At 66.4% G+C, this 81,296-nt stretch carries 74 protein-coding genes, 3 tRNA genes, 1 other RNA gene and 1 pseudogene; 65 read left to right on the top strand and 14 right to left on the bottom strand.

The features are described from left to right. Positions 1 to 13: 13 nt before the first annotated feature. Together ACESL5_RS01350 and ACESL5_RS01345 are read left to right on the top strand one after the other, a co-directional pair. Positions 14 to 103, top strand: a complete 90-nt coding sequence (locus ACESL5_RS01350; protein ID WP_411275692.1) for a hypothetical protein — start codon at positions 14 to 16, stop codon at positions 101 to 103. A gap of 103 nt (positions 104 to 206) precedes the next feature. Beyond that, positions 207 to 977 (top strand): inositol monophosphatase family protein, encoded by a 771-nt coding sequence (locus tag ACESL5_RS01345; RefSeq protein WP_372590978.1) that lies wholly within the window; start codon positions 207 to 209, stop codon positions 975 to 977. Positions 978 to 1,148: 171 nt separating this feature from the next. Here ACESL5_RS01345 and ACESL5_RS01340 read toward each other — a convergent pair whose 3' ends face one another. Both ACESL5_RS01340 and ACESL5_RS01335 read right to left on the bottom strand, forming a co-directional pair. Further along, a complete protein-coding gene (locus tag ACESL5_RS01340; protein WP_372590977.1) occupies positions 1,149 to 2,015 on the bottom strand; it encodes an undecaprenyl-diphosphate phosphatase in 867 nt (288 codons plus the stop codon). A 221-nt stretch (positions 2,016 to 2,236) separates the two neighbouring features. After that, on the bottom strand, positions 2,237 to 2,833 hold the full coding sequence (locus tag ACESL5_RS01335; protein ID WP_372590976.1) for a Maf family protein: 597 nt from the start codon (positions 2,831 to 2,833) through the stop codon (positions 2,237 to 2,239). A gap of 109 nt (positions 2,834 to 2,942) precedes the next feature. On the opposite strand from ACESL5_RS01335, the gene ACESL5_RS01330 reads away from it, so the two are divergent. The 8 genes from ACESL5_RS01330 (at position 2,943) to ACESL5_RS01295 (ending at position 11,518) form a co-directional block, all read left to right on the top strand. After that, the gene (locus tag ACESL5_RS01330; RefSeq protein WP_372590975.1) at positions 2,943 to 3,512 is read left to right on the top strand and encodes a YceD family protein; all 570 of its coding nucleotides are present in this window, start codon (positions 2,943 to 2,945) and stop codon (positions 3,510 to 3,512) included. Positions 3,513 to 3,614: 102 nt separating this feature from the next. After that, positions 3,615 to 3,800: a 50S ribosomal protein L32 gene (gene rpmF, locus ACESL5_RS01325; protein WP_136866407.1), complete on the top strand. Its 186-nt coding sequence runs from the start codon at positions 3,615 to 3,617 to the stop codon at positions 3,798 to 3,800. Between the two features lie 121 nt (positions 3,801 to 3,921). Further along, positions 3,922 to 4,944 (top strand): phosphate acyltransferase PlsX, encoded by a 1,023-nt coding sequence (gene plsX / locus ACESL5_RS01320; protein ID WP_372590974.1) that lies wholly within the window; start codon positions 3,922 to 3,924, stop codon positions 4,942 to 4,944. After that, positions 4,941 to 5,915, top strand: coding sequence for a beta-ketoacyl-ACP synthase III (locus ACESL5_RS01315; protein WP_372590973.1), 975 nt, complete (start codon positions 4,941 to 4,943; stop codon positions 5,913 to 5,915). Before plsX ends, ACESL5_RS01315 begins: the two co-directional genes overlap by 4 nt. Positions 5,916 to 5,951: 36 nt before the next feature. Next, positions 5,952 to 6,419, top strand: coding sequence for a CYTH domain-containing protein (locus ACESL5_RS01310; protein ID WP_372590972.1), 468 nt, complete (start codon positions 5,952 to 5,954; stop codon positions 6,417 to 6,419). 180 nt (positions 6,420 to 6,599) lie between these two features. Continuing rightward, positions 6,600 to 7,226: a response regulator gene (locus ACESL5_RS01305; protein WP_372590971.1), complete on the top strand. Its 627-nt coding sequence runs from the start codon at positions 6,600 to 6,602 to the stop codon at positions 7,224 to 7,226. A 23-nt stretch (positions 7,227 to 7,249) separates the two neighbouring features. After that, the gene (uvrC, locus tag ACESL5_RS01300; RefSeq protein ID WP_372590970.1) at positions 7,250 to 9,088 is read left to right on the top strand and encodes an excinuclease ABC subunit UvrC; all 1,839 of its coding nucleotides are present in this window, start codon (positions 7,250 to 7,252) and stop codon (positions 9,086 to 9,088) included. A gap of 84 nt (positions 9,089 to 9,172) precedes the next feature. Next, positions 9,173 to 11,518: a mechanosensitive ion channel domain-containing protein gene (locus ACESL5_RS01295; protein ID WP_372590969.1), complete on the top strand. Its 2,346-nt coding sequence runs from the start codon at positions 9,173 to 9,175 to the stop codon at positions 11,516 to 11,518. 162 nt (positions 11,519 to 11,680) lie between these two features. Here ACESL5_RS01295 and ACESL5_RS01290 read toward each other — a convergent pair whose 3' ends face one another. Beyond that, on the bottom strand, positions 11,681 to 12,256 hold the full coding sequence (locus tag ACESL5_RS01290) for a DUF3365 domain-containing protein (protein ID WP_372590968.1): 576 nt from the start codon (positions 12,254 to 12,256) through the stop codon (positions 11,681 to 11,683). Positions 12,257 to 12,432: 176 nt separating this feature from the next. Further along, positions 12,433 to 13,077, bottom strand: a complete 645-nt coding sequence (locus tag ACESL5_RS01285; protein WP_372590967.1) for a DUF1134 domain-containing protein — start codon at positions 13,075 to 13,077, stop codon at positions 12,433 to 12,435. Between the two features lie 194 nt (positions 13,078 to 13,271). Between ACESL5_RS01285 and dcd the strand changes: the two genes are divergently transcribed. Beyond that, positions 13,272 to 13,853 carry a dCTP deaminase gene (gene dcd / locus ACESL5_RS01280; RefSeq protein WP_372590966.1) on the top strand — a complete coding sequence of 194 codons (582 nt, stop codon included), beginning with the start codon at positions 13,272 to 13,274 and terminating at the stop codon, positions 13,851 to 13,853. 13 nt (positions 13,854 to 13,866) lie between these two features. Here dcd and ACESL5_RS01275 read toward each other — a convergent pair whose 3' ends face one another. Continuing rightward, positions 13,867 to 14,541 (bottom strand): HAD family hydrolase, encoded by a 675-nt coding sequence (locus ACESL5_RS01275; protein WP_372590965.1) that lies wholly within the window; start codon positions 14,539 to 14,541, stop codon positions 13,867 to 13,869. Positions 14,542 to 14,841: 300 nt separating this feature from the next. On the opposite strand from ACESL5_RS01275, the gene ACESL5_RS01270 reads away from it, so the two are divergent. The 10 genes from ACESL5_RS01270 (at position 14,842) to ACESL5_RS01225 (ending at position 21,167) form a co-directional block, all read left to right on the top strand. After that, positions 14,842 to 15,417 carry an RNA pyrophosphohydrolase gene (locus tag ACESL5_RS01270; protein ID WP_372590964.1) on the top strand — a complete coding sequence of 192 codons (576 nt, stop codon included), beginning with the start codon at positions 14,842 to 14,844 and terminating at the stop codon, positions 15,415 to 15,417. Beyond that, positions 15,407 to 17,701 carry a phosphoenolpyruvate--protein phosphotransferase gene (gene ptsP / locus ACESL5_RS01265; RefSeq protein WP_372590963.1) on the top strand — a complete coding sequence of 765 codons (2,295 nt, stop codon included), beginning with the start codon at positions 15,407 to 15,409 and terminating at the stop codon, positions 17,699 to 17,701. The genes ACESL5_RS01270 and ptsP overlap by 11 nt, the downstream gene beginning before the upstream one ends. Positions 17,702 to 17,829: 128 nt before the next feature. After that, positions 17,830 to 17,906, top strand: a tRNA-Pro gene (locus ACESL5_RS01260). A 17-nt stretch (positions 17,907 to 17,923) separates the two neighbouring features. Continuing rightward, a tRNA-Arg gene (locus ACESL5_RS01255) sits at positions 17,924 to 18,000 on the top strand. Positions 18,001 to 18,021: 21 nt separating this feature from the next. Then, positions 18,022 to 18,097 (top strand) — tRNA-His (locus ACESL5_RS01250). A 317-nt stretch (positions 18,098 to 18,414) separates the two neighbouring features. Continuing rightward, a complete protein-coding gene (locus ACESL5_RS01245) occupies positions 18,415 to 19,089 on the top strand; it encodes a hypothetical protein (protein ID WP_372590962.1) in 675 nt (224 codons plus the stop codon). Then, the gene (locus ACESL5_RS01240; RefSeq protein ID WP_372590961.1) at positions 19,089 to 19,634 is read left to right on the top strand and encodes a GTP-binding protein; all 546 of its coding nucleotides are present in this window, start codon (positions 19,089 to 19,091) and stop codon (positions 19,632 to 19,634) included. Before ACESL5_RS01245 ends, ACESL5_RS01240 begins: the two co-directional genes overlap by 1 nt. Further along, positions 19,621 to 20,007 (top strand): roadblock/LC7 domain-containing protein, encoded by a 387-nt coding sequence (locus ACESL5_RS01235; protein ID WP_372590960.1) that lies wholly within the window; start codon positions 19,621 to 19,623, stop codon positions 20,005 to 20,007. The genes ACESL5_RS01240 and ACESL5_RS01235 overlap by 14 nt, the downstream gene beginning before the upstream one ends. A 74-nt stretch (positions 20,008 to 20,081) precedes the next feature. After that, positions 20,082 to 20,441, top strand: coding sequence for a roadblock/LC7 domain-containing protein (locus ACESL5_RS01230; RefSeq protein WP_372590959.1), 360 nt, complete (start codon positions 20,082 to 20,084; stop codon positions 20,439 to 20,441). A gap of 402 nt (positions 20,442 to 20,843) precedes the next feature. Then, positions 20,844 to 21,167 (top strand): H-NS family nucleoid-associated regulatory protein, encoded by a 324-nt coding sequence (locus ACESL5_RS01225; RefSeq protein ID WP_372590958.1) that lies wholly within the window; start codon positions 20,844 to 20,846, stop codon positions 21,165 to 21,167. 177 nt (positions 21,168 to 21,344) lie between these two features. On the opposite strand, the gene ACESL5_RS01220 is transcribed toward ACESL5_RS01225, so the two are convergent. Next, complete coding sequence (locus ACESL5_RS01220) at positions 21,345 to 22,520, bottom strand: hypothetical protein (RefSeq protein ID WP_372590957.1); 1,176 nt, start codon at positions 22,518 to 22,520, stop codon at positions 21,345 to 21,347. 109 nt (positions 22,521 to 22,629) lie between these two features. Between ACESL5_RS01220 and rnpB the strand changes: the two genes are divergently transcribed. The 16 genes from rnpB (at position 22,630) to ftsZ (ending at position 40,233) form a co-directional block, all read left to right on the top strand. Beyond that, positions 22,630 to 22,985, top strand: an RNA gene (rnpB, locus tag ACESL5_RS01215) — RNase P RNA component class A. Positions 22,986 to 23,316: 331 nt separating this feature from the next. Further along, positions 23,317 to 23,769 carry a division/cell wall cluster transcriptional repressor MraZ gene (gene mraZ / locus ACESL5_RS01210; protein ID WP_372590956.1) on the top strand — a complete coding sequence of 151 codons (453 nt, stop codon included), beginning with the start codon at positions 23,317 to 23,319 and terminating at the stop codon, positions 23,767 to 23,769. After that, positions 23,766 to 24,689, top strand: coding sequence for a 16S rRNA (cytosine(1402)-N(4))-methyltransferase RsmH (gene rsmH, locus ACESL5_RS01205; RefSeq protein WP_372590955.1), 924 nt, complete (start codon positions 23,766 to 23,768; stop codon positions 24,687 to 24,689). Before mraZ ends, rsmH begins: the two co-directional genes overlap by 4 nt. Further along, the gene (gene ftsL / locus ACESL5_RS01200) at positions 24,686 to 24,946 is read left to right on the top strand and encodes a cell division protein FtsL (protein WP_372590954.1); all 261 of its coding nucleotides are present in this window, start codon (positions 24,686 to 24,688) and stop codon (positions 24,944 to 24,946) included. The genes rsmH and ftsL overlap by 4 nt, the downstream gene beginning before the upstream one ends. After that, positions 24,943 to 26,724, top strand: coding sequence for a peptidoglycan D,D-transpeptidase FtsI family protein (locus ACESL5_RS01195; protein ID WP_372590953.1), 1,782 nt, complete (start codon positions 24,943 to 24,945; stop codon positions 26,722 to 26,724). The genes ftsL and ACESL5_RS01195 overlap by 4 nt, the downstream gene beginning before the upstream one ends. 1 nt (position 26,725) lies before the next feature. Next, entirely contained in the window at positions 26,726 to 28,243 is a 1,518-nt protein-coding gene (locus ACESL5_RS01190; RefSeq protein ID WP_372590952.1) for a UDP-N-acetylmuramoyl-L-alanyl-D-glutamate--2,6-diaminopimelate ligase, read from the top strand. Continuing rightward, positions 28,240 to 29,697, top strand: coding sequence for a UDP-N-acetylmuramoyl-tripeptide--D-alanyl-D-alanine ligase (locus tag ACESL5_RS01185; protein ID WP_372590951.1), 1,458 nt, complete (start codon positions 28,240 to 28,242; stop codon positions 29,695 to 29,697). The genes ACESL5_RS01190 and ACESL5_RS01185 overlap by 4 nt, the downstream gene beginning before the upstream one ends. Then, the gene (gene mraY / locus ACESL5_RS01180) at positions 29,678 to 30,760 is read left to right on the top strand and encodes a phospho-N-acetylmuramoyl-pentapeptide-transferase (RefSeq protein ID WP_372590950.1); all 1,083 of its coding nucleotides are present in this window, start codon (positions 29,678 to 29,680) and stop codon (positions 30,758 to 30,760) included. Before ACESL5_RS01185 ends, mraY begins: the two co-directional genes overlap by 20 nt. Beyond that, complete coding sequence (gene murD / locus ACESL5_RS01175; RefSeq protein WP_372590949.1) at positions 30,760 to 32,187, top strand: UDP-N-acetylmuramoyl-L-alanine--D-glutamate ligase; 1,428 nt, start codon at positions 30,760 to 30,762, stop codon at positions 32,185 to 32,187. Before mraY ends, murD begins: the two co-directional genes overlap by 1 nt. Further along, positions 32,184 to 33,425, top strand: coding sequence for a putative lipid II flippase FtsW (ftsW, locus tag ACESL5_RS01170; RefSeq protein WP_372590948.1), 1,242 nt, complete (start codon positions 32,184 to 32,186; stop codon positions 33,423 to 33,425). The genes murD and ftsW overlap by 4 nt, the downstream gene beginning before the upstream one ends. After that, positions 33,422 to 34,543 (top strand): undecaprenyldiphospho-muramoylpentapeptide beta-N-acetylglucosaminyltransferase, encoded by a 1,122-nt coding sequence (gene murG / locus ACESL5_RS01165; protein ID WP_372590947.1) that lies wholly within the window; start codon positions 33,422 to 33,424, stop codon positions 34,541 to 34,543. The genes ftsW and murG overlap by 4 nt, the downstream gene beginning before the upstream one ends. After that, a complete protein-coding gene (murC, locus tag ACESL5_RS01160; RefSeq protein ID WP_372590946.1) occupies positions 34,543 to 35,967 on the top strand; it encodes a UDP-N-acetylmuramate--L-alanine ligase in 1,425 nt (474 codons plus the stop codon). The genes murG and murC overlap by 1 nt, the downstream gene beginning before the upstream one ends. Beyond that, positions 35,964 to 36,953, top strand: coding sequence for a D-alanine--D-alanine ligase (locus ACESL5_RS01155; RefSeq protein ID WP_372590945.1), 990 nt, complete (start codon positions 35,964 to 35,966; stop codon positions 36,951 to 36,953). The genes murC and ACESL5_RS01155 overlap by 4 nt, the downstream gene beginning before the upstream one ends. Continuing rightward, complete coding sequence (locus tag ACESL5_RS01150; protein WP_372590944.1) at positions 36,953 to 37,750, top strand: cell division protein FtsQ/DivIB; 798 nt, start codon at positions 36,953 to 36,955, stop codon at positions 37,748 to 37,750. The genes ACESL5_RS01155 and ACESL5_RS01150 overlap by 1 nt, the downstream gene beginning before the upstream one ends. 46 nt (positions 37,751 to 37,796) lie before the next feature. Then, positions 37,797 to 39,041, top strand: coding sequence for a cell division protein FtsA (gene ftsA / locus ACESL5_RS01145; RefSeq protein WP_372590943.1), 1,245 nt, complete (start codon positions 37,797 to 37,799; stop codon positions 39,039 to 39,041). A gap of 37 nt (positions 39,042 to 39,078) precedes the next feature. Then, entirely contained in the window at positions 39,079 to 40,233 is a 1,155-nt protein-coding gene (gene ftsZ, locus ACESL5_RS01140; RefSeq protein WP_372590942.1) for a cell division protein FtsZ, read from the top strand. Positions 40,234 to 40,350: 117 nt separating this feature from the next. Here ftsZ and ACESL5_RS01135 read toward each other — a convergent pair whose 3' ends face one another. The 5 genes from ACESL5_RS01135 to yhbY form a co-directional block, all read right to left on the bottom strand. Then, positions 40,351 to 40,815, bottom strand: a complete 465-nt coding sequence (locus tag ACESL5_RS01135; protein WP_372590941.1) for an RDD family protein — start codon at positions 40,813 to 40,815, stop codon at positions 40,351 to 40,353. Further along, positions 40,812 to 44,288 (bottom strand): transcription-repair coupling factor, encoded by a 3,477-nt coding sequence (gene mfd / locus ACESL5_RS01130; RefSeq protein ID WP_372590940.1) that lies wholly within the window; start codon positions 44,286 to 44,288, stop codon positions 40,812 to 40,814. Before mfd ends, ACESL5_RS01135 begins: the two co-directional genes overlap by 4 nt. A gap of 118 nt (positions 44,289 to 44,406) precedes the next feature. Beyond that, complete coding sequence (locus tag ACESL5_RS01125; protein ID WP_372590939.1) at positions 44,407 to 46,404, bottom strand: cation:proton antiporter; 1,998 nt, start codon at positions 46,402 to 46,404, stop codon at positions 44,407 to 44,409. 71 nt (positions 46,405 to 46,475) lie between these two features. After that, positions 46,476 to 47,156, bottom strand: a complete 681-nt coding sequence (gene aat, locus ACESL5_RS01120) for a leucyl/phenylalanyl-tRNA--protein transferase (protein WP_372590938.1) — start codon at positions 47,154 to 47,156, stop codon at positions 46,476 to 46,478. Beyond that, positions 47,153 to 47,461: a ribosome assembly RNA-binding protein YhbY gene (gene yhbY, locus ACESL5_RS01115; RefSeq protein ID WP_372590937.1), complete on the bottom strand. Its 309-nt coding sequence runs from the start codon at positions 47,459 to 47,461 to the stop codon at positions 47,153 to 47,155. The genes aat and yhbY overlap by 4 nt, the downstream gene beginning before the upstream one ends. A gap of 133 nt (positions 47,462 to 47,594) precedes the next feature. Here yhbY and ACESL5_RS01110 point away from each other — a divergent pair, with 133 nt between their 5' ends. The 21 genes from ACESL5_RS01110 to ACESL5_RS01010 all read left to right on the top strand — a co-directional run bounded on the left by ACESL5_RS01110 (position 47,595) and on the right by ACESL5_RS01010 (position 69,447). Then, positions 47,595 to 48,233 carry an SCO family protein gene (locus ACESL5_RS01110; RefSeq protein ID WP_372590936.1) on the top strand — a complete coding sequence of 213 codons (639 nt, stop codon included), beginning with the start codon at positions 47,595 to 47,597 and terminating at the stop codon, positions 48,231 to 48,233. 5 nt (positions 48,234 to 48,238) lie between these two features. Next, positions 48,239 to 48,715, top strand: a complete 477-nt coding sequence (locus tag ACESL5_RS01105; protein WP_372590935.1) for a copper chaperone PCu(A)C — start codon at positions 48,239 to 48,241, stop codon at positions 48,713 to 48,715. Positions 48,716 to 48,824: 109 nt separating this feature from the next. After that, positions 48,825 to 49,448, top strand: coding sequence for a 23S rRNA (uridine(2552)-2'-O)-methyltransferase RlmE (rlmE, locus tag ACESL5_RS01100; protein WP_372590934.1), 624 nt, complete (start codon positions 48,825 to 48,827; stop codon positions 49,446 to 49,448). 92 nt (positions 49,449 to 49,540) lie between these two features. Beyond that, on the top strand, positions 49,541 to 51,574 hold the full coding sequence (gene ftsH, locus ACESL5_RS01095; protein WP_372590933.1) for an ATP-dependent zinc metalloprotease FtsH: 2,034 nt from the start codon (positions 49,541 to 49,543) through the stop codon (positions 51,572 to 51,574). Then, positions 51,571 to 52,413, top strand: coding sequence for a dihydropteroate synthase (folP, locus tag ACESL5_RS01090; protein WP_372590932.1), 843 nt, complete (start codon positions 51,571 to 51,573; stop codon positions 52,411 to 52,413). Before ftsH ends, folP begins: the two co-directional genes overlap by 4 nt. Before the next feature lie 213 nt (positions 52,414 to 52,626). Beyond that, positions 52,627 to 53,349 (top strand): c-type cytochrome, encoded by a 723-nt coding sequence (locus ACESL5_RS01085; protein WP_372590931.1) that lies wholly within the window; start codon positions 52,627 to 52,629, stop codon positions 53,347 to 53,349. A 117-nt stretch (positions 53,350 to 53,466) separates the two neighbouring features. Beyond that, positions 53,467 to 54,831 carry a phosphoglucosamine mutase gene (glmM, locus tag ACESL5_RS01080; protein ID WP_372590930.1) on the top strand — a complete coding sequence of 455 codons (1,365 nt, stop codon included), beginning with the start codon at positions 53,467 to 53,469 and terminating at the stop codon, positions 54,829 to 54,831. Between the two features lie 214 nt (positions 54,832 to 55,045). Beyond that, a complete protein-coding gene (gene rpsB, locus ACESL5_RS01075) occupies positions 55,046 to 55,786 on the top strand; it encodes a 30S ribosomal protein S2 (RefSeq protein ID WP_372590929.1) in 741 nt (246 codons plus the stop codon). 111 nt (positions 55,787 to 55,897) lie between these two features. After that, positions 55,898 to 56,773, top strand: coding sequence for a translation elongation factor Ts (tsf, locus tag ACESL5_RS01070; protein WP_372590928.1), 876 nt, complete (start codon positions 55,898 to 55,900; stop codon positions 56,771 to 56,773). A gap of 177 nt (positions 56,774 to 56,950) precedes the next feature. Beyond that, the gene (pyrH, locus tag ACESL5_RS01065; protein ID WP_372590927.1) at positions 56,951 to 57,694 is read left to right on the top strand and encodes a UMP kinase; all 744 of its coding nucleotides are present in this window, start codon (positions 56,951 to 56,953) and stop codon (positions 57,692 to 57,694) included. Then, a complete protein-coding gene (frr, locus tag ACESL5_RS01060) occupies positions 57,687 to 58,244 on the top strand; it encodes a ribosome recycling factor (protein ID WP_372590926.1) in 558 nt (185 codons plus the stop codon). The genes pyrH and frr overlap by 8 nt, the downstream gene beginning before the upstream one ends. Positions 58,245 to 58,250: 6 nt before the next feature. After that, positions 58,251 to 59,018, top strand: a complete 768-nt coding sequence (gene uppS, locus ACESL5_RS01055; RefSeq protein ID WP_372590925.1) for a polyprenyl diphosphate synthase — start codon at positions 58,251 to 58,253, stop codon at positions 59,016 to 59,018. Next, complete coding sequence (locus ACESL5_RS01050; protein ID WP_372590924.1) at positions 59,015 to 59,842, top strand: phosphatidate cytidylyltransferase; 828 nt, start codon at positions 59,015 to 59,017, stop codon at positions 59,840 to 59,842. Before uppS ends, ACESL5_RS01050 begins: the two co-directional genes overlap by 4 nt. Continuing rightward, positions 59,839 to 61,056: a 1-deoxy-D-xylulose-5-phosphate reductoisomerase gene (dxr, locus tag ACESL5_RS01045; RefSeq protein ID WP_372590923.1), complete on the top strand. Its 1,218-nt coding sequence runs from the start codon at positions 59,839 to 59,841 to the stop codon at positions 61,054 to 61,056. The genes ACESL5_RS01050 and dxr overlap by 4 nt, the downstream gene beginning before the upstream one ends. Positions 61,057 to 61,062: 6 nt before the next feature. Next, positions 61,063 to 62,448: an RIP metalloprotease RseP gene (gene rseP / locus ACESL5_RS01040; protein ID WP_372590922.1), complete on the top strand. Its 1,386-nt coding sequence runs from the start codon at positions 61,063 to 61,065 to the stop codon at positions 62,446 to 62,448. Between the two features lie 110 nt (positions 62,449 to 62,558). Further along, a complete protein-coding gene (gene bamA / locus ACESL5_RS01035; protein WP_372590921.1) occupies positions 62,559 to 64,907 on the top strand; it encodes an outer membrane protein assembly factor BamA in 2,349 nt (782 codons plus the stop codon). Between the two features lie 247 nt (positions 64,908 to 65,154). Then, entirely contained in the window at positions 65,155 to 65,667 is a 513-nt protein-coding gene (locus ACESL5_RS01030) for an OmpH family outer membrane protein (RefSeq protein ID WP_372590920.1), read from the top strand. Between the two features lie 24 nt (positions 65,668 to 65,691). Further along, positions 65,692 to 66,759 carry a UDP-3-O-(3-hydroxymyristoyl)glucosamine N-acyltransferase gene (gene lpxD, locus ACESL5_RS01025; RefSeq protein ID WP_372590919.1) on the top strand — a complete coding sequence of 356 codons (1,068 nt, stop codon included), beginning with the start codon at positions 65,692 to 65,694 and terminating at the stop codon, positions 66,757 to 66,759. Positions 66,760 to 66,773: 14 nt separating this feature from the next. Further along, positions 66,774 to 67,214: a 3-hydroxyacyl-ACP dehydratase FabZ gene (fabZ, locus tag ACESL5_RS01020; protein ID WP_372590979.1), complete on the top strand. Its 441-nt coding sequence runs from the start codon at positions 66,774 to 66,776 to the stop codon at positions 67,212 to 67,214. Next, the gene (gene lpxA / locus ACESL5_RS01015) at positions 67,211 to 67,978 is read left to right on the top strand and encodes an acyl-ACP--UDP-N-acetylglucosamine O-acyltransferase (RefSeq protein ID WP_372590918.1); all 768 of its coding nucleotides are present in this window, start codon (positions 67,211 to 67,213) and stop codon (positions 67,976 to 67,978) included. The genes fabZ and lpxA overlap by 4 nt, the downstream gene beginning before the upstream one ends. A gap of 74 nt (positions 67,979 to 68,052) precedes the next feature. Then, entirely contained in the window at positions 68,053 to 69,447 is a 1,395-nt protein-coding gene (locus tag ACESL5_RS01010) for a class II fumarate hydratase (protein WP_372590917.1), read from the top strand. Between the two features lie 81 nt (positions 69,448 to 69,528). Here ACESL5_RS01010 and lpxB read toward each other — a convergent pair whose 3' ends face one another. Continuing rightward, complete coding sequence (lpxB, locus tag ACESL5_RS01005) at positions 69,529 to 70,716, bottom strand: lipid-A-disaccharide synthase (protein WP_372590916.1); 1,188 nt, start codon at positions 70,714 to 70,716, stop codon at positions 69,529 to 69,531. 47 nt (positions 70,717 to 70,763) lie between these two features. On the opposite strand from lpxB, the gene rnhB reads away from it, so the two are divergent. Continuing rightward, complete coding sequence (gene rnhB, locus ACESL5_RS01000; RefSeq protein ID WP_372590915.1) at positions 70,764 to 71,372, top strand: ribonuclease HII; 609 nt, start codon at positions 70,764 to 70,766, stop codon at positions 71,370 to 71,372. 18 nt (positions 71,373 to 71,390) lie between these two features. Here rnhB and ACESL5_RS00995 read toward each other — a convergent pair whose 3' ends face one another. Both ACESL5_RS00995 and ACESL5_RS00990 read right to left on the bottom strand, forming a co-directional pair. Next, the gene (locus ACESL5_RS00995) at positions 71,391 to 72,674 is read right to left on the bottom strand and encodes a pyridoxal-dependent decarboxylase, exosortase A system-associated (RefSeq protein ID WP_372590914.1); all 1,284 of its coding nucleotides are present in this window, start codon (positions 72,672 to 72,674) and stop codon (positions 71,391 to 71,393) included. 3 nt (positions 72,675 to 72,677) lie between these two features. Then, positions 72,678 to 74,198, bottom strand: a complete 1,521-nt coding sequence (locus tag ACESL5_RS00990; RefSeq protein ID WP_372590913.1) for an AMP-binding protein — start codon at positions 74,196 to 74,198, stop codon at positions 72,678 to 72,680. A 173-nt stretch (positions 74,199 to 74,371) separates the two neighbouring features. Between ACESL5_RS00990 and aroC the strand changes: the two genes are divergently transcribed. From aroC to ACESL5_RS00960, 6 genes and pseudogenes are all read left to right on the top strand, one after another. Beyond that, on the top strand, positions 74,372 to 75,493 hold the full coding sequence (gene aroC / locus ACESL5_RS00985) for a chorismate synthase (protein WP_372590912.1): 1,122 nt from the start codon (positions 74,372 to 74,374) through the stop codon (positions 75,491 to 75,493). Next, positions 75,490 to 76,707, top strand: a complete 1,218-nt coding sequence (locus ACESL5_RS00980) for an MFS transporter (RefSeq protein ID WP_372590911.1) — start codon at positions 75,490 to 75,492, stop codon at positions 76,705 to 76,707. Before aroC ends, ACESL5_RS00980 begins: the two co-directional genes overlap by 4 nt. A 55-nt stretch (positions 76,708 to 76,762) precedes the next feature. Then, positions 76,763 to 77,587, top strand: coding sequence for a class I SAM-dependent methyltransferase (locus ACESL5_RS00975; protein ID WP_372590910.1), 825 nt, complete (start codon positions 76,763 to 76,765; stop codon positions 77,585 to 77,587). Further along, on the top strand, positions 77,577 to 78,050 hold the full coding sequence (rnhA, locus tag ACESL5_RS00970; RefSeq protein ID WP_372590909.1) for a ribonuclease HI: 474 nt from the start codon (positions 77,577 to 77,579) through the stop codon (positions 78,048 to 78,050). The genes ACESL5_RS00975 and rnhA overlap by 11 nt, the downstream gene beginning before the upstream one ends. Positions 78,051 to 78,317: 267 nt before the next feature. Continuing rightward, the gene (locus tag ACESL5_RS00965) at positions 78,318 to 81,026 is read left to right on the top strand and encodes a cation-transporting P-type ATPase (RefSeq protein WP_372590908.1); all 2,709 of its coding nucleotides are present in this window, start codon (positions 78,318 to 78,320) and stop codon (positions 81,024 to 81,026) included. Between the two features lie 84 nt (positions 81,027 to 81,110). Next, positions 81,111 to 81,296, top strand: a pseudogene (locus tag ACESL5_RS00960) (efflux transporter periplasmic adaptor subunit); the annotation flags it as partial.

Below are 81,296 nucleotides of genomic sequence, written 5' to 3'. Positions count from 1 at the left end.
CCCGGCGCGCCGCATCCTGCGGGCGGCGGCCTTCACCTACGTGGCCCAGGCGCTGTCGTCGCTGATCAACGTCTTCAAGTGGCTGCGCGGCATGCGTCGTTGACAGCCAGGTTGTTTGGCGTCCGAACGGACGCGGGTCTCGTATACAATGCCCGCCATCACGCCGGTATCCGGCACGAAATCCAGAATAAAAGCAGGAACGCGTCATGCAGAGCCAATACCTCGAAACCGCGCTGGCCGCCGCCCGCGCCGCTGAAGCCGTCGTCCGTCGCTACTGGCAGCAGAACGTCGAGATCGAGATCAAGGAAGATGCCACGCCGGTCACGGTCGCCGACGTGGAAACCGAGAAGGCGATCAAGGCGGTGATCCTGGATGCCTTCCCGGAGCACGGCTTCTATGGCGAGGAGACCGGCAAGACGCGGCCGGACGCCGAGTTCACCTGGCTGGTCGACCCGATCGACGGCACCAAGAGCTTCGTGCGCGAGTACCCGTTCTTCTCCACCCAGATCGCGTTGATGCAGGGCGACGAAATCATCCTGGGCGTCTCAAGTGCGCCGGTGTTCGGTGAGTACGCCTATGCGGAGAAGGGCGGCGGGGCATTCTTCATGGATCGCGCCGCGCGGGTCAGCCAGATCGACTCGCTGGCCGAGGCGACGCTGTCGCTCGGCAACCTCACCACCCTGGCCAAGCAGCCGATCGGCTGGGCGGGTCTCGCCACGTTGGTCGCCGAGGTCAACCGTACCCGCGGCTACGGAGACTTCTATCATTACCACCTGCTGGCGCGCGGCGCGATCGACCTGATCGTCGAGTCGGACGTCAACGTGCTCGACATCGCCGCGCTGTCGGTGATCGTGCAGGAAGCCGGTGGCGTGTTCACCGACCTGGAGGGCAAGCCGGTCGGCTTGGATACCACCACGGTCTGCGCCGCAGCCACGCCGGAGCTGCACCAGATCACCCGCAAGCGATTGGGGTACTGAGGCCGGCCCTACCCTCGGGTTCAGGCAGGCCCGCCCGGACAGGGCCGTAGCCCGTTGTCGCCACCGGGAGGTGTGCGAGCGCGCGTTGCCCGCGACGGCCGCGTCAGCGGGCGGGATTGGGCAGGTTGGCCTGAGTGCGCGCCGGTTGCCGGGGCAACCACTTGCCGGCCATCAGACCGGCAGGTCGATCCATCCCATCAGGATGGCCGCGGCCAGCAGCCAGACGTAGAAGGAGAAGATCTTGAGCTGGGCGCGGTAGAGGAAGTAGACCACCAGCTTGAGGAAGACGATGCCCACCAGGGCCGAGACCACGAAGCCGACGGCAAGGGCCTTCAGGCTGACGCCGTTCAGGCCGAACTCGCCCCAGACCTCCAGGCTCTGCACCAGCGTGGCCGCCAGGATGGTCGGAATGGCCAGGAAGAAGCTGTATTCAGCGGCCCAGCGGCGCTTTAGACCCGTGAACAGCGAGAAAACGATGGTCATGGCGCTGCGCGACAATCCCGGAATCAGCGCGAAGCCCTGGGCCACGCCGATGACGGTGGCCACCTTGGCATTGATGCCCTTGAGACCGCGGCGGCGCGGCTTGAGCTTGTCGGTCCACCACAGCAGGACGCCGGTCAAGGTGAGTGTGAAGGCGATCATTGCCGGCGTGGCGAACACCTGCTCGAAGGTGGTCTTGAGCCCGAAGCCGATTATGGCGGTGGCCAGCACGGACAGCATCCCCAGCAGGAACAGGCGCACGTACAGTGGCATGCCCTCGTGCCGCCCCTCGGCCGAGGCCCAGTGGAGGGCTCCGGTTGCCGTGTTCTGCGTGAAGCGCCACAGGCTGGGCCAGAACACCACCACGATCGAGACCAGGGTGCCGACATGCACCACCAGATCGAACAGGATCATCTCGGGGCTGTCCGGCGGCGGCAGGTCATGGCCCTTCCCGATCAGCCAGTGCTGAGTCAGCACCAGATGGGCTGTCGAGCTTACGGGCAGGAACATGAAGATGCCCTGAATAACGCCGAGCAGGGCGGCGATCAGCAGTGTCACGTGGCTATCCTGACGATGGGAAAGCGGTGTTTGTACTGCACGGGGCTGGGGGCGTCAAATGCTGGCAGCTTCTCTGTCATGCGGATAACAAGTGCGGCCGGCATTCCGGTAGCAACATGCGGGGCAAGGTCCCCTGTGACGTCATCCGCTTTCGGCTGGGGTTGGATTGACCGGCCGCCGATCGGGGAGTGTTTCGTGGAAACCCCCTTGCCCGGCGGGCTTCAGTCGCCGCGCAAGGGGTCGATGCCCGCCTCGCGCAGCAGGCGCGCGGTGGCGATCAGCGGCATGCCGAGGATCGCGCTGGGGTCGCGACTGTCCATTCGCTCGACCAGGCAGACGCCCAGTCCTTCCGAGCGCATGCTGCCGGCGCAGTCGAAGGGCTTCTCGATCTCGACGTAGCGGGCAATCTCTCCGTCCTCCAGTTCCCGCATGCGGGCCTCGACGGTCTCGTGCCAGTCGAGACGCCGCCCGTCGGGGCAGGAAACACTGACCGCCACGTGGAAGGCGATCGCCTCGCCGGCGATCTCGGCGAGCTGGCGGCGGGCGGTCTCGGCATCGCCCGGCTTGCCCAGGATGCCGCCACGCCAGGACAGCATCTGGTCGGAGCCCAGCACCACGGCATCCGGTTGGCGGCTGGCCACCCGGGCAGCTTTCTCCCGGGCAAGCCGCAGGCAGGCATCGCCGGCGGGCTCCCCGGGGGCGAGGGTTTCGTCGATGTCGGCCGGGTCGACCGTGTAGGGGATCTGCAGTCGGTCGAGCAGGGCGCGGCGGGTGGCCGAGCCGGAAGCGAGGACCAGCCTGTCGGGAGCGTTTGGCATTGTGTTTGGCGAATATGTGAGAAGCCGGTAAACTTAGCGGATTAAGATTCCCGCTTGCAAGGCCGATCGGCACGATTCGGTCCGGCCTTCTCGCACAGGGCCTGACGCGATGCCGAGAAACGACAGCCAGTTGGATACCGGGCGGCTGACCATCCCCCTGGACGTGCGCGCGGCGTGTCGGCAGGAACTGGTCGAGTCCGGCGAGGCCCCGCTGGCGGGTTTGTCCCGATGCCGCGAGATCACCCCGGAAGGCGGGATGTTCGCCTACGAGGTGCGGTTCTTCGAGGGGCAGGGGGTTCATCCCCTGCAGGCCGATATCCGGGTCAGCGCGCCGCTGCAACTGGAGTGCTCGCGTTGCATGGAGCCGATGGTGAAGTCGGTCGCGGTGGCGTCCCGGGTGACCTTCGTGTTCAGTGACGAACAGGCCGAGCACGTCGAGACGGAGACCGAGCCGGTCGTGCTGGGTCGCGAGGGTCGCATCCGTCTGGTCGATCTGCTCGAGGACGAGATCCTCATGGCCGTGCCGCTCATGCCGGTCCATGAGGATGCCTGTTCGGATCTCGCGGCCGGGCAGGCCTACGAGTCGGGCCAAATCGACGAGTCGGCGAGCGAGGAAAGGGAAGAGAATCCCTTCGCGGCACTGGCCGCGCTCAAGAAGGGTCCCGGCGGGGGCGATTGAATTCTGGCCAGGTTCGCTAGTCGAACTTGGCTGAAGAGAAAACAGTGTAGCTAGCAGCAGGCGCGCCCCGGCGCGTCTTGATCATTTTGGAGGTAGAAAACCATGGCCGTTCAGCAAAACAAGGTAAGCCGTGCCAAGCGCGACTCCCGTCGTGCCCATGACAGCCTGAAGAACACCCAGCTGTCCATCGACCCGACCAGCGGCGAGACCCATCGCCGTCACCACGTCACGCCGGACGGTTTCTACCGTGGTCGTCGCGTGGTGACCAAGTCGGGCGACAACGCCTGATTTCCATTGCGGATTGCCCGGCCGCCCTTCTCCCGAAGGGAGGCGATTTCCCGGTGGCCGGCCCTCGCGCTGGCGCGGGCACTTCGGCCCCGGGCGGGCTTCTGTCAGGCAAGGGACGGTGATGAGCAGCCAAATCGCAATTGACGTGATGGGCGGCGACCACGGACCGGAAGTGACGGTTCGTGCCGCCGCCCGTTTCCTGTCGCGGCACCCGTCGGCAGGCCTGTTGCTGGTGGGCGACCAGGCCACCATCGAGCGGGCACTCGAGGAAGAGGGCAGGTTGGACCGTGACCGGATCGAGATCGTCCATGCCGACCAGGTGGTGGCGATGGACGAATCCCCGGCCATCGCGCTTCGTACCAAGAAGTCATCCTCGATGCGCCTGGCCATCGATCTGGTCAAGGAAGGGCGCGCCCAGGCGGCCGTGAGCGCCGGCAATACCGGTGCGCTGATGGCGACCGCCAAGTTCGTGTTGAAGACCCTGCCGGGCATCGAGCGCCCGGCGATCTGTACCGCCCTGCCCAACGAGTCCGGCCACACGCACGTGCTGGATCTCGGGGCGAATGTGGACTGCGATGCCGAGCACCTGTTCCAGTTCGCGGTGATGGGTTCGGTGCTGGTCGAGGCCTTCGACGACAATCCTACGCCGCGAGTCGGCCTGCTCAATGTCGGTGCCGAGGCGATCAAGGGTAACGACACGGTCAAGAGCGCCGCGGAACTGCTCGAGGCGGGGCCGGTCAACTACATCGGCTTCGTCGAGGGCGACGACATCTACAAGGGCGGCGTGGACGTGGTGGTCTGCGACGGCTTCGTCGGCAACGTCGCGCTCAAGAGCAGCGAGGGCGTGGCCAAGATGATCAGCCACTTCCTCCGCCAGGAATTCAAGCGTGGCGTCTTCTCCCGCCTTGCCGCCCTGATGGCCATGCCGGTGCTCGCTCGCCTCAAGCAGCGGGTCGACCCGGGCAAATACAACGGCGCGAGCCTGCTGGGGCTGCAGGGCATAGTCATCAAGAGTCACGGCGGGGCGAACGTGGCCGCCTTCGGCAATGCGCTCGACGTGGCTCTGCGGGAAATCGAAAAGGACGTGCCGCGGCGCATCGACCAGCGCCTCGAGCAACTTCTCCAGGAGCGTCAGTCTTCATGATCCATTCGCGCATCACCGGCACCGGGAGCTACCTCCCGGAGCGGATCATGACCAACCACGATCTGGAACAGATCGTCGATACCTCCGACAGCTGGATCCGCGAGCGCACCGGCATCGAGCAGCGACACATCGCCGCCGAGGGCCAACTGACCTCCGATCTGGCCGAGCCTGCCGCCCGAGCCGCCCTCGAAGCGGCCGGGCGCGTGCCGGAAGAGGTGGACCTGCTCATCGTGGCGACCACCACCCCTGATCGCACCTTCCCGTCCACCGCCTGCCTGCTGCAGCAGAAGCTGGGGATCCACGGACCGCCGGCCTTTGACGTGCAGGCCGTGTGCACCGGCTTTGTCTACGCGCTATCCGTGGCGGACAAGTTCATCAAGACCGGGGCGGCCCGCTGCGCCCTGGTCGTGGGTGCCGAGACCCTGTCGAACATCGTCAACTGGAACGATCGCGGTACCTGCGTCCTTTTCGCGGACGGTGCCGGGGCGGTAGTGCTGGAGGCCTCCGACGAGCCGGGCATCATCCGCACCGACATCCATGCCGACGGCAGCTACGAGTCGCTGTTGACGACCGTCAAGCCGGACCCGGAGACCACCGATCCGGAGCGCCTGGCCGACGGTACCGCCTTCATCGAGATGCGCGGCAACGAGGTGTTCCGCATGGCGGTCAACACACTCGGCCGCATCGTCGACGAGACAATGGAGGCGGCCGGCATGAGCCCCGACGAGATCGACTGGCTGGTCCCGCACCAGGCCAATATCCGCATCATTCAGGCGACGGCTCGCAAGCTGAACATGTCCATGGACCGCGTGGTCGTCACCGTCGACCGGCACGGCAACACCTCGGCGGCATCGGTGCCACTGGCCCTCGACGTCGCGGTGCGCGACGGGCGCATCAAGCGCGGCGACGTGATCCTGATGGAGGCCTTCGGCGGCGGTTTCACCTGGGGTTCGGCCCTGATCCGCTACTGATCGTTCGTGAACGACCCCCGTTCGGGAGGAAAAGTCATGGCAAGGGAAATCGAGCGCAAGTTCCTGCTGGCCGACTGGTCGTGGCGCGAGGAGGTCGAGCGATCCGATCGCCTGGTCCAGGGCTATCTCAACGAAGAGGGCGGGGCCTCGGTTCGGGTCCGTCACAACGGCCGGCAGGCCTTTCTCAATATCAAGAGTCGGACGCTGGGCATTTCCCGGGACGAGTTCGAGTACGAGATACCGATGGCGGATGCCGAGCGCATGCTCGACCATCTGACCTGCGGGCCGGTGATCGACAAGACCCGACACTTCGTCCGGCGCGACGGGCTGCTCTGGGAGATCGACGAGTTCCACGGCGCCAACGACGGGCTGGTGGTGGCCGAGGTGGAGCTGGAACACGAAGACCAGGCGTTCGAGCGTCCCGACTGGCTGGGGGAGGAGGTCTCCCACGACCCGCGGTACTACAACGTGTCGCTGGTTAAAAAACCTTACAGTCAGTGGTAAATTCTCGGTGGGGGCGACGGGAGTGTTCCGTCTGACGTCCCCGGGAGGCCGGTCCGTGATGGGGTGGCCGGGTGGCCTGGCGCGGATGCACGCCGGGCGGATCCGCTACAGGGCAAACGGTGAGGAACTGACACGGCGCGTTGTCCGCACCAAGACGAAGGTTAGCCGATGATTCGGGTCATGATTGTTGATGATCACACGATGGTTCGTGCCGCGATCGGGCATCTGATCGGTGGCGTCGAGGATATCGAGGTGGTTTCCGAGGCCGACAGCGGCGAGCGTGCGCTGGAAAAGCTTCGTGGGGGCGGCACGGACGTCATCCTCTGCGACATCCACATGCCGGGCATGGGGGGGTTCGAGACCCTCAAGCGGGCCCACCAGTCGCGACCGGATCTCGGCCTGATTGCCCTGACCGCCGAGGCGGACATCTCCCTGGCCCGCGAGGTCCTGGAAAGCGGGGTGCATGCCTATGTCACCAAGGACGCCGAGCCCGAGGAGCTGCTCACCGCCATCCGCAAGGCGGCCGGCGGCAAGCGCTTCATCTCCAGCCGCATTGCCCAGGAGATCGCCCTGCACAACGGGCGGGCGGACGAGGATCCGTTCGAGGTCCTGTCCGGCCGCGAGCAGCAGGTGCTGCGCATGATTCTCGAGGGCAAGAACAACACCATGATCTCCGACGCGCTCTGTGTCAGTCCCAAGACCATCAGCACCTACCGCGCCCGCATCCACGAGAAGCTGGGCGTGAACACCGACATCGACCTGCTGCGCCTGGCCGTCAAGGCCGGTCGGACCGTGCTGACCGCCTGATTCCCTCCGATTCTTTCCGACCCATGACCGATTCCTTTGACGCCAAGGCCTTCCTGGCCTCGGTCACGGAGCGACCGGGCGTCTACCGGATGCTCAACGAGGCGGGCGAGATCCTCTACGTGGGCAAGGCCCGCAACCTCAGGAACCGGCTGTCGAGCTATTTCCGGGGCACGCCGTCATCGATCAAGACCCGGCGGCTGGTCGAGCAGGTGGCCAGCGTGGAGATCACCACCACGCAGACCGAGGCCGAGGCGCTGCTCCTCGAGAGCAACCTCATCAAGGCCCATCGTCCGCGCTACAACGTCCTCCTGCGCGACGACAAGAGCTATCCCTGGATCTACGTCTCCACCAACGACCGCTTCCCGCGGCTGGCCTACCACCGCGGCTCGCGCAAGCGTCCGGGGCGCTACTTCGGGCCGTATCCTTCCGCCGGGGCGGTACGCGAGACGCTCAACCTGCTGGAAAAGGTCTTCAAGGTGCGCCAGTGCGAGGACAGCGTGTTCCGGAATCGCTCGCGCCCCTGTCTGCAGTACCAGATCGAGCGCTGCAAGGCTCCCTGCGTCGGTTACGTCTCCGAAGAGGAATATCGCCAGGACGTCGAGGACACGATGGCGTTCCTGTCCGGACGCAGCCAGAAGCTGATCGACGACCTGGTCGCCCGCATGGAGCGTGCCGCCGAAGCGCTCGATTTCGAGGCGGCTGCTGCCCTGCGCGACCAGATTGGGATGCTGCGCGCGGTCAGCCAGCAGCAGGGCATCACGGGCATGTCGGGGGATGCCGACGTGATCGCTCAGGTGAGCGACCAGGGAATGACGGCCGTGGGTGTGGCCACGATCCGCGACGGCCGTCATCTCGGTACCCGCCACTTCTTTCCCGACGTGCCCGTCGATGCTGCGCCCGGCGAGGTGATCGCCGGGTTCCTCGGCCTTTACTACAGCGAGCATGACCTGCCGCGTCGCATCCTCTGCGACGAACTGCCGGAGGAGGCCGACTCGCTGGCCGAGATCTTCACCGAGCAGGCCGGTCGCCGGGTGGAGCTGCTGGTGCCGAGGCGGGGCAAGGCACGCGCCTGGCTGGACGACACCCGTGAGAATGCCCGTATCGCGCTGCAGGAACGGCTGGTGAGTCGCCGCGGGCTGGCGCTGCGCTTCGAGGCGCTGTCCGAATGGCTGGGGATGAAGTCGATCGACCGGATCGAGTGCTTCGATATCTCGCACACCCAGGGCGAGGCGACGGTGGCCTCCTGTGTGGTCTTCGGCCCGGAGGGGCCACGTAAGGACCAGTATCGGCGCTACCACATCGAGGGTATTGCTCCGGGTGATGACTATGCCGCCATGCATCAGGCGCTCTCGCGGCGCTTCGATCGGGCAGTGCGCGAATCCGGCGTGCTGCCCGACGTGTTGCTGATCGACGGTGGCAAGGGGCAGTTGGCTCAGGCGATCGATGTACTCGCCGAGCGTGGGTTGACCGACAAGGTGCGGGTCATCGGTGTCGCCAAGGGACCCGAGCGGCGGCCCGGCGAGGAAACCCTGGTCCAGCCGCTTGTCGGGGCGCCTGGCCTCTACGCGGAAGACAATCTCGGTCCGCATGACCCCGCCCTGCACCTGATCCAGCAGGTGCGGGACGAGGCGCATCGCTTTGCCATCACCGGTCATCGGGCACGGCGGCAGAAGGCGCGCACCCAATCAGACCTCGAGCGCATCCCTGGCGTGGGGGGCAAGCGGCGTCAGGCGCTGCTCAAGCACTTCGGCGGCATCCGCGGGCTCAAGGGGGCCAGCGTGAGCGAGTTGGCCAAGGTGCCGGGCATCTCGCCGGCATTGGCCACCCGGATTCATGGCTGGTTTCATGAGGGTGGTGAGTAGCCGCCTCGAGCTCAATTGTCGTGTCGTTTGCTAGGCTTGGGCACTCGAACGTAAACGGACCATTCCCAGACGGAGCCCCTTTCCATGCTGCGCGCGCTCGCTCACCTTTTCCCCTCGTTCGGCTGCCGATCATGGCGTCTTGCCGTCCCGACACTGCTCGGGGCTCTCTTGCTGGCAGTGACCGTACCTGTACAGGCGGCCACGGCCGAAGGGGCGTCGGCCCAGCAGTCCGAGGACGGATCCCAGGCCGGCGACGGTCGCTACGCCGGTCTGATCGACATACTCCGGGATCCGGCGAAGCGCGACGAGCTGATCGGCGAGCTGGAGCGGTTGTCCGCCGGCGAGGCATCGGACGATACGTCTGATGCGTCGGCCGACGAAGGCGGCATGGTCGATGACATCGCCGGTGGCCTGTTCGGTGTGGTCGCGGAGACGGCTGCTGACATGGCCGGGGCGGTGTCCCGTCTGATCGACAGAGACCTGGACATGGACTGGTTAGCCGTCGGGCAGGTGGTCTGGCGGGTTGCCGTGGTGCTCGCCCTGGCCTACGTGGTGATGTGGGTCGGTCGTGGCTTGCTCCGCGGAATCTGGAAACGGCTGGAAGGCTTTACCCGCTCTGCCCATCTGCACCACCGGCTGTTTCGCACCGGCGTCGCGGTGTTGGCGAGCCTGGCGTTGGGCGCGGCCTTGCTCCTGCTGGCGTATGTCGCCGCACAGGCGAGCGTATGGTGGCTGGCTGACGGTGATCGACAGCTGGCTGCGATTCTGGGGCTGGCGCTGCAGGCCTTCGTGGTGGTCGAGGCCGCCCGGTTGATCGTGGGCGCTGCCTTCACCCCGGCGTTGCCCGGATTGCGGCTGTTCGCTCTTTCCGACACCGACTCGCGCTTCTGGTTCGGCTGGCTCTCGCACGTGATCTGGTTCACCGGCTACGCGGGCATCCTGCTCGTCCCCGCGATCTATCGGGCCGGTCGCGAGGACTTGGCCAGCGCGGTCGGCTGGCTGGTGGCACTGGTGGCGCTGCTGTATGTCTGGACCCGGTTGTGGCAGGCACGCAAACCGGTTCGTGAGGCGCTTGCCGCCCGCGCGGATCGGGCTCAGCGGGCGCTGACTGGCTGGTCGCTGCATCTGTTGGCGGCCAGTTGGCACTGGCTGGCCATGCTGTATGCCGTGGGCGTGTTCGTCGTCGCGATCACCCGGCCCGGGCAGTCGCTGCCCTTCGTCGCGTTGGCCACTTTCAAGACCGCGGTCATCATCGGTGCGGCGATTTTCGTTGCGGCCATGATCAGCCAGTGGATCGGGCGGGGCGTCCCCGTGCCGGAGGGTCTGCGACAGCGCATGCCCACGCTGCAGATGCGTCTGAACACCTACGTGCCGCTGACCCTGCGCATCCTGCGGATCGTGATCGGTCTGATCGCCCTGTTCGGAGTGCTCTGGGCGTGGCAGCTGGTGAACGTCTTTTCCTGGCTGGGCAGTGATGGCGGGCGTTGGCTGCTGGCCTCGGTGATCGATATCTCGATCGTGTTGCTGATCACCATGATCGTGTGGCTGGTGGCCACGGGGCTGATCGAGGCGAAGCTCAACAGCGACACCGACATGCCCTCGGCGCGCATGCAGACTCTGCTGGGCCTGTTTCGCAGCGCCATCGCTATCGCGCTGGTTACCGTTGCCGCGATGATCGTGCTCGCCGAGCTGGGCGTGAACATCGGCCCGCTGCTGGCCGGGGCCGGCGTGCTGGGGCTGGCGATCGGCTTCGGCGCGCAGAAGATGGTCCAGGACGTGATCACCGGGGTGTTCATCCAGATCGAAAACTCCATGAACGCTGGTGACATCGTCACGGCGGCCGGCGTGACGGGCACCGCCGAGCGCCTGTCGATCCGTTCGGTGACCCTCCGTGACCTGTCCGGGACGGTGCACGTTATCCCCTTCTCCTCGGTGGACATCGTCTCCAACTACACACGCGAGTTCGGCTACCACAAGGGCGAGTACGGTATCGCCTACCGCGAGAACATCGACGATGCGATCGCGCAGCTCAGGGCCGCCTTCGACGAACTGGCTGCCGATCCGGACTGGAAGGATCGCATCCTCGAGCCGATCGATATCCCCGGGGTGACGGCGCTGGCGGACAGCTCGGTCAACATCCGGGTGATGATCAAGACCAAGCCGGGCGACCAGTGGGCCGTGGGCCGGGCCTACAACCGCCTGGTCAAGATGTACTTTGACAAGGCAGGCATCGAGATCCCGTTCCCGCACACCACCCTGTACTTCGGCGTGGACAAGGACGGCACATCCCCGCCGGCGAACCTGCGTTTGCTCAAGGAAGACACGCAGAAGGTCGTTGAAGACGAATCGCCGTCGCGTCCAGGCGAGAAGCCGGATGGTCCGAGGGGCAGGGTGCCTGATCGGGACGACGTCGATCTGCCTGAGGATTGATCCGCGGTTCGGAGCGCACCGAAGGACTGGAGCGCGATTCTCGCTGTTCCAGGAGCCGGACGAGGTGACTTCTGGTGTCACCGGGAACGGTCTTGCCATAAAAAAACGCCGACCGGGTGTCCCGTGTCGGCGTTTTTTCTGTCCGGGTGTGCCCCCGGTTGTTCAGTCGTCCAGCGAGGCGTGGATGGAGAATGCCCCGCGAATGTCACCCTCCTCGAACCCGGTCGCCCGGTCCTCCGGGTAGAGTTTCTCGATCTTGGCCAGCAGGTCCGGGTCGACGTTCCCGCCATGGCAGGTCAGGCACACACCCTCGGTGCCGATCGCCTTCATGTAGCGCAGTTCCTTGCCGTCATCGGCCTCGACGACCTCGTGCCATTCGATGTCGGCCGGGGCGGTGCCTGCGGCGCGCTGCTGCTCGAAGTCGAGCAGCACGGCGGTTTCCCACGACGTCGGCTCGGTGGCCCGAGGCTTCAGGCTGGTGCGGCGCAGGGTGAAGCCGGTTTCCTCGCTAAGATCCGCGGCGATTTCCGGCGCGCGCTCGTTGCATACCTCCACGGCCGCCGTCGGCCCGCCCGACTTCATTGCCGCCTGCAGTTCGCCCTTGAGTGTCTTGCCGAACATCTGGGCTGCCTGCCGGTACTCCTGCAGTTGCTTCTCGACCGCATCGCCGGCGTGGGCCGGGATGGTGCCGATTGTCAGGACGGATGCCACGGCGACGCCAAGCAGTTTCCTTGTCATGATTCTTCAACCTCGCGTTGATCGATTAACGGAATAAGTCTGGGCTATGAAGCGCAAGACGCACCTTATAGGCCATCGGGGACGAGGTTGCAAATGGGTCGGGCGGGCAGGGTGGCCGAGGGATGATTGGCCGCGGGACTGCCTTCCGAAGAGGGGAGGAAGGCAGTCAGTCGGAGTTAGAACGGGTTGTAGGACCTTTCCTGGGTGAACTGCATGTAGCCGACGCTGGCGCCCAGCCTCAGGCCAACCCCGACCCGGATCGGCGCGACCACGATCGACTGGCTGCGCAGGTAGTGCATGCCGACGCCCCCGACCAGGAAGGCCGAGCCGCTGACCCCGGCAAAACGCTGGAACATCAGGTCCGGTCTCGGGAGGTTGTAGACGAGTATGAACACGCGTCCGGCATCCCCGCCGAAGTCCCAGCCGATCGAGGGGCCCTGCCAGTAGACGGTCTGCTGTTCGCCCGTCTTGGCCGCGAACTCGCCCATGCCGTAGCGCAGGCCGAAGACCAAGGCGCCGCCTCCTTCCTCGCCCTTGATGATGGCGTTGGGGCGGCCGTAGTCGGCGAAGGCCTTGTCCACGAGCTTGGCGATGCCTTCGGCCGATCCGCCGAGAAAGTCGACGGCCTCCCGGGTAGTCTGGTACTGGTCATAGCCTGCCGTATCGCCGTTGGCCTGGGTCGAGTCGGCCGAGGCCTGACCGCCGTTGTCGGTGGCCGTGGTGGCGCAACCGGTGGCGGTGAGGGCCAGAACCATGAGTACGGCCAGTCTGGCGTGTCGGGGGAATTGCATCATCAGTCGGAAGATCGGGAAGCGATTCATGATTCCGGTAGGTCCTTGCGTGATGAAATGAATGATCCGGTGGTCACTGGAATGACACCATTTTGGGTGAAAAGTTGCGCGTCCGGATCCCCCGAGCCGGCCAGCGGTGCCGGCTCGGTTGACAACTCGCTGATTTGTCGGAAGGATACGCGGGCCGCCGCCCTGCGGGAATGCGTCATCAACGGGAAGACCTAATGAGTATCAAATCCGATCGCTGGATCCGCCGGATGGCCGAGGAGCATGGCATGATCGAGCCCTTCGAGCCCGGCCAGGTTCGTGCTGCGTCCGGTGCCGACGGCAAGTCCGAGCCCATGATCTCCTACGGGACGTCGAGCTACGGCTACGACGTGCGCTGCTCGACCCATTTCAAGGTGTTCACCAACATCAACACTACCATCGTCGACCCCAAGGCGTTCGACGAGCGTAGCTTCGTCGACGTGCATTCCGATGTCTGCATCATCCCGCCCAACTCGTTTGCGCTGGCGCACACGGTCGAATACTTCCGTATCCCGCGCAACGTGCTCACGATCTGCCTTGGCAAGTCCACCTATGCGCGTTGCGGGATCATCGTCAATGTGACGCCGCTCGAGCCCGAATGGGAAGGGCACGTGACCCTCGAGTTCTCCAACACCACCCCGCTGCCCGCGAAGATCTACGCCAACGAGGGCGTCGCCCAGATGCTGTTCCTCGAATCCGACGAGGTCTGCGAGACCTCCTACCGCGACCGGGGTGGCAAGTACCAGGGCCAGCGCGGGGTCACCCTCCCGTCGGCCTGACCGGTCGGCCGGCTCAGCCGGCCGGCTCTTCCACCGCGTTGAGATTCATGATGTCCCAGCCGTGGGTCTCGGCGTGCCGGCGCAGAACCGGGTCCGGGTCCACGGCGATGGGGTGGTCGACCTGCTCGAGCAGGGGCAGATCATTGCGCGAATCCGAATAGAACCACGTCTCCTCCGGGCGCGCCTGTTGTGTCTCCAGCCATTCCTCCAGTGCCAGGATCTTGCCGTGCTGGAACGTCGGCGTGCCCGTGTACCGGCCGGTGTAGCGGCCGTTGCGGCGCTCGGGCTCGGTGGCCAGCAGGTGGTGGATGCCGAACAGTTCCGCGATCGGTGCAGTGACGAAGGCATTGGTCGCCGTGATCATCATCAGGGTGTGACCACGCTGGCGGTGGGACTCCACCAGCGAGCGGGCCGCCTCAGTGATCATCGGCCGGATATCCGTTCGGATGAAATCCTCCCGCCAGGCTTCCAGTTCCTCGGCCGGATGCTCGGCCAACGGCGCCAGCGCGAAGCGCAGGTATTCGTCGATGTCCAGCGTGCCCTGCTGGTAGTGGCGCAGGAACTCGTCGTTGTGACGGGCGTATTCCTCGGCATCGACAATCCCCTTGCGGGTCATGAAGGCGCCCCAGGCGTGGTCGGAATCGCCGGCGAGCAACGTGTTGTCGAGGTCGAAAATGGCCAGTTTCACGAAATATCTCCTAAAACGGCGGTGGCTTGGCCACGGTCGCTCGGGAACCTCTGAGCGGATCCGAATGCCGCTGAAGGGCAGCGCGATGGAGGCGCATCGTCACGCCTCCGATTCGGTCACGCAGTTCCCGGGTGGGTCGGGCGCGCATGATACCCCAACGAGGATCGGTTTCACCCCTTCGGGTTTTGTGAAAGAATCATTAACAATTGGGTAGGTGTATCCGGCCACTGGTCGGCCCTGCCCCGGCGGGGCCAGAGGCCCCGCAATCGAGGGCGTGATGACTTTTGCAAGAGTGAAATCGTGATTGACCGTAGCGGCTTTCGACCCAATGTCGGGATCATCGTGTGCAACCACCGGGGCGAGGTGTTCTGGGGCAAGCGCGTGGGTCATCGGTCGTGGCAGTTTCCCCAAGGTGGCATCAATTTCGACGAGCGCCCGCTCGAGGCGATGTACCGCGAACTGCGCGAAGAGGTGGGGCTGCTCCCCGAGCATGTCTCGGTGATGGCGTGGACACGGGGCTGGCTCCGGTATCGCCTGCCGCGCAACATGGTGCGTCGTCACGTCCAGCCGGTATGCATCGGTCAGAAGCAGAAGTGGTTCCTGCTGCGATTGCGGGCCGACGAGTCGGCCTTCGATCTCAATGCCTCGTCCAAGCCGGAGTTCGATGGCTGGGAGTGGCGCCCCTTCTGGTCCATTCTCCCCGAGGTCATCTACTTCAAGCGCAACGTCTACTTCCAGGCACTGCATGCGCTGGCACCCTTCCTCGAGGATGTGCCTGGCGAATGCCCGCGGGATCTGATTCCGGAGCAGATCGAGCGCCGCCTTGAACGGGTCGGTCCGACGGGCGACCGAGCGGGGAATGCCGATGCTCGATGAGCTCCGACAGATCGTCACCGAGGTATCCAAGTCGTCCGACCTGCGGGCGGCCCTCGACCTGATCGCCCGACGGGTGCGTTCGGTGCTGGATGCTTCGGTCTGCTCCGTCTACGTTCTGTCCGAGGAGTCCGATCCCGAGGCCGAGGAACAGACTCTCGTTCTGCAGGCCACCGAGGGGCTCAACAAGGCCAAGGTGGGGCAGGTCGCGTTGAGCATGCACGAGGGACTGGTGGGACTCGTGGCCCGCCGAGCCGAACTGGTCAACCTGGAGGATGCCTCGCAGCATCCGGCCTTCAAGTTCGTCACCGACATCGGCGAAGAGCCTTACCACGGCTTCATGGGTGTGCCCATCATCCACCGCGGGGAGGTGCTCGGGGTGCTGGTGGTGCAGGCGCGCGAACGACGGCGCTTTTCCGATGACCAGGAGTCGTTCGTGGTCACCCTGGCCACGCAGCTGGCCTCGGCCATCAGGCACGCGCGGGCCAGCGGCGAGCTGACGCGCATGGGCAACGAGCCGGGCGAGTTCGACTCGGCGTTTTCCGCCCGGGGCCTGCCCGGCTCGCCCGGGGTGGTCTTCGGCACCGCGGTGGTGGTCGCCGATGGTCAATCGCTGGAGCTGGTGGAGGACCGCGAGGTCGAGGACCCGGATCACGAACTGGCGGTTCTCGACAGTGCCATCGAGGCCGTCCGCCAGGAATTCGAGCAGCTCAAGATCGACTTTGCACGGGCATCCGGCAGCGACGAGGAGAACCTGCTGTTCGATGCCTTCATCCGTATGCTCTCCGGCGGCTCGCTCATCGAGGCTATCGAACGCCACATCCGCCGGGGGCAGTGGGCGCCGGCAGCCTTGCGCGACGCGATCGCCGAGCACGCTGCCGTCTTCGAGCAGATGAGCGACGCCTACCTGCGCGAGCGGGCCCAGGACGTGCGCGACCTGGGCAGCCGTGTGTTGCACAAGCTGCATGCCGAGAGTGCCGGGCCCACCGACTGGCCCGAGCAGATCGTGCTGGTCGGCAACGACCTGTCGGCCTCGCACCTGGCCGAGGTCCCCACCGAGCGTCTGGTCGGGATCGTCTCCAGCACGGGGTCGGGCTCGTCGCACCTGGCCATCCTGGCGCGGGCGTTGGGCGTGCCGGCGGCCATGGGCGTCTCCGACCTGCCGATCTCGCGGCTGCGGAACAAGGAGGTGGTGGTCGACGGCTACCGGGGGCTCGTGGTGGTGCGCCCTCGCGGCTCGCTGCGCGACGAACTGCTGCGCCTGGCTCGGGAGGAAGCGGAACTGACCGAGGAACTCGCCGCCTTGCGCGACGAGCCGGCGCTGACCTCCGACGGCTTCCGGGTGGCCATGCATGTCAATATCGGGCTGCTTTCCGACATGGCGCCGTCGCTGACGGTGGGTGCCGAGGGCATCGGCCTCTACCGCACCGAGGTACCGTTCCAGATCCGCAAGCAGTTCCCCGGCGAGGAGGAGCAGGCGCACATCTACCGCGAGGCGCTGGAGACGTTTACCGGGAAGCCGGTGGTGCTGCGCACGCTCGACGTCGGCGGAGACAAACCGCTGTCGTACTTCCCGATCCGCGAGGACAATCCGTTTCTTGGCTGGCGCGGCATCCGGCTGGTGCTGGATCACCCGGAGATATTCCTCACCCAGATCCGCGCGATGCTCAAGGCCTCGGCGGGATTGAACAATTTGCATATCCTGCTGCCGATGATCTCGGCGGTCGATGAACTGGACCAGTCGATGGCCTTCATCGCCCAGGCGGTGGACGAGGTCTCCGAGGAGATGGACGATGTCCAGCCACCGAAGATCGGTGCGATGATCGAGGTGCCGTCGGCCGTCTACCAGGCCGACGCACTAGCCAGCCGTTGCGACTTCCTCTCGATCGGTACCAATGACCTGACCCAGTATCTCCTGGCCATCGATCGCAATAACGAGCGGGTGGCGCCACGCTACGATGCCTTGCACCCGGCAGTGCTGATGGCGATCCGCGACGTCTGTGCCGCGGGGGACCGGCAGGGCTGCGAGGTGGCTGTCTGCGGCGAACTGGCAGGCGACCCGCTGGGCGCAATCCTGTTGCTGGGGATGGGGATCAACTCCCTGTCCATGAGTGCCGGTTCGTTGCCGCGGATCAAGTGGGTGATCCGGCGCTTCTCGCATGTCGAGGCCCGTGATCTGCTCGAGCAGGCGATGCGATGCGAGCGGCCAAGCGAAATCCGGGCCCTGCTCAACCAGGCACTTGAGGCGCGCGGTCTGGGCGGGCTGATCCGTGCCGGGCGTTACTGATCGGCGCGACTCGGGGTGACCGGGAGCGATTGACTTGACGCCCGCGGATGCCTATCATGGCGCACCTTCGTCACCGGACGGGTCGAACCGCCTCCGAGGACGGGGCGCGTTTGCGCGATGACGGCGAACGGAGTGTAGCGCAGCTTGGTAGCGCACCTGGTTTGGGACCAGGTGGTCGGGGGTTCGAATCCCTCCACTCCGACCAAAGATAAGCCGAAGCTTGCGCCTGTAGCTCAATTGGATAGAGCATCGGCCTTCTAAGCCGAGGGTTGCGGGTTCGAGTCCTGCCGGGCGCGCCACAAGCGTACCTGCTTTATATGGTGACTGTAGCTCAGTTGGTAGAGCCCCGGATTGTGATTCCGGTTGTCGTGGGTTCGAGTCCCATCAGTCACCCCACCATTCGATCGAAAAGGCCCGCCTCCTGGCGGGCCTTTTTCGTGCGCGCTCTTCCCATCTTTTGCCGCGAGCAGACCTGCGTGTCTTCGGCCTTCCTGCCGGCATAACTGTCGTCCCGGTCACGGGTTGCGGCCCACTGGCTCCCGGTGACTCCGCCTTTTCGTGCAGTTCATGTACAAGTGTTGTACTATCCCTGTACAAGAAATGCCTGGGCATGGTCGTGAGGATCGCGACTGGATGCGCCCAGGCTTTCGTAACCAGGGACGGTCGCAGGCGCCGCCGTGCGTGAAGCCAAGAGTCGACAAGGTGACCCATCCATGGTTTTCAAGTCCCCGAACCCATCCACTGACATGTCGGCGATGTCGGTGCGCCGGTACCACGTGACCGGCATGGATACCCGCTGCGAGCTGCTGTTCCACTCGATGATGCGCCTGGTGGGCGACAAGGCTGTCAGTCGCTGGGTGCACGATGCCCGCGAGCATGACCTGGTGATCACCGGTCCCGACGCCACGGATCTGGCTTGCCCAACTGCCGTGCGGCGGCCGTTTTCCCACTTCACGTCCGGTCGTACGGACGACTGCGCCATGTTGCGGCTCGCCGGCATGGTCGAGGCGCTCAACGCCGTCGAGCAGGCGCTAGCCGCCGCGGGCGAGGGTGCGCGCTCGCCAGGCACGGGCCCGACGCGACCCGCGGGCGAGGAGGTCATGAAACTGACCCGTTGGCCCGAGGCCAGTCTGATGGCGTTTCACCCGGCCAGTCCGAAAATGGCCACCCTCCTGCTATCCCGCCCGATGACACTGATGGAGCTCGTCCGCTTCTCCGGGATCGACCGGCGGGTCTGCGCGCAGTTCGTCACCCGGCTCTCGCAGCGAGGCCTTCTCGACCGCAGAGGGTCTGCCGACCGAAAGGGGCCGGCTCCCTTGCGCTCGGGTGGTGGCGGTCTGTTCGCGATGATCCGCGCCCGGCTGGGTCTGGGCGAGGAGTTCGGCTGATGGAATACAAGATCGTCTTCGCCGGTGTGACCGGCGCTGGCAAGACCACGGCCATCGGTTCGGTGAGCGAGATCGACCCGGTGCGGACCGACGTGCGCAACCACGATGCCTCGTTGGCCAAGGAGTTCACGACGGTGGGGCTGGATTACGGCGAGGTCGCCCTCGAAGGGAGTGACCGCCTCCGACTCTACGGCACGCCTGGTCAGACCCGCTTCGAGTTCATGTGGCGGATCGTGTCGCAGGGTGCGCTCGGGCTGGTGCTGCTGGCGGACAACAGCCAGGACGGTGCCCTGGACGCGATCGACACCTATATCGATGGGTTCTCGGAACTGATCGATCGCACGGCCTGCGTGATCGGGGTGGGGCGTTCCGAATCGCACTCCGAGCCGGGTCTCGACGATTACGCCGACCGTCTCGCGGAGCGGGGCGTGATCTGCCCGGTCGTGCCGGTGGACGTGCGGCGGCGGTCGGACGTGCTCATGCTGCTCGATCTCCTGCTCACGCAACTGGAAATGAAAACGGGAACGACTGATGAACTTTTCTGATTCGATGAAGAATGCCGCCGGCGGTGCCGTAGACGAGCTGGTGACTGCCGTCGGCTCGATCCGGGCGGCCGTGGTCTCGACCGAAGACGGTTTCGAGCTGGTCGCTCGGGCACGCGATGCCTCCCAGGTGGCCCGGCTGTCGGCCATGGCCAGCTCGATGGCGGCGCTGGGCGTCATGGCCGGCGAGGAATGCGAGATCGGTGGTTTTCGCTCCATCACCCTGGAGGCCGAGGATGGCTTCATCGTGATGCTCCAGTCCCGGAATCCGGCCAGCAACCTGATTCTCAGTGTCATCGCCGACTCCGAGGCGCTCGTCGGCAAAGTGATCCTTTATGGCAGGAAGGCGGCAACGCAACTGGCCCGCGCTTCATGACGAGCGGGCTTTCCCGACCCCTTTTTCTGCATTTCCGCAGGTCATTTCAACAAACGGTTAACGAGGACTGATTAATGAGCAACATCACGGAATCCCTGGAAAAGGCCATGGAGCTGGAAGGCGCGATGTGCGTTGCGCTGGTCGATTCCGAGAGCGGCATGATTCTCGGTCAGCAGGGTGGCGGTGTCGACATCGAACTGGCGGCGGCCGGAAATACCGAAGTGGTGAGGGCCAAACTCAAGACCATGCGCTCGCTGGACCTGGATGACAGCATCCACGACATACTGATCACCTTGGGCAAGCAGTACCACATCATTCGCCCACTGGCGCAGAACGAGGGGGTGTTCATGTACCTCGTGCTCGACAAGAGCCATTCGAATCTCGCTCTTGCCCGCCGCAAGGTCCAGGACGTCGAAAGCCGGTTGGCGCTCTGACCTCCTGCGCCCGATATCCCCGTGGCGGTTCGGCCGTCGCATGGTGCCCGCCGGGCTGGCGGGTTTTTTCGTGTCCGGCGCCGGGTTTTCTGCATTCTTCGCCAAAATGGCTTTTACGGTTTGCCGACCGGCATTCCCAAACGGTCATCGTCATTCGGAAGAAAATCACGATTATCTAATGAGTGTCTCTTTGTCATATCGGAAACGGGAAATGGTCGAAACAATAATAACGGGTGTGAGCCGGCTGCGGTTTTCCCCATTTCTCGGTAACGACCTTATTATGTTGACGAGGGTGCTCTGGTGATATAAATTTCTGGCAGGTTCGAATGCCGGAGCATTTGCTCCCGGTTTTAATCGAAAAGAACGCTAGACGTTGGTTATCAGATAGAGGATGAATGCCAGATGAGTCAGATTGACGTGAAGAATCTTTCGGCCGATGAACTGAAGAAGTTGGTCAATGACGCGGAACAGGCGTTGCGGGACCGGAGCAAGGAGCGGGTAATGGAATTGCGCCGCGAGGCCGAGGCGCTGGCCGCCGAGCTCAACACTTCGGTCGCCGAACTGTTCGGTCTGGACAAGCCGGCCAAGCAGGCCGGCAAGAAGCTTCCGCCGAAGTACATCAACCCGGCCAACCCCTCGCAGACCTGGTCCGGACGCGGCAAGCGTCCCAATTGGCTGGTCGACGAGCTGAACAAGGGCAAGAAGCTGGAAGACTTCCGGATCTGAACTTGATTCCCGGGTTTCATGCTGCCCCGTGAGGGGTGGTCTGGGTATGACCGGTAAAACCCCGTCACGCGACGGGGTTTTTTTTGGGGCGATTCCGTGACCACGTGCCGGTAACGACGAACCGCTGGCCTGGTCTTTAATGGCATCCGGGTTCGTTTCGGTGATCCATTGATCCGGTCAGGATTCGATCGATCGGCGCAGCCACTCCGGTGGATCGGCAATATTCGCCAGGCAGTGGCGCGCCGCGCGGTCGATGACTCCGTGTTCGTGGTACAGGCCCTCGTCCTCGGCCCATTGCTTCACGCTGTGTTCCGAGATCCCGTGGTGACGCGCCACGCTGATCAGCTGGACCACTCCGTCGCGGTGCCACTTGGCCTGCGAGACGCTTTTCTCTTCCTGGGTTTCGGCTACCGCGACGGAGGCGGCAGCGATCAGCGGGGCGTCCTCCTTTTGGCGGGCCTCGTCGCTGGCCAGCAGACGAGCGGCCAGAGGGCAGGTCACCTCGGCCGGGGCCTTGAGGGCCAGCGCGCCGGTGAATGCCAGCAGTAGCCGGTCCGGGTCGATCGATGCCTCCTCGACCAGCAGGTTGAGGGCCGCATGGTGTTCGCCGGCGGCGACCAGGAGGCTCATGCCGTGGCCGCGAAGGGTTGGATCGACATGGCGGGCCAGCCGGGCCAGCATGAGTTTCCAGAGATCGAGGCGCTTATCCGTGAGGTGGGGGGAGATCAGGCGGACAGCCTCGTCGGCCCCTCCCTGTTCGACAAGCTGGTCGATCAGGGCGCGGGCGGCCTCCAGCAGCAGCTCGGTTTCGGGCGATCGTGCCGCGGTTTCCACCGCGTGGGTCAGGGAGGGGATGGCCTGAAAGAGGGCACCCTGCTGCTGGTGCAGCGTCGCCAGATCCATATGGACCTGGGTGGCCATCTCGACGGGCAGCTCCTTGAACTCTGCCGTCGAGACCAGAGACGTGAGCCGATCGATCGCCCCGCGCCGGTCTCCCGTTGCCGCCATGGCCAGTGCGAGGGTGTGCGTGAGCCCCGGATCGTGCCGCTCCTCGAGCAGTTCCCTGGCCAACGCCGCGGCCTCTTCCGGTCGCCCTTCGGCCAGAAGCGTCACGCACAGACCGTCGGCGATCTCGAAACGTCGCGGGTCGTGGCAATGGCGCATCCAGTCGAGCAGCCATTGCAGTTCATGCCGCTCCAACTCGCTTTCCTGCCAGCGCTCACGGTAGAGCCAGTCGAGTGCCGGCGCGGCCTTGGAGCAGTCGGCATCGCTGGCCGTGGGTGCCCCCTTCATCGTTTCGAGCAGCGCGGCGACGGTGGCGGGTGGAGTTGTCTTGTCTGATGGAATCGTCATGGAGATGGGGGATTGCGGTTGGCCGGACGTGAGGCGTCAGTCTACCGTGAATGATGGCCTTCTTGATTTGCTCTCGACACGGGACATGGCTCGGTTATACTCCGCGCCCGGAGTTGGCCAGATTGTCGCGGCGTCCCTCGGGGCGTCGAGGAAAGTCCGGGCTCCATAGGGCACGGTGCCAGGTAACGCCTGGGCGGCGCGAGCCGACGGAAAGTGCAGCAGAGAGTAGACCGCCGATGGCCACCGCAAGGTGGTACAGGTAAGGGTGAAAGGGTGCGGTAAGAGCGCACCGCGCGGGTGGTAACACGCCGTGGCAAGGTAAACCCCACCGGGAGCAAGGCCAAATAGGGGAACGATGGCGTGGCCCGCGCTGTTCCCGGGTAGGCTGCTCGAGCGCGACGGTGACGTCGCGCCCAGATGAATGGCAATCCACGACAGAACCCGGCTTACCGGCCAACTCCCCCAGTCAATTGCAGTGATTCCCGACACCGCCTTCGCGGTGAGGTGTCGGGATGCCGGTCCGGATGCTCCGTTCGGGGCTTCGCCGGCCGGTGGTTCCCACTTTCTCTCCCCGATCCCCCGTGGAGGGATAATTTCCCCAGCCTCTTCCTCGCGCGGTTTGTAACCAATCCGCGGTAACTCCATGTTTTTGTCTGGAAACGACGGGATTGCCTCGTTGCTTACCCGTGGCTAACTCCTTGTGGTCAAAAGAAAAATCCGGTCATTTGCTTGATCGGGTTTCGGGGTGGGGCTATAGTGCGGTCAGGTGTAAAAAAGTGGGAAAAAGTGGGAAAAAGTGTTTAGGGGCATCACCAATCTGAATCTCGATGCGAAAGGACGCCTGGCCATGCCCACGCGCCATCGGGATGCCTTTGCCCAGGATGACAACCAGCTGATTCTCACGATCGATACCCAGGAACACTGCCTGCTCGTCTACCCGCTCGGCACCTGGCTCGAGATCGAAAAGCAGATCGACGCCCTGCCGTCATTCAACAAGACGGCCAACCGGATCAAGCGGATGCTGATCGGCCACGCCACCCAGGTGGAATTCGATTCCGCCGGGCGGATCGTCATCCCGGCTGCCCTGCGTGGCCACGCCAGGCTGGAAAAGGAAGCGGTGCTGGTCGGGCAGGGCAAGAAGCTCGAACTCTGGGCCCAGCCGCTGTGGGCGGAAATGACCGAGGACTTCCTTGACCAGTCCGACGAGGACGATCAGTTGCCGACGGCTCTGGAGACGTTGTCGCTATGACTCGGGACACCAACCATGACACGGTGCTCAGGGACGAGGCGGTCGACGCCCTGGTCACGGACGCGGCGGGTGTCTACGTGGATGGCACCTACGGACGCGGCGGTCACAGCCGCGCCATTCTCGATCGTCTTTCCGCCGCCGGCCGCCTGATCGGCTTCGACCGCGACCGGCAGGCGGCCGAGGGAGCCGAGCGTCTGGCGGCCGACGACGACCGGTTCACCTTCGTCTCCGAGCCCTTTTCCCGCTGGGGCGACATCCTCGCCGAGCGCGGCATCGCCGACCGCGTCGATGGCGTGATGTTCGATCTCGGGGTGTCTTCACCGCAGCTTGACCAGCCGGAACGCGGCTTCAGCTTCCGGTTCGACGGCCCTCTGGACATGCGAATGGACCAGTCGCGAGGCGTTTCCGCCGCGGACTGGCTGGCGGTGGCCGACGAGGAGGAGGTGCGCGACGTGATTGCGCGCCTCGGCGAGGAGCGTTTCGCTCGGCGGATTGCCGCCGAGATCGTGGCCCGCCGCGGCGACAAGCCCCTGACCCGAACCAGCGACCTGGTCGACTGTGTGCTGGCGGCCATCCCGAAGCGCGACCCCAACAAGCACCCGGCCACGCGAACGTTCCAGGCGATCCGGTTGTTCATCAACCAGGAACTCGACCAGATCACCTCGGCACTGGAGCAGGCGCTGGCGCATCTGCGTCCGGGTGGACGTCTGGTCGTGATCAGCTTTCATTCGCTGGAGGACCGCATCGTCAAGCGGTTCATCCGCGATCACAGCACCCCCGGAAAGGATTTCTTCGGCAACCCGGTGGGGGCGACCGCCTTCCGCAAGATGGGCAAGGCCATCCGGGCCGGCGAGGCCGAGATCAAGAATAACCCGCGTGCGCGCAGCGCGATCATGCGGGTCGCGGAGCGGGTGGAATGAAGGCGCTGAACGTCATCCTGGTCCTGCTGGTGGTGGCCAGTGCGCTGCATGTCGTGCGGCTGGTCGCCACGGACCGTCACCTGGCCCAGCAGATCGCCGTGACCCGTGACGGTATCGAGCGGCTCGAGGGTACCTACGCCGAACTGCAACTCGAAGAGGGCACGCTCACCGCCCAGGGGCGCATCGAACGAATTGCCGCCGAGGATCTCGGCATGGGGCCGCCGGGAGCGGACCGACTGACGGTAGTGTTCCGATGAAGGCGCTGTGGCTCATCCTCACCAACTGGGCTGCCTGGCTGGGCGTGCGCTGGCGGGCGGGCATCGTGTTGATGGTGTTTGCCGTGGCTGCGGTGGTCATGCTGGGTCGGGCCGTGCAACTTCAGGTAACCGAGCGCGACTTCTACACGGAGCAGGGCGGCGACCGTCACCTGCGGGTGCAGACCATCCCGGCCCACCGCGGCATGATCCTCGACCGCAACGGCGAGCCACTGGCCATCAGCGTGGGCATGCACGCGGTCTGGGCCGATCCCAGCGTGATCTCGGCCCATCCCGAGGCACTGCGCCGGCTCGCGACCTTGCTGGAGCAGCCGGCCGACGAACTGATCCGCCGGGTGCGCGAGCGTTCGTCCCGGCGTTTCATCTACGTCGCCCGCCAGGTCCGTCCCAGCCAGGCCGAGCAGGTGCGCGCCGCCAACCTCCCGGGTGTCGGGTTGCAGCGCGAATACAAGCGTTTCTACCCCACCGCTGACGTGACCGCGCCCCTGCTGGGCTTCTCCAACATCGACGACGAGGGGCTGGCGGGCATCGAGCTCGCCTTCGACCGGATGCTCTCCGGCGAGCCGGGCAAGCGCCGCATTATCAAGGACGGTGACGACCGCGAGATCGCCGATCTCGGCGTGATTCGTGCCGCCCGTCCGGGGGAAGACCTGGCCCTGTCGATCGACCGCCGCCTCCAGTACCTGGCCTATCGCGAACTGGTACATGCGATCGACCAGCACGAGGCCGAATCGGGCACCGCGGTCCTCATGGATGTCTCGAGCGCGGAAGTGCTGGCCATGGCCAGTGCCCCGTCGTTCAATCCCAACAACCGGGCGTCGATCGACCCGAAGACGACCCGTAACCACGCCATCGTGGACCAGTTCGAACCCGGATCGTCGGTCAAGCCCTTTACCGTCGCTGCCGCCCTGTCGACCGGTCGCTGGCAGCCGAGCGATATCCTCGACACCGCCCCCGGCTATCGTCGGGTGGGCGGCTACACCATCCACGACCACCGCAACTATGGTGAGCTGGACCTCGAGGGCGTGCTGGAGAAGTCCAGCAACATCGCCGCGAGCATGCTGGCCGAGGACATCGGCGCCGAGGTGTTGTGGAAGACCTACCGCGCCCTCGGTTTCGGTCAGCTGACGGCGGTGGGATTTCCCGGCGAGGCATCGGGTTCGCTGAGTCTCTGGCGCGACTGGCGGAAGGCCGACACCGCGGCTCACAGTTATGGCTACGGCCTGAGCGTCACACCCCTCCAGTTGGCCGCCGCCTATGTCGCCCTGGGCAACGGTGGCCAGTACATCCAGCCCAGCCTGCTTCTACGGGATGATCCGCCCGAGGTCCACCAGGTGTTCGATCCGGCCACCGCAAGGACGGTGGTCGGCCTGCTGCGTTCCGTGACTTCCCCAACCGGGACGGCCCCCGCAGCGTCCATCACCGGTTTCCAGGTGGCGGGCAAGACCGGGACGGTCCGCCGCATTGGCAAGGAGGGTTATTCCCGCAGCGACTACAACACCGTCTTTGCCGGGCTCGCCCCGGCGAGCGATCCCCGTCTCGCCCTAGTAGTGGTGATCAACCGTCCGACCGCCGGGAAGGTCTATGCCGGTGACGTGGCTGCCCCGGTATTCCACCGCGTGATGAGCGGGGCCCTGCGCATGCTCAATATCCGCCCGGACGACCTGCCCGCCCTCCCTCTGCAGCAGATGGCCGGCGAGCGGGGGTCGGTCATCCCGGCCACGCCGGCGTTGCCCGGACGGCCGAAGGAGGCAGGCTGACATGGCAAGGATCGAGTTTCCCGAAATCGGCCTTCGCGAGATCGCGTCGCTGCGTCATGCGGGCGCCCCGGACGCGTCCGTTCGGGCGATCAGCGACGACAGCCGTGACGTGGATGCCACGACTCTCTTCTATGCCCGGGCGACCGTTTCCCAGCCGGTCGACCGGTTCGTGGATGACGCGGTTGACCGTGGCGCCGCGGCGGTCGTCGGCGCCGGCTTGTCCCACGGCCCCGGCGTGGTGCGAGTCGACCGCCCGGAAGAGGCGATTGCCGAGGTCATTTTGCAGGCCAATGGCTGGGGGCGTGACGACATCGCGATCACGGCGATCACGGGCACCAATGGCAAGACCACGGTGGCTCACCTGATCGCCGGGCTGGCTGCAGCGGAGGGCGACCCGGTGGGCGTGGTCGGCACGCTTGGCTGGGGCCTATGGTCGCCGCGGGCCGAATATGAGCCCACCGGTAACACCACTCCCGGGCTGATCGAGAACTGGCGGCTGATCAGCGAGATGGTCCGGGAAGGTGCCCGGGAAATCGTGATGGAGGTCTCGTCGCATGCCTTGAGCCAGGGGCGGGTCGAGGGCCTGCCGATCCGCACGGGTGTGTTCACCAACCTCGGGCGGGACCATTTCGACTATCACGGCGACGTGGAGGCCTACCTCGGGGCCAAGGCGCACCTGTTTGCGCTTCCGTCGCTGCGTCAGGCGGTGCTCAACGCCGACCAGGGCGCCTCCGAGCACATGCTCGAGACCCTTCGCTACCGTGACGATGCCGTCCGGCTGCTGTGCTACTCGCTGGCGCCGACCGCCGGGCTGACGGACTGCCGTCCCTGCCTGACCGGCGATCTCGCGGCGCCGGTCGCGGGGCGGATGCAATTGTCGGTCGGCTACCTCAACGAACGCGAAATGATCGAGGCGCCCCTGGCCGGTCGCTTCAATGCCGAGAACCTGCTGGCCGCCCTTGCGGCCCGGCTGGTGGTGGGCGAATCGCTCGACTCGCTGGCGGCCCATGCCGGGAGGCTGAAGACGCCCCCCGGCCGGATGGAGACCTTCACCGTCGGCGGGACGAAGAGCGTCGTGGTCGACTATGCCCACAGCCCGGATGCCCTCGAAAACGTGCTGACCGGCCTGCGTGACGGGCTGGCCGACGGGGGACGTCTGGGCGTGGTGTTCGGCTGCGGAGGCGACCGGGATGCCGGCAAGCGCCCGCTGATGGGGGCAATCGCCGAGCGTCTGGCCGACTGGGTCGTCGTGACCTCGGACAATCCGCGCAGCGAGAAGCCCGAGGCGATCATCGAGGCGATCATGGCGGGAATGAAGGATCCCGACCGGGTGGAGGTGATCACGGATCGTGAGGCGGCGATCCGGCATGCCATTGACCGGCTGGTCGAGGGGCGTGCCGGCGATTGCCTGCTGGTGGCGGGCAAGGGTCACGAGACGGGACAGGAGGTCGGCGACCGGGTCCTGCCGTTCGACGACCGTCAGGTGGTTCGCGACATCGCAAGGGAGATGGCGGCATGATCCGGGCGACGCTCGAACAGATCGCCGACTGGACCTCGGGGCGGCTGGTGAATCCGGCGGACGCCCCGCTGACCATCCAGGGGGTGGGTACCGACACGCGAACGGACCTCGGCCAGCGGCTTTTCGTCGCACTGAAGGGGCCGAACTTCGACGCGCACGCCTTCCTCGGCAATGCCGCGGGGCAGGGTGCGGTGGCCGCGCTGGTTGAACACGAGGTGCCCGGGGTCGACCTGCCTCAGGTCGTGGTCGACGACAGTCACCGTGCCCTGGCGGCCCTGGCTCGCGCATGGCGTGACCGGGTCGATCCGGTGGTGATCGCGATCACCGGCAGCAGCGGAAAGACCACGGTCAAGGAGATGCTGGCCGCCATGCTCTCGCAGGTGGGACCGACATCGGCCACGCGCGGCAACCTGAACAACGACATCGGCGTGCCGCTCACTCTGCTCGAGTGGCCGCCGGAAACCCGCCATGCGGTGGTCGAGATGGGGGCCAATCATGTCGGCGAGATCGCGGCGCTGACCGAGCTGGTCGCGCCGGACATCGCTCTCGTGACCATGGCCGGACGGGCGCATGTGGGCGAGTTCGGCTCCATCGAGCGGATCATCGAGGCCAAGGGCGAGCTCTATCGCCATTGCCCGAGGGCCTGCCGGTCAGTGGTCAATCTCGACTCCCCCGGCGCGGATGAGTGGTTGGCCGCCGCGCCCAATGCCGAGACCTTCACCATGCAGGAGCCGCGCGCCGATCGGGCCACGTGGTGCGGCCGGTATCTGGTCGGACGGCATGCGCTCACGATCCGCGAGCGCGGCGTCGATCTGCTCGGGCCGCTGTCCGTGCCGATGCCCGGAGCACACAACGCCGTCAACCTGCTGGCGGCGATCGCCGTGGCCCGGGTAGCCGGGCTGGAGCGGGCCGACATCGAGGCTGGCCTGGCCATCTTCGAACCCCCGGCGGGACGCATGACCACCGTGCGCCTGGCCAATGGCTGGCGCGTCATCGACGACAGCTACAACGCCAACCCCGAATCCATGCGCGCAGCTCTGGCTCATCTCGCCGAGTTGCCGGGCACGCGGGTGGCCGTTCTGGGCAGCATGGGGGAACTTGGCGAGCAGTCGGGAGTCTTGCACCGGGACCTCGGCGCCGATGCGGCCGCCGCCGGACTTGATCGCGTCATCGCGGTCGGCCCGGAGGGCAACTCCGTGAAGGCCGGATTTGTCACGGCCGGCGGGGACGAGCGGGGACTGATCTGCGTCCCGGACGCCGAGACCGCCGCGACCACACTCGAGGAACTGCTCTCCGACGTTGGTACCAACGCCGAGGTGACGGTGCTCCTCAAGGGATCGAGATTCATGCATATCGAGCGTGTCCGGGACGCACTCGAGCGGGAGCACGGTATGGCTACCGGCTCCGACGACAATTTCACAGGGAGGGGGCCGGATGCTGCTCTGGCTGACTGAATGGCTGACGCAATACGCCACGTTCTTCGGCGTGTTCGAATATCTGACGTTCCGCGCCATGCTCGGGGTGGGTACTGCGCTGCTCATCTCGCTGCTGGTCGGTCCGTTCGTGATTCGTTGGCTGCAGAGCGTCAAGGCGGGGCAGCCGATCCGCGAACTCGGCCCGCAGAGCCATCTGGCCAAGGCCGGTACCCCGACGATGGGCGGGGCCCTGATACTGATCGCGATCGGCATCTCCATGCTGCTGTGGGGCGACTTGGGCAATGTCTACGTCTGGGTGGCCCTGATCACCACCATGGGCTTCGGGCTGATCGGGGGCTGGGACGACTATCTCAAGCTCAGCCGCCGCAACAGCGACGGGCTCGCGGCACGCTGGAAGTACCTGGGTCAGTCGGTGATCGCGCTGATCGCCGCGGTGTTCCTGTACCTGATCGCCGAGACGCCCGCGGAAACCAGTCTGCTTATCCCGCTGATCAGGGACGCCCTGATCCCGCTGGGCTTCGGCTTCATCATCCTGACCTATTTCGTGGTCGTGGGCAGCTCGAACGCCGTCAACCTCACCGACGGCCTGGACGGTCTGGCCATCATGCCCACGGTGCTGGTCGCCGCCGGACTGGCAGCGTTCGCCTACGTCACGGGCCACTACGAGTTCGCCACCTACCTGGGGCTTCCCTATATCGCCGGTGTGGGCGAGCTGTCGGTGTTCTGCGCCACGATCGTCGGTGCCGGGCTTGGTTTCCTCTGGTTCAACAGCTATCCCGCCCAGGTCTTCATGGGGGATGTCGGTGCGCTGGCCCTGGGCGCGGCCCTGGGCATCGTGGCGGTGATGGTCCGCCAGGAGATCGTCCTGTTCATCATGGGCGGGATCTTCGTGCTCGAGACGGTCTCCGTGATGCTCCAGGTCGCCTCCTACCGGCTGACCGGCAAGCGGATCTTCCGCATGGCGCCGATCCATCACCACTTCGAGCTCAAGGGCTGGCCCGAGCCGAAGGTGATCGTGCGCTTCTGGATCATCACGGTGATCCTCGTCCTGATCGGCCTGGCAACGATGAAGGTGCGCTGATGGAACTGATTGTCGGCATGGGACAGACGGGGTTTTCCGCCGGGCGCTTCTTCCAGCGCCGGGGCGTTCCCTTCGTCGGCGCCGATACCCGGGGGGCAGCCGCCCCTCGGGAGCAGTGGCAGCGTGCCTTCGGAGAAAGAACGCTGTTCGAGGGTGACCTCACGGCCGATCCCTCGCTCGCCGGGATCGAGGGGATCGTCCTCAGTCCCGGAGTCGATCCGTCGCAGGCTGGTATCGCGGCGCTGCTCGACTCCGCCCGGGGGCAGGGCATTCCCGTGCGCAGCGACATCGAGCTGGCTGCGCGGAACGCCGAGGTTCCCTACCTGATGATCACCGGGTCGAACGGGAAGAGCACGGTTACGGCGCTCACGGCCGAACTGCTGGACGCGCTGGGCTACCGCGTGGCCGTCGGCGGCAACTACGGCACCCCCGCGCTCGACCTGCTGGCGAGACCCTGTGACGTGATGGTCCTGGAGGTGTCGAGCTTCCAGATGGAGTCTTCCGACCCGGACGCGATCCGGCCGAAGGTTGCCGCCGTCCTGAACATCAGTCCCGACCATCTGGACCGGCACGGCTCGCTGGCGACCTACGCTGCTCTCAAGGCGCGGGTGCTGGTCCACGCGGAAACCGCGGTGGTCAATCTCGACGATCCGTGGGTCGCCGCCATGGCCGGCGACTGCGAGGGACGTGTGCTGGGTTTCTCCACGACCGCCGGCAGCGCTGAAGCCCGTGTCGCCGTCGGTTTCCACCTCGACGAGGACGGCCGCAACCTCTGCCGGGACGGCGGGACGATCATCGCCGCGGATGCGCTGGCGCTGCCCGGTCGTCACAACCGGCTCAATGTCCTGGCCACCCTCGCGCTGGTCGAGGGGGTCGCCGGCAAGGAAGCGCTGGATTCGCCGGACCTGCATCGCGCACTGCGCCGCTTCGAGGGGCTGCCGCACCGGATGCAGGCCATCTGCCAATGGTCGGTGGACGGCGGCGAGATCCGCTTCGTCAACGATTCCAAGGCCACCAACGTGGGCGCCGCGGTGGCAGCCATCGAGGGTCTGTCCGAACCGACGGTCGTCGTCGCCGGCGGTCAGGCCAAGGGCCAGTCGTTCGAGGCCCTGGCCGAGTCCCTCGCGCGCCACGCGCTGGCCGTGGTGCTGATCGGCGAGGATGCTGCGCTGATCGAGTCGGCCATCCGTCGCCTGCCGGCGACCGCCCCCGATATCCACCATGCCGCCGACATGGCCCAGGCGGTTTCCCGGGCGACGGAATGCGCCGTGATCGGTCTGGGGCAGGCGCCCAGGGTAACGGTTCTGCTGGCGCCGGCCTGCGCGAGTTTCGACATGTTCCGCGGCTACGCCGAACGGGGCGAACGCTTCGCCCGGGCGGCGGAGGCGGTCTGCGCCCGCGGCATGGAAACGGAGGTGGCGTCATGAGCCTGATGTCGACCGACCGCCCGACCATGCAACGACTGCGCGAGACGTTCGCCACCGCGACGCAGTGGGTCGGCGAGCAGGGGCAGGTCCATCGGCACGTCGGCGGCATCCGACTGGACCGGTGGTTCCTCACCAGCCTGATCGCTCTGATCGCCCTCGGGCTGGTCATGGTCGCCTCGGCCACGCTCGGCGGCGGAGACTTGCCGAAGGGTGGGCCGCTGCTACGGCAATCCGGCGCCGTGATCATCGGCCTGGTGGCGATGGCCGTTTTGCTGATGGTGCCGATCCGCCACCTGGTTTCTCTGCGGACATCGATCCTGGTGCTCTCGCTCGCCCTGCTCGCCGTGCTGTTCGTGCCCGGCGTCGCCCATACCGTCAATGGCGCGACGCGCTGGATCGACCTCGGGGTAGTCCGGGTCCAGGCGAGCGAGTTCGCCCGCCTGGGCATGATCATCTGGATGGCCGCCTATCTCGGGGTCCATCTCGACAAGGTGCAGACCCGCATGCGGGGCATGTTCGCGCCTGTGATCGTGATCGCGCTCGGTGCGACGCTCCTGCTGCTGCAACCCGACTACGGCAACACCTTGGTGCTCGGCGCGACTCTGTTCGCCATGGCCTGGCTCATGCGCGCCCAGCTGCACACCATGATCATGCTGATGCTTGTCGGCGGGGCGCTGGCGGTGGTCGGGGTGTTCAGCGCGCAGTATCGCGTCGACCGGCTGTTGTCGTTCTCCAACCCGTTTGCCGATCCCTTCGGTGACGGCTACCAGCTGGTCAACGCCTTGATCGCCATCGGCGGGGGTGGCCTGTTCGGCCGCGGCCTGGGCGAGAGCGTGCAGAAGCTTTCATACCTGCCCGAGGCCCACACCGATTTCATCTTCGCCGTGTTCGCCGAGGAATTCGGCCTGTTCGGCGTGGCCGCTCTGCTGGGGCTTTACGCGGTTCTCGTCTGGCGGGGCTTCGTCATCGCCCGCATGGCCTGGACGGCACGCCACTACACCGGCGCGGCGTTGGCCTGGGGCATCAGCGTGTGGATCGGCATGCAGTCGCTGATCAACATGGGGGTGAACATGGGGCTGCTGCCCACCAAGGGGCTGACCCTGCCGCTGATGAGCTACGGCGGCTCGGCCATGGTCGCCACGCTGCTGGCCATGGGGCTGATCCTGCGAGTCCACCACGAGGCCAGCGTCGCGCTGGCCGATGAAGGCATTCGCGATGCGCGGGAGGTGGCCCAATGACCGCGGCACCCCTGATCTACCTCATGGCCGGCGGCACGGGCGGGCATGTCATCCCCGCGCTCGCGGTGGCCGGAGCCCTCGCCGAGCGGGGCTATGCCATCCGCTGGATGGGCACCGAGCGCGGCATCGAGTCCCGTCTGGTGCCAGAGGCGGGCTATCCCATCGATTATTTGCCGATCGGCGGGGTGCGCGGCAAGGGCTGGTCGACCCGGCTGATGGCGCCTTTCGCGTTGCTGCGGGCGGTCTGGGCCGCCGGCCGGTGCCTGCGGCGCGAGCGCCCCGTGCTGGTAATCGGCATGGGCGGCTTTGCCGCCGGTCCGGGCGGTCTCGCCGCCTGGCTGCTGCGCGTCCCGTTGGTGGTCCACGAACAGAATGCTATCGCCGGCATGACCAACCGTGCGCTGTCCCGATTCGCCCGGGTCACGCTCGCGGCCTATCCGAAGGCCTTCGGTCGCGCCCTTCCCGACGCGCAGGTCGTGGGCAATCCCGTGCGCCCGGAGATCGCGGCACTGCCGGCCCCGTCCGAGCGGCTGGCGAATCGGGAAGGCCCGGTGCGGGTGCTGGTGCTCGGGGGCAGCCTTGGCGCCCGCGCACTCAACGAATCCGTGCCGCAGGCGCTCGCGCGGGTCAGCCGCTCGATCGATCTCGATGTCCGCCACCAGGCCGGCCCCCGCAATCTCGAAGAGGCCCGTGGCCATTACGAGGGCGCCGGCTGGGGCGAGGGCAGCCACCACGAGGTCACCGGGTTCATCGACGACATGGCCGGAGCCTTCGGCTGGGCGGATTTCGTCATCGCCCGGGCGGGCGCGATGACCGTCGCCGAGATTGCCGCTGCCGGCGTCGGCGCACTGTTCATCCCGTTCCCGCACGCGGTCGACGACCACCAGCGGCACAACGCCGCCTGGCTGGTCGACCAGGGGGCGGCGCGGCTGCTTGACCAGCAAGATGCGAACGTCGAACGGCTGGCCAGCCTGCTGGGCCCCGTGCTGGGCGACCGGGCGCTGCTGCGCGACATGGCTGCTCGCGCCCGTGCCGCGGCGGTGGTCGACAGCACCGCGAGAATCACGGCGGTCTGCGAACAGGTCATCGCGGGCCAGAACCCGGGGGAGGAGAAGTGATGGAACAGTTCGCCCCGGTCGCTCAGGTACGCATGCGCAAGGTGCGCAAGCTGCACTTCGTCGGCATCGGCGGGGCCGGCATGAGCGGCATCGCCGAAGTGCTGCACACGCTCGGGTTCGAAGTCACCGGCTCGGACATGAACGAGTCGCCCGCCGTGCGCCATCTGCGTGAGTTGGGCATAGAGGTCTTCATCGGCCATGCGGCGGAAAACCTTGCCGATGCCGATGTGCTGGTGGTCTCCACCGCGATCGCCGCGGACAACTCCGAGCTCCAGACCGCCCAGGCCCGTCGGTTGCCGATCGTGCGTCGCGCGGAGATGCTCGCCGAGATCATGCGTTTTCGCATCGGGCTGGCCGTCGCCGGGACTCATGGCAAGACCACCACCACCTCGCTGCTTGCGGCGATCCTTGCCGAGGCTGGTCTCGACCCGACTTACGTGATCGGCGGCAAGCTGCTCTCCAGCGCCTCCAACGCACGGCTTGGGCGGGGCGAGTACCTGATCGCGGAGGCTGACGAGTCGGATGCGTCGTTCCTTCACCTGCAGCCACACGTGGCAGTGGTCACCAACATCGATGCTGACCACCTGGAGACGTACGACAACGACTTCTCCCGGCTGCTGGACCACTTCGTCGAATTCCTGCACAACCTGCCGTTCTACGGGCTGGCGGTGATCTGTGCCGACGATGCCCACGCGATGAGCATCGTCAATCGCGTCGGCCGCCAGGTGCTCAGCTACGGAATCGACGCGCCGGCCGACGTGCGTGCCACGGCTATCCACAGCGACGGTTTCGAGTCGGCCTTCGACCTGCAGCTGCCCGACGGCAGCAGCCTGCACTGTCGGCTTGCCATGCCCGGGCGGCACAACATCCTCAATGCACTGGCGGCGATCACGGTGGCCCACGACCTGGGGGTCGATGGCGAGTCGATCGTTCGGGCACTGGCCGGCTTCAAGGGCGTCGGTAGACGCCTGGAGCGCCGAGGCACGCTCGCCTTCAAGCACGGTCGCCGCCTGCTGCTGGACGATTACGGCCACCACCCGCGCGAAGTGGCGGCAACGCTCGCCGCGGTGCGCGATGCCTGGCCGGACGAGCCCCTGCTGCTGATCTTCCAGCCCCATCGTTACACCCGCACGCGCGATCTGTTCGAGGACTTCGTCGAGGTGCTCTCGCAGGTGGATCAACTGATCCTGCTGGAGGTCTACGCAGCCGGCCAGCAGCCGATTGCCGGCGCGGACGGGCGCAGCCTCGCCCGGGCGATTCGCGCCCGGGGACAGGTCGACCCGGTGTTCGTCGGTGACCCCGAGCAGGTGCCCGAGGTTGTCGACGACATGGTGCGGGGTGACGGCATCGTGCTGACGCTGGGTGCCGGCAACGTCGGCAGCCTGCCGGGCCTGCTGCTCGAACGCTGGGGGGAGACGGAATGACTGACATGGCGCATTTCGGTCGGGTGGCAGTGCTGATGGGCGGCTGGTCCGCCGAGCGCGAGGTGTCGCTCAACAGCGGTCAGGCGGTGTTCGACGCACTGGCCGGGCAGGGCATCGATACGGTGGCGATCGATCTGCATCGGGAGGATGCGCGCGACCTGGGCCGGATCCTGCACGAGCAGGATGTCGATCGGGTGTTCATCGCGCTGCACGGTCGTGGTGGCGAGGACGGTCAGATTCAGGCGGTGCTCGACCTGCTGGGCGTGCCCTACACGGGCAGTGGCATGGCCGCCTCCGCCGTCGGGATGGACAAGATCCTGTGCAAGCGCATCTGGCAGAGCGCAGGGCTGGATACCCCGGCATTCGTCGTGGTCGATGGCCTGGCGCAGGCGAAGGCCGCTGCCGAACGGCTGGGCTGGCCGGTGATCGTCAAGCCCACGGCCGACGGGTCGAGCGTCGGGGTGAGCAAGGTCGACGGCCCGGAGGGCGTCGAGCAGGCCTGGCGCGACGCCGCTGCCCATGGCCCGGTGATGGTCGAACGGTTCGTTTCGGGAGGTGAGTACACCGTGGCGCTTCTGGGCGAGCGGACTCTGCCGGCGATCCGCATCGAGGCGAGCGGCGAGCATGCCTTCTACGACTACCAGGCCAAGTACGAGGCCGAGGATACGGGGTACCGGATTCCCTGCGGTCTGGATGCCGGCGAGGAACAACGCATGGCGGCCACGGCGAAGGTGGCGTTCGAGCTGATCGGTGCGTCCGGCTGGGGTCGGGTGGATTTCATCCGCGACGAGGCCGGCCGACACTGGCTGATCGAGGTCAACACGGTGCCGGGCATGACCGGGCATTCGCTGGTGCCGATGGCCGCGCGGGAGGTCGGAATGGATTTCGGATCCCTGTGCCGGACGATCCTGGAGCAGACCCTGGTGCCCGAAGGATCGGCGCCCGAGGGTGCCGACGGAGGTGAGTCGGTTCATGGAGCGGGTTGATGACAACCAGACGCAGAACGCAGGCACGGCCGAAGGGGCCGACGTGGCGCGAGCGGTGCGCGGCATTCGCCGGCGTGGTCGGGCGTGCGTTGCGCATCGGAATGACGGTGGCGCTGTGGGTCGGGTTCGTCGGGGCGCTGGTGCTGGTCGCCCAGCGGGTCTGGGTGAAGCTGGATGTGCCCATCCAAGAGATCGTGGTCGAGGGAAACAATCGGTTCGTCTCGGCCGAGCAGGTCGAGCAGACACTGGATCCCTGGCTCGGACGCAGCATCTGGGAGGTGGAGCTCGAGGCGATGCGCGCGCGCCTGCTGGAGGACCGCTGGCTCACGGAAGTGACCATCACGCGCCAGTGGCCGGCCCGGTTGCGCGTCGAGCTGGCGACGCACCGGCCGATCGCGTACTGGGGAGAGGGTGCCCTGATGAGCAGTGCCGGCGAGGTGTTCCGGCCGAAGGATCGGCCGGAGGCACTGCGGCTGCCACGCCTTGCCGGACCACGGAACAGCCAGTGGGCGGTCTGGGAGCGCTACAGCAGCCTGCGCCCGGTGCTCGAGCAGGTCGGGCTGACACTGGTCGGGGTGGAGCTGAGTCCGCGCGGTGCGCTGGACCTGACGCTGGACTCCGGTGCGGTCATCCGGGCCGGTCGGCAGTCGCTGGAAGTGCGGCTGCAGCGTCTTCTGGACGTGTATCCGGACACGCTGGAAGGACGGATTCACCTGGTCCGCTCGATCGATCTTCGCTACAGCAACGGATTCGCCGTGGCCTGGCGGGACGACGGTACGGAACAGGCAGAGAAATGAAGGAAATGGTTTTCAACAGCTTCGCATTCAGGGGCAGAGATACAGCATGAGCGCGTTGAAGAAAGGTGAGCGTGAATTCGTCGTCGGGCTGGATATCGGCACCAGCAAGGTCGCCGCGCTGGTGGGCGAGTGTGACGCCGACGGCCGGCTGAGCCTGATTGGCTATGGTTCGCACCCCACCAACAAGGGCCTGCGGCGCGGCTCGGTGGTGGACATCGAGTCGACCTCGATGGCGATCCGACGGGCCATCGATGGAGCCTCGGCCCTGTCCGACTGCGAGATCGGCTCGGCCTGGGTCGGTGTGGCCGGTGATCACGTGCGAAGCATGGATTCACAGGGGATGACCGGGACTGGTGGCCGGGAGATCACCGACGCCGACGTCAGCCAGGTGATCCAGTCGGCCCGAGCGGTCAAGATCCCGGACGGCCAGCAGATCCTGCATTGCGAGGCACAGGAGTTTCGCATCGACGGCCAGGACGGGATCCGAAAGCCTCAGGGCATGAGCGGGCACCGGCTGGAGGCCAACGTCCATATCGTCACCTCGGCGGCGAATAACGTGCAGAACGTGATCAAGTGCGTCGAGCGTTGTGACGTGCATGTCGAGGGCACGGTTCTCGAGCCGATTGCCGCCGGGCGCGCAGTGCTCAACGACGACGAGCGTGAACTGGGCGTGGTGCTGATCGACATCGGTGGCGGCACCACGGACGTCGCCATCTATACCGGCGGTGCGCTGCGTTACGCGGCCGTGCTGCCGATCGCGGGCGAACAGATCACCAACGACCTCTCCTACGGCCTGACCACCCCGCCGGCCGAGGCCGAGAAGATCAAGATCAATCACGCCAACCTCGGTCCGCTCGACGAGCGCGAGGCCTCCCGGGCCATCGAGGTGCCGGGCGTGTCGGGGCGCCCGCCACGGCGCATCCCGCAGGAGACGATGATGCGCATCGTCCGCCCCCGGGTGGAGGAACTGCTCTCCTACCTGCAGGAGGAGATCCGCCAGTCGGGCTACCTGAACATGGTCAACGCCGGGGTGGTGATCACCGGGGGAACCGCCCAGATGCCCGGTTTCGTCGAGTTGGCCGAAGATTTTCTGCAGATGCCTGCCCGCCTGGGAATCCCCCAGGGCGTGGTGGGCAATCTGGACGCCCTAACGGACCCGGCGAACGCCGCCGGTATCGGCTTGATGCTGCACGGCCTGCAACAGGCCAGGGAAAACACGGCCCATGGATCGGAAACGATGCATGGAAATGTCCTGGAACGGCTCAAGGGCTGGTTCCGCGATCACTTCTGATTTTCAAGAACGCCAGGCGAGAGAAGGAGATGACATCATGAGCAACTGGAAGATGGCAGAGATGCAGACCGAGAGCGCCAAGATCAAGGTAATCGGCGTCGGCGGGGGCGGCGGCAACGCGGTCGCCCATATGGTCCAGCAGCACATCGAGGGGATCGAGTACATCAGTGCCAACACCGATGCGCAGGCGCTGGTGAAGAGCAATGCGCCCTCGCAGCTGCAGATTGGCGCGAATATCACCAAGGGGCTGGGCGCCGGCGCCGACCCGGAACTGGGCCGTCAGGCCGCGCTCGAGGATCGCGAGCAGATCCAGGAAGCGATCAGTGACGCCAACATGCTGTTCATCACCACGGGCATGGGCGGTGGCACCGGTACCGGTGCGGCCCCGGTGATCGCGCAGATCGCCCGCGACATGAACATTCTCACCGTCGCCGTGGTCACCCGGCCGTTTTCCTTCGAGGGCAGGAAGCGCACCGCGGTGGCCATGGAAGGCATCCAGGAGCTCGAGGACAACGTCGACTCACTGATCGTCATCCCCAACGACCAGCTCACCGCGGTGATGGGCAAGCAGGCGGCCCTGCGGGACGCCTTTGCCGCCGCCAACGAGGTGCTGTTCACCGCCGTGGCCGGTATCTCCGAGCTGATTACGCGTCCGGGTGAGATCAACCTCGATTTCGCCGACGTCCGCGCGATCATGACCGAGAAGGGCACGGCCATGATGGGCACCGGCATCGGCACCGGCGACAATCGTGCCGCCGAGGCAGCCGAAGCGGCCATCCACAGCCCGCTTCTGGACGACATCAACCTCACCGGTGCCGAGGGTATCCTGGTGAACGTCACCTCCGGTGGTGACCTGTCCATCGGCGAGTTCATGGAGATCGGCGAGATGGTCCAGTCGCTGGCCGGTGACGAGGCCGTGGTCAAGGTGGGCACGGCGGTCGACGACGAGCTCGACGGTCAACTGCGGGTCACCCTGGTGGCGACCGGCCTGTCGCGCAACAAGGACGTGATCGGTGGCGAAAAGAGCAAGCCCAGGGTCGTGATCGACAACGCCCGTCGCGAGGAGCCGGCCGCCGAGCCGGAAGAGGCCGAGCCCCAGCAGGGCTACGCCGGCACGGCCCACCGCGGCAACACGGCGATCAATCTCGACACCATCGACATCCCGTCGTTCCTGCGTCATCAGGCGGACTGAACCCGCCCGCGACCGGGGGGCGCCCCGGTCGTCCGATACTCGCAAGGCGCTACGGGAAAGCCCCGGGGTTTCTCTCCCCCCGGGGCTTTCTTGTGTGCGTCTGAAATACCGCTGCGGTTACCGTCGCGTGGGCAACAGCCGGACCACCCGCATGTCCAGCCGGCGGTCGACCCAGGTCTGCCGCTTCGCGTCGGTGATCGCGAGGAGGAAGGGCAGACCGGCCAGACACAGGCTGAGCACGCCGAAGAGAAAGCGCAGGAACGCCGGGCCGGCACAGGGTCCGGGCTGCCGCAACAGCAGCAGGCGCCAGACCTTCATGCCGGGAGTCTGGCCGAACCGGCACCAGAAGAAGACGAAATAGCCGGCGATCCAGGCCATGAGCCAGGCTCGGTACAGCCACTGGCCGGGGCCGTCCGGCGGGACCGGCTCGCCGCGCGTGACGGCCAGGGCGAGAAAGGTGGCCAGGATCACCAGCGCGATCACGAACAGCAGGTCGTAGAACAGGGCGGCGGCCCGGCGCCACAGCGGAGCGGTCTCCGCGGGCTGGCGCTGCTCGGCGGATGGAGTGGCGTGGTGGCTCATTTCGCTTTCTCGGTCTCTTTCCGGGGCAGTGCCACGTCGTCGAGCAGCGCCCGGATGGTGTCCAGCCGCTCCTCGAGGCTGGGCATCTCCCGGGTGAATCGCAGGGTGTCGGCCGAGAGGCGATAGGTCTGCGGATCGGCCTGGACGGCGGCCACCAGCTTGCCGGGGTCGACGCGGGCGTTCTCGCCGAATACCAGACGTCCGCCCCTGGCGGTCAGCTCGAGCTTCCGAATGCCGAGGTCGCGGGCGCGGATGCGGAGGCGGTGGGTCTCGATCAGGGCGGTGACGGGGTCGGGCAGCAGGCCGAACCGGTCGATGAGCTCCACCTTCAGCTCGTTCAGGGCGTCGTTGTCCACGGCGGTCGACAGGCGCTTGTAGAGCGTCAGTCGGGTGTGCACGTCGGCCACGTAGTCCTCGGGGATGAGGGCGGGTTCACCCAGGTCCACCTCGGTGGTGACGCTTTCCATCGGCGCCTCGAGCGCCGGCTCTCGCCCTTCGCGAATCGCGGCCACCGCGCGGTCAAGCAGCTGCATGTAGTAGCGGTAGCCGACTTCGTGCATCTGGCCGGATTGTCCCGATCCAAGCAGTTCGCCCGCCCCGCGGATCTCAAGATCGTGGGTGGACAGCGTGAAGCCGACTCCCAGATCTTCCAGTGCGGCGATCGCCTCGAGGCGCTTTTCCGCATCCGGGGTCAGTTGGCCCGGTTCCGGGGTGATCAGGTAGGCGTAGGCGCGGTGGTGCGAACGGCCCACCCGCCCGCGTAGCTGGTGGAGCTGGGCAAGGCCGAACTTGTCGGCCCGGTGGATCAGGATGGTGTTTGCCGTCGGGATGTCGATGCCGGACTCGATGATCGTGGTCGATACCAGCACGTTGAAGCGCTGGTGGTAGAAGTCGGACATGACTTGCTCGAGCGCCCGCTCGCCCATCTGGCCGTGTGCGATGTTCACCCGCGCCTCGGGCACGATCTCCTCCACCAGCCGGGCCATGCGCTCGATGGTGCGCACCTCGTTGTGCAGGAAGTACACCTGGCCGCCGCGCTTGAGTTCACGCTGGATCGCCTCGCGGATCTGCACCTCATCCCAACGCAGGATCACCGTCTTGACCGCCAGCCGCTCGCGCGGCGGAGTGGCGATGATCGACAGATCGCGGATGCCCGAGAGCGCCATGTTCAGCGTGCGCGGGATGGGCGTCGCGGTGAGCGTGAGCATGTCGACCTCGGCACGCAGTGCCTTGAGTCGTTCCTTGTCGCGCACGCCGAAGCGCTGTTCCTCGTCGATGATCACCAGGCCCAGGTTGGCGAACTCGGGCGAGTCACGCAGGAGCTTGTGCGTGCCGATGACGATGTCGACCTGGCCGGCCTTGATCCGCTCGCGCAGCTCGCCGGTCTTCTTCCCTCCCGACAGGCGCGAGAGGCTCTCGATGGTCACCGGCCAGTTGGCGAAGCGGTCGCGGAAGTTGCGCATGTGCTGCTCGGCGAGCAGGGTGGTGGGCACCAGTACGGCCACTTGGGCGCCGTTCTGCACCGCGACGAAGGCCGCCCGCATGGCCACTTCCGTCTTGCCGAAGCCCACGTCGCCGCAGACCACGCGGTCCATCGGCTGGGACGAGGCCATGTCGCTCAGGACCTGCTCGATGGCCAGCTGCTGATCGTCGGTGGGTTCGAAGGCGAATTCCTCGGCGAACTGGCGATAGTCGTCCTCCTCGGTACGCATCGAGGTGCCCTTGCGGCTGGCGCGACGGGCGTGGATGTCCAGCAGCTCGGCGGCGACATCGTGGACCTGTCTGGCCGCCCGCTTTCTCGCCTTCTCCCACTGGTCGGACCCCAGCCGGTGCAGCGGGGCCGACTCCTCGGAGCCGCCGGTGTAGCGCGAGATGCGCTCGAGGCCCGAAACCGGCACGTAAAGCCGGTCGTCGTCGGCGTAGGTGAGCAGCAGGTATTCCTGCGGCTGGCCGTTCATCTCCAGGGTGACCAGCCCCTGGAAACGACCCACGCCGTGATCCTCGTGGACCACCGGCGCGCCGATGGCCAGGTCGTCGAGGTTCTGGATGATCGCGTCGGCATCGCGCCCGCGGCGCGCCTTCGCCCGGCGTTGGGCTACCCGTTCGGCGAACAGGTCGATCTCGCTGATGACGGCGACCGCCCCGGTGTCGGCGGGCAGTATCGCGCCGTGCTCCAGCTCGGCGACTGCCACGTCCAGATGACCTTCCTCTCCGCGACCTCCCTGCTGCCAGCCATCGACCGCGCGGGCATCCAGTCCGGCGGCGGTAGCCTGCTCGAGCAGTGCCTGTCTGCGCCCGCTGCTCTCGGCGACCAGCAGTGCGCGGCCCTCGAATTCGCGCACGAAGCTGGACAGACGCTCGATCACCGCGCTCTGCGTGGCGCTGCCGGCCGTGAGGTCGGGCAGGGCACGGTCGCCCAGGTCGGCGGCCTGGGGAAAGTGATCGTCTTCACCGGCGACCAGTTGCCAGCGAGGTCGGTTGCGGACCTGCCCCTCGAATTCCTCGGGTGTCTGGTAGAGCGCCTCGGGACGCAGGATGGGGTGGTCGACGTCGCCCGAGCGCTGGGCGAAGCGGTCGGCGGTCTCCGTGACGAACCGCTCGATGGCCTCGGGAACGGCGTCGAACAGAATCAGCCGGGCATCCTTCGGCAGGTATTCGAACAGTGAGGCGGTCTGCTCGAAGAACAGCGGCAGGTAGCTCTCGATGCCCGCCGGCACCAGGCCCTCGGACACCTGGCGGTAGATCGGGGAACGGGTGGGGTCACCGGAAAAGGTGTTGCGCCAGTTCTGGCGGAAGGTGCGGATGCCCTTGTCGGTCAGCGGATATTCGCGGGCCGGTAGCAGGGTGATCTCGGTCACCGTCTCGGTGGAGCGCTGCGACTCGGGATCGAAATGGCGCAGGGTCTCGATCTCGTCGTCGAACAGGTCGATGCGCACCGGTTCCTCGGCCCCCATCGGGAAGACGTCGATCAGTCCGCCGCGCAGGGCGTACTCGCCGTGCTGCTGAACCTGGGAGACCAGGCTGTAGCCGGCTGCCTCGAGCTGCTGGCGGTAGGCCTCCCGGTCGAGCGTCTGGCCCACTTCCAGCACCATGCCCTGACCGGCGACGAACTCCGGTGGCGGCAGGCGCTGCAACAGTGTCGGTGCGGCGATCAGGGTCAGGCCCGAGGACTCCCGGGGCAGGCGCCACAGCCGGGAGAGCCGGTCGGAGATCAGGTCCTGGTGGGGCGAGAAGCGGTCGTAGGGCAGCACCTCCCAGTCGGGGAAAACCGAAGCCTCGATGCCGAGAAAGGCCAGCGCTGCGCGCGCGTCATTGACGTGGCGGCTGTCCGGGAGGACGGCCAGCAGCGGGCGCGGCGCCGTTTCCCCCGCCAGGCGCACCGCCAGGGCGCGGCCCAGGTCGGTATGCGCCCGCAGGTAGATCGGATCACCGGCGTTCTTTGGTTGGGCAGGGAGGGTCTTCGAGTCGCTCATGACAGGTATTTGCCGGAATTACATGCAGGCTGGCATCCGCGCCGTCGGCGCGTGAAAGGCGGAGATTGTGGCCCATTTGCGACGTCGGTGCACGGGGCGACCCGTCGACGAAGCTCCTTCAGCCCGGACGCCCGGCCAGCAGCTGCTCCTCGGCCGCGTCGAGGGCCTCGGGTGCGCCATAGAGGGTGAGCACGTCGTCTTCCTGCAGCATCATGTCCGCGTTGGGGCTCTCTCCCCGTATTCCGTGGCGGTTGAGGGCGTCGACAACCACCGAGCCGTCCCGAGGTAGCACGTCTCCCAGCCGCCGACCGACGGATTTCGCGCCAGGCACCAGCGTGACGTTCTTGAGGGTGCGGGGTGCGAGCGGTGCGAAGTCGTTTTCGTCGCGGGCCCGGTCACCGTGGAAGGTGTGTCGCAGGGGGGCGTAGTCCTCGCTGCGGATCTCCTCGATCTGGCGAAGGATCTTGGTGCCCGGCACCCGGAGCGTGCGCAGCACGTGCCCCCCCAGGGCGAGACTCATCTCGTAGACGCTGGCGACCACCTCGGTGGCGCCGGCTTCGTGGATCCGGTCGAGGAACTCGTCGGTGCGGGTGCGAACGATGATCGGGATGTCCCGGTTGACCCCGCGCACGATCTCGATGGTCTTGATGGTCGAGGCGTCGTCGAGATGCGTCAGCACCAGTGCCCGGGCGCGATCGAGACCGGCCGACTGCAGGATGTCCAGATGAGTGGAGTTACCGAAGTAGACACGCAGTCCGGCCTCGTTGGCCTGATGGACGATATCCGGATCCACCTCGATCGCGGTGTAGTCGATGCCCTCGCTGCCCAGCAGGCGGGCGACGTTCTGCCCGACCCGGCCGAAGCCGCAGACGACGACGTGATTGGTCAGGTCGCTGGTGTCCTGGCGTATCTCGACGGCGTGCTCGCGTCGTCCGCGGGCGTACCCGGGTACCAGACGCTTGGCGAGCAGGCCGTTGTACTTGACCAGGATCGGGGTGAGCACCATCGAGAAGATCACCGTGGCGAGCACGATCTGACGCTCGCTGGAACTCATCAGGTCGGGGTTGGCGATCGAGAGCATGGCGAAGCCGAACTCGCCGCCCTGGGCCAGCACCAGCCCGGTGCGCAGCGCCACGCCCGGCGCCTCGCCCATGGCACGCCCGATCAGGAAGATGATCAGGGTCTTGGCCAGGATCAGGATCGCCAGGAATATCAGCACCCAGTGGAATATCTCCGCCAGACCGCCCACGTTGAGCATCATGCCGATCGTGATGAAGAACAGGCCCAGCAGCACGTCGCGGAAGGGCCGGATGTCGGCCTCGATCTGGTGCTTGTATTGCGTCTCGGAGAGCGCGATGCCGGCGAGGAACGCGCCCAGTTCCCAGGAAAGGCCGGCGGTGTTGGTCAGCCAGCCGGCGCCCAGCACGGTCAGCAGGACCGCGAGCGTGAACAGTTCCGCCGAGCGGGACTTGGCAATCTCGCGGAACAGCGGGCGCAGCACCCAGCGCCCGCCGAAGAACAGGAGGATCGCGGCGAGCACGCCGGCCGCCAGCGTCAGGGTGATCTCGAGCGTCAGGTTGCCGGCACCGTCGGCCGCCCCCTGTACCCCGAGGACCGGGATGATGATCAGGAAGGGGATGACCGCCAGATCCTGGAAGAGCAGGATGCCGACGGCATTGTTGCCGTGCCGCGAGTTGATCTCGAGTTGCTCGCCCAGCTGGCGGATGACGATCGCGGTGGACGAGACGGTCATCACCCCGGCGAGCGTGAAGGCCGCCGCCGGCGAGAACCCCATCATCAGCGCCGCGCTGCCGGTGATGATCGCGGTGAGCAGCACCTGCGCGCCGCCCATGCCCACAACGGCCCGGCGCATGGCCACCAGCCTGGGGAGAGAGAACTCCAGGCCCAGCATGAACAGCAGGAAGACCACGCCGAATTCGGCGATCAGGTGAATGTCGTGAATGTCTTTGACCAACCCCAGGGCGTGGGGCCCGGCGAGCACGCCCACGGCGAGGTAGCCGAGAATGGCCGGCAGGTTGATCCGGCGAAGCGCCACCACGGCCACCACGGAGATCAGGAGGAGGGTCAGCAGGATGCCCGTAGTGTCGGCTTGCACGGCGGATTCTCTTTCCTTGTCAGTGTGGTCTCGGGAGCCTTGCGCCCTCCAGCGACTAGGGCTCCATTCCTTCAGGAGGTTTTATCACAGATTCCCGTGTCGGCCGTGGCGGCATCGAGTCGTCGCCGGAATTCGTCGCGTGGCACTTCCTCGGCACCCAGGCTAAGCAGGTGGGCGGTGCTGAACTGCGTGTCGAGGAAGTCGATCCTCCCCCAGATGCCGTCGACCAGGATGGCGGCCAGTGCGAACTTGGAGGCGTTGGGCGCGTGGCTGAACATGGACTCGCCGAAGGCGGCCCGCCCGATCTGCGTGCCGAAGAGTCCGCCCACCAGCCGCGTTCCCTCCCAGACTTCCACGGAGCGGGCATGCCCGGCCTCGTGTAGCGCGACGAAGGCGGCGCGCATCTCGGGCACGATCCAGGTCTCCGGATCGTCGCCCCGCGGTGCGGCGCAGCCGTCGACCACCGCGGCGAAGGCGGTGTCTGCCGTCACCCGGTAACGCTCTTGCCGGCGCCACTTGGCGAGGCTTCGGGAGACATGGAAGCGCTCGGGTGCGAATAGTGTGCGGGGGTCGGGACTCCACCACAGTATCGGGTCGCCCCGGCTGAACCAGGGGAAGATGCCCCGGCAGTAGGCGGCCAGCAGTCGCTCCACTGACAGGTCGCCGCCCGCGGCCAGCAGGCCGTTGGGCTCGTTCAGTGCCCATGTTGCGGGCGGGAAACTGCCCGGGTCGGGTCCGAGCAGCGGGATCATTGTCCCTTGGCGCGGGGCAGGGGATACTCGGAGTTCTTCTCGTGTGGGCGGAACAGGACGGCGACGTGTCCCACGGTCTGTACGAGAGTCGCCCCGGTGGCCGCGGTGATCGCCTCGGTGATCTCCCGCTTCTCCTCCCGATCCACGCCGGGGATGCGCACCTTGATCAGCTCATGGATCTCCAGGGCCTGGTCGATCTCGGCGAGGACCGCGTCGGTGAGCCCGTGCTGGCCGAGCAGGACCACAGGCTTGAGATGGTGGGCCTGGGAGCGAAGATACTGTCTCTGCCGGGCGGTAAGGGTCATGTCGGTCTGGCTTCCTCGATGGTCTGGCGATCTGTGTGTGCGTGGATGTGTGAAATCACACATTGCAGCGGCGGGAGTTGCAAGGCAGTTTAACGGCTACATCCCTGCCGGCCAATCCGGAGCATGTCGACCCATGCGCAGATTCCGCATCCTGCTTTTCTCCCTGTTCGCCCTGCCGCTGCTCCCGGGCTGCCAGCCCGGTGACGCGGACGGCTGGCTATCCGGTTACGAGACGCCCGACCCGCTGGTGCTGCGTACGCCCGAGCGGCCCATCCCCATGCCGCAAGCGGACCTGGAATCCGCGGACGGAGCCGTGTCGACCGACGAGCTCTTCGAGGAGCGCTGGACGCTGTTCTACGTCGGCTACAGTTACTGCCCGGACGTCTGTCCTACCGAGCTGGGGCAGCTTTCGCGGATCCTGCCGTCGCTCCAAGAGCGACTGCCGGGTCTCGACTGGCAGGTGGTGTTTCTTTCCGTTGATCCGGAGCGGGACACCCCGGCTCACCTGGCGAAATACACGGCGTTCTACTCGGAGGAATTCGTGCCGGTGACCGGGTCGCGCGAGGCGATCGACGCGGTCACTTCGGCCGTCAAGGCTGGCTACCGTATCGAGCCGCACGAAGAAGGCGAGATCGGGTATAACGTCGACCACGACACCAGTTTCCGCCTGATCGGTCCGAACGGGCGGATGCTGGCGCTCCTGCCGGGGCCGCACGACACCGGGGCAATCGTGGACGTGCTCGAGGATTTCATGGCAGAGGTGGATGAATGATGAAGATGACACAATTCGCAGTTGGTCGATTCACGGGACTGCTGCTGGGAGCTGCCCTGCTGGCGAGTGCTGGCGCGGCTCAGGCGGCCGAGCTGGATGTGCAGAGCCCCTGGGTGGCGCTGGCTCCGCCGGGGGCGCACGCCACGGCGGCCTTCATGAAGCTGCACAACCCCGGTGATGAGGCCATCGACGTGGTCTCGGCCGACGCTGACGGTTTCAAGAAGGTGGAACTGCACCTGTCGGTCAACGAGGACGGCATGCACCGGATGATCGAGCAGGAGCGCATCACCGTGCCGGCTGGCGAGACCGTGCTGCTGGCTCCGGGCGGTTACCACGTGATGCTGATCGGTCCGGAGCGCTCGCTCGACGAGGGCGAGGTGGTCGCGATCGAGCTCGGCCTGGGCGACGGCGACCGGATCACCGTCGAGGCGCCGGTCACCCCGCGCGATAAGGCGATGGGCGGTCACGGTCACATGCACTGAGCGACGGGCGCGCCGTCGCGCTTCGACGACGGCGATTTGGGCGGCCGGGGGCAATCGGGGATAATCCCCGGCCCCCGGTTTCTTTCGTGTGTGCTGTCTGGAGACGATCATGGCGCGTTCGGTCAGTAGCAAGCGTTGGCTTGCCGAACATTTCCGCGACGAGTTCGTGCAGAAGGCCCAGCGCGAGGGCTGGCGTTCGCGTGCCGTCTACAAGCTGATCGAGCTCAACGAGCGCGACCGTTTCCTCCGCCCCGGCATGACGGTGGTCGACCTCGGCGCGGCGCCCGGCGGCTGGACGCAGTACGCCGCCCAGGTCGTCGGCTCGAAGGGTCACGTGTTTGCCCTCGACCTCCTGCCGATGGATCACTTTGCCCATACCACCGTGCTGCAGGGCGATTTCACCGAGGATGCGGTGCTCGAGGAACTCGAGGCCGCGCTCGGCGATGCCGAGGTCGACCTTGTCCTTTCCGACATGGCCCCCAACATGAGTGGTCTGGACTCGGTGGATATCCCCCGATCGATGTATCTGGCGGAACTCGCGCTGGACTTCTGTGATCGGATGCTCAGGGAGAAGGGGGCCTTCGTCACCAAGCTCTTCCAGGGCGAGGGGTTCGACGAGTATGTCCGGGAGGTCCGCCAGCGGTTCGACCGGGTGGTGGTCCGCAAGCCGAAGGCATCGCGACCGCGCTCGCGCGAGGTATATCTGGTGGCAACCGGAAAGCGCCTGATATAAGGTATCCGAATAAATGATTACGTCATCGCTGGCCGGACACGGATCGTCGTGTGCCGGCCATTGTTGCGATGACTGCTGGCAGAGGTGTTGCCTTGAACGACTTGACCAAGAACATCCTGATCTGGGTAGTGATCGCCGTCGTGCTGATGACGGTGTTCAACAGCTTCGATCAGCGCGCGACCACCGCCACGGCGATGCCGTACTCGGATTTCATCGAGGATGTGAAGCGCGGCAACATCGAGTCGGTCACCATGGAGGGGCAGACCATCAAGGGCGTGACCGGCGCGGGCAGCCGCTTCGAGACCTATAGCCCGGAGACGGACAACCGCGCCCTGGTCGGCGATCTGCTCGACAATAACGTGAAGATCAACGCCAAGGCGCCGGAGAGGCCGTCGCTGTTGATGACGATCTTCATCCAGTGGTTCCCGTTCATCCTGCTGATCGCGATCTGGATCTTCTTCATGCGGCAGATGCAGGGCGGTGGCGGCCGTGGCGCGATGAGCTTCGGCAAGTCCAAGGCCAAGCTGATGAGCGAGGACCAGGTCAAGGTCACGTTCAACGATGTGGCCGGTGCCGACGAAGCCAAGGAAGAGGTGGTCGAGCTGGTCGACTTCCTCAAGGACCCGGGCAAGTTCCAGCGCCTGGGCGGCAACATCCCGCGCGGCGTGCTGATGGTCGGCCCGCCGGGTACCGGCAAGACCCTGTTGGCCAAGGCCGTCGCCGGCGAGGCCAAGGTGCCGTTCTTCTCCATTTCCGGTTCCGACTTCGTCGAGATGTTCGTCGGCGTGGGTGCCTCGCGTGTTCGTGACATGTTCGAACAGGCGAAGAAGCACGCCCCCTGCATCATCTTCATCGACGAGATCGACGCGGTCGGTCGTACCCGTGGCGCCGGCATGGGCGGTGGTCACGACGAGCGCGAGCAGACCCTCAACCAGCTGCTGGTCGAGATGGACGGCTTCGAAGGCAACGAGGGCGTCATCGTGATCGCCGCGACCAACCGCGCCGACGTGCTCGACAAGGCACTGCTGCGCCCGGGCCGCTTCGACCGCCAGGTGGTCGTCGGCCTGCCGGACGTCCGTGGTCGCGAACAGATCCTCAACGTCCACCTGCGCAAGGTTCCGGCGGCCAAGGACGTCGAGCCGTCGCTGATCGCCCGTGGCACGCCCGGCTTCTCCGGGGCGGACTTGGCGAACGTTGTCAACGAGGCGGCGCTGTTCGCGGCCCGGGCCAACAAGCCCGAGGTCACGATGGCGGATCTCGAGCGAGCCAAGGACAAGATCATCATGGGCGCGGAGAGGAAGTCCATGGTGATGAGCGAAGACGAGAAGAAGCTGACCGCCTACCACGAGGCCGGTCACGCAATCGTCGGTCGCCTGGTGCCCGAGCACGACCCGGTCTACAAGGTTTCGATCATCCCGCGCGGTCGGGCATTGGGCATCACCATGTTCCTGCCCGACCAGGATCGCTACAGCTATTCCAAGCGCAAGCTCGAGTCGAACATCTCCAGCCTGTTCGGCGGCCGGATCGCCGAAGAGCTGATCTTCGGCGACGAGGCGGTGACTACCGGTGCCTCCAACGACATCGAGCGGGCCACGGAGCTTGCGCGCAACATGGTCACCAAGTGGGGCATGTCCGAGAAGCTCGGCACACTCTACTACTCGGAGGATGACGGCGACCCGTTCATGGGCCGGCAGGCCTCCGGCGGCCACTTCTCCGACGAGACCAAGGAGGTCATCGACGTCGAGATCAAGCAGGTCATCGATCGCAACTACCAGCGCTGCCACCAGATCCTGGTGGATAACATGGATATCCTGCATGCGATGGCCGAGGCGCTGATGAAGTACGAGACCATCGACTCCGGTCAGATCGACGACCTGATGGAGCGTCGTCCGGTACGCGAGCCGGCCGACTGGGACAGCGACAAGTCGCAGTCCGACGAGCAGCCGCCGGGTTCCGGTGCGGTGACGGACTCCGACGAGGGTGCCCAGATCGAGCCGGATCAGAGCGATGACGCCGAAGGGGGCGATCGCGGTGAAGGTGGTGGTCCTGATGGTCGGGACGACCGCGAGGACGGCAACCGCGCCCCCGATGGCAGCCCGGTAGGTGGTGGGCCGAGGGGCGGATGAGCCACCCCGGCGCGCCATGTCCTGACTGGCGGGTCGACCGCCCGCTGATCATGGGCATCCTCAACGCCACGCCGGACTCGTTTTCGGATGGCGGTCGCTGGAACACCGTGGACAGCGCGTTGGCGGCCGCCGAGGCCATGCTGGAAGCCGGCGCGGACCTGATCGACGTTGGCGGCGAATCCACGCGTCCCGGGGCCCAGCCGGTGTCGGAGGACGAGGAACTGGCGCGTGTCATTCCCGTCATCGAGGCGATCGGACGTCATCTCGATTGCCCCGTGTCCGTCGATACCAGTACGCCGGCCGTGATGACCCGGGCGACCGAGGCCGGGGCCTGCCTGATCAACGACGTCCGTGCGCTCAGCCGGCCGGGCGCGATCGAGGCCGCGGTCGGGTCGGGCGCCTCGGTATGCGTCATGCACATGCGGGGCGAGCCGAGCACGATGGCAGCCCGGACGGACTATGATGACGTGGTGAAGGAGGTGGTCGATTTTCTCGCCGAACGCATCGCCCGGCTCCAGCGCGCCGGGCTGGGCAGTGACCGGGTGCTGGCCGATCCGGGTTTCGGCTTCGCCAAGACCACCGAGCAGAATTTCACGCTCCTGCGCCGCCTCGGCGAGTTCGATCGTCTCGGGGTCCCGCTACTGGTGGGGATGTCTCGCAAGCGCATGATCGGGGACGCCACCGGGCAGCCGGTCGAGCGCCGAATCACGGGAAGTGCGGCGGCGGCGCTGCTGGCCGCCGAGCGTGGCGCGCGTGTCCTGCGGGTCCATGATGTCGGGGCCACCCGCGATGCGATTGCCGTATGGCAGGCGACACGCGCGTCGGGCCGCACCGGTTGAGGCTCGGGCTACGAGAAAATTGCCTTTTCCTGCATAAGCGCGTTTATCTTGGATCGAATTAGGGTTTTCTGATACTTTCCCCGCGGGGTTCATTTGGTTGACTTGTAAATCGCCGCAGGGCCGCCCGGCCGCCTTTCCCTCCTGGTTGTGTCCAGCACACCGGGGTACGGCCATCAGGGGTATGCCGCGGCGCAACAGTTGAGAGTAGAAATCATGAAACAGATGCGTCGTTCACTCATCGCCCTTGCCGCCAGTGGAGCGCTTGCCGCCCCGTTGATGGGCCATGCCGCCGGTGATCCGGCTGCGGGCAAGGAAAAATACGCTACCTGCGCCGCTTGCCACGGTGCCGACGGTGGTGGTCAGGGCGGGGCCTTCCCGAAGATGACCGGCCTGGGCGAGGAAGAGACCGCCAAGAAGCTGGCCGCCTACCGCGACGGTGATCAGGACTACCTGAAAAGCGTCGGTCTGGGTGACCGCTACGGCACCATGGCGCCGAACGCCTCCGGCCTGTCGGATGGCGACATCGCTAATCTGGCCGCCTACATCGCCCAGGAATTCGGTGGCGGCGACGCCTCTGGCGACGACGGTGCCGATCAAGCCGCGGCCGAGGCGGCTGACAGTGGCGAGCTGGCCCAGGCGGACATGGTGCGCGGCCAGGCCCTGTACTCATCCTGTGCCATCTGCCACGGCGAGCAGGGCGAGGGCGGTCACCTGATGAACGCGCCCAAGCTCAAGGGCATGGCGGCCTCCCAGGCGGCATCCCTGCTGAAGGTTTACCGCAAGGGCACCGAGATGGGTCAGTACTCCTACGCGATGATCCCGCAGGCCACCCACCTGTCTGATGCGGACATCAACAACCTGGCGGCGTACATTGCCGTCATCGGCGAGGAAGACATCGATACAGCCGACGAGCCGGAAGGCGCGCCGGCCATGTGATATCCCCTTTCCGGGGTGCCGGCCGCCGGTCCGCGGCGGTCGGTGAACAGATACGATGAACGACGCCGGCCCGCGAGCCGGCGTTCTTGTTTTCCGGCAATCGCGCCGGCAGACAGCATGGCCAGTAGCGGTCGAGAAAGAGGCGTAGACGTGACCAGAGTATTCGGAACCGATGGAGTGCGGGGTGCGGTGGGGCAGTGGCCCATGACTCCCGAATTCGTCCTCAAGCTAGGCTGGGCAGCCGGCAAGGTGCTGGGCGACCATGGCCGTCGACGCGTGCTGATCGGCAAGGACACCCGCGTGTCGGGTTACATGTTCGAGTCCGCGCTGGAGGCGGGTTTCGCCGCGGCGGGCGTGGACGTTCGGCTGCTCGGGCCGATGCCGACCCCCGCGATCGCCTACCTGACGCGTACCCTTCGTGCCTCGGCCGGAGTGGTGATCAGCGCCTCGCATAACCCCTATGCCGACAACGGGGTGAAGTTCTTCTCCTCGCACGGCGAGAAACTACCCGACGCGGTCGAGGACACGATCCAGTCGATGCTCGACCAGCCGCTCGAGGTGATCGACAACCGCAGGCTGGGCAAGGCCGATCGCATCGAGGACGCACCAGGGCGTTACATCGAGTTCTGCAAGAGCACGGTTCCCAGCGGGATGATGCTTTCGGGGCTGCGCATCGTGGTCGACTGCGCCCACGGCGCCACCTACCAGGTTGCCCCGCGGGTGTTCGCCGAACTGGGTGCGGAGGTCGAGGTGATCGGCGCCGCTCCCGACGGCTTCAATATCAACGAGGGAGTGGGTTCGACCCATCCCGAGGCTGTTCGCTCCGCGGTTCTGGCATCGAATGCCGACTTGGGTGTCGCCTTCGACGGTGACGGCGATCGCGTGGTGATGGTGGATGCCGAGGGCAACGTGCGCGACGGCGACGAGTTGCTGTACGTCATTGCCGCCGGGCGGGTCCAGCAGGGCTATGCCGGTGGCGTCGTCGGCACGCAGATGAGCAATCTCGGCCTGGAGCGCGCGGTCAAGGCACTCGGATGCCCGTTCCTGCGCGCCAAGGTGGGCGATCGCTACGTCCACGAGGCCCTCAAGCGCGAGCAGTGGCTGCTGGGGGGCGAGTCCTCCGGTCACCTGCTGTGCCTCGACCGGCACAGTACCGGGGACGGCATCATCGCCGCGTTGCAGGTGCTTGCGGAGATGGCGCGCCAAGGCAAGTCCCTTGGCGAGTTGCTCGAGCCGATGGACGTACTCCCACAGGAGCTTATCAACGTGCGCATCGACCGGCCGCTCTCGCTGGAGGATCCGGTCATCGCCAGCGCGGTCGACGCCGCCGAATCCCGGCTTGCGGGTCGGGGTCGTGTGCTGTTGCGACCCTCGGGTACCGAGCCGCTGATTCGCGTGATGGTCGAGGGTGAATCGACCGACGAGGTGCGGTCGGTTGCCCAGGAGCTGGCGGCTGCGGTTCGGGCACACGCTGCCGAGTAAACAGGGCATTCTGGGCAGTAACGTCGTTCCGGGATTCCCTGCAGGCGGAAGTTGCCGTATAATTCGCGCGCCGGACCGCCGCTTTTGAAAGCGGGCGGCCGGAAATTCCACACGTCCATCGCGATGGCAGCGCGGGGTGCCCGCCGGTTGAGCCGGGGGTTGCGCTGTCAGATCGGGCGGAGGCCTAACCCAATCAAAACAGGTAGTTATTCAGATGGCTAAAATCTCCATGCGTCAGATGATCGAGGCCGGTGTCCACTTCGGTCACCAGACTCGATACTGGAACCCGGGCATGGCGCCCTACATCTTCGGTCAGCGCAACCGGATCCACATCATCAACCTGGAAAAGACGCTGCCGATGTTCGAGGACGCCTTGAACTACGTCGGCAAGCTGGCAGGTAACGGCGGCAAGATCATGTTCGTCGGCACCAAGCGCTCGGCCCGTGACCTGGTCGAGCAGGAAGCCAAGCGCTGCGGCATGCCGTACGTCAATCACCGCTGGCTCGGCGGCATGATGACCAACTTCCGCACCGTTCGCGCCTCCATCCGCCGCCTCAAGGCGCTCAAGCAGATGGAAGAAGACGGCAGCCTGGCGAAGCTGGTCAAGAAGGAAGCCCTCGAGACCACTCGCGAGCGCGCCAAGCTCGAGCGTTCGATCGGCGGTATCCAGGACATGGAGCGTCTCCCGGACGCCCTGTTCGTCATCGACGTCGGTCACGAAGACATCGCCATCAAGGAAGCCAAGAAGCTGGGCATCCCGGTCGTGGCCGTTGTCGATACCAACAACAGCGCCCAGGGCGTCGACTACGTCATCCCGGGTAACGATGACGCTATCCGCGCCATCCAGCTGTACACCTCCGCCGTTGCCGATGCCGTACTGGACGCCAAGGGTGCGGCCAGCGTCAGCGAGTCGGACTTCGTCGAGGTGGCCGACGAGGAAGAAGCGGCCAAGTAATCGCCGCACGGAGTGGGGCGACCGTCTTGGTCGCTCCGCCGCAGATTTTCTGAACAACGGGTCGCCTGACCCGTTGTTTTTGTACAAGACAGATTCGGGAGAAGACAGCTCATGGCAATTACCGCCTCTCTGGTCAAGGAACTCCGCGAGCGTACCGGCTCGGGCATGATGGAGTGCAAGAAGGCACTGGTCGAGACCGACGGCGACATCGAGGCCGCGATCGAGCAGATGCGCAAGAGCGGTCTGGCCAAGGCCGACAAGAAGGCCGGCCGCGTTGCCGCCGAAGGCCAGGTCACCATCGCGATCAGCGATGACCGCAAGAGCGCCGCGATGGTCGAGATCAACTCCGAGACCGACTTCGTCTCCAAGGGCGATGACTTCGCCGGTTTCGCGCAGAACGTCGCCGAGAAGATCCTCGCCGACGACCCGGCCGACATGGACGCGGTCAACGCGCTGGATGTCGACGGTGAAAAGGCCGACGATCGCCGCAAGGCGCTGGTCGCCAAGCTGGGCGAGAACATCCAGATCCGTCGTTTCGTCCGCATGTCCACCAGCGGCGTGATCGGCGCCTACCGTCACGGCGAGCGCATCGGCGTGCTGGTCGAGCTCGAGGGTGGCAGCGAAGAGCTGGCGCGTGATCTGGCCATGCACGTGGCCGCGACCAAGCCGAGCTGCGTCGACGAGTCGCAGGTCGACGAGGCCACCGTCGAGAAGGAGCGCGAGATCTTCCGCGCCCAGGCCGCCGAATCCGGCAAGCCGCCGGAGATCGTCGAGAAGATGATCGACGGCCGTATCCGCAAGTTCCTCGCGGAGATCACCCTGGTCGGCCAGCCGTTCGTCAAGGATCCCGACCAGACCGTCGGCCAGCTCCTCAAGAAGGAGGGCGCCAAGGTGGTTCGCTTCGAGCGCATGGAAGTGGGCGAGGGCATCGAGAAAGAGGAAGGCGACTTCGCCGCCGAAGTGATGGCGCAGGTCAAAGGGGGCTGATCGCCCTCCAGGAAAGCCGGGGCCAACCCGGCTTTTTTTTGAACTGCAGAATCTCCGATCAAGCCTTCATCGGGTCGGGCGGCCTGGCCGGAGGGCTTGCTCGGATGTTCTCTGGTGCGTCATGCTCGGCATGGCGCGACAATCAATCGCAAGCACACAGCCCACAGGTGAAACGATATGCAAACTGCCGGCTCCCCCCGTTATCGACGTGTCCTGCTCAAACTCAGCGGCGAGGCGCTGATGGGAGACCGGCCTTTCGGGATCGACCCGGCGGTAATCAATCGGCTCGGTGACGACATCCAGGCCCTCAAGGACCGGGGTGTCGAGGTCGCGGTGGTCGTGGGCGGCGGCAATATCTTCCGGGGCGAAGGCCTTGCCGGTGCCGGCATGGATCGTGTGACGGGCGACCAGATGGGCATGCTCGCGACCGTCATGAACGGGTTGGCGATGCAGGACGTGCTCGAGCGACGCGGACTGAAGGTCCGCGTGATGTCGGCCGTGTCGATTCATGCCGTCTGCGAGGACTATATCCGGCGTCGCGCCGTGCGACATCTTGAGAAGGGGCGGGTGGTCGTGCTGGTCGGCGGGACGGGCAACCCGTTCTTCACCACCGATTCCGGTGCGAGCTTGCGTGCCGCCGAAATCGACGCTGACCTGATGATCAAGGCGACCAAGGTGGACGGGGTCTACAGCGCGGATCCGCAGGTGGATGCGGATGCGGAACGCTACGATCATTTGACGTACAATGCCGTGCTCGACCAGCGGCTGGGCGTGATGGACGCCACCGCGATCGTGATGTGTCGCGATCAGCAGATGCCGCTGATGGTGGTGGACATCAACGAGCCGGGGAACCTGGTGCGGGCCGTGAACGGCGAGTCCGTCGGTACCCTGGTGACAGCGGAGAACGTGAAGAATGATTGACGACGTGGTCAAAGACGCTCGTACGCGCATGAACAAGAGCATCGAGGCGCTCAAGGGCGAGCTTTCCAAGATCCGCACCGGTCGGGCGCATGTCAGCGTCCTGGACCATATCCACGTGGAGTACTACGGTAGCGAGGTGCCGCTCTCCCAGGTCGCCAAGCTGTCGGCCGAGGATGCGCGCACACTGAGCGTGACTCCCTGGGAGAAGGACATGGTCGGCAAGATCGAGAAGGCGATCATGACTTCCGATCTGGGACTGAACCCGTCTTCCGCCGGCACCGTGATCCGTATCCCCATGCCGCCGCTGACCGAGGAGCGGCGCCGGGAACTGGGCAAGGTCGTGCGCCACGAAGGCGAGAACGCCAAGATCGCCATCCGCAACATCCGCCGCGATGCCAACAGCGACTTCAAGGCCTTCCTCAAGGAGAAGGAAATCTCCGAGGACGACGAGCGTCGTGGCGAGGAAATGGTCCAGAAGCTCACCGACGAGTGTGTGGCCGAGGTGGATCGGATCGTGGCGCAGAAAGAAAAAGAACTGATGGAAGTCTAGGCCGTCGTGAGCCGGGCGCCCACCAACGAACCGGCGACGGCGATCGATCCGGCGCGCCGCCCCCGCCACGTCGCCATCGTAATGGACGGTAACGGTCGCTGGGCCAAGGCCCGGCACCTGCCCCGCCAGATGGGACACCAGCGCGGCCGCCGCGCCGTGCGCGCCACCATACGGGCCGCCATGCGGCTCGAGATCCCGATCCTCACCCTGTTCGCCTTCTCCTCCGAGAACTGGTCGCGTCCGCCCGACGAGGTCGACGCGCTGATGAAGCTGTTCATCAACGCGTTGGAAAAGGAACTCGACGAACTCGACGAGAACGGCGTGCGACTGGGATTCATCGGTGACTTTTCGCGTCTGGACCCCGCCGTCCGTCGGCTGATGGCCGCCGCAGAGGAACGCACCGCCGACAATCGTCGGCTGCACCTGCAGATCGCCGTCAGCTACGGTGGCCAGTGGGACATCCTCCAGGCCGCGCGCCGACTGGCCGATCGCCACGCCAGGGAAGCGATCGACCTCGACGATCCGGCCGTGCTGGCCGACGAATTCGAACGGGGGCTGTCCACGGCAGGCCAGCCGCCCGTCGACCTGTTCATCCGCACTGGCGGCGAGAAGCGCCTGAGCAACTTCCTGTTGTGGCAGTCGGCGTACGCCGAACTGTATTTCACCGACGTGCTCTGGCCCCGGTTCGACGAGGCTGCCTTCGAGCAGGCCGTGCGCTGGTTCTCGGGTCGTGACCGCCGGTTCGGCCGGACGTCCAGCGAGGGGGCGTCGTGAGCTCGACCGCGCTGCGGCTGATCACGGGCGTCGTTGCCGGCCTGGTCGCACTCGCCGTCGTGCTGTTCACCCCGGAGCGGATTTTCGCCGGCATCACCCTGGTCGTCCTCGCCTGGGCGGCCGTCGAATGGTTCCGCCTCTGTGGCCTAGCCCCCTGCCAGATCTGGCCCTGGGTGGTCGGCACCGTGTTGCTTGCGGTGGGCTGGCAACAGCTTTGGCCCCACGAGCAGCTGGTCTGGCTGATGGGTCTGGCCGCCGCCTCCTGGTTCTCCCTGTTCGCCACTCATCTTCGCTATCGCGTCAGTCGGCCGCCCCAGCGCCCGTTCTGGCAGCGTCGCCTGATCGGTCTGGTGATCCTGCCGCTGTTCTGGGTGGCGCTGGTCGAGATCCACGCCGCCCCGCAGGGGGAGTGGCTGCTGCTGTTCGGCATCCTCGTCGTCGTCGTGGCCGATTCGCTGGCCTATTTCTCCGGTCGTGCCTTCGGGCGACACAAGCTCGCGCCGATGATCAGCCCCGGCAAGTCCATCGAGGGCGTGATCGGCGGGCTCGCCGGCGTGGCCGTGCTGGCGGCAATCGGTGCGGTGCTGCCGCTGTTCGCGACCACGCCATCCTGGCTCCTCGCGGCCTGGTGCGTCGTGGTCGCGCTGGCATCCGTCGGCGGGGATCTCGAGGAGTCGCGCCTGAAGCGGGAGGCCGGTGTCAAGGACAGTGGTCGGGTTCTGCCTGGCCATGGTGGTGTGCTCGACCGGCTCGATGGACAGTTTGCCGCCATGCCGCTCTGGTGGTTGGCCTTGTCGCACATGCAATTGATGGGCGGCTCATGAAGCGCGTCGGCATCTTCGGTTCGACCGGCAGCATCGGTTGCAGCACGCTGGACGTCCTCGAGCGGCATCCGACGCGCTTTCGCGTGGAAGTGCTGGTTGCCCATGGCCGGGTGGAGGCGCTGTTCGATCAGATTCGGCGGTTCCGCCCGGCCGTCGTCGGCTTGGTCGACTCAAGCCGCCGCGAGGCTCTGCTCTCGCGTCTGGCGGAACTCCCCGCCGCCGAACGCCCGGAACTGGTGGTCGGTCAGCGCGAGGCGGATGCTCTCGCCGGGGGCGACAATCTCGACGTGGTGGTGGCAGCCATCGTCGGCACGGCAGGCCTGCAGTCCACCTGGAACGCGTTGCACGCGGGCAAGCGGGTGTTGTTGGCCAACAAGGAGTCGCTGGTCGCCGCTGGCGATTTGATGATGGACGTCGCTCGGCGGAGTGGGGCGGAACTGTTGCCGATCGACAGCGAGCACAACGCCATCTTCCAGTGCCTGCCGATGGGCTCGGGCGAGCGGTGCACGGATCCGGCGGAAGTCGAATCGATCGTCCTGACCGCCTCGGGCGGCCCCTTCCGCGACTGGCCGGCGAAGCGATTTCCCGCCATCACCCCCGAGCAGGCCTGCGCCCATCCCAACTGGTCCATGGGACGCAAGATATCCGTCGATTCGGCGACCATGATGAACAAGGGCCTCGAGGTGATCGAGGCCGCCCGCCTGTTCCGCATCGATGCCGACCGGATCGAGGTGGTGGTGCATCCCGAGTCGGTGATTCATTCCATGGTGCGTTTCGTTGACGGGTCAGTGCTCGCCGAGTTGGGAGAGCCGGACATGCGCACCCCCATCGCGCATGCCCTGGCCTGGCCCGATCGGCTCGATTCCGGGGTGAGGCCGCTGGACTTCCACGCCCTCAACGGACTGCACTTCGAGCGTCCGGACTTCGCGCGCTTCCCCGCCCTGCGACTGGCCTTTGACGCCTTGCGCGCCGGGGGCGCTGCGCCCCTCGTGATCAACGCCGCCAACGAGGTAGCGGTGGCAGCCTTCCTCGATGGCCGGCTGACGTTCACCGGCATTCCCGCAGCCATCGAGGCCTCCCTGGAGGCGATGACCGCTGCCGACCGCGTCGCCGTGCCCGAGTCGATCGACGCGGTGCTGGCGCTGGACGCCGAGGTGCGTGCCTGGACGCTGGACTGGTGCCGGTCGGCCCGAATGACGACGGCCGGTGGGTAACGATCAATGGACGTGTTGATCAGCCTGCTGGGCTTCTTGATCACCATCGGCATCCTGGTGGCGTTCCACGAATACGGCCATTTCTGGGTGGCGCGAAAACTGGGCGTGCGTGTGCTGACCTACTCGCTGGGCTTCGGCAAGACACTGTTCTCGACGCACCGCGGACCTGACCGAATCGAGTACCGCGTCGGGGCGCTGCCCCTGGGTGGCTATGTCCGGATGCTCGACGAGCGCGAGGGTGAGGTCGACCCCGCGGAAGTCCACCGCGCCTTCAATCGTCAGCCGCTGCATCGACGCGCCATGATCGTGGCGGCGGGTCCGGCGGCGAACATCGTGCTTGCCCTGTTCTTCTGGTGGCTGATGTTCATGGTGGGCACGCAGGGCATCGTGCCGAAGCTGGGCGATCTGGAGCCAGGCACGCCCCTGGCCGAGGCGGGGCTTCAGTCGGGAGACGTGATCACCTCGGTGGGGCCGCATGCCGTCGAGACCTTGACCGAGTTCCAGTTGCGCATGATCAACGGCGGCATCGAACGACAGACCCTGCCGGTGGGATTCGAGCGTGACGGCCGGCTTCTGTCCACTGAACTCGACCTGTCCGAGCTCGACCCGCTGGGCGGGTCGATCGGCAAGCCGACTACCGATGTCCTTTCCAAGTTGGGTCTGGCCCTGTGGCAGCCGCCGGGCGTGGCGGAAATTGCCGCGGTGCAGGAAGGTTCCGCGGCGGCCGCGGCCGGCCTGGAGGCGGGTGAGCGGATCGTGGCGCTCGACGGTCGCGAATACCGCTATCCCCGGGAACTGATCGGCTGGATCGGCGAGCGTGCCGGCGAATCGCTGCGCCTGACGCTGGAGAACGAAGACGGCCAGCAGCGCGAAGTGGACGTGATTCCCCGCCCGGTGGAGGTCGACGGCGAGGAGGTCGGCCGCCTGGGTGTTTCGCTCGCCTCGCGCCCACATGACCCCGAGGCGGCACGTGCCATGTTCCGCATCGATCGGGCCGGCCCGATCGATGCCTTCGGACGTTCGCTGGAACGTAGCTGGGAGATGACGGCACTGACGTTCCAGGTCTTCTACCGGCTGTTGCGGGGCGAGGCGAGCCTAGCGAATCTCTCCGGTCCGGTCGCGATCGCCGAGTATGCCGGCAAGAGCCTGGTGCTCGGGCTCTCCACCTTCCTCGGCTTCCTTGCCCTGGTGAGCTTGTCGCTGGCGATCCTGAACCTCCTGCCCATCCCGATGCTCGACGGGGGACACCTGCTGCTGTACCTGATCGAGGCGGTCAAGGGACGGCCGCCCGGACCGGGGTTCGAGGAGATCTATACCCGCATCGGAATCATGCTGCTCGCCGCCCTGATGATAGTGGTCTTCTACAACGATATTGCCCGGTTGATGCACTAGCTGGATTTGGTTCACAATAGCCGGGTTTACTCACGAGTCCGTGGCCATGGCTGTCTCGACCATGGCTGGTTCCGATCCTTCATCTGCCTGACCAGGAAAGCCCCCTCGGCATGACCATCAATCAACGTTTCACCGCCGCACTCGCGCTTGGCGCCCTGTTGTTGCTTCCCTCGCTGGCACAGGCATTCGAGATCACCGACATCCGGGTCGAGGGTCTGCGGACCATCTCTCCCGGTACCGTCTTCACCTACATCCCCTACGAAGTCGGCGACGACTTCCAGGCGGGAGACAGCACCCGGGTGGTCGAGTCGCTCTACGACACCGGTTTCTTCGAGAACGTCGAGGTAGGGCGGTCGCCGGACGATGCGCTGCTGATTCGTCTGGAGGAGCGTCCGACCATTACCGCGCTGGAGGTCAACGGCAACGAGAAGGTCGAGACCGAGCAGCTGCAGGAGGCCCTCAAGTCGATTGGGCTGGTGCAGGGGCGGGTCCTTGATCAGCGGGCGCTGGACAAGATGCAGACCGAGCTCCAGCGGGTCTACTACAGCCTCGGCCAGTACGGCGTCGAAATTCAGACCGAGGTGGAGGAGCTCGAGGACAACCGGGTGTTCGTCAGCATCGAGATCTACGAGGGTAAGCCCGCTTCCATCCGGCGCGTGCGCATCATCGGCAACGAGGATTTCTCCGAGAAGGAACTGCTCAAGTCGTTCGAGATGGGTCCGGTGCCGTGGTGGGCGTTCTGGTCCAACCAGGACCAGTATTCGCGCCAGAAGCTGTCGGCCGACCTCGAGCGATTGCGCTCGTTCTACCTGGATCGCGGTTACCTGAAGTTTCAGGTGGACTCCACCCAGGTGACCATTACCCCGGACAAGCGGGACATCGAGGTGGTGGTCAACGTCACCGAGGGCGAGCGCTACGAGGTCACGGACGTGACCTACAGCGGCAACATGCTGCTCAACGAGGAGACGCTGGCCGAACTCAACCAGGTCGAGGTGGGCGAATATTTCAACCGCCGCCAGGTGGTGGACACCAGCGACGCCATCGGTCGACGCATGGGCGACTACGGCTATGCCTTCGCCCAGGTTGAGCCTCGTCCCGACATCGACGAGGCGGAGAAGACCGTGGTGGTCGATTTCAACCTCCAGCCCGGTCGTCGCGTGAGCGTCCGCGAGATCGAGTTCAAGGGCAACTACAACACCGACGAGGTGGTCTATCGCCGCGAGATGCGACAGATGGAGGGTAGCTGGTATGCCGGCGACAAGCTCGACCGTTCCAAGCAGCGCATCGAGCGGCTCCCGTCCGTCCAGCAAGTCGAGCAGAACGTCACGCCCGTGCCGGACTCGACCGACCAGGTCGACGTGGAATACGACATCTCGGAACAGCTCTCCGGCTCGCTCACCGCGGGCGTGGGCTACTCCCAGGCCGAGGGCGTGCTGTTCAACGCCGGCATCAACCAGCCGAACTTCCTCGGCAGCGGCAAGTCGGTCGGCCTGAACGTCGAGCGCAGTTCGTACCGCGAGTACTACCAGTTCAACTATCGCGATCCGTACTTCACGGTCAATGGCGTCAGTCAGGGCTTCGGGCTCTTCTACCAGAAGCAGGACGGTACCGAGCTTTCGCTGTCCCGTTATCTGGTCGACTCCTATGGCGGCAACATCAACTTCGGCGCCCCGTTCACCGAAAACACCCGCGGGGAGATCGACTTCCGGGCCGAGAACCAGGAGATCAAGGCCACCACCTACTCGCCGAGCTGGGTGACCGGGGAGTCGATCGACGGGGATGAGCCGGGTCCCGGCTTCGACGGCGAGCAGTACACGACCTTCAGCATTCGGCCGTCCTGGCGCTTCGATAGCCGCAATCGCGCGATGTTTCCCACGGACGGCCAACTGCATCGCTTGTCGGCGACCGTTGCCGTGCCGGGCAGCGACCTGACCTACGTGAAGGGCGAGTACGACGGCGAGTTCTACCAGCCGCTGACGGAGAACTTCACGGTGCGGGCCCACGGCAATGTCGGCCAGATCAAGGCCTATGGCGACACCCAGAGCGATTACAGCGGCGTGAGCGATTACTACGACGGCCTGCCGCCGTTCCTTAACTACTTCACCGGGGGCATCCGGTCGGTGCGCGGCTACGAGGACTACTCGCTCGGTCCGCGGGATTCCAATGACGACCCCATGGGCGGCACGTTCAAGGTCAACGGTGGGCTGGAACTTGTCTCGCCGCTTCCGTTCCTGACCGAGCAGCGCCACACCGTGCGCATGGCCCTGTTCTGGGACATTGGTAACGCCTATCGTGACGTGGACGATTTCGATACCGGCACGCTGAGGCAGTCGGCCGGTGTGGCGCTGAGCTGGATCTCGCCGGTCGGCCCGCTGATCTTCAGCTACGCCCAGCCGCTCAATGACGAGGCCGGGGATCGGACCCAGAACTTCCAGTTCTCCATCGGCGCCTCTTTCTGATCGGACGATGGGCGTCGAGGGGCTGTGGCATAATGCCCGGGACAGGGAGTGGCCGGCCGACTCGGTGGCATTGGGGCGGTGCCGGTGACGGCCCGCGACAGAGAGGCCGCTTCGTACCGTTGGTCGGGAATACGAACAGACACGGAAGCCGGGAACGTCGCCGCCTCGATCCGGGGGCTCCCCTGATTTCCGACTCACCCTTACATGATCGCCCGCACCGGGTGACGATGTTGCAGGAGACGACAGCGTGATTCGCTTGGTTAGACGTTTCGCCTTTTTGGCAGCCTTTCTTGCCCTTCCGGCCCTGGGCCAGGCGGCCGATATCAAGATCGGCTTCGTGAATTCCTCCGTGCTGCTGGAGCAGGCGCCCCAGGCCGAGCGGGCCAAGCAGCAACTCGAGGAGGAGTTCTCCTCCCGCGAGCAGGAGCTGCGTCGCATGCGCGAAGAGGTCCAGGGCCTGGAAAACCGTCTTAACCGGGATAGCGTGACGATGAGCGAGGGCGATCGCGCCGATCTCGAGCGTGAGCTCAACCGCAACCTGCGTGACCTGCAGCGCGAGCAGAACAACTTCCGCGACGACCTTAACCTGCGCAAGAACGAGGAACTGGGTAAGCTCCAGCGACTGGTGCTCGACGCGATCCGCGCCGAGGCCCGGGACAAGGGCTATGACCTGGTCCTGTCCGAGGGCGTGGTATATGCCGCCGACCGGGTGGAGATCACCGGCGAGGTGCTGGATCGCCTGGAATCGATGGGGCGCTGATCGGCGCTGCCCGGTCGTTCAGTCGTGAGTATCCAGGCCACGTCAACCGCAACCGTAGCCGAGCTCGCCGAGGTCGTCGGGGCGAGCGTGCCCGCCGACAGTCAGCGGGTGATCACCGGGGCGGCCTCGCTGGCCTCGGCCGGGGATCGTGATGTCGCCTACTACGACGGTGATCGCAAATCGGCCGGCACGGCCTCGAACACCGGGGCGGGGCTGGTCGTCACGAACGAGACGGGGCAGGCCCAGTTGCCCGCCGACGTGCCGGCGCTGGTCGTGGACGAGCCGAGGCTGGTATTCGCCAGGCTGCTCGAGCGGCTTTATCCACGTCAGCGGCCCGAGCCGGGAATCCACGAGACGGCCGTGATTGCGGCCGATGCCGAGGTCGATCCCTCTGCCCGGCTCGGCGCGCACGTCACCGTGGGGGGTGGCAGCCGGATTGCCGCTGATGTGGAAGTCGGCCCCGGCTGCCTGATCGGCGAGAATGTCAGTATCGGCGTCGGCACCCGGCTGATCGGTCGGGTGACCGTGCTGGCCGATACCGTCATCGGCGCGCGCTGCGTGATCCAGCCCGGTGTGGTCATTGGTTCCGACGGCTTCGGCCTGGCCCTCGACAAGGGAGCGTGGCGGCGGGTTCCGCAGGTCGGCCGGGTGGTGATCGGCAATGACGTCGATATCGGTGCGAACACCACCATCGACCGCGGCGCGCTGGATGACACCGTGATCGACGACGGCGTGAAACTGGACAACCTGATCCAGATCGCGCACAACGTGCGCGTCGGGGCACATTCCGCCATCGCCGGCTGTGCCGGGCTGGCCGGATCCAGCGTGGTGGGGCGGCATTGTACGCTGGGGGGCGGCGTCGGTCTGGCCGGCCACCTGACGCTGGCAGATCACGTCCACGTCACCGGCATGTCGATGGTTACCCGCTCCATTCACCGGCCGGGTGTCTATTCCGCCGGCACGCCACTGGATACGAACGAGCGCTGGCATCGGAATGCAGCCCGTTTCAAGCAACTCGACCGACTGGTTCGGCGAGTGCGACAACTGGAAAAACAGCTCGGTGACACGCCGACGCATGAGGACGACTCGTGAGTGAAGACAACACCATGATGGTGCAGGAGATCATGGAGCTCCTGCCCCACCGCTATCCCTTTCTGCTGATCGACCGCGTAGTCGATTGGGCGCCCAACGAGTACCTGGTCGCCGTGAAGAACGTCACCTTCAACGAGCCGTTCTTCCAGGGCCACTTCCCGGTCCGTCCGATCATGCCGGGAGTGCTGGTCACCGAGGCCATGGCACAGGCGACCGGCGTGCTCGCCTTCCGCAGCAATGGTGGCAAGCCGAAGGACAACGCGCTGTACATGCTGGTGGGACTGGATGACGTCAGTTTCCGCCGCATGGTCGAGCCCGGTGACCAGCTGATCATCCGGGTCGAGATCAAGCGCATGGCCCGGGGCATGGGAATTTTCAACTGCGAGGCACGGGTGGGTGACGAGATTGCCGCCCGCGCCACGGTCAAGTGTGTGGCCAAGGAAGTGACCGAGTGATTCATCCGACCGCGATCATCAGCGACGAGGCACGTCTGGACGAATCCGTCTCGGTCGGCCCCTATGCGATCATCGAAGGCGAGGTGGAGATCGGAGCCAACACGGTGATCGACTCCCACGCCGTGATCAAGGGTCCGTGCCGGATCGGGACGGACAACCACATCTTCAGTCACGCCGTGGTGGGCGAGGTGCCCCAGGACCTCAAGTTCGCCGGCGAGCGCAGTTTCCTGGAGATCGGCGACCGCAACCGGATCCGCGAGTTCTCCACCATTCACCGCGGCACCGCGGGTGGTGGTGGCCTGACCCGCCTGGGATCGGACATCCTCATGATGGCCTATGCCCATGTGGCGCACGACTGCATGGTGGGCGACCACGTCATCCTGGCGAATGCCGCATCCCTGGCCGGTCACGTCGAAGTGGGCGAATACGCCATCTTCGGCGGTTTCGCGGTCGCTCACCAGTTCTGTCATGTGGGTGGTCACGCCTTCGTCGGCGGATTTTCCAAGATCTCCAAGGACGTGGTCCCCTACGTCATGGCCGACGGCGCGCGCGCCCGGGCGATCGGGCTCAACAAGGAAGGCCTCAAGCGCCGGGGTTTCTCTGCCGAGACCATCAGCCTGCTCAACCGCTGTTTCCGGCAACTGGTGAAGCGCCAGGGTGATGAGCTGGTGTGGACCGAGTTCGAGCAGGCCGCCGAGACCGAGCCGGCGCTCGCCGAGATGCTCGACTTCATCCGCGAGAGCGAGCGCGGCATCACGCGCTGAATATGGTCGGCGACGGTTCACTGCCCGCGCCACCGCGAACGTCGTCACATCAAACAGATCCGGGCACCGATGCCATGAGTCGAGAAACCCACGAGCGTATCGAGCGCGACAGCCTCGGCGAGGTCCGCCTGCCCGCCGACGCCCTCTTCGGCCCGCAGACACAGCGTGCAGTCGACAACTTTCCCGTCAGCGGGCGGCCCATGCCCGTTTCCTTCATCACGGCGCTGTGCCGGATCAAGGCGGCCTGCGCGCGGGCCAACCGCGCGATCGGCGGGCTTGATGAGCCGCGGGCGCAGGCGATCGAGTCGGTCGCCGGGCAACTGATCGAGAGCCTGACGAGCGGCGAGCTGCAAGGCGCCTTTCCGGTGGATATCTACCAGACCGGTTCAGGCACCAGCAGCAACATGAACGTCAACGAGGTGATCGCCCACCTGGCCGGTGAGCAGGCGGGCGTGCACCCCAACGACCACGTCAACATGAGCCAGAGCTCCAATGACGTGGTGCCCAGTGCCATCCGGGTGATGGCGGTCAGCCGTGTCGAGTCGGACCTGCTGCCGGCGCTGGCGCATCTGGAAACGGTCCTGCTGGGCCGGGCGCGCGAGCTGGCAGGCGTGGTCAAGACCGGTCGCACCCACCTGATGGATGCGACCCCGATCCGTTTCGACCAGGTGCTTGAAAGCCATGTCGAGCAACTGCGCGCCGCGCGAGTTGCCATCGAGCAGGCACGCGACCGCAACCTGGCCCTGCCGCTCGGCGGTACCGCCGTGGGGACGGGGCTCAATGCCCCGGCAGGCTTCGCCGATGCGGCCGTCTCCTCGCTCAACGAGTCCCTGGACCGAGAGGCGCCGTTCTCTCGACTGCCGAGCCTGGCCGCGGGCCTGAGCGCGCAGGACGACTCGCTGGCGCTGTCGGCGTCCCTGCGGGGGCTGGCGGCATTCCTGTACAAGCTCGCCAACGACTTGCGCTGGATGAACAGCGGTCCGCTGGCTGGGCTGGGCGAGATTACCCTTCCGGCGCTGCAGCCGGGCAGCTCGATCATGCCCGGCAAGGTCAACCCGGTCATCCCGGAGTCGACCGCCATGGTGGCCGTGCAGGTGCAGGGGCTCGACCACGCCATTGCGCTGGCCGCCCAGTCGGGCAACTTCGAACTTAACGTCATGCTGCCGCTGATCGCGGCCAATCTCGACGAGATGATCGGGCTGTCGGCCAACACCAGCCGGTTGCTGGCGGACAAGGCCGTCGCGGGCTTCGTGGTCAACCGCGAGCGCATCGAGCGGGATCTCGCCGCCAATCCCATCCTGGTCACGGCACTCAACCCGGTGATCGGCTACGAGGCCGGTGCGGCGATCGCCAAACGGGCCTATGCCGAGGGACGGACGGTCATCGACGTGGCCCGCGAGATGACAGATCTGGACGAGGATACGCTGGCCGAGCTGCTCGACCCGCGCCGGCTGACCGGGGAAGACTGAGAGGGGCACCGTCGGTCGGACCACCGCCCACCGCCCCGCGAATCCCCCTGGGCCAAGGACTGGTCGTTCAGGTCGGTGTCGCTATCGATCCGGGCTCTTGACCATGCCGGCAGCCAGGTCGGCCAGCCGCTCAAGCGCGCCACCGGCACCCAGGCGATCACGGATCTCGGCGAGGTCGCGGTACTGGGCCGTCGCCCCGGCGGGCTGCAGGATAGCCTCCATGTCGACGGCCAGCCGGTCCGGCGTGGCATCTTGCTGGATGCGTTCCGGCACCGCCTCGCGACCGAGAATGATGTTGGGCAGGCCGATGTGCTCGATCCGGACCAGTCGCCGGGCGATGGCGTGGGTTAGCGCATTGGTCCGGTAGGCGATCACCATCGGTGTGCCGATCAACGCCGCCTCCAGCGAGGCGGTGCCGCTGGCGACCAGCAGGGCATCGCTGGCCGCCATGACCGCCCGCGAACTGCCATCGAGCACCGTCAGGGCTTCACGCAGTTCCGTGGAGGGGGCAGTGGCAGTGATCAGTCGTTCCAGCCACTCGGGCTTGACGGAGCCAGCCCTTGGCAGGAGAAAACGACGCGCACCGTCGGCGGCAAGGAGCCGTTCAGCCGTGGCCAGGAAGGTCGGCAGCAGCCGCTCGATCTCACCGTGGCGGCTGCCGGGCAGCAATCCGATGACGGGCGTGTCGTCGGAGAGACCCAGCTGCCCCCGGGCCGTGTTCCGTGACGGAGCCTCGCGGTCGATCAGGTCGATAAGCGGATGGCCGACATGTGTCGTCGGCAGGCCGTGCCGTTCGAACAGCGGCTTCTCGAAGTCGAACAGCACGGCCAGGTGGTCGGCGATCTGACTGAAATGCCTCGCCCGACCCGGCCGCCAGGCCCAGACCTGCGGGGCCACGAAAAACAGCACGGGGATGCCGCGAGCCCGCGCCGCCCTGGCCAGGCGCTGGTTGAACTCCTGGAAGTCCACCGCGATCAGCAGATCGGGGCGGTGCTCGTCGAGTGCCGCGACCATCTCGTTCATGGCGGCGCGCAGGTCAGGATAGTGACGGATGACTTCCACGAGGCCCATGACCGAGACCCGGTCCATGTCGACGATGGTCTCCATGCCGGCCGCTCGTGACTGGGCCCCGCCGAGGCCGAAGGCCTGGAGTGCCGGCAGGCGACGGCGCAGGGCGGTGATCAGCTCGGCGGCGTACATGTCGCCGGAGGCCTCGCCCGCGGCGAGCATCACCCGTGGAGCGGAACCGGTTTCGGTTGACGAGTTCAAGCGACCCTCGATGAAAGCGATGAATGGGGCAATGGATGGGCACGAGTATGCCGCAAGCGGATTTGTTTGACGATCTGGACGCCGGCGGCGTCTACTGCGGCGTGGACGAGGCCGGGCGCGGCCCCCTCGCCGGCCCGGTGGTCGCCGCGGCGGTCATCCTGGATCCGGGCCGGCGCATTGCCGCGCTGAACGACTCAAAGAAGCTCAGCGAACGTCGACGGGAGGCCCTGTTCGACGAGATCCGGGAGCGCGCGCGTGGCTGGGCGATTGCCGAGGCCAGCGTGGCGGAGATCGACAGCCTGAACATCCTGCACGCCTCGATGCTGGCCATGCGCCGCGCGGTACTGGCGCTCATCGAACAGGGCCATCCGATCGACCGGGCCCATGTCGACGGCAATCGCTGTCCCGAACTGCCGGTGATCGGTCACGCACGGGTTGGGGGGGATGCCTCCGATCCGGCCATCGCCGCCGCCTCGATCCTCGCCAAGGTCAGTCGGGATCGCCAGATCGTGACTTTGGATTCCGAATACCCGCAGTACGGACTGGCGCGGCACAAGGGGTATCCGACGGCCGCCCATCTGGCCGCCCTGGCCGAGCACGGCCCCAGTCCCATCCATCGGCAGAGCTTCGCCCCCGTGCGTCGGGCCATGCGCTGACACCGCGGGCAGCGGCCGTCAGACCAGATATTCGATCGCCGCGTCGCGTGACAAAAAGCCGGTCGGCGAGGCGCTGGCACCGTAGGCTCCGGACTGGAGCACCGCCAGCCAGTCGCCGGGGCCGAGGGCCGGCAGTGGCTGTTTCGCCCCCAGCACGTCGAGCGGCGTGCACAGTGGGCCGGCGATGTCGACCGACTCGTCGAGTGGCGCATCCAGTCGATCGGCGGCCACCAGCGGCCAGTTACGGCGCAGTACCGCGCCGAGGTTGCCCGACAGGGCGAGGTGGTGATGCATGCCGCCGTCGCAGAGCAGGAAGGCCTGTCCCCGCGAGACCTTGCGATCGACCACCCGCACCAGATACACCCCTGCAGAGGCCACCAGGAACCGGCCCAGCTCGAGTCGGGTGTCGACGTCGATGCCGCCGGTTTCCCCGAGTGCACGCAGGTTACGGTCGAGTCGCTCGAAGGCCGGCGCCACCCTGTCGAGTTCCAGCGGCCGGTCACCGGGGTGGTAGGCCACGCCCAGTCCGGGGCCGATGATCAGTTCGCGCGGGGTGAAACCTGTCTGTGCCTGCCAGTCGCGCAGCAGCTCGGTCCAGGCATCGAGCGCGGAGGCAATGGCCTCGTGGTTCAGGCTTTGCGAGCCGGCGAACAGGTGCAGGCCGACCAGGTCGATGCCGGCATCGGCCAGCCGGTCCCGTTGGCGCAGGATGGCCGGAATCGCCTCGCTGTCGATGCCGAAGGGCCGGGCGCCGCCACCCATGTGCATCCCGGAGCCCTTGAGCGCAAACGGCGGATTCACCCGCAGGGCCACGCGGGCAGGTTCGCCCAGCACCCGCGCTTCGGCAGCGATGCGCTCGAGTTCGCCGGTCGATTCGGCATTGATGACGATGCCCCGCTCGATCGCGAACCGATGCTCCGCGCGCGACTTGGCCGGACCGGCGATCGACAGGTGCTGCTCCGGGGCGGCGACCTCGCTGGCCAGCCGCATTTCTTCCCTGGAGGCGCAGTCGAAGCCATCGACCAGCCCCGCCAGGTGGCGCACCAGTGGCGGGAAGGGGTTGGCCTTTATGGCGTAGTGGATGCCGATGCCTTCCGGCAGGTACCCGCGCAGGTGGGTCACGGCTGCGTCCAGGCAACGGCGGTTGTAGACAAAGGCCGGCGAGGTCGGGATGCGGGCGGACAGTGGCTGGCCGTCGATCGACAGCGCGGCCGTCCCACCCCAGCAGTCGGCTAGCGGCCCCAGGGTGTCGTCGATCACCTGGCGGCCATTGTACGGTGCATGTTCTGAGGATCGGGCCATGGATCAGTGCTCCCGTAACTGGCGACGATCGAGCTTGCCGTTGTCCGACCGGGGCAGGCTCGCGTGGCGGTGGATCTCCGCCGGCTGCTGGTAGGGTGCCAGATGCCGGCGCAGGTGGTGGCGCAGCGCATCGACATCCACGTTTAGCGGGGCGACGTGCAGGATCAGCCGCTGGTTGCCGCTGGCCGGGTCGGGCCGGCCTAGGGCTACCGCTTCGGTCACGCCGGGCGCGGACAGGGCGACGGACTCGATCTCCTCGGGACTGATGCGAAACCCAGCCACCTTGATCTGCTCGTCGATACGCCCGACGAAGAACAGCCGGCCGTCCGCGTCCTGATGCACGCGATCCCCGCTGAATACCACGCGTGCATCGTTCGTGTCCGGCCAGCCGGCCGGGGGAGGGCGAAAACGTCGAGCGCTGGCCTCCGGGTCGTTGATGTAGCCCAGTGCGACCAGCGGGCCGCCCTGGACCAGTTCCCCGGTCTGACCACGACCCAGCAGGTGGCCCTCGCCGTCCACCAGGCCGATGGGGGTCTCGGGCAACGGGTAGCCGATCGAACCCGGGTGTCGGTCCACCTCGTCGGGCGGCAGGTAGGTGGCGCGGAAGCCTTCGGTCAGGCCGTACATCAGGTACAGCCGGGTGGCCGGTCGGGCTTCCCGCAGACCGCGCACCGCATCGGCCGGCAGGTGGCCGCCGGAGTTCGTCACCACCCGAAGGGCGGGTGCCTCGGCGAGCCAGGGCTGCCCGGCCAGCGGGATCAGAAGGCCTGGGGTGCCGGCGAGCACCGTGGCCGACTGGCGCAGCAACGGACGTTTGAGGTCCGCCGGCAACAGGTAGTCGTCCAGGTAGACGGCCGCGCCGCGGGAAAGACCGGTGGTGACCTGGGAAAAGCCGTAGTCGAAGGCCAGCGGCAGGATTGCGGCGACCACGTCGTTCTCGTCAATCTCGAGGTAGTCGGCAACGATCCGGTTCCCGGCATCCAGGTTGCTTTCGCTGACCATGACCCCCTTGGGCAAGCCGGTGCTGCCGGAGGTGAAGAACAGCATGGCCAGACGATCCGGGCGGGGCGTGCCGCGCGGGGGCAGGGCGGCGGTACCCGTGGCCGGAAGGTGAACGCGCCGCGGTTCATGGCCATCGGCCGGAGACCAGAACCAGCCGTCTCCGTCGGCGCGGTCGGGTCGCCATTGACGCAGCCTGGGCGCATCGAGGAGCAGCCCGCGCGCCTCGCACTGCCGGCACAGGTGTTCGACCTGCTCGGGGCGCAATGCCGGGTGGGCCGGTGCCGGCACGATGTCCCGGGCGAGCAGGGCGACCAGCCAGACCACGGTCTCGACATCCTTGCCGGCCCAAAGGACCACCCGGTCTCCCGCCGCCAGGTCGAGTTCGTCGAGGCAGGAGATGGCGGCGGCGACGCGATCGGCCAGTTGGCCATGATCCAGCCACTGCCGTCGGTCGCCCAGCGCGTGGGCGCGGGGCCGTTCGGCGGCATGTCGAGTGATGGCGGAGATCAGGTCGAGCGGCATGGCGGGTATTCGTGGGCAGTGCCCGGGGCGGGCAGGTATACTGTGCGGCCGTTGCCGCGATGGCGACCGGGCCTTTGGGACCGGCGCGCAGTTTATCATGCCGGGGCGGCCGCCCGACGCGGCGCCTGGTCCCCGGGGCGAGCATTCAAATTCAGGTTGGTCAGGTTGGATCTATGGCGGGTAATACCTTCGGTACGCTTTTTCGCGTCACCACGTTCGGCGAGTCGCACGGCGCGGCGCTGGGCGCTGTCGTCGACGGCTGTCCCCCGGGACTGGCCCTGAGCGAGGAGGACCTGCAGGCCGACCTCGACCGCCGCCGGCCGGGCACTTCCCGGCACACCACCCAGCGGCGCGAGCCCGACCGGGTGCGCATCCTCTCCGGCGTGTTCGAGGGCGAGACAACGGGTACCCCGATCGGCTTGCTGATCGAGAACGTCGACCAGCGCTCCAAGGACTACTCGAAGATATCCGAGCAATTCCGACCCGGGCACGCCGACTATAGCTACCGGATGAAGTATGGCCGACGCGACTATCGCGGTGGTGGACGCTCGTCCGCCCGCGAGACCGCCATGCGGGTAGCTGCCGGCGCGATCGCCAAGAAGTGGCTGGCCGAGGCGCACGGCGTGACCGTGCGCGGGCACCTCTCCCAGCTAGGTCCCATCGTCCTGAAAGACGATTGCTTCGACTGGCAGGCGGTCGGCGAGAATCCGTTCTTCTGGCCCTGCGCCGCGCAGGTGCCGGAGCTCGAGACCTTCATGGACGACCTGCGCCGCTCGGGCGACTCGGTCGGCGCGAAGGTCACCGTGCGGGCCGAAGGCTGCCCGCCGGGCTGGGGCGAGCCGGTCTTCGATCGGCTGGATGCCGATATCGCCCATGCGCTGATGAGCATCAACGCGGTCAAGGGCGTGGAGATCGGGGACGGCTTCGACTGCGTCGCCGCCCGCGGCACCGAGTTCCGTGACGAAATCACCCCGGATGGCTTCATGTCCAACCACGCCGGCGGTGTGCTCGGTGGGATCTCCAGCGGCCAGGATATCGTCGCTCACCTGGCGCTGAAGCCCACCTCAAGCATCCGCCTGCCGGGACAGAGCGTCGACGTGCGCGGCCAGCCCACCGAAGTCGTCACCACCGGGCGACACGACCCTTGTGTCGGCATCCGTGCCACGCCGATCGCCGAAGCGATGCTGGCCCTGACGCTGATGGACCATGCATTGCGCCATCGTGGCCAGTGCGGCGACGTCGAGACCGACACGCCGGTGGTGCCGGCCGGAAGATCCCCGCACGCCGGCGAATGATCCCCGAGCGGCAAGGGACTGCCACCACCCGGCTGCCGGGCCTCAACCCGATCCGGCTGGGCTACTTCGCCTTCTTCCTCGGGTTGGGCATCTACCTGCCGTACTTCAGCCCCTACCTGATCGAGCAGGGCTTCGGCCCGGACACGGTCGGTGCCATGCTGGCCATGGTGATGGCCGCCAAGCTCGTCGCCCCACCACTGCTCGGCTGGCTGGTCGACCACAGTGGCCGGGTGATCGCCTGGCTGGTCCTCGCCGCGGCCATCAGCGGCATGCTGGCCGTCGGGCTGGGCCTGCTGGCAGGACTGCAGGCAGGCCTGGTCGCCTGGATGGCTCTGCTCGTCCTCTTCGGTTTCTTCTGGCAGCCGCTGCTCTCGCAACTGGACGTGGCGGCGCTGCGACTGACCGGTCCCGAGCCGCAGCGCTATCCGGCCCTGCGGGCCTGGGGGTCGATCGGCTTCATCGTCGCCGCGGTGGGCCTGGGTGCCCTGATCGATCGGATCGGCATCGAATGGGTGCCGTGGATCATGGCGGCCACGCTGGTCGTCCTGGTCCTCGTGCTGCTGCGGGTGCCTGAACCGGGCGTGCCGCGCCACCGCTCGGCGACACCGGTCTCTATCCGCGCGCGGTTGCGCGAGCCGGCCATGCTGGGCTTCTTCGCCGGTCACTTCCTGATCAATCTCGCCCATGGCGTCTACTACGCCTTCTTCAGCGTTCACCTGGCCGAGTTGGGCTACTCGGCCACCGCCATCGGGCTGTTGTGGGCGCTGGGGGTCATCGCCGAGATCGTGCTCTTCTTCCTGCTGCCAGGCATCCGCAATCGCTTCGCCCCGCTGGGCCTGCTGCTGATCGCCATCGGCCTGATGGCCGCCCGCTGGTTGCTGATCGGTTTCCAGGCCGACGTGATCGGCTGGCTGCTGTTCGCGCAGCTGCTCCATGCCGCGAGTTTCGGCATGACCCATGCCGTGGGCATCTGGGTGATCGACCATCAATTCCCCGGGCGGTCACATGCCCGGGGACAGGCTATCCTCTCGGCGGCCAGCTACGGTGGCGGGGCGGCGCTGGGGCTGTACCTCGCCGGCCTGCTCTGGGGTAGAGTGGGGCCGGGCATGGCCTTTGCCGCAATGACCGCCGCCAGCCTGCTGGCACTGGTCATCATGCTGGCCAGCCGCCGGGTGGTCCGCTGGACGCCCGCGGCGGATGAATCCGCCACCTGACGGTGCCCGACGAAATCGGGCCGTTTCCCAGGAGGACGCTTTGAGCAGACCGGATGTGCCAGACCGACTTGCCGCCAGTATTGCCGCGGCCGACTGGTATCGCACGCCGGTCGGACGCATGGTGGCCGCCGATCTGATGGAGGCGCTCGCCGAACGGGCACAGACGGCCTTCGGATACCATGCCGTGGTGCTGGGCGAGACGGGCCGTGAGCTGCACCAGCGTTTCGACTGGAACGGCCGGCTTCGCATCGGCCACGTCGTTCAGGCGGGCCCACGGGGAGGTGATCCGGGCTCGCTGCTGCCGGTCGACCTGGATGCCTTGCCGATCGAGAGCGAGGCGGCGGATCTGGTGATCGCCCTTCACGTGCTCGAGGATCGGAGCAACCCCCACGAGATCCTGCGAGAGATCGATCGCAGCCTGCGCCCCGAGGGGCGGCTGATGCTCGTGGGTGTCAACCCGGCCAGCCTGCTGCACCTGCGCTCGCGCTTCTGGCCCGGCTGCCATGCGCCGCTGTCGGCTGGCACGCACCACCCGGCCTGGCGGGTGGTCGACTGGCTGCGGGTGCTGGGCTATCACATCGAGGCGATCGAGCCGATCGGTGGGGTGGGGCCGTGGTGTCGATCCAGCATGTATGCGCGCTGCGCGCGGGTGCGGCGCTGGAGCGCCGAGTGGGCCTGGTTCCTGCACGGTTTCTACCTGATCGACGCGACCCGGCGCGTGTCTAGACCGGCCCACCCCAAGGCGGCCTTCCGCCTGACTTCCCTGGTGGGGCGGCCGGTGCGCGGCGAGGTGGCCGGCATGCGGTCGCACCGTGCCGCGACCATGCCTCTCGAATCGAAACACCGACAACAGGAAACAGGACGACGCGATGGGCGATGAGGTGGGCAAACGCAAGGTGGTTCACGCCTGGACGGATGGTGGCTGCCGGGGCAATCCCGGCCCCGGCGGCTGGGGTGCCGTGCTGCGTTTCGGCAAGCACGAGCGCGATCTCTGGGGCGCGGATACCGAGACCACCAACAACCGCATGGAGCTCACCGCGGCGATCGAGGCGCTCGAGGCCCTCAAGGAGCATTGCGAGGTTCACCTGACCACCGATTCGCAATACGTGCGCCAGGGCATCACCGAGTGGATTCACAACTGGCGGCGGCGCAACTGGCGCACGGCCGCCGGCAAGCCGGTCAAGAACGCCGATCTCTGGAAGCGGCTCGAGCAGGCGGCCGGTCGGCATGACGTGCACTGGCACTGGACTCGCGGGCATTCCGGCCATCCCGAGAACGAGCGAGCCGATCAACTCGCCAACCGCGCCATGGACGAGGCGGCCAAGGGTTGTCTAGACCTCTGAACGCCTCCGCTTTAGGCGCGACCTGACGAGCTCGCCGACCGGTCCGAGGACCTCCCTACGGGTCGGACTGCCACGTGCCGCTGCACGCCGTTGCCAATCGACCGCCGGGGTTTGCGTGTCTGCCTGCCCTCCGGCATTGCCCATTCGTCGAGAATTTTTTCTAGGCTTGTTTCGAACGAGCATCCCTTGGGGCTCGGCAGCTGATCGGCCCCGTCGTGGCGTCCTGCCATCCGGGTTTTCCAGGCTGAGGGCTTTCGGCGCACGATCATGACGGACGATTCGAAACCTGCCACGACGTGGCATGCACGGCGACCGGAGACGGTCCTCGAGACGCTCGGTTCCCGCTCCAAGGGGTTGGAAACCGACGAGGTCGAGGCGAGGCTGGCCGAGCACGGCCGCAACCGGCTGCCGGAAGCGGCCCGGCCGAGTGCCTGGCGACGTCTGCTGCGCCAGTTTCACAACATCCTCATCTACGTACTGCTGGTTTCGGCGGCCATCACCGCGCTGATGACGCACTGGGTCGACACTGCCGTGATTGTCGCGGTGGTGGTGGCCAATGCGGTGATCGGCTTCATCCAGGAGGGGCGCGCCGAGCAGGCGATGGAGGCCATCCGCAAGATGTTGGCCCTGAAGGCCGGCGTGATCCGGGAAGGCCGCCGACAGGCGGTGGCTGCCGAGGACCTCGTGCCCGGCGACATCGTCCTGCTGGAGGCTGGCGATCGTGTGCCGGCCGACCTGCGCTTGCTTGAGGTCCATGACCTGCGAATTCAGGAGGCCGTGCTGACCGGTGAATCGCTGGCGGTGGAGAAGCGGTCCGATCCGGTGGATGCCAACGCGGCCCTGGGTGACCGGCAGTCCATGGCGTTCAGCGGCACGCTGGTAACCCGCGGGCAGGGGCGGGGTGTGGTCGTGGCCACCGGCGAGTCGACCGAGATCGGTCGCATCTCCGGCATGCTAGCCGGCGTTGAGACGCTGACCACGCCGCTGGTCCGGCAGATGAACCGGTTCGGGCGCTGGCTCACTGCCGTCATCCTGGTCATCGCCGCCATGATCCTTGGGCTGGGGACCTGGTGGCGGGAGATGGCGTTTGAGGAACTGTTCATCGCCGTGGTCGGCTTGTCGGTGGCGGCCATCCCCGAGGGACTGCCGGCCGTGCTGACCATCACGCTGGCGGTCGGGGTGCAGGCGATGGCGCGGCGGCATGCCATCGTCCGGCGTCTGCCGGCGATCGAGACCGTCGGATCGGTATCCGTGATCTGCACCGACAAGACCGGCACGCTGACCCGCAACGAGATGGCGGTTACCGTGGTCGAGTCCGGTGACGAGGAGTACACGGTTTCCGGTGAGGGCTATTCCCCGGTCGGCCAGGTGTTCCAGATGGACGAGCCGGTCGACGGCGCGGCCGATCGTGCGCTCTCGGAGCTGGCCCGGGCGGGCCTGCTGTGCAACGACTCCAGTCTCGACCAGCAGGGCGACGAGTGGCGCGTCGAGGGCGACCCCATGGAAGGAGCCCTGGTCGCATTCGCCGGTCGGGCCGGGCTGGAGGCGGACAAGGAGCGCGCCGCCTGGACCCGAAGTGACGCGATCCCCTTCGATGCCGAGCATCGTTTCATGGCCACGCTCGACCATGATCACGAGGGCCACGCCTGCATCTTCGTCAAGGGGGCGCCCGAGCAGTTGCTCTCGATGTGCGACCGGGAGCGGTTGGCGGACGGGGAAACGCGCTCGCTTGACACCGATCGCTGGCATGATCGGGCCCACGATCTGGCATCCCGGGGACACCGGGTGCTCGCGCTGGCTTTTCTCCCGGTCGACCCGGAACACACGGTACTCGAGCGCAGCGACGTTGAGGATGGGCTGGTGCTCCTGGGATTGCTCGGCCTGTCCGACCCGCCCCGGCCGGAGGTGCCGGATGCTGTCGCCGAATGCCGCCAGGCCGGCATCCGCGTGAAGATGATTACCGGGGATCATGCCGGCACGGCCATGGCCATTGCCGAACAGGTCGGTCTGGAGAATCCTTCGGAAGCGCTCACCGGGGCGGATATCGAGAAGCTCTCCGACGACGACTTGCGCGAGCGGGTCGCCGGGATCGATGTCTACGCCCGGACCAGCCCCGAGCACAAGCTGCGGCTGGTAGAGGCGCTGCAGGCTCGCGGGCACAGCGTGGCGATGACCGGCGACGGCGTGAACGATGCCCCGGCGCTCAAGCGGGCAGATGCGGGGATCGCGATGGGACAACGAGGCAGCGAGGCGGCCAAGGAAGTCGCCGACCTGGTGCTGGCCGACGACAACTTCGCCTCGATCGTTGCCGGCATCCGCGAGGGGCGCACGGCCTACGACAACATCAAGAAGGTGATCAGCTGGACGCTGCCTACCAACGCGGGCGAGGCCCTGACCATTATCGTGGCCCTGCTGCTGGGCATGACCCTGCCGATCACCCCGATCCAGATTCTTTGGATCAACCTGATCACCGCCACGACGCTTGGGTTGGCACTCGCCTTCGAGCCGCCCGAGGCGGGCACCATGCGCCGCCCGCCGCGCCCCATCGACGAGTCGATCCTGACCGGCGGATGGATGATTTACATCGCCTTTGTCGGGCTGGTGTTTCTCGTCGGGGTGTTCGGCGTGTATGACTACGCTATCGAGCAGGGATATTCGTTGGAACTGGCGCGAACGATGGCGATGAACACGCTGGTCGTGATGGAGATCTTCCAGCTGTTCTTCATCCGCAACATCCATGGTTCCTCGCTGTCCCGGGACGCGATTCGCGCCACCCGCCCGGTCTGGCTGGCGGTGATCGTGGTGATGCTCGCCCAGTTCGCCATCACCTACCTTTCCGTCCTGCAGGCCGTGTTCGAGACCGAGGCCGTGGGCGTCGCAGACGCTCTCATCGTGGTCGCCATCGGGGTGGCATCGTATGTCCTGATGGAGCTGTACAAGGCGATCGGTCGCCGGGTTTCCGGCTCCTGGGGCTGATGAGAATCGTGCGAGCAGTAGCATGATGGGACAATCATTTTCCGCGCCCTCCTGGATGGCGTTTTCCGCAGGAACTGATTCACGATGAAACAATGGATGTCACGCAATGCCGGCCGGCTGGGGATCGCCCTGGTCGCACTACTGCTGTTTGCCTGGGTGATCACCGGCGACCGGGAGCCGGTCGATGACGGGCCGCCAGAGCGTTCCGCCTCGGTCACGGTCGGACTGACCCACAGTCGGGCCGAACCGGTCGAGCGGCTGGTCACGCTT

Origin of the sequence: Guyparkeria sp. (assembly GCF_041687595.1) — a bacterium.
GTDB lineage: Bacteria > Pseudomonadota > Gammaproteobacteria > Halothiobacillales > Halothiobacillaceae > Guyparkeria.
This window is presented reverse-complemented; position numbering and strand designations above follow the sequence as displayed.

Coding starts and splice junctions, on each gene's coding strand:
- murG (WP_372590947.1), top strand. CDS start 33,422: ATGACCGCGGCACCCCTGATCTACCTCATGGCCGGCGGCACGGGCGGG.
- ACESL5_RS01290 (WP_372590968.1), bottom strand. CDS start 12,256: ATGACAAGGAAACTGCTTGGCGTCGCCGTGGCATCCGTCCTGACAATC.
- fabZ (WP_372590979.1), top strand. CDS start 66,774: ATGATGGTGCAGGAGATCATGGAGCTCCTGCCCCACCGCTATCCCTTT.
- mfd (WP_372590940.1), bottom strand. CDS start 44,288: ATGAGCGACTCGAAGACCCTCCCTGCCCAACCAAAGAACGCCGGTGAT.
- rpsB (WP_372590929.1), top strand. CDS start 55,046: ATGGCTAAAATCTCCATGCGTCAGATGATCGAGGCCGGTGTCCACTTC.
- ACESL5_RS01150 (WP_372590944.1), top strand. CDS start 36,953: ATGACAACCAGACGCAGAACGCAGGCACGGCCGAAGGGGCCGACGTGG.
- ftsZ (WP_372590942.1), top strand. CDS start 39,079: ATGAGCAACTGGAAGATGGCAGAGATGCAGACCGAGAGCGCCAAGATC.
- ptsP (WP_372590963.1), top strand. CDS start 15,407: ATGCTCGATGAGCTCCGACAGATCGTCACCGAGGTATCCAAGTCGTCC.
- ACESL5_RS01245 (WP_372590962.1), top strand. CDS start 18,415: ATGGTTTTCAAGTCCCCGAACCCATCCACTGACATGTCGGCGATGTCG.
- ACESL5_RS01315 (WP_372590973.1), top strand. CDS start 4,941: ATGATCCATTCGCGCATCACCGGCACCGGGAGCTACCTCCCGGAGCGG.
- frr (WP_372590926.1), top strand. CDS start 57,687: ATGATTGACGACGTGGTCAAAGACGCTCGTACGCGCATGAACAAGAGC.
- ACESL5_RS01155 (WP_372590945.1), top strand. CDS start 35,964: ATGACTGACATGGCGCATTTCGGTCGGGTGGCAGTGCTGATGGGCGGC.
- dcd (WP_372590966.1), top strand. CDS start 13,272: ATGAGTATCAAATCCGATCGCTGGATCCGCCGGATGGCCGAGGAGCAT.
- ACESL5_RS01285 (WP_372590967.1), bottom strand. CDS start 13,077: ATGAATCGCTTCCCGATCTTCCGACTGATGATGCAATTCCCCCGACAC.
- ACESL5_RS01235 (WP_372590960.1), top strand. CDS start 19,621: ATGAACTTTTCTGATTCGATGAAGAATGCCGCCGGCGGTGCCGTAGAC.
- ACESL5_RS01305 (WP_372590971.1), top strand. CDS start 6,600: ATGATTGTTGATGATCACACGATGGTTCGTGCCGCGATCGGGCATCTG.
- ACESL5_RS01220 (WP_372590957.1), bottom strand. CDS start 22,520: ATGACGATTCCATCAGACAAGACAACTCCACCCGCCACCGTCGCCGCG.
- ACESL5_RS01110 (WP_372590936.1), top strand. CDS start 47,595: ATGCGCAGATTCCGCATCCTGCTTTTCTCCCTGTTCGCCCTGCCGCTG.
- pyrH (WP_372590927.1), top strand. CDS start 56,951: ATGCAAACTGCCGGCTCCCCCCGTTATCGACGTGTCCTGCTCAAACTC.
- aroC (WP_372590912.1), top strand. CDS start 74,372: ATGGCGGGTAATACCTTCGGTACGCTTTTTCGCGTCACCACGTTCGGC.
- ACESL5_RS01195 (WP_372590953.1), top strand. CDS start 24,943: ATGAAGGCGCTGTGGCTCATCCTCACCAACTGGGCTGCCTGGCTGGGC.
- ACESL5_RS01185 (WP_372590951.1), top strand. CDS start 28,240: ATGATCCGGGCGACGCTCGAACAGATCGCCGACTGGACCTCGGGGCGG.
- murD (WP_372590949.1), top strand. CDS start 30,760: ATGGAACTGATTGTCGGCATGGGACAGACGGGGTTTTCCGCCGGGCGC.
- dxr (WP_372590923.1), top strand. CDS start 59,839: ATGAAGCGCGTCGGCATCTTCGGTTCGACCGGCAGCATCGGTTGCAGC.
- ACESL5_RS01310 (WP_372590972.1), top strand. CDS start 5,952: ATGGCAAGGGAAATCGAGCGCAAGTTCCTGCTGGCCGACTGGTCGTGG.
- ACESL5_RS01335 (WP_372590976.1), bottom strand. CDS start 2,833: ATGCCAAACGCTCCCGACAGGCTGGTCCTCGCTTCCGGCTCGGCCACC.
- rsmH (WP_372590955.1), top strand. CDS start 23,766: ATGACTCGGGACACCAACCATGACACGGTGCTCAGGGACGAGGCGGTC.
- ACESL5_RS01330 (WP_372590975.1), top strand. CDS start 2,943: ATGCCGAGAAACGACAGCCAGTTGGATACCGGGCGGCTGACCATCCCC.
- ACESL5_RS00990 (WP_372590913.1), bottom strand. CDS start 74,198: ATGCCGCTCGACCTGATCTCCGCCATCACTCGACATGCCGCCGAACGG.
- uvrC (WP_372590970.1), top strand. CDS start 7,250: ATGACCGATTCCTTTGACGCCAAGGCCTTCCTGGCCTCGGTCACGGAG.
- ACESL5_RS01225 (WP_372590958.1), top strand. CDS start 20,844: ATGAGTCAGATTGACGTGAAGAATCTTTCGGCCGATGAACTGAAGAAG.
- murC (WP_372590946.1), top strand. CDS start 34,543: ATGGAACAGTTCGCCCCGGTCGCTCAGGTACGCATGCGCAAGGTGCGC.
- rnhA (WP_372590909.1), top strand. CDS start 77,577: ATGGGCGATGAGGTGGGCAAACGCAAGGTGGTTCACGCCTGGACGGAT.
- ACESL5_RS01230 (WP_372590959.1), top strand. CDS start 20,082: ATGAGCAACATCACGGAATCCCTGGAAAAGGCCATGGAGCTGGAAGGC.
- ACESL5_RS01085 (WP_372590931.1), top strand. CDS start 52,627: ATGAAACAGATGCGTCGTTCACTCATCGCCCTTGCCGCCAGTGGAGCG.
- rnhB (WP_372590915.1), top strand. CDS start 70,764: ATGCCGCAAGCGGATTTGTTTGACGATCTGGACGCCGGCGGCGTCTAC.
- rseP (WP_372590922.1), top strand. CDS start 61,063: ATGGACGTGTTGATCAGCCTGCTGGGCTTCTTGATCACCATCGGCATC.
- glmM (WP_372590930.1), top strand. CDS start 53,467: ATGGCCAGTAGCGGTCGAGAAAGAGGCGTAGACGTGACCAGAGTATTC.
- bamA (WP_372590921.1), top strand. CDS start 62,559: ATGACCATCAATCAACGTTTCACCGCCGCACTCGCGCTTGGCGCCCTG.
- ACESL5_RS01240 (WP_372590961.1), top strand. CDS start 19,089: ATGGAATACAAGATCGTCTTCGCCGGTGTGACCGGCGCTGGCAAGACC.
- yhbY (WP_372590937.1), bottom strand. CDS start 47,461: ATGACCCTTACCGCCCGGCAGAGACAGTATCTTCGCTCCCAGGCCCAC.
- ACESL5_RS01345 (WP_372590978.1), top strand. CDS start 207: ATGCAGAGCCAATACCTCGAAACCGCGCTGGCCGCCGCCCGCGCCGCT.
- ACESL5_RS01010 (WP_372590917.1), top strand. CDS start 68,053: ATGAGTCGAGAAACCCACGAGCGTATCGAGCGCGACAGCCTCGGCGAG.
- mraY (WP_372590950.1), top strand. CDS start 29,678: ATGCTGCTCTGGCTGACTGAATGGCTGACGCAATACGCCACGTTCTTC.
- ACESL5_RS01190 (WP_372590952.1), top strand. CDS start 26,726: ATGGCAAGGATCGAGTTTCCCGAAATCGGCCTTCGCGAGATCGCGTCG.
- ftsA (WP_372590943.1), top strand. CDS start 37,797: ATGAGCGCGTTGAAGAAAGGTGAGCGTGAATTCGTCGTCGGGCTGGAT.
- ACESL5_RS01295 (WP_372590969.1), top strand. CDS start 9,173: ATGCTGCGCGCGCTCGCTCACCTTTTCCCCTCGTTCGGCTGCCGATCA.
- folP (WP_372590932.1), top strand. CDS start 51,571: ATGAGCCACCCCGGCGCGCCATGTCCTGACTGGCGGGTCGACCGCCCG.
- tsf (WP_372590928.1), top strand. CDS start 55,898: ATGGCAATTACCGCCTCTCTGGTCAAGGAACTCCGCGAGCGTACCGGC.
- rpmF (WP_136866407.1), top strand. CDS start 3,615: ATGGCCGTTCAGCAAAACAAGGTAAGCCGTGCCAAGCGCGACTCCCGT.
- ACESL5_RS01105 (WP_372590935.1), top strand. CDS start 48,239: ATGACACAATTCGCAGTTGGTCGATTCACGGGACTGCTGCTGGGAGCT.
- ftsL (WP_372590954.1), top strand. CDS start 24,686: ATGAAGGCGCTGAACGTCATCCTGGTCCTGCTGGTGGTGGCCAGTGCG.
- ACESL5_RS01135 (WP_372590941.1), bottom strand. CDS start 40,815: ATGAGCCACCACGCCACTCCATCCGCCGAGCAGCGCCAGCCCGCGGAG.
- ACESL5_RS00980 (WP_372590911.1), top strand. CDS start 75,490: ATGATCCCCGAGCGGCAAGGGACTGCCACCACCCGGCTGCCGGGCCTC.
- plsX (WP_372590974.1), top strand. CDS start 3,922: ATGAGCAGCCAAATCGCAATTGACGTGATGGGCGGCGACCACGGACCG.
- ACESL5_RS00965 (WP_372590908.1), top strand. CDS start 78,318: ATGACGGACGATTCGAAACCTGCCACGACGTGGCATGCACGGCGACCG.
- rlmE (WP_372590934.1), top strand. CDS start 48,825: ATGGCGCGTTCGGTCAGTAGCAAGCGTTGGCTTGCCGAACATTTCCGC.
- aat (WP_372590938.1), bottom strand. CDS start 47,156: ATGATCCCGCTGCTCGGACCCGACCCGGGCAGTTTCCCGCCCGCAACA.
- ftsW (WP_372590948.1), top strand. CDS start 32,184: ATGAGCCTGATGTCGACCGACCGCCCGACCATGCAACGACTGCGCGAG.
- ACESL5_RS00995 (WP_372590914.1), bottom strand. CDS start 72,674: ATGGCCCGATCCTCAGAACATGCACCGTACAATGGCCGCCAGGTGATC.